Raw genomic sequence first — 105,771 nt, 5'->3', positions numbered from 1 at the left:
CTCAGTGCCTCAATTAGTGCTTCAGATTCATCAAGCACGAGCTTGAGTACNAGCCTCAGTGCTTCACTCAGCGCCTCAGATTCATCAAGCACCAGCTTGAGCACGAGTCTAAGTGCTTCACTCAGTGCCTCAGATTCATCAAGCACAAGTTTGAGTACGAGCCTCAGTGCCTCAATTAGCGCTTCAGATTCANCAAGTACCAGCTTGAGTACGAGCCTCAGTGCTTCACTCAGCGCCTCAGATTCATCAAGCACCAGCTTGAGTACAAGCCTCAGTGCTTCAATTAGTGCCTCAGATTCATCAAGCACAAGTTTGAGTACGAGCCTCAGTGCCTCAATTAGTGTTTCAGATTCATCAAGCACGAGCTTGAGCACTAGCCTCAGTGCCTCAATTAGTGCTTCAGATTCATCAAGCACGAGCTTGAGTACAAGCCTCAGTGCTTCACTCAGCGCCTCAGATTCATCAAGCACNAGCTTGAGTACAAGCCTCAGTGCTTCACTCAGCGCCTCAGATTCATCAAGCACCAGCTTGAGTACAAGCCTCAGTGCTTCACTCAGCGCCTCAGATTCATCAAGCACCAGCTTGAGTACAAGCCTCAGTGCTTCAATTAGTGCCTCAGATTCAGCAAGCACAAGTTTGAGTACTAGCCTCAGTGCCTCAATTAGTGCGTCAGATTCAGCAAGTACCAGCTTGAGCACTAGCCTCAGTGCCTCAATTAGTGCAAGCGACTCAGCAAGCACCAGCTTGAGCACCAGCCTCAGTGCATCAATCAGTGCGTCAGATTCAGCAAGTACTAGCCTGAGCACAAGCCTCAGTGCCTCACTCAGCGCTTCTGACTCAACAAGCACAAGTTTGAGCACAAGTCTAAGTGCTTCACTCAGTGCGTCAGATTTAACAAGTACAAGTTTGAGCACCAGCCTCAGTGCCTCACTCAGCGCTTCAGATTCAACAAGTACAAGTTTGAGCACAAGCCTCAGTGCCTCAATTAGCGCCTCAGATTCAGCCAGCACGAGCCTGAGCACAAGTCTCAGTGCCTCACTCAGTGCTTCAGATTCATCAAGTACAAGTTTGAGCACGAACCTCAGTGCATCAATCTCAGTAAGCGAGAGTGCATCATCTTCTGTAAGCAGTAGCCAATCAACCTCAGCGAGCGAGAGCACTTCAGCATCATTGAGCGCTAGCGAGTCTGCTCTGGCAAGTGAAAATGATTTGGCATCACTGAGTGTAAGCGAATCTCTATCAGCAAGCGTAAGCTTAAGCACCAGCGTATCGTCTTCAGTCAGCGCGTCAGATTCAACAAGTACAAGTGTAAGTACATCTACATCGCTTAGTGATAGCCTTTCAAGCAGCTTGAGTACAAGTGTGTCACAAGAGTCAAACTCATTCAGCCACAGTAAGGGTGATCCAACCAGCGAGTCTAAGCCAGAGTCTAACCTGCCAAGCTACCTTGCATCTGTAAGTGCAAGTACTTCAGCTTCTGTAAGTGATAGTCAGTCTATCTCTACTTCATTGAGTACAAGTGCAAGCATTTCAGGATCAATCAGTGCCAGTCATGCTATCGCTGACGATTCACTTTCAGCAAGTGCCTACTTGAGCATGAGTGTCTCTGTTTCATTGAGCACATCTGCAAGTGTGTCACTGAGTGATAGCGCAAGCATCTCTACTAGTCTGTCTGAAAGTGCATCTGTATCTAGTGCTACAAATCACTCTCAAGCACCTAAGCCACAGCCTGCACAACCAGAAAAAGTTAAGGTTACTCCAAATGCTAAAGCTTTACCAAATACAGGAACTGTCAATAATCCATTAGCAGCTCTTGGATTAGGAATAGCAACGTTAGCATCAGCCTTTCTTAAGAACAAAAAGAAGAAAGAATCAACATCTGATGTGAATTTGGAAGACTAATCTTAAAACCTAGCTAAAATGATAGCAGCACTTTAGCGATGGAACGCAAATCCCAGATAGCCATAGGCCATCTGGGATTTTTGCTTTTTGCATGTATAGAATGTGAGTTATGCTGAGATAAAAGATAAACTGGGCAATTTAGATGTTTTGAGCCTGAGACTAGAAAGCGATGAACCAAGCTAAATATTTTGAAATTTAGATCTGCCTGCTGGTCTTTTCTTGTCGTGAGAGAGCCTTGTCGCCTATTCTAGTTTGCTCTTGAGTATGAAGAAAATAAAAGTTTCAAAATGAGCAAAAATAATTCAATTCTTTTTTAGAAAAGGCTTGTGAGATTAGGCTGGATGTTTTAAAATAGTATAGGAGATTATCCGCTATTTATTTTTCGGAGGAAAAGAAATGTCCATTAATTGGCAAGAAATTATATTTAGCTTTTTAGGAGGCTTGGGGCTGTTCCTATACAGTATTCGTATGATGGGAGACGGCTTGCAGCAGGCAGCGGGGGACCGTCTGCGCTATTTCATTGATAAATACACGAGCAATCCTTTTTTAGGTGTGCTAGTTGGGATTGGGATGACAGCCCTGATCCAGTCTAGTTCAGGTGTGACAGTAATTACAGTTGGTCTGGTTAGTGCGGGGCTGTTGACCCTGCGTCAGGCTATCGGGATTGTCATGGGGGCTAATATTGGTACGACTGTGACTTCCTTCATCATTGGTTTTAAGTTGGGTGATTATGCACTTCCCTTGCTCTTTATCGGTGCGGTTTGCCTCTTTTTCACAAAAAATCGCTCTGTTAACAATATCGGGCGCATCTTCTTTGGTGTTGGCGGGATCTTTTTTGCCCTCAATCTCATGAGTGGAGCCATGGAGCCGCTTAAAGATCTGCAAGTCTTTCGCGACTACATGGTTCAGCTGAGTAAAAATCCAGTCTTAGGTGTCTTTGTCGGAACGGGTTTGACCTTGCTCATCCAGGCATCATCAGCGACTATTGGGATTCTGCAAAATCTCTATGCCAGCAATCTCATTGATTTGCATGGAGCCTTGCCTGTCCTCTTTGGTGACAATATCGGAACGACGATTACAGCGATCATCGCTTCCTTGGGTGCTAATATCGCAGCCAAGCGTGTCGCTGGCGCCCATGTGGCCTTTAATGTTTTGGGGACAATCATCTGTATGATTTTCTTGTTGCCTTTTACATCGCTGATTCAGTCGTTTGAGACAGCCTTGCACTTGTCACCAGAAATGACCATTGCCTTTGCCCACGGAACTTTTAATATTACCAATACCATTATCCAGTTTCCTTTTATTGGCTTTTTAGCATATTTGGTTACCAAGTTGATTCCGGGTGAGGATGAAACCGTTAAATACGAATCTCTTTACCTTGATACGATTTTGATTGACCAAGCGCCATCACTGGCTTTGGGAAATGCTAAAAAGGAACTCCTTCACTTGGGTGGCTACGCGGCAAAATCTTTTGAGTTGGCCTATGATTATATTATTAACTACGAAGAAAAATCCGCTGAGAAGGGCCATAAGACTGAGGAAGCTATCAACGCCATTGATGATGAATTGACTCGCTATCTGATTGTCCTATCTGGTCAACAGCTCAATCCAAAAGAGAGTGAAGTCTTGACTAGCATTCTGGACTCTAGCCGTGATTTGGAGAGAATTGGTGACCACTCAGAAGCTTTGCTGAATTTGACAGACTACTTGCACCGCAAGAAAGTGGAATTTTCACCAGCTGCCTTGGCAGAGTTGGAAAACATTTATCAACTGACTTTGGACTTTATCAAAGAAGCTTTGACTTCTGTGGAAACAAATGATGTGGAATTGGCCAACACTTTAGAAGCCAAGCATGCAGCTATTGACAAGCTAGAACGCAGCCTGCGCAAGACCCACATTGCCCGTCTCAACAAGGGAGAATGTACGCCTCAGGCTGGGGTCAACTTCATCGATATTATTTCCCACTATACCAGAGTTGCTGACCACGCCATGAATTTGGCTGAGAAAGTACAGATGGAACAAATTTAAGACAGAAAGAGGCTGGGACAAAAGTCCTAGCCTCTCAATTGTCTTTGGATTGTCGAGTAAGACGCAGTGGTTGAATGGGCTCTACTACGCTGATTTCATCAGCTTTTACAGCCCTACTCAACTGTGCGGAGGTGGGACGACGAAATCGAATTCTAACGAATTCCCGATTTCTGTCCCACTCTCTTTTCTTGATTTAAATAATATAATAAATTTTTCTAAAAAAGAGGTATAGACCATTTACAAATAAAATAGAAAGCGTTATAATAGAGTCAATAGAAATAGAACAAGAGGAGGCAGTCAGATGCCTAAGTATATAAAAGCCGATCAGTTCTTCTATCCTCAAGGAATTCGCAAGGGTGGATTTTTGGAAGTGACTGATGGAAAATTTGGAAAATTAGTACAGGAAGTCCCTGCTGATGCGGAAGTGATTGATTACACAGGCTACTCTGTCGCACCGGGTCTGGTCGATACCCATATCCATGGTTTTGGTGGGGTCGATGTCATGGACAATAACATCGAAGGTACCCTCCATACCATGAGTGAAGGGCTTTTGACGACTGGGGTGACTAGTTTCCTGCCGACAACGCTGACATCATCTTACGAGCAACTCCTAGCTGTGACGGAGAATATTGGTGCGCGCTATCAAGAAGCAAGTGGTGCCAAGATTCGTGGTCTCTACTTTGAGGGGCCTTACTTCACTGAAAAGTACAAGGGTGCCCAAAACCCAGCCTACATGAAGGATCCTCGTATGGATGAATTTCGTGCTTGGCAAAAGGCAGCTAATGGTCTGCTAAATAAGATTGCTTTGGCACCTGAACGTGAGGGCGTGGAAGAATTTGTTCGCACCATCACTGATGAAGGCGTGACAGTCGCTTTGGGGCACTCTAATGCGACCTACGACGAAGCCAAGGCAGCAGTGGAAGCAGGAGCCAGTGTCTGGGTGCATGCCTACAATGGTATGCGAGGCTTGACCCACCGTGAGCTAGGTATGGTTGGGGCTATGTATGAGCTGCCTCACACTTACGCAGAGTTGATTTGTGATGGTCACCACGTGGATCCCAAAGCCTGTGATATTTTGCTCAAGCAAAAGGGCCATGAACATGTAGCTCTCATCACAGACTGTATGACTGCAGGTGGGCTGGAAGACGGCGACTATATGCTGGGAGAATTTCCAGTGGTGGTAGCTAATGGCACAGCTCGTCTCAAATCGACTGGCAACTTGGCAGGATCAATCCTGCAGCTCAAAGACGGCCTGAAAAATGTGGTTGAGTGGGGCATCGCAAATCCTCACCAAGCAGTCATGATGGCCAGTCTCATACCAGCAAAATCCGTCCACATTGACGATGTCTGTGGCCAGATCAAGGAAGGCTATGATGCCGATTTTATCGTGCTGGACAAGGATTTAGAGCTGGTTGCTACTTATCTGGATGGCGAAAAACGCTTTGAAGCTGCCTCCAGTATTCTTTAATTGAGTCTCCTTATATTTTTAGAAAGGATGGGGTAACCTGTCCTTTTTAATGTGGGGTTGCTGCTTTTCCCTAGGATTTACTAGAGGGACTTGGGCAAAGCTAGAATGGTTGGCGCAACTAGAAAGTCTATGAGATATTTTCTTAACAGATGGTAGGGCTTTCTCAATGAAAGAGAAGATGTTATAATAGGGTTATCACAGACGAGGAGGACAGGATGAAAAAGATTGATTATAAATTTATGGGAATGGGCTTGGTGTTCCTCTTCTTTGGATTATTACTGCATCGTTTCTTGATATTTATTGCTGGGTTGGCCTTTATCATTTACAGCTTTTTCAGCCGAGGCATGGCTCCAACCAAGGAAAATATCTTTAAGCCAAAATTGTCCAAAAGAAAGAAAAAATAAGGAGAACAGATATGCAAAATTATACCCTTAACAATGGTGTCAAGATCCCAGTCTTGGGCTTTGGTACTTGGAAGGCTCAGGACGGAGAAGAGGCTTATCAGTCAGTCTTGACCGCCCTTAAGGCTGGTTATCGCCACATTGATACGGCAGCTATCTACAAGAATGAGGAGAGTGTCGGTCGAGCGATTAAAGACAGCGGCATTCCGCGTGAGGAGCTCTTCATCACTACCAAGCTCTGGAATAGCAAGCATACCTATGAAGCGGCCATGGAAGCCTTTGATAGCTCCATGGAGCGTTTAGGGCTGGATTATCTGGATCTCTACCTCATCCATTGGCCAAATCCGAAGCCTGTACGAGAAGACGGGGCTTGGCAAAAGCGTAATGCAGAAGTTTGGCGGGCCATGGAGGACCTCTACCAAGCTGGTAAGATCCGAGCGATCGGCATCAGCAATTTCCTGCCTCATCACCTAGAGGCTCTGCTGGAAACAGCGCGCGTCACACCAGCTGTCAATCAAATCCGCCTAGCGCCAGGTGTCTATCAAACAGAGGCGGTGGACTTCTGCCGTGCCCATGATATCCTACTTGAAGCTTGGGGACCATTTGGCCAGGGCGAACTCTTCCAAAATTCAGCTGTGCAGGCGATAGCAGATAAGTATGGCAAGACTATTGCCCAAATCGCTCTCGCTTGGAGCTTACAAGAAGGCTTCCTACCCCTGCCTAAGTCAGTCACTCCGAGTCGGATTGCTAGCAATCTGGATTGCTTTGACATCGAACTGAGTCCTGCTGACCTCGAAATTCTTAAAAATATCAGCGGTTTGGAAGGCGGAGCACCTAATCCAGATGGAATGGATTTTTAAGCGATAGACGAACATCTTTTTAGTTGAAATCAAGCTACTCGATATCTTAGTTATTAGTCTTTAATGAAGTTTTATAGTGACCTAGGCCTCGGCCAGTCACTTTTCCTATGGTTTCGTGGCAACTTAGGCCTCGAACCCTCTTTTCATTTCTATTTATAAAATCCATCGCCCCTCGCTTATTTGTCGTCAAAAACAAGTGCCAGATGAGGGTCTCTCAAGAGATTATAGTTTCTTGAAAAGAAGAATTAGTTTTTATAGGTTCTTTTGAAGATTACAAGGGTATTGCTATTGCAGTTATACCGAATCGGAAGTTATGGTTTTTTATCATAGGTTTAAAACAAAAGTATTGATAAAATATGGTTACAAAGCATAGTTGTCTATTTCGCTAGCCTTGCTAATCTTATTAGTTCTCACAAAGATAAAAACTTTCCTCCTTGCACCAATAAGGGCGCTATTTTCGAATTATATAAATGAGTCCCTTTTGAATATTTCAAAAGGGGCTTATCAGTATTTGATAACTTAAAAGTATTTACTTTCGATAGCTTTTGAGTTATAATAAATTCGAAAAGAGGATGCTTTGTGCACACTATTTATTTTTATAAAGATAAACATGGGAATCAACCAGTTTTGAACTATATGAAGGAGTTGGCTAGTCTCAATAGCAAGGATAGCCGGATCAAACTCAACAAGCTCAATGACTATATCGAACTCTTGAGTCAACAGGGAACTCGTGCCGGTGAGCCCTACATCAAGCATCTAGAGGCAGAGATTTGGGAATTACGACCCTTACGGGATCGGGTTTTGTTTGTGGCTTGGATAGATGGAAGCTTTGTCTTACTGCATCATTTTGTTAAAAAGACGCAAAAGACTCCCAGACGGGAGATTGAGAAGGCCAAACGAGAGTTGCAAGATTTGAAAGAAAGAGGGCTAAAAGATGAAGAATAGTGCTATTGGTAGTAATTGGAAAGAAGTGAGGGCAGAGCTTTTCACCAAGGAAGAAATCCTAGAAAGCGATCTGCGGGTAGCGATTATGACAGAGCTGATCGAGGCCAGACATGAAAAGGGTATTAGCCAAAAGAAGCTTGAAGAACTCAGTGGGGTCAGTCAACCTGTCATCGCTCGAATGGAGACAGGAAAGACCAACCCTCAATTGGATACGGTATTGAAAGTATTAGCAAGCCTTGGCAAGACCCTAGTCGTCGTCCCACTAGAGCAAGAAAAGGCTTAATAGAAAGTAAGAAATAAATATTAGATAAACAAGTCAAACTTACCAGAGGCTTTGTCTAATCCATGCCATAGAGCCAGTTTAGATACACTCAGATTAAAAACCACACCCCAATCGTTAGATTTTATGTCTAACTTTTGGGGTGTGGTTTTTTATTGCAACCTGTTTTATTTATCAATACAATTTCAAATCACGAGGGTCAACTGGGAAAGTTGGATTGTATGGATTGTGACGTAGTTTGAAGTGTTTGACATCTTCGATGGTTTGAGTTCCAGATAGTTGCATGACGGTTTTTAGTTCAGCATTTAGGTGTTCAAAGACTTGACGAACACCGACGCTACCACCAAGGGCCAAACCATAAATGACAGGACGTCCAATGGCTACTAAGTCTGCTCCTGAAGCCAAGGCTTTAAAGACGTGTTGGCCACGGCGAATACCGGAGTCAAAGACAATCGGTACACGTTTATCAACTGCTTCAGCAACTTCTTGAAGTGAGTCAAAGGCAGCTGGTCCACCGTCGATTTGGCGACCACCGTGGTTGGTTACCCAGATTCCAGAAGCACCTGCAGCAAGCGAACGTTCGACATCTTCACGGCATTGAGGACCTTTGACATACACAGGGAGACCTGAGTATTCAGCGATAAACTCAACATCTCGTGGGGACAAGCGTTGTTTAGCTGATTTGTAGACAAAGTCCATGGACTTACCAGCACCTTCGGGTAAGTATTCTTCAACGATAGGCATGCCAACTGGGAAGACAAAACCATTGCGCTTATCTACCTCACGATTGCCTCCTACAGTCGCATCCGCAGTTAAGACAATGGCTGTGTAGCCTTCTGCCTTGACACGATCCATGATATGGCGGTTAATCCCGTCATCTTTACTGAAGTAAAATTGGAACCAATGAGGTGTCCCTTGGAGGGCTTGAGAAATTTCTGGAAGATCAACAGTGGAGTAGGAGCTGGTTGTATAAAGAGAGCCAAACTCATGTACACCACGCGCAGTGGCGACTTCTCCTTGCTCATTTGCTAATTTATGGGCTGCAACAGGCGCCATGATGATTGGTGAAGACAGTTTTTCGCCTGCAAATTCAATCTCAGTGCTTGGATTTTCCACATCACAGAGCGTATGAGGGACAATGAGTTTATGATTAAAAGCTCGAATGTTCTCGCGTAAAGTGAACGTGTCCTCAGCTCCACTCGCGATGTAGCCAAAAGCAGCTTTAGGAATGACTTGCTGCGCCATAGGCTCCAGATCATAGGTGTTGATAAAATCCACAGGGCCTTCGGCATTGCTTGTTTTGTATGACATAAAATGTCCTCCTTGATAAAAGTAAACGTTTACTTTTTTGATTTACAGGAACATCTTAACTCTTTTTCATATCATTTTCAAAAATTTTGTCTGGAAGTTTCAGATTGTAATAGAGACGATAAATATTTTTTATCATTGTGATAGAAAATACATATTATCCAAACATGCCTTTTAGTGCTACAATAGCTGTATTATTCCTAGATGGGAGGTTCTCTTTTGGATTGGTCCATTGTTGAACAATATCTACCATTATATCAAAAGGCATTTTTTCTAACCCTGCATATCGCAGTTTGGGGCATTTTGGGAGCTTTTCTAGTTGGTTTACTTGTTAGTATTATCCGACATTATCGTATCCCTGTTTTGGCACAGCTAGCCACAGCTTATATTGAATTGTCGCGAAATACGCCTCTTTTGATCCAACTCTTCTTTCTCTACTTCGGGCTTCCTCGGATTGGGATTGTCCTTTCCTCAGAGGTCTGCGCCACCCTTGGTCTTATCTTTTTGGGAGGTTCCTATATGGCAGAATCCTTCCGAAGCGGGCTAGAAGCAGTTAGTCAAACCCAGCATGAGATTGGCTTAGCGATCGGTCTGACACCCGTTCAGGTTTTTCGCTACGTGGTATTGCCACAGGCCACAGCAGTGGCTCTGCCATCCTTCAGTGCCAATGTGATTTTCCTGATCAAGGAAACCTCTGTCTTCTCTGCGGTTGCTCTAGCCGACCTCATGTACGTTGCCAAGGACTTGATTGGGCTTTACTATGAGACAGATATTGCACTGGCTATGTTGGTAGTGGCTTATCTTATCATGCTCCTGCCTATATCATTGCTCTTCAGTTGGATAGAAAGGAGGCTCCGCCATGCAGGATTCGGGAATACAAGTACTCTTTCAGGGAAATAATCTTTTGCGGATCTTACAAGGATTGGGAGTCACGATTGGGATTTCCATCCTCTCTGTCCTCTTGTCTATGATTTTCGGTACGGTCATGGGAATCATCATGACCTCTCATTCTAGAGTCATTCGTTTTTTGACACGTTTTTATCTAGAATTTATCCGCATCATGCCTCAACTGGTGTTACTCTTCATTGTTTATTTCGGTTTAGCCCGAAATTTTAATATCAACATTTCTGGAGAGACTTCTGCTGTTATCGTTTTTACCCTCTGGGGAACGGCTGAGATGGGAGATTTGGTGCGCGGAGCTATCACTTCCCTTCCCAAACATCAGTTTGAAAGCGGACAGGCGCTGGGGTTAACGACCTTCCAACTTTACTACCACATCATCATCCCGCAGGTCTTGAGAAGACTGCTTCCGCAGGCCATCAATCTCGTCACTCGGATGATCAAAACGACTTCTCTGGTGGTTTTGATTGGGGTCGTTGAAGTCACAAAAGTGGGGCAGCAGATTATCGATAGCAATCGTTTGACCATTCCAACCGCATCCTTTTGGATTTACGGCACCATACTGGTTCTGTATTTTGCAGTTTGCTTCCCTATCTCTAAACTATCCACTCACTTAGAAAAACACTGGAGGAACTAAATGCCTGATACCATATTAGAAATCAAGGATCTAAAAAAATCCTTCGGAGACAATCCCATCCTCCAAGGACTTTCCCTAGAAATCAAAAAAGGGGAAGTAGTGGTTATTCTAGGACCATCTGGTTGTGGGAAAAGCACCCTCCTTCGCTGCCTCAATGGCTTGGAAACCATTCAGGGTGGAGATATTCTTCTGGATGGCCAGTCCATTATTGGAAACCAGAAAGACTTTCACTTGGTTCGTCAAAAGATTGGCATGGTCTTTCAAAGTTATGAACTCTTTCCCCATCTGGACGTCCTGCAGAACCTTATCTTAGGTCCTATCAAAGCACAAGGACGGGATAAGAAAGAAGTGACGGAAGAAGCCCTGCAATTACTGGAACGCGTCGGATTGCTCGACAAGCAACACAGCTTCGCTCGCCAATTATCTGGTGGACAAAAGCAACGAGTTGCCATTGTCCGTGCCCTGCTCATGCATCCAGAAATTATCCTTTTTGACGAGGTAACGGCTTCGCTTGATCCAGAAATGGTGCGTGAGGTCCTCGAACTCATCAACGACCTAGCTCAAGAAGGGCGTACCATGATTCTAGTAACCCACGAAATGCAGTTTGCCCAAGCCATTGCGGACCGGATTATCTTCCTCGACCAAGGGAAGATTGCTGAAGAAGGAACGGCTCAGTCCTTCTTTACCAATCCACAAACCAAACGAGCACAGGAATTTTTAAACGTTTTTGACTTCAGCCAATTTGGCTCATATTTATAAAGGAGATTCTTATGAAACTACTCAAATCACTCTTAACTGTTTTGGCACTTGCCTTTGCCCTTATTTTTGTCACAGCTTGTGGCTCAGGCGGAAATGCTACTTCTTCATCTGGTAAAACTACTGCCAAAGCTCGCACTATTGATGAAATCAAAAAAAGTGGTGAACTTCGAATTGCTGTATTTGGCGACAAGAAACCTTTTGGTTATGTAGACAACGATGGTTCTTACCAAGGTTATGACATCGAACTGGGAAATCAGCTGGCTAAAGACCTCGGTGTTAAGGCAAAATACGTTTCTGTCGATGCTGCCAACCGTGCAGAATACTTGATTTCTAACAAGGTGGACATCACCCTTGCTAACTTTACCGTCACAGACGAACGTAAGAAACAAGTTGACTTTGCCCTTCCCTACATGAAGGTTTCACTGGGTGTTGTGTCTCCTAAGAAAGGTGTCATCACAGATGTTAAACAGCTTGAAGGCAAGACTTTGATTGTCACAAAAGGAACTACCGCTGAAACTTACTTTGAGAAAAATCATCCAGAAGTTAAGCTTCAAAAATACGACCAATACAGTGACGCCTACCAAGCTCTTTTGGATGGACGTGGAGATGCCTTCTCGACTGACAATACTGAAGTTCTAGCTTGGGCTCTTGAAAATAAAGGATATGAAGTAGGAATTACTTCGCTTGGTGACCCAGATACTATCGCACCAGCAGTCCAAAAAGGAAACAAAGAGTTGCTTGATTTCATCAATAAAGACATTGAAAAATTGGGCAAGGAAAACTTCTTCCACAAGGCTTATGAAAAGACTCTTCACCCAACCTACGGTGATGCTGCAAAAGCAGATGACCTCGTTGTTGAAGGTGGAAAAGTAGAATAGAAGGGTTGGTTAAGTAGAAAAATCTACCTTAAAAAATGAACCGTATCTCAACAGTTAGACAGAAAAAGTCTAGCAGTTGAGGTGCGGTTCAAATTATGTTTGTTTGATTTGTTTTGATTTCTACAAGTAGAGCTCAGTTAGCTTGTGAGCTACACCGTCTTGGTCGTTGGTGAGTTCAAGCTGCTGGTCGGCATAAGGAAGCAGGGTTTCGCTAGCGTTTTTCATGGCATAGCCTGTTCCCGCAAATTCCAGCATTTCGGTATCATTGTGCTCGTCACCAAAAGCAATCAGGTCCTTGCGATCGACATTGAGGATATTGAGCAGGTACTGGAGGGCGAAGGCTTTGTTAACACCTTTAGGACCGCACTCAAGGATATTAAGCGGACCGCCCCAGGTATTGATGGAGAGTTCATGCTGGTAAAAGGCATTCATCTCTTCAGCTAGAGCGTATTTATCTGTGGCATGGGTTTGTAGCAAAATAGCATTTGGATTTTTAGTGACCAGCTGGGCCTGAAATTGATTTTCTGGCTTGAAATTATCAATTCCAAAGAGCTTGGGATCTGCGATTTCTTCGTTTGTATTGGTGATGTAGAATTTCTTACGGTATTCACCAGCAATGAAATCAGCTTCGATTTCTTCTTTTCGTTGGACCATATCCAGCAAGAAAGACTTGTCTACCGTCAAGGATTGCTCAAATTCCCACTTTTTTTCAGGAATATGGGTCAAAGAGCCGTTGAAGTTTATCATGGGAGTATTCAGCTCTAACTCTTTATAGAAATCCAGAGCCATGCGGTAAGGGCGGCCAGTGGTGATGATGACCTTGTGTCCTTTAGCCGATATTTTTTTGATGGTTTCTTTGGTAAAATCAGAAATCTTACTCTCAGAATTGAGCAAGGTTCCGTCCAAATCTACAGCAATTACTTTATTCGTCATTCTTTTTCCTCGTACAGTATCAATCAGTATAGTAAGTCTATTATAACAGAATTAAGAATAAATGCTACAAGTTGTGGTATAATGTTTCCTCAATAGCTAAGACGAAAGATGTCTGCTGATAGTCTATGAGCGAAGAGAGTTGAAGTAAAGGGGAGGAGCCTGTATGCGTAAACCAATTTTCATTCACATTTTTTTCCTACTAATTGCATTTGTTGTGTATATTCAGGGGATTACGGCTCAGGGGCCAGACCTGATCTGGAATATGATTCTGGCTTTGATTGCCTATGACGCTGCCGTCTTGACGACGATGTTTAAGAAGCAGAAGTGGCTTTATCCGCTCTTGCTGGCGGTTTGGCTGGCCTTTTATCCTAATACTTTTTATATGCTGACGGACTTGGTGCACATGACTTGGGTGGGAGATACCCTGTGGAACCCTGTCAGCATGCGCCTATTTATGGCTTTTGTGCCGAGCATTTTATTTGGCGTTTACTGCGGGATTGAAAGCTGGAATATTTTGCGCGAGCGCTGGAAGTGGACTTGGTGGTTGGATATGCTTGCGGTTGCGGCTCTGTCTTATCTATCGAGTCTAGCCATCTACATCGGTCGTTATGATCGCCTCAATTCCTGGGACTTGGTGACGCGACCCGAACTAGTTATCCAAAAATTACTGGAGACCTTTCAGAAGGATCGTCTGGTATTTATCCTTGGATTTACCTTTATCCAAATCATGACTTTGCTCTTTTTAAGCAGAGAAAATAAAAAATAAGACGCTTTAAAGTATTTTTTGGAGCAATGGACTTGAAAAAGTGAATGTTTTTGAGTATAATCATAGTATTGTTCGTAAATAACGAATAAGCAGCACTGTTTTAAAGAAAATCAGGAGTTCTCTTTTAATCAGTTGCCATAAAACAATTTAGGAGATTATCTATAATGGATAAATTATTTAAACTCAAAGAGCACGGTACGGATGTTCGTACGGAAGTTCTCGCTGGGTTAACAACTTTCTTTGCTATGAGCTATATCCTCTTTGTCAATCCAGCCATGCTGTCGCAAACGGGTATGCCAACTCAAGGTGTCTTTCTGGCTACGATCATCGGTTCCGTTGCGGGAACACTCATGATGGCCTTTTATGCCAACCTCCCTTACGCACAAGCGCCGGGTATGGGGCTTAATGCTTTCTTTACTTTCACGGTTGTCTTTAGTCTGGGCTATACTTGGCAAGAGGCTCTGGGTATGGTCTTCATCTGTGGTCTGATCTCGCTCTTCATTACCCTGACCAAGATTCGGAAGGCTATTATTGAGTCTATTCCATCAGCACTTCGTTCAGCTATTTCCGCTGGTATCGGTGTCTTTCTAGCTTATGTAGGGATTAAAAATGCCGGACTGTTGAAGTTTTCAATCGATCCAGGCAACTATGTAGTAGCCGGTAAGGGAGCTGACCAAGCCAAAGCTGCTATTACAGCAAACTCAGCTGCAACTCCGGGATTAGTTGATTTTAATAATCCAGCAGTTTTACTCGCTTTACTTGGTCTAGCGATTACAGTTTTCTTTGTAATCAAGGGCATCAAAGGCGGCATTATCTTGTCTATCTTTACAACAACAGTCGTAGCGATTGCTGTTGGCTTGGTAAACCTGTCTGCGATTGACTTCGGTCAGCACAATCTGTCAACAGCTCTGAAAGAACTTGGACAAGTGTTCGGGGTTGCGGTTGGTCCAGAAGGCTTGGGAGCTCTCTTTGCTGATACGGCTCGTCTGCCTCAGACATTTATGGCCATCCTAGCCTTCTCTCTGACGGATATTTTTGATACCATCGGTACCTTGATCGGAACTGGTGAAAAAGTGGGTATCGTCGCAAGCTCTGGTGAAAACCATGAGTCAGAAGGTTTGGACAAGGCTTTGTACTCAGACTTGATCGGTACGACTATCGGTGCAATCGCCGGAACATCCAACGTTACTACTTATGTAGAGTCTGCAGCTGGTATCGGAGCTGGCGGACGGACTGGTTTGACAGCCTTGGTTGTAGCGCTCTGCTTTGCGGTATCTAGCTTCTTTAGCCCGCTGTTAGCCATCGTTCCAACAGCAGCAACTGCGCCAATTTTGATTGTCGTAGGGATCATGATGCTTGGCAGTCTGAAAAATATCCAGTGGGATGACATGGCAGAAGCTATTCCAGCTTTCTTTACATCCATCTTCATGGGCTTCACTTACAGCATCACAAACGGGATTGCAGCAGGCTTTATCATGTATGCTCTTGTGAAGGTTATCAAAGGTCAAGCTAAGGATGTACATCCGATGATTTGGATCTTAAATCTACTCTTCATCCTTAACTTTATCAGCCTAGCTCTTTCTTAAGAATCATTGTTAAGAAGTTGGAAATCTTCCAGCTTCTTTTTTTGCAGGAAAAATTTAGGAAATGTCCTAGTTTACTTCTAAATAAAAGCGAGTAACCTGCTTTGATTAGAAGATTTTGAAAGCTCATCTAATTTTTTTCAAACATTTTGCTTCCTCTATTAGAAAATTGAGCGCAAATGCAAATCTTCTGGTATAATAAAAGAATGTTTAGTCATAATGAAGAAGAATTAATCAAATGGGGCCAGCGTCTCGGAAGCCTCCTTCAGGAGCAAGATGTTTTGGTTTTGACAGGAGACTTGGGTGCGGGCAAGACGACTTTTACCAAGGGCTTAGCTCAAGGTCTGTGCATCAAGCAGATGATCAAAAGTCCGACCTATACCATTGTTCGCGAGTATGAAGGACGATTGCCACTGTATCATTTAGATGTCTATCGGATTGGTGAAGATCCGGACTCGATTGACTTGGATGATTTTCTCTTTGGTGAGGGAGTTACGGTCATCGAGTGGGGAGAATTGCTAGGTGATAGTTTACCAGATGATTATCTGAAGCTGACCCTTGTGAAGAAAGACGACGGTCGTGAGCTAGTCTTTGAAAGTCAGGGGCGCCGTTCTCAGGAACTACTGGAGGAATTGCTGCATGGCTGAGTTTGAATTGGCCTTGCGGGAGGCGGAAAAGACAGATGCCGCTGACTTGATTCGCTTTTTAAATCAAGTCGGAGCTGAGTCAGACTACATGACCTTGGATGAGGCGGGGATTTTGATGGATGAAGATCAGATGGCTCAGTTTATTCAGCGTCAAGCTGAGTCGGATAATCAGCTTTATCTCTTGGCCTTGCTTGATAATGAAATCGCTGGGATTGTCAGTATCACAGCGGATTTTCATGAGCGGATTCGCCACATTGGGCAAGTCTTTATCGTTGTCAAAAAAGCCTTTTGGAATCAAGGCCTCGGTCGTATCTTGCTAGAAGAAGCTGTGGATTGGGCAGAAAATGGAAGCAGTCTTCGCCGTTTGGAACTAACTGTCCAGGTTAGAAATGAGCGAGCTGTTCATCTCTATAAAGAATTAGGATTTGAAATCGAAGGCCTACAAAAAAGAGGGGCCTATTTAAGAGAAGGGATATTTCTAGATGTTTACCTGATGGGAAAACTGATAGATTGATGAAATATGTTAAAAAAAATTGTACGAATGTTTTTGAGCCTTTTGCTTGTCACAGCTATTGGAGTAGGAGGCTATGCTTGGACTATTTACAATCAGTCAACGGACGCTTTGTCCCATACTTACAAGGGTTTTGGGAATGAGACGAACGTTATTGCGGAAACCAAGCCCTTGACGATTTTACTGATGGGGGTAGATACAGGAAGCGGCTCGCGGTCTGATACCTGGAAGGGAAATAGCGATTCCATGCTTCTCCTATCTGTCAATCCTCAGACTAAAAAGACGGTCATGATGAGTTTGGAGCGGGATATTCTGACTCAAATCGATGAAAATGGCGAAACGACAGAAGCCAAACTCAATGCTGCCTATGCTTATGGCGGTGCAGAATTGGCCATTGCGACCATTGAGAAATTGATGAACATCCATATTGACCGTTATGTGATGATCAATATGCAAGGACTGGTTCAGCTAGTCGATGCAGTTGGCGGTATTGAAGTCAACAATACTTTTGATTTCCCGATCTCCATTGAAGAAAATGAACCGGAATATACTGCAACTGTCGAGCCAGGCAAGCATTTGATCAACGGAGACCAAGCTTTGGTCTATGCCCGCATGCGTTACCAGGATCCAGAGGGGGATTACGGTCGTCAGAAACGTCAGCGTGAGGTGATCCGAAAGGTCGTTGAGAAGGTGCTCAGTCTTAACAGTATTAGCCATTATCAAGCTATTTTGCGAGCAGTCAGCAAGAATATGCAGACCAATGTAGCACTGGATGCGGGAAGTATCCCTCAGTTATTGGGCTACAAAGACGCCTTTAGAAGTATTCAGTCTGAACAATTGCGTGGGGAAGATGCTACCTTGGCCGATGGCGGTAGCTATCAGCTGGTTACGTCTGATCATTTGCTAGAAATGCAAAATTTGATTCGGAAAACGTTGGGCTTGTCTTCAGTTAAGACTCTGAAAACCAATGCCGTACTGTATGAAGACTTGATGGGAGGCAGGAGCTTGCGTGCTTCTAGTTCAGAGAGTTCAAGTTCAGTCCAGAATGATCGAACTATTTATAGCCAACCTAGTGAGAGCACTTATGGTAGTAGCTATAGCAGCTATAGCAGTTATAGTAGTTATAGCAACTATAGTTCCTATACTCCTGAGCCGAGTGCTAGCAGTGAACCGCCAGCAAGTTCTGCGCCTGCATCTACGCCAGCACCGACACCGTCAGCATCATCTGCCGATCACCCTGCAACATCAGCATCTTCAGAATAAACAAATCGCCCAAGCTTACTAGCTTGAGCGATTTTTAATGCCCGAGGTTCTTATTTTGCGAGCCATTTCCAGAAGAAATCAATAATATAGGTCAGTCCGTAAGTGTAGATGATGAGGGTGATGGGTTTGCAGAGCACGATAATCAACATATACTTTTTGAAGGTCATCTTGGTCAAGGCGGCTAGCATACAGAGAAAATCAGCGGGACTGATAGGCCAAATCATCATAAAGATAAAGAAACGCTCAAAGCGATTGCCCTCATCCAGCCAGCCCACATACTTGTCATAGGTCCGTTTGCTGACGACGGACTGGACAAAGGCTGGTCCGTAGGTGCGAGCCAGATAGAAAATGATGGCGCAGCCGATGACAATACCGACATAGTTGTAGATGGTGCCGACGATATGCCCGTAAATAAAGATGCCTGCAACAGAGGTCAAGGCACCAGGGATAATGGGCACGACAGTCTGCAAGATTTGCAGGAAGATAAACAGAGGTGGTCCCCAGACGCCTGCTTGTTTGATAAAGGCAGACAAGGTTTCCTTGGACTGGAGAATCCCTGCATAGTAAGCCCAGATGCAAAAGGCCACTGTCCCTACAGCCCCGATGATGGACGACCAGTTGATGATTTTTTGCAAAAAGGGAGAAACAGCTTTCATTTCTCGATCCTTGCTTACCATAGGCACCTCCAAGAGAATTATTCTTATATCTACTATAGCATCTTTTGCCTTTTTTGTAAGCTTTGAGGCTATAGGTGCTAAAAAGTATGAAAGATGATATAATGATATGACTGGTGAGCAATAATCTATAAGCATTCAAAAATCAGGGAGAGTGCTTGTGCTCAAACTAAAAATTCTATGAGTTAGGAGAGTTATAGCGGAAGAATATCTAAACTTATATCATCAAAAAATGTGGGAGATTGCATATGAGAATCTCATAAATCTATTTTTTCACCCTCATACAATTATTCTCTTTGTATTATTTTTGATTATTTCTTCCTTAATCTGTTACGTATATTTCAAAAAAAAATGTACTTTACTAATTATAGTTAGTTATTTCTCCTTGTTCCTTTTGGGAGGAGTCGCAGAGTTTGTGAATAGCTATGGCAAAATTATGAATCCATCTTCTCCATACAACAATTCTTTATTCATTGCTTCATTAAAACTTGAAACCGTTCTTCCGATGCTTGAGAAGGTAGATGAGATTCCCATAGCTAGTGTTGATGGAAAATTGGAGAGAAAAAATATTATACTATTTGCTTTATCTAATCCGGCGTATTATGGTGGTCTTTTTAATGATACGGCAGATTTCTTTACAGGTGGTCATATAGAAGGGAAATTATTTCTAGTTGCTTTAGTAGGATATGAAGAGAAAGATGGTCAATGGGAATCTGTTGACATTCGCATTGCACCAGGTATTAAGGAGAAGGATTTTCAGAAATTTTCTAAGGTTCTTCACATAAAAAAAGATGAAGCAGAGGGTGCTACCGGTATTATTCTCGATCTTCAAAAAATTTATGAATTAAAATTACGGAAAGAAAAAGATGGTCATTGGTAAGTAAGATCCTCTTTCCTATATTAAAATTTGAGCTTCCCGCTTGGGAAGCTGTTTTCATTTACTTGGAGAATAGGGGAGGGAGTATCTCCCAATGGCTCTTGGAAGAAATGGGGTTATAGGTGCCAAAAAGCCTATTTTATGCTATAATAGTGCGAATACGATTTTTGGAGAGAGATGTGGCGATTGAAGATTACATGCCCGACTTTGTGGTCGAGGCGGTTTACGATTTGACAGTAGAGAGTTTGAAAAGGCAGGGGATCAAAGCGGTTTTGGTGGATTTGGATAACACCTTGATTGCTTGGAATAATCCTGACGGGACCCCAGAGATGAAGAAGTGGCTCCATGATTTGCGGGATGCGGGCATTCGGATTATCGTGGTATCCAATAACAACCAAAAACGGGTCAAGCGGGCTGTTGAAAAGTTTGAAATTGACTATGTCTACTGGGCCATGAAACCCTTCACTTGGGGAATTGACCGGGCGCTCAAGCTTTTTCATTTTGAAAAAAATGAAGTGGTCATGGTGGGCGATCAGCTCATGACGGATATTCGGGCAGCGCATCGGGCTGGGATTCGTTCGATTTTGGTCAAACCGCTGGTCGAGCACGACTCTATTAAAACCCAGATCAATCGGGCGCGTGAACGCCGTGTGCTCAAGAAAATCACTGAAAAATACGGTCCAATTCAATACAAAAAAGGAATTTAAGCATGGAAAAACTTCTCTGTATCGGCTGTGGAGTCCCTATTCAGACGGAAGACAAGAGCCAGCTGGGCTACACGCCTCAGTCAGCTCTAGAAAAAGGCTTGGAGACAGGCGAACTCTATTGCCAGCGCTGTTTTCGCCTGCGCCATTATAATGAAATCAGCGATGTCCAGCTGACGGATGATGACTTTCTGCGGCTTCTGCATGAGGTTGGGGATAGCGATGCCTTGGTTGTCAATGTTGTCGATATTTTTGACTTTAATGGCTCGGTCATCCCTGGCCTGCCTCGCTTTGTCGCAGGAAATGATGTGCTCTTAGTCGGGAATAAAAAGGACATTCTGCCTAAGTCGGTCAAGGATGGCAAGGTGACCCAATGGCTGACGGAGCGAGCTCACGAAGAAGGCCTGCGTCCAGTCGATGTGGTCCTGACCTCTGCTCAGAACAAGCAGGCAATCAAGGACTTGATTGACAAAATTGAGCATTGCCGCAAGGGACGTGATGTCTATGTGGTCGGCGTGACCAATGTCGGCAAGTCTACTCTGATTAACGCCATCATTCAGGAAATCACAGGCGACAAGGATATTATTACGACTTCGCGCTTCCCGGGAACAACTCTGGATAAAATCGAGATTCCTTTAGCGGACGGCAGTCATATCTATGATACACCGGGCATTATCCATCGTCACCAGATGGCTCACTATCTTTCTGCTAAGAATCTCAAATATGTCAGCCCCAAAAAGGAAATCAAGCCCAAAACCTACCAGCTCAATCCTGAGCAAACCCTCTTTTTGGGTGGTTTAGGCCGTTTCGACTTTTTGGCAGGTGACAAGCAGGGCTTCACGGCTTATTTTGACAATGAGCTCAAGCTCCACCGGACCAAGTTGCAAGGTGCTAGCGACTTTTATGATAAGCATGTCGGCAGTTTCTTAGTGCCGCCAGTTGGCAAGGAAAAGGAAGAATTTCCGGCCTTGGTCAAGCATGAATTTACCATCAAGGATAAGACAGACATCGTCTTCTCTGGATTGGGCTGGATTCGTGTCAATGACAGAGCCAAGGTTGCGGCTTGGGCTCCAAAAGGAGTGGACGTGGTCTTGCGCAAGGCGATTATCTAAGAAAGGTAGGATGTATGACCCAGTCAACTTTTATCACACCAGAAAAATATGTGGAAGCTATTCAGCAAATACCATACGGCAAAGTGGTTACCTTGGCTGATTTGCGTACTCACTTTGGACAGGATAATAGTGCTCCATTTTTTTCAGGTATTGCTGCTTTGATTGTCGCTTGGTCTGAGGAAGATGCCAAAATCCCCTATTGGCGAGTGCTCAAGTCAGGCGGGGAAGTCAATGCGAAGTATCCTGGAGGCCTTGAAGTACAAAGAGGGCTGCTGGAAGCGGAAGGACATAGCATTATTCAAAAAGGGAAAACAAAGATGAGGTACTATGTCCAAGATTTTCAAAAGAAACGGTATTCATTTGATTTGGAAAGAAATCTCATGTGCGGGCAAGACTAATACTCTTTGAGTATAAGCTCTGCTATTTTTAAAAGAATAAGGAAAACTATGGCATTAACAAGTAAACAAAGGGCCTTTCTCAACAGTCAGGCCCACTCACTCAAGCCCATCGTTCAGATTGGCAAAAACGGACTCAATGACCAGATTAAAACCAGCATTCGTCAGGCGCTGGATGCGCGAGAACTGATCAAGGTTACGCTCTTGCAGAATACAGATGAGAATATCCATGAAGTTGCTGAGATTTTGGAAGAAGAAATCGGAGTGGATACGGTGCAGAAGATCGGCCGGATCTTGATTCTCTTCAAGCAGTCCAGCAAGAAGGAAAATCGCAAACTCTCTGTTAAAGTCAAGCAAATTTAAGAAAAAATTTCTGTGGAGATATCAGCCTATGGCTATTGAATTACTGACCCCCTTTACCAAGGTGGAATTAGAACCAGAAGTTAAAGATAAGAAACGCAAGCAGATTGGCATTTTAGGTGGGAATTTCAACCCTGTCCACCATGCTCATTTGGTCGTGGCGGACCAGGTCCGGCAACAGTTGGGCTTGGATCAGGTCCTGCTCATGCCAGAGTACGAGCCGCCCCATGTGGATAAGAAAGAGACCATTGATGAACAGCATCGGCTGAAAATGTTGGAGCTGGCTATTGAGGGCATTGAAGGCTTAGGAATTGAAACCATTGAGCTGGAGCGCAAGGGAATTTCCTATACTCACGACACCATGAAGCTCCTGACAGAGCAGCATCCAGATACGGACTATTACTTTATCATCGGTGCAGATATGGTGGATTATCTGCCTAAGTGGTACCGGATTGATGAGCTGGTTGAGCTGGTTCAGTTTGTCGGTGTTCAGAGGCCACGTTACAAGGCAGGGACTTCTTACCCTGTCATCTGGGTGGATGTCCCCCTCATGGATATTTCCTCCAGCATGGTGCGGGATTTTCTGGCTCAGGGACGGACTCCCAATTTCCTTCTGCCTCAGCCAGTCTTAGACTATATTGAGAAAGAAGGGCTTTACCTATGACCTATGAAAGCTATATCCGCATGAGTCGTGAGGCCTTACTGGCTAAGATGGAAACTGTCATGCCTGAGAAGCGCCTGCGGCATTGTCTAGGTGTGGAAAAGGCTGCCCGTGAATTAGCGGAGCGCTTCAGTCTTGATGTCGAAAAAGCGGGTCTGGCAGGACTCCTGCACGACTATGCTAAGAAGGTTTCGGATGAGGATTTCCTGTCCTTGATTGACAAATATCAACTGGATCCTGACCTGAAAAAATGGGGCAACAATGTCTGGCATGGCATGGTGGGCATTTACAAGATTCAGGAAGATTTAGGTGTGAAAGATCCTGAGATTCTGCGAGCCATCGAGATTCATACAGTGGGTAGTGGCACCATGTCTGAGCTGGACAAGGTCATCTACGTAGCTGACTATATTGAGCACAATCGAGACTTTCCGGGAGTGGACAAGGCTAGAGAGCTAGCTCAGCAGTCGCTCAATCAAGCTGTGGCCTACGAAACAGCAAGGACAGTAGAGCATTTGGCTCATAAGGGAATGCCTATCTATCCGCAGACCTTGGGAACCTACAATGCCTTTGTAGGATATTTGAAGGAAATAGAAGAAAATTAAAGAGGAACTATGAAAGAACAAGAATTATTGGAACTGGTCGTGAAGGCGGCCGATGAAAAACGTGCAGAAGATATTGTGGCTTTGGACTTGCGAGGCCTGACCACTGTGACAGACTACTTTGTCATCGTCAGCTCGATGAACAGCCGTCAGCTGGATGCGGTTGCTGAAAATATCCGTGAGAAAGCTGCTGTGGCTGGTGTTTCTGCTGGCCATGTTGAGGGCGACGCAGCAGGTGGCTGGGTTCTCTTAGACTTGGGCGGCATCATTGTCCATGTCTTTTCTGAGGAAATGCGGGCGCATTACAATCTAGAAAAGCTCTGGCACGAAGCAACTGGTGTGGATGTTGCGGCCTTATTGGAAGAAAAAAATAAGTGATTTTTTGCCCTTAGGCAGAAAGCAGAATTCGGCTCAGTCAGCCTGCTGGCTGGGCTATTTTTGAAAGGAAAAGTATGGCAACTTATGAAACCTTCGCATCGGTTTATGATGCGATTATGGATGATTCTTTGTATGAGAAGTGGACGGATTTCAGCCTGCGCCATTTTCCCAAGGATAAGAAAAAGCTGCTGGAGCTGGCCTGTGGAACGGGCATTCAGTCTATTTATTTTAAGCAGGCTGGTTTTGATGTGACAGGGCTGGACCTGAGTCAGGAAATGCTAGATTTGGCAGAGAAGCGTAGCAGAGAGGCCGGTTTGAATATTCCCTTTATCCAGGGCAATATGTTGGATTTGAGTGACGTCGGTCAGTTTGATTTGGTGACTTGTTATTCGGACTCGATTTGCTATATGGAGGACGAAGTTGATGTCGGTCAGGTATTTACTGAGGTTTACCAGCATCTAAATGAGGGTGGCCGCTTTATCTTCGATGTGCACTCGATTTATCAGATTGACGAGGTTTTTCCAGGCTATTCCTATCATGAAAATACTGAAACCTTCGCCATGGTCTGGGATTCTTATGCGGACGAACCGCCTCATTCCATCGTGCATGAGCTGACCTTCTTTGTCCAAGACGAGGATGGGCGCTTCACGCGCCACGATGAGGTGCATGAGGAGCGGACCTATGAGATTCTGACTTACGATATCTTGCTGGAGCAGGCTGGCTTTAAGAATGTCAAGGTTTACGCGGACTTTGAGGACAAGGAGCCGACCGACAAGAGCGCTCGCTGGTTCTTTGTGGCGGAGAAATGAGATGACAGTCACCGGTATTATCGCGGAGTTCAATCCTTTTCATAATGGGCACAAATATCTGCTGGAGCAGGCTTCTGGTCTGAAAATTATCGCTATGAGTGGCAATTTTGTTCAGCGAGGGGAGCCAGCTATCGTGGATAAGTGGACTCGGGCACAGATGGCTTTGGAAGCTGGAGCGGATTTGGTCCTTGAGCTGCCTTTCTTGGTCAGCGTTCAGGCGGCGGACTTTTTCGCTAAGGGGGCAGTAGACATCTTAGAGAGGCTGGGCATTAATCATCTAATGTTTGGAACTGAGGAAGTGTTGGACTACGAGAGTATTTCGAGAATCTATGGCCAAAAGGCAGAGCAGATGGAGGCTTATCTAGCTGGCTTGCCTGACTCCCTATCCTATCCTCAAAAGACTCAGGCCATGTGGCAGGAGTTTGCAAGGCTTAATTTCTCAGGTTCTACTCCCAATCATATCTTGGGCTTGGCCTATGCCAAGGCTGTGGCGGGAAAGGCTATAAAGCTGTGCCCGATTCAACGTCAGGGGGCTGGTTATCATTCCTTGTCAGCTGATCAAGAATTTGCCTCCGCAACGGCTCTTCGCCAGAATCTGGATCAGCCGGACTTTCTCAAAAAATTCACTCCAGCTCATGAGCTGATTGAGATGGCATCCAAGGTGACTTGGTCGGATTTCTTTCCTTATCTCCGTTACCAGATAATGACCTGTCCTGATTTGACAGATTTTTATCAGGTCAATCAGGAGTTGTCTGTTCGGATTAAGGAGGCTCTGAAAAGCAGTGAGACCATAGAAGAGCTGGTCGAGCAGGTGGCGACCAAGCGCTATACCAAGGCTCGTGTTCGACGCCTGCTGACCTATATCCTGGTCGGAGCTAGACAAGAAGAATTTCCGTCAGGTGTTCATATTTTAGGCTTTTCCGAACAGGGGCGCCAGCATTTGTCCAAGCTTAAGGGAAAAGTTGAATTGGTTAGCCGAATTGGCAAGGAGCCATGGGATAGTTTGACCCAGCAGGCTGACAAGGTTTATCAGCTGGGCAATCCCGCACTGACGGAGCAGAATTTTGGACGCTTTCCACTACAAAATACCCTCTGATAGTCTAGATAGATTTGAGAAATTTACTTGTAAATAGAGAGTGGGACAGAAATCGGTAATTCGTTAGAATTCGATTTCGTCGTCCCACCTCCGCACAGTTGAGTAGGGCTGTAAAAGCTGATGAAATCAGCGTAGTAGAGCCCACTCACCCCCTGCGTCTTGCTTGACAATCCAAAGACAATTGAGGAGGTTGGGACAAAAAGATTTCAATTTTTAAAAATCTTAATTATTAAGTCCTTCAAATCTATAATTAAATGCGAAAAGCGAACAAAGCAGAATTCTGATTACCAGAAAACTAGTTTTGTTCGCTTTTTATATTTGAGGTCGGACTTTTGTCCCAGCCTCTTCTTATTCACTAAATCGTAGGAAATATCCATCTGGATCCAAAACCGCAAATTCATGTGGGTAGATAAAGCTATCTCCTACGCGAAATTCTCTTTTCGTCAGCGGACGATGGATGGGATAGTCAGCTTCCAGCAGTTTTTGGTGGAGCCGAGGGACGTCCTCAATACCAAAAGAAATATTGACACCACGCCCGAAAGGATAGGTCAGTTGGGCTAATTCTTCTGCGCTGCCTTCTTCTAGCATAAGCTGGCAGTCTTCAAGCGAAAGGAAGAGAAATTTCTCCTCGGGACGCTCGTATTCGACAGAGAATCCCAGCAAGTCGCAGTAGAAGTGGCGCGACTTTTCGAGGTCAGATACCATAAATTCGGGGATAACAGCCTGATAGTCCATCGGATTCCTCCTTAAAGTTCAATTTCCATGACAATCGGAGTGTGGTCTTGCCGTGCACCAGAGTCAATCATATCAGACTTAATCACCTTGTCAGCCACGCGATTGCTGGTCAACCAGTAGTCGATTCTCCAGCCTGTGTTGTTGATTTTAGAAGTCTTGCTGCGTTGCGCCCACCAAGTGTATTGGTTAGGGATATCGCCGTGCAAGTGGCGGAAGGTATCGGTAAAGCCTTTAGCCAGCAGGTTGGTGAAACCAGCACGCTCTTCATCAGTAAAGCCTGGTGAACGGCGATTGCTGGCTGGATTGGCCAGGTCGATTTCCTTGTGGGCTACATTGTAGTCGCCAGTTGCGAGGACTGGTTTTTGTTCATCTAGTGAAGCCAAGTATTCAGCGTATTTGACATCCCAGACTTGACGCTCTTCCAAGCGTTTGAGACCATCGCCAGCATTGGGCGTATAGACCTGAGTGACGAAGAAGTCGTCAAATTCCAGCGTAATGATGCGGCCTTCGACATCCATGGTTGAAGGAGCTCCGATTTCTGGGAAGGTTACGATGGGTGTCAGCTCTTTTTTGTAGAGAAACATAGTTCCAGCATAGCCTTTGCGGGCTGGCTCTTGGGAGGAGCGCCAAGTATTTTCATAGCCTGGGAAGAGCTCTTCTAAAATCTCAAGATGTTTTTTAGTCGGTCCTTTAGCGGAAAGCTTTGTTTCCTGAATAGCGATGATATCCGCATTTTCTGCTTGTAAGGTCTGAAGGACGGCTTGAGAGAGTTGAGCGCGGGCAGAATCACTGGTCAAGGCAGCGTTGAGAGAGTCAATGTTCCAAGAGATGAGTTTCATAAAATGTCCTTTTCTAATAGAAATTTCCTGAGTTTATTATACCAAAAGATAGAGTTGATTTATAGCATAGTGATTGTGAGAGGCTTGAAAAGCATGAAAGATTTTCGATAATAGCTGGTGTATAAAATTTTAAATACTCGATCATCATAGATGGCATTGCCCAAATTGATGTCTTGGAAGTTATTGACAAGACTGACGAATGTTTTCTTCTTACAATGGTCTTTTATTTGGCATACCGGCCTTGCGGGGGTATTTGTTGGGAGTTTCTTTCTTCTTTTCAACCACTGTGATAAAGCGGGGATCGCCGTTTGGTAGGGCATAACTGAGGTTGTCTTGGACCTTGCTAAAGAGGAAGTTCAAGGCATTTTTTGCTTCCTCTAGCTCCTCGGGGGCGTTAGAAGCCTTGAGCGCCAGCAATTTCCCGCCAACTTTTAGGTAAGGAATGGTCAGCTCAGACAGGACTTGCATCCGAGCAACTGCACGGGCGGTGACTAGGTCAAATTGAGCCCGAAAAGCCTTGTTCTGAGCAAAGTCTTCTGCACGACCGTGGTAGAAGTGAACCTTTTCCAGCTCCAGCTCTTCAGCCAGCAGTTTGAGGAAGTTGATTCGTTTGTTGAGCGAGTCAATGATAGTCACATCCAGCTGAGGGCAGATGATTTTCATAGGAAGGCTTGGAAAGCCTGCACCAGCTCCGATATCCAGCAGCTTGAGCTCTTGATTATCAATCAGGCCTTGCAAAACGGGCGCAATTGAATCAAAAAAATGCTTGAGATAGACTTCATTTTTTTCAGTGATAGCTGTCAGATTGATCTTTTCGTTCCATTCGACCAAGAGTTCAAAATAACGCTCAAACTGGTCTTTCTGGCGGTCGGTCAGCTCAATTTCCTGCTGGCTTAGTAGCTGGTAAAATTCTTGCGGTGTCATAGTTTCATCCTTGTTTGTCAGTATTCATTCTATTATATCATAAAACGAGGCAAGGTGCTGCTGCCTATCAGCTTCTTGCGTTTCCAAGGATTAGATACTGACTTGTCCTGATTTCCAGAGTTTATTTTCTAGAAAAGTGAAGAAGTTTGCTCTAGATATTTGACCATTTTGGTGTTTGAATATTACTCAAGCTAAAGCTCTTTTACTAGATGACATGTCAAGAAAGACAGGTTGAGCTTTTTTTGTTATAATAGGTGCAATCAAATCATAAGGAGTATCTTTATTATGTCCATGTTTTTAATTATTATTGCAGTTGTGGCAGTTGTAGCTATTTTCGTGATTTCTGTTTACAATGGTCTTGTTAAAAGCCGTATGCAGACTCAGGAAGCTTGGAGTCAGATTGATGTCCAGCTCAAGCGCCGAAATGACCTGATTCCCAACCTTTTGGAGACGGTCAAAGGTTATGGAAAATATGAGAAATCAACCTTGGAAAATGTTACTCGATTGCGTAACCAAGTAGCTGCTGCCTCATCACCTGCCCAAGCTATGGAGGCTAGTGATGCCCTGACTCGTTCGATTTCTGGTATCTTTGCGGTTGCTGAAAATTACCCAGACCTTAAGGCAAATACAAACTACTTGAAACTTCAGGAAGAGTTGACAAATACAGAAAATAAGATTGCTTATTCTCGTCAGCTTTACAATTCAGTAACCAGCAACTACAATGTTAAAATGGAAACTTTCCCAAGCAATGTCATTGCAGGTATGTTTGGCTTTAAAGCAGCAGACTTCTTGAAAACACCGGAGGAAGAAAAGGCTGTTCCTAAAGTGGATTTTAGCGATTTGGGGTAGGTGGCCACTATGTTGTTTGACCAAATTGCCAGCAATAAAAGGCGTACTTGGGTTCTCCTCGTCGCCTTCTTTGCTCTTTTAGCTTTGATTGGTGCTGCTGTCGGCTATCTTTGGCTCGATTCTCCCTTTGGTGGGATGGCCATCGCCTTTATCATCGGTGGTATTTATGCTATCAGTATGATTTTTCAGTCTACAGAGATTGTCATGTCAATGAATGGTGCGAGGGAAGTTTCCGAGCAGGAAGCGCCTGAACTCTACCATGTTGTGCAGGATATGGCCATGGTGGCTCAGATCCCTATGCCTCGGGTCTACATCGTAGAAGATGCCTCACCCAATGCCTTTGCGACTGGGTCAAAGCCTGAGAATGCGGCTGTGGCTGCTACAACTGGATTGCTTGCCCTCATGAATCGTGAAGAGCTTGAAGGTGTAATGGGACATGAAGTCAGTCACATTCGCAATTATGATATTCGCATTTCGACGATTGCAGTGGCACTTACAAGTGCTGTCACGATGCTGTCTAGCATGGCTGGGCGCATGATGTGGTTTGGCGGTGGTGGCCGTCGAAGAAACGATAGGGACAATGACAATGGCTTAGGAATTGTTTTGATGATTGTCTCTCTGCTAGCTCTTCTCTTGGCGCCGCTTGCTGCAACATTGGTGCAGTTGGCTATTTCCCGTCAACGTGAGTATCTGGCAGACGCTTCCAGTGTTGAGCTGACCCGCAATCCTAAGGGCATGATCAATGCCCTGCTGAAGTTAGACAATAGCCAGCCCATGGAGCACCATGTAGATGACGCCAGCGCAGCCCTCTATATCAATGATCCTAAGAAGAAGGGTGGCTTGCAAAAGCTCTTTTACACTCACCCACCAATTTCTGATCGGATAGAAAGATTGAAAAATATGTAAGAGAGTGGGACAGAAATCGGTAATTCGTTAGAATTCGATTTCGTCGTCCCACCTCCGCACAGTTGAGTAGGGCTGTAAAAGCTGATGAAATCAGCGTAGTAGAGCCCACTTAACCACTGCGTCTTGTTTGACAATCCAAAGACAATTGAGAGACTAGGACTTTTGTCCCAGCCTCTTTTTTGTATGGAATTGCGACGGTTTTTACTCTAGTTGTTTTTGAGGCTGAGTAGAAGGCAGACACCACCAAGCAGAGAGAAGACCAACCAAGCGCTTCCCATATTCCACAGACCAAGGCTGGTAAAAATCATACTTCCTAGCGGAATGGAAAAGGAAAAGAGCATAGTGAGAAAGTTGGAGGTTTGGGCTAATACTTCTGGAGGAAGTTTACTCAGCAGCATGCTGTTGATTTTAGGATTGATTTTTCCAGAGATGTACATGAGAAAGGTCAGAAAGAAAATTCCTAAGAGAGCAGGAGCTTGGAGTAAATTGCTGATGCCTAAGAGGAGGAGAGCTAGCGAGCACCAAACGACGAGTCGCATCAGGGAGAGCTTGGAAAAATAATCATTTGAGAAGGCACTGGCAGAGATAATCCCAAGCACTGTGCAGGACTCGATGACTAGCAGAGACTGGCTCAGGTTTAGCCCCCAAAACGGGTGATCCAATAAATAGAGATTGTAGAGTCCCATGATAGAGCCGGCCAATGCGTTTAAGAGGAGGACTTGAAGCAGCACTAGCAGGAAGTTTCCGATTTTTTCTTGTTCAAAAATCATTTGGACATTCTGGTAAAGGTCTTTCATTTGAGTCTTGAAAGGAAGTTTTTGCTCTGCAACAGCAGGAGCATCATGGGTGAGTTTTTGGCGAATCAGATAGAGAGTGCTTGAGGAAAGTAGGAAGCAGAGGGCATTGATGAGGGCGACCATAGCGAAATTCTGCTGGCTGATACTAAGTAACCAGACGCCCAAGGCTTGCCCAGCAAAATTTCCTAAAAAAGTGAGAAGTTGAGTGAAAGAGTAAGCTTCCATCAAATCTTTCTCTTCTATATTTTTCTGTAAGATAGGCATCTGTAAGCCACTGCGATAGTCGCTGATAATGTCAGAAAAGATATTGAGAAAGCAGACGGTAGCAAAGGCTAGGTAGGAGGCAGACTTTGTTAGGAGGGCGACCAAAATGAAGAGGAAGGCCTGCAAATAACCTAGATGAATAAGCCAGCGAGCTTTTTGAAGGGTTTTATCAGCTTTCATCCCGACAAAGACTGTGAAAAAGGTAGGAACAAGAACGATAAAATTAGCAATACCGACGGCAAACTTAGGTTGGGGCATGCTAGAAGCAAATACGATAAAAACGATGTTGTAGATAGAAGAGCCTAGGATATTAAAGATCCGTGACAGACTGATAGAGGCAAATAGTCTATTTCTGAAAGCAAGTTTCATAATAAATCTCCTTTGGGGACGAATCAATTTCGAAATGTGAAAGAATTCCAATTCGCAATGCATTGGTAGTTATAATTATAGCAAAATGTGGCATGCCCGCAAGGCCTTTTCGCTGACTGGTAGAAGCTGGTAAGCTAAGTGGTAGATTTCTAAAAGTGACTTGCAAAAGCTATAAGGTAGCCTATCAAAAGCTGATATATTCTTTTAGATTTTTTTTTATACATGAATGTGATATAATAGATAAGATATGACAAAAGAATTTTATCACATTACTGTACTTCTTCACGAAACGATTGACCAGCTTGATGTTCGGCCAGATGGCATCTACGTTGATGCGACCTTGGGCGGAGCTGGTCACAGCGAGTATCTTTTGAGTAAGCTGGGTGACAAGGGGCATTTGTATGCTTTTGACCAGGATCAGACTGCGATTGACAATGCCAAAAAACGTTTGGCTCCCTATATTGAGCGGGGCATGGTGACCTTTATCAAGGATAATTTCCGCAATCTCAAGACTCGTTTGAATGAAGTAGGGGTCGAGAAGATTGATGGAATTTGTTACGACTTGGGGGTATCTAGTCCGCAGCTGGATGAGCGGGAGCGTGGTTTTTCTTATAAACAGGACGCTCCGTTGGATATGCGGATGAATCAAGAAGCTAGCTTGACAGCTTACCAAGTTGTGAATCACTATCCTTATAACGACTTAGTCCGTATTTTTTTCAAATATGGCGAAGATAAGTTTTCCAAGCAGATTGCCCGTAAGATCGAGCAGGCGAGAGAAATTAAGCCTATCGAAACGACGACAGAGCTGGCGGAGATTATCAAATCGGCCAAACCTGCTAAGGAACTGAAGAAAAAAGGTCATCCAGCCAAACAGATTTTTCAGGCCATTCGGATTGAAGTTAATGACGAGTTGGGGGCGGCTGATGAATCCATTCAGCAGGCTATTGACTTGTTGGCTGTAGGTGGTCGTATTTCAGTGATTACTTTTCATTCGCTGGAAGATCGCCTGACCAAGCAACTGTTTAAAGAAGCTTCAACCGTAGATGTTCCCAAAGGCCTACCCTTCATTCCAGAGGATTTGCAGCCTAAGCTGGAGTTAGTTTCACGCAAACCCATTTTACCAAGCAAAGAAGAATTAGAAGCCAATAATCGCGCTCATTCTGCGAAATTGCGCGTGGCTAGGAAGGTGCATGAGTAAGTTTCATGGCAGAAAGAAAGCAACACCCTATTCAAAAACGGATTCGGAAATTTTCTCGAGTCGAAAAAGCCTTCTATGGCTCCATTATTTTAACAGCGATTATCCTTGCAGTCAGTATCGTGTTTATGCAGACCAAGCTGCTGCAGGTCAATCATGATTTGACTGAAGTTAATGCTCAGATTGAGTCAGAGCAGGCTGAATTGGATAATATTAAGCAAGAAGTGAATGAATTGACACGTTATGAAAGGCTGTCCCAGTTGGCCAGCTCTCAGGATATGAAACTCCAAAAAGGAAATCGTAAGACAGTGAGTACAACCAATGAGTAATAGATTTTTAAAAAACATTCAGCGATATGCTTTAAAAAATAGACAGACACCCGAATACAATCGAAGAAGAGTGGGAAAAAGCATGAGTGCCTTAGCCGTCTTTCTTTTTTTCATTTTCTTGATTAATTTTGCGACCATTATCGGAACAGATCAGAAATTCGGTGTTAATTTGTCAAAAGGTGCCAAGCAAGTGCACCAAAAGACGGTCGTCGTTGCTGCCAAGCGAGGAACGATCTATGACCGCAACGGTGTCCCGATTGCTGAAGATGCAACGACCTATAACATTTATGCTGTTATTGATAAAAATTATAAATCTGCCGCTGGCAAGGTCCTCTATGTAGAGGAATCCCAGTATGAAAAGGTTGCTGAGATTCTTAATCAACATCTAGGAATAGATAAGGACTATGTTAAACAGCAACTTTCGCAAAAGGATCTAAAACAGGTTTCTTTTGGTTCTCAAGGGAACGGGATTACTTACAGCACCATGAGTTCTATCCGTCAGGCCATGGAGGAAGCGAAGATAGAGGGAATCGGCTTCACAACCAGCCCTAACCGTAGCTATAGTAACGGTATCTTTGCTTCGCAATTCATCGGTCAAGCTCAGATGCAAGAGGATAAGGACGGCAATAAGACGCTTGTAGGGAAATCCGGGATGGAGCAGTCGCTAGACCGTATCTTAGGTGGTCAGAATGGCCTGGTTACCTATGAAAAAGACAGTAAAGGGAACATCATCCCAGGTTCAGAGGAAGTTTCTGTTAAGACAGAAGACGGAAAAGATGTGTATACAACCCTCTCTGCCCAGCTACAGACATACTTGGAAACGCGGATGGATGCCTTCCAAGAAACAGCTAAAGGAAAATTTGTCAGTGCGACTTTGGTCAGTGCCAAGACAGGCGAGATTTTAGCAACAACCCAGCGTCCGACTTATAATGCGGATACCAAAGAGGGCCTGAATGTAGATCATTTGAAAACTTGGAATAGCTTCCTTTACCAGACGCAGTATGAGCCTGGTTCAACGATGAAAGTTATGACCTTGGCTTCAGCGATTGATAATGGAAGCTTTAACCCAAATGGAACATTCGATAGCTCAGAATATAAGATTGCAGATGCTACCATCCGCGACTGGGATGTGAACATGGGGTTAGCAACAGGACAAGTCCTGACCTATGCTCAAGGCTTTATTTTCTCAAGTAACGTTGGTATGACACGCATTGAGCAGGATATGGGCAATGCCAAGTGGATCGATTATCTATCGAAGTTCAAATTTGGCTTACCGACTCGTTTTGGGATGGGCTATGAAGAATATGGTGCCCTGCCGGCAGATAATGCTGTAACCATTGCCATGAGTTCCTTCGGACAAGGGATTGGGGTAACCCAAGTACAGATGCTACGTGCCTTTTCAGCTGTGTCAAATGATGGTGTCATGTTAGAGCCGAAATTTATCTCTGCCATCTATGACTCAAAAACGGGTAGCGCTCGTAAATCTCAGCCAGAAATTGTCGGTCATCCAGTTTCAGAAAAAGCAGCGAAAACGACTCGAAATTATATGATTCAGGTCGGAACCGTTCCTTACTATGGAACCCTGAATATCGGTGGTGAGCCGGTTATCCAAGTTGCTGGGCAAGATGTGGCCGTAAAATCCGGAACAGCCCAAATTGCGACAGATAAGGGCTATTTGGAAGGGGAGAATAATAACATTTACTCCGTAGTAGCCATGACGCCGGCAGAAAGTCCAGATTTCATTATGTATGTCACTGTTCAGCAGCCCGAAGAGAAATTCTCCCCTCTTTTCTGGCAGGAAGTTGTCAATCCAGTCTTGGAAGAAGCTGTGGCGCTTAAAGACAGTTTAAATCTGACTGGAGATAGTCCTGCTTTGGAATTGGTTGAAAAAGAAACAACCTATAAAATGCCATCTATCGATGGTTTGACCAAGCAACTGAAGCTGAAAAATCAAATCAGCCCAGGAGGCTTGGCTGACGAGCTTCGCCGCAATCTGGTACAGCCAGTCATCTTAGGAACAGGCAGTGAAATCAAGAAGGTTTCTGTAAAAGAAGGCCAAGAACTGAAAGCCAATCAACAGATTTTGATTTTAAGTGATAACTTTGAAGATTTGCCGGATATGTATGGCTGGACCAAGGAAAATGTGGAGCAATTTGCTGAATGGCAAGGGCTGGAAGTCAATTTTAAAGGCAAAGGCTCAAAAGTTGTCAAGCAGAAGGAGAAGGTCAATACAGACCTGAAAAAATTGAAAAAAATAACCGTTACATTGGGAGACTAGCATGTTAACAGCAATTATTGCAGGAATTCTGACCTTTATCCTAACGCTTGTTGGGATTCCTGCCTTTATCCGTTTTTATCACAAGGCTCATATATCAGGCCAGCAAATGCACGAGGATGTTAAGCAGCATCAGGCTAAGGCTGGAACGCCGACGATGGGGGGAACCGTCTTTCTGGTTGCTTCTGTTTTGGCTAGTTTTGTGACAGCTTTGCTTTCCCAACAACTGTCCAACGGCTTGATTATGATTCTCTTTATCTTGGTTCTCTACGGAATCGTTGGCTTTTTGGATGATTTCCTCAAGGTTTTCCGTAAGATCAACGAAGGCTTGAATCCTAAGCAGAAACTAGCTCTGCAGCTGGTAGGGGGAGTTATCTTTTACTTCTTCTACAATCAGCACGGGGCAGGTGACTCTCTCAATGTCTTTACGATTCCAGTGCAGCTAGGCTTCCTCTATATCTTCTTTGTCCTCTTTTGGCTGGTTGGTTTCTCCAACGCTGTCAATCTGACCGACGGAATTGATGGCTTGGCTAGTATCTCTGTTGCGATCAGCTTGGTGGCCTACGGAGTAATTGCTCTGGAGCAGAAGCGCTTTGACCTTCTGATTGTCATTATCAGCATGATTGGTGGTTTGCTAGGCTTCTTTGTCTTTAACCATAAGCCAGCTAAAATCTTTATGGGGGATGTGGGGAGTCTTGCTTTGGGCGGTATGCTTGCAGCCCTCTCCATTGCCTTGCACCAAGAGTGGACCTTGCTTCTCATCGGAATCGTCTATGTTTTTGAGACGACTTCTGTTATGATGCAGGTGACTTATTTCAAGCTGACGGGTGGTAAGCGGATTTTCCGTATGACGCCAGTCCATCACCACTTTGAGCTTGGTGGCTTTTCTGGTCATGGCCAGCCTTGGAGCGAATGGAAGGTCGACTTCTTTTTCTGGGGCGTAGGTCTCTTAGCTAGCTTGCTGACTTTGGCCATTCTATATTTGTAATATGAAGGTGGGTGTAAGCCCGCCTTTTCTTGTCCTGAGCCGAGCAGAAAAGATATTTTTTTGGTATAATGGATAAGATTAAGAGTAAACAGAGGAAAAAATGAAATTTACAGAATTTAACTTTAAAGATTATATTCAGGAAGCTCTCAAGGACCTGAACTTTGTGGAAGCAACAGAGGTTCAAGAAAAGCTGATTCCGGTGGTATTATCTGGCCGAGACTTGGTTGGGGAGTCCAAAACGGGATCAGGTAAAACCCATACCTTCTTGCTGCCTATCTTCCAAGAGCTGGACGAAGAGGCTGATAGTGTCCAAGCAGTGATTACAGCACCCAGCCGAGAATTAGCAACTCAGATCTATCAGGCAGCTCGTCAGCTAGCTAGCTTTTCGGAGCAAGAAATTCGAGTGGCCAACTATGTCGGCGGAACTGACAAGGCTCGTCAGATTGGAAAGCTAGAGTCTAGCCAGCCTCATATCGTCATTGGAACGCCGGGGCGGATTTATGACTTGGTTGAGTCAGGTGATTTGGCTATCCATAAGGCTCATACCTTTGTCGTGGACGAGGCTGATATGACGCTTGACATGGGCTTTTTGGAGACGGTCGACCGGATTGCAGCCCGCTTGCCTAAAGACCTGCAGTTTTTAGTCTTCTCGGCTACCATTCCGCAGAAGCTCCAACCTTTCTTGAAAAAATACCTATCTAATCCGGTCATGGAGCAGATTAAGACCAAGACAGTGATCGCCGATACCATTGATAACTGGCTCCTGTCAACCAAGGGACGGGATAAGAATGCCCAGATTTATGAAATTAGTCAGATCCTCCAGCCTTATCTGGCGATGATTTTTGTCAATACCAAGACTCGGGCGGATGAATTGCAGGTCTATCTGACTGCGCAAGGGCTAAAAGTAGCTAAGATTCACGGTGACATCCCGCCGCGGGAGCGCAAGCGTATCATGAATCAGGTCAAGAATCTGGATTTTGAATACATCGTAGCGACGGACTTGGCGGCTCGGGGGATTGACATCGAGGGCGTTAGCCATGTCATCAATGATGCCATTCCGCAGGATTTGTCCTTCTTTGTCCATCGGGTTGGTCGGACGGGACGGAATGGCCTTCCCGGCACAGCCATTACCCTCTATCAACCAAGTGACGACTCCGATATTCGTGAGTTGGAAAAGCTGGGCATCAAGTTTACTCCTAAGATGATCAAAAATGGCGAATTTCAAGATACCTACGACCGGGATCGCCGAGCTAATCGGGAGAAGACCAAGGAAAAGCTGGACACAGAAATGATTGGTCTGGTCAAGAAGAAAAAGAAAAAAATCAAGCCAGGCTATAAGAAGAAAATCCAATGGGCAGTCAATGAAAAACGCCGCAAGACCAAGCGAGCTGAGAACCGCGCACGTGGTCGGGCAGAACGCAAGGCTAAGCGCCAGACTTTTTAGCTATAAATTCTTTCTATGGACGATATAGAAAAATTATATTTTAAAGACCAGTGAAACTATGATAGACTAGGATTACTGGTCTATTTTATTGTCATTTCCCAGCTATCTATTAAATGTTTAAAGATTACCTATTCTTGATGCCAAATAGTTTTCATCTGGGCCAAATTATGATAGAATAATGCATTATCGAGAAAGAGAAGTAATTGAAATGTTTACAACTTATATCCTAGCTGCAAACTGGTATGAAGAGCTCTTGAAGCTCCTTCCAGACGGCAAATTATTTAGTTTGCGGGCTGTTTTTGATGCCATTCCAGCGATTCTGAAAACCTTGCCTGTCACACTTTTGTTGACGCTGGGTGGGGCATTTTTTGGCATCATCTTGGCCATGATTTTTGCAGTGGTCAAGATTAACCGCACGAGAATTCTATATCCTATTCAGTCTGTCTTTGTGAGCTTCCTCCGTGGGACGCCCCTTTTAGTTCAGCTCATGTTGACTTATTTTGGGATTCCGCTCCTGCTGAAAGCCATCAATCAAAAATATGGGACGGCCTTTAATATCAATGCCATCCCTGCCTCAGTCTTTGCCATTATCGCCTTTTCCTTCAATGAAGCGGCCTATGCCAGCGAGACGATTCGGGCAGCCATTCTTTCGGTGGACGCGGGTGAGATTGAGGCGGCTCGCAGTCTGGGCATGACCAATCGTCAAGTCTATCTGCGGGTCATCATTCCTAATGCGGCAGTTGTGGCAACACCGACTCTGATTAACTCCCTCATCGGCTTGACCAAGGGAACATCTCTGGCCTTTAGTGCGGGCGTTGTAGAAGTCTTTGCCAAAGCTCAGGCTATCGGTGGCTCGGATTATCGTTATTTTGAGCGCTTTATTTCCGTTTCGATTATTTACTGGATTGTCAATATCGTGATTGAGCAAATCGGTCGTGCGATTGAAAAAGCTATGGATATCAAGGCGCCAGCCAATCTGGACAAAATGGAGCAAGCGCAAGGAGGTAGAATTTGATGATTAAAATTTCCCAGTTAAGTAAGGAATTTTCTGGCCAAAAGGTCTTGGATAATCTGAGTTTGGAAATTCAAAAAGGCGAAGTCATTGCTCTAATAGGCTCCTCAGGTGCTGGTAAATCAACCTTCCTGCGCAGCCTTAACTATCTGGAGCAGCCAGACAGCGGAAGGATTGAAATTGATAACTTCAAGGTGGATTTTTCAACTATTTCACCAGATGAAATTTTGACTCTGCGTCGAAAATTGGCCATGGTTTTCCAACAGTTCAATTTATTTTCCCGTCGGACGGCTCTAGAAAATGTCAAGGAAGGTCTGCTGGTAGTCAAGAACTTGTCTGACCAAGAAGCGACTAAAACTGCCAAGGAAGAGTTAGCAAAGGTGGGTCTGTCTGATCGTGAGAATCATTATCCCAAGCATTTATCAGGCGGTCAAAAACAGCGTGTGGCTTTGGCGCGGGCCTTGGCCATGAAGCCAGATGTTCTCTTGCTAGATGAGCCTACTTCAGCCCTTGACCCAGAGCTAGTCGGTGAGGTAGAGAAATCCATTGCCGACGCTGCCAAAGCAGGGCAAACCATGATTCTGGTCAGCCATGATATATCTTTTGTTTCCCAAGTGGCAGATCGGGTGCTTTTCTTGGATAAGGGACATATTATCGAGTCAGGCAGTCCAGAGGAGATTATCAATCATCCCAAGGAAGCTAGAACCAAAGAATTCTTTGCTAGTTACAAACGGACTTATATTTGATATAATAGAAAAAGTGAAAGCTCAGTTGGCTAGACCAGCTGGGTTTGTTTTCGACTAAAACCTTTTTAAGGCAACTGATTATTTAGGAGTTGACATGTTAATTAAGATTTTTTCTCTCTATATCCAAAGTCTCATCTATACGACGATTCTGGTAGGACTTGCCGATGGTTTGTGGCTTTTATTGCAGCGGCTCGGTCGCAAGGATCGGACGCTTGCGGTAGGTCAAAGCCAAATTTACGATCTTCTTTTGATTACAATTATGACGATTCCAATTTTGTCTTTTGCGATTTTTGGCTTACTGGTTGTTCTCAAAGCTTAAATACTTGTAAAAGATTAGTTAGTTTGTTAGAATAACAGTAGTTACAACAAAGAGAAAGGAAAAAGATGATGTACGATACAATGATTATTGGAGCTGGTCCTGCGGGAATGACAGCAGCCCTCTATGCAGCTAGAAGTAATCTTAAAGTGGCCCTACTTGAACGCGGAATTTACGGCGGCCAGATGAATAATACTGCGGAGATTGAAAATTATCCCGGTTATGCTCGTATCAGTGGACCAGAGCTGGCTGAGAAAATGTTTGAACCCTTAGAAAATCTAGGTGTAGAGCATCTATTTGGTCAGGTTGAAAAGATTGAAGACCATGGCGACTTTAAGAAAATCATTACTGAGGATGAAGCCTTTGAAACCAAGACAGTGATTTTGGCTCCTGGCGCCAACCATCGTCATCTAGGAGTTCCTGGCGAGGAAGAATACAATAGCCGCGGCGTTTCCTACTGTGCGGTCTGCGATGGTGCTTTTTTCCGTGATGAGGATCTCTTAGTAGTCGGAGGCGGCGATTCTGCCGTTGAAGAAGCAATTTTCCTCACGCGCTTTGCCAAGTCTGTGACCATTGTTCACCGTCGTGACCAATTGCGGGCGCAAAAGCTCTTGCAGGAGCGGGCCTTTGCCAATGAAAAAATTAGTTTCATCTGGGATTCCGTCGTAAAAGAAATCAAAGGAGACGACCGCAGAGTAACCAATGTAGTTTTTGAAAATGTCAAAACAGGACAAAGCAGCGAGTCAGACTTTGGTGGCGTCTTTATTTATGTCGGCCTAGATCCTGTTAGCGACTTTGTCAAAGATCTGGGTATTTGCGATGAAGCTGGCTGGATTGTGACGGATCAACATATGAAAACGGCTATTGCTGGCATTTATGCCATTGGTGATGTCCGTCAGAAAGACCTGCGCCAAATCACCACAGCGGTTGGAGACGGAGCAGTCGCAGGCCAAGAAGTTTATAAATACATCACAGAACATTAAAGAGGAAGAGGTTGGGATAAGATCAAAAATGAATTATTTTTTGGTCTTTCCCAGCTCTTTTTATTTTTGTTTACGAATTACATAATAGAAAGAATAGGTTTCGATTCAGTTTTGGATTAAACGATACAAATCTGTTACCAATTTGTAATAATTGTCCTATTATGCTACAATAAAGGTGTGCAACTCTAAAAAGGATGGAGAAAGCGTATGAAAACAAAAGGATTAGTTTATCTAGCTAGTACAGCTATTTTATTAGCAGCCAGTGCTAATAGCGTTTTTGCTGACGAAACAAATCAAGCAGCAAATGATAGACAGCAAACGGAGCCTTCGGTTGCTGTGACCAATCGAGATGCTGGCAAACAGTCTGATCTAGCTAGCAAGCCTTTAGAAGTAGATTCTGAGACAAAGAAAGATAGTGGTGTATCTGAGGCTTCTTTAGGCAAAGACGAAAAAGTCGCTTCAAGTTCCTCTGAAAAGGAGGGTAACTCGTCAATTGAACAGCCTAAGAACGATTTGGCATCAGTCCCTTCTGAAAACATTTCTTCAGGGAGAGCTTCATTTAGATCTGTGACAGCTGCTTCTGATAAGCCACAAGAGGCAGAAACAAAGCCAGAATCTGATCCAAAAGCGAGAGTTTCTCGTGCAGTTGATGACAAGCCTCAAGGAACTATCAATATTACAAATGTCGATCCAAATGCTGGTACCTTCGATGTGCATGTAACCAACATTTCATCCCCTAAGCCTATCAAAAAAGTCGCTCTACCAACTTGGTCTAGCGTGAATGGTCAGGATGATATTATCTGGTACGATGCTAAACGACAAGTGGATGGCACCTATAAAATTAGCGTTACAGCTCGTGACCACAAGTATTCTACAGGTGAGTACAATGTTCATCTCTATTATCTCTTGGAAGATAATCAGTTGGTCGGTGTAGGCGGCACAAAAACAACTGTTACCATTGGCAAACCACAAGGAAAAATTGATATTGTCAATAATAATCCAGACACAGGCAGTTTCGATGTTGTTGTCTCAGGAGTTTCTAATCCTTATGGTGTGAAAAAGGTTGTTGTTCCTGTTTGGTCTAGTGTCAATGGTCAAGATGATCTAGTCTGGTATGAGGCGCAGCGCCAGACCAATGGCAACTACACTGTCACAGTCAAAGCTTCCCACCACAAGAACTCTCTAGGTGAGTACAATATCCATCTCTATTATGTTCAGGATAATGGCCAGTTGGTCGGTGTAGGTGGTACAACGACTACAGTTTCTAAGGCTCAGCCTAAAGGAATGCTGAAAATTGAAAACAATAATCCAGATACGGGCAGCTTTGATGTTGTTGTTTCTGGTGTTTCTAGTCCTTATGGCGTCAAGGAAGTCAAGTTACCGACCTGGTCCAGTGATAAAGGTCAAGATGACCTGATCTGGTACACAGCAGTCAAGCAGGCGGATGGTACCTATCGGGCAACCGTCAAAGCAGTAAATCATAAGAAATCAACAGGCGAATACAATGTTCATCTTTACTATATTCAAGATGACGGTCAGCTGGTTGGTGTAGGTGGCACTCGAACAACAGTTAGCCTATCTCAACCTAAAGGAACCTTGAAAATTGAAAACAACGATCCAGCTACTGGTAGCTTTGATGTCGTTGTCTCTAACGTTTCCAATCCTTTTGGTGTCAAGGAAGTCAAACTGCCGACTTGGTCTAACGATAAAGGTCAAGATGATCTAGTCTGGCATACAGCAATCAAACAGTCTGATGGCACCTATAGGGCTCGTATCCAGGCTCGCGATCACAAATATTCTTTGGGAGACTATACTGTTCATCTTTACTATATCCAAGATGACGGTCAATTAGTCGGTGTAGCAGGCACCCAATTCAGTTTAGCAGCCAAGCCTAAAGGAAGCTTGAAAATTGAGAACAACAACCCGGATACTGGCAGCTTCGATGTTGTTGTGTCTGATGTTGTCAGTCCTTTTGGCGTCAAGAGCGTGCATCTGCCGATTTGGTCTAGTGATAAAGGCCAAGATGATATTGTTTGGTACACAGCCACCAAGCAGTCCGATGGCACCTACAGAGCTAGCATTCAAGCTCGTAATCATAAAATGTCCACAGGTGAGTATCATATCCACCTCTACTATCTTCAAGATAATGGCCAGATGATTGGGGTTAGTGGAACAACAACCACTGTTTCTGTCGCTAAACCAAAGGGAACTCTCACGATTGCCAATAACAATCCAACAACAGGTAGTTTTGATGTTGTCGTGAGCGGAGTGAGCAGTCCAGAGGGAGTTCGTGAAGTGCTTCTGCCAACTTGGTCTAGCACTAATGGTCAGGACGATATTATCTGGTATCGAGCAGTCAAGCAAGCTGATGGTACCTACAAGATGAATATTAAGGCAAGCGACCATAAATATTCTACAGGTGAGTACAATGTCCACCTCTATTATGTAGGGAATAATGGCCAGTTAGTCGGAGTTGGAGGAACCAAGACGACCGTATCTCTAGGAACTCCCAAAGGCAAGCTGACCATCCAGAACAACAATCAACAGACAGGCACCTTTGAAGTGGTAGTTTCTGAAGTTGAGAATGCTTATGGTGTCAAGGAAGTCAAATTGCCAACTTGGTCAAGTGCTAATGGTCAGGACGACATTATTTGGTACACAGCAGTCAAGCAAGTAGATGGTACTTACAAGGCACAGGTCAATCTACGTGACCACAAGTATTCTACAGGCGAATACAATATCCACCTCTACTATGTTCAGAATGACGGCCGTATGGTTGGGGTTGGAGGCACGAAGACAACAGCAAATGTAGCTTCAGAACACATTAAGCCAACGGGTCAAATCACCATTAAAAATAATAATCCTCGATTAGGCACATTCGAAGTTGTAGTGACCAATGTTTATAGTCCAAAAGGAGTCAGGGAAGTTAGCCTGCCGACTTGGTCAAGTGTTAATGGTCAGGATGACATTGTTTGGTATCGGGCTCAAAAGCAAGCGGATGGTAGCTATAAGGCTTTAGTACGCACCTCTAGTCATAAGTATTCTACTGGGGAATACAATGTTCATCTCTATTATGTTCAAAATGATGGTAGTTTGGTAGGCGTTGGTGGAACGACTACAACGGTCAACAGAGGAGTTTATGATACGCCTTATTATTCACAACGTGATCCTAGATGGGCTGGTTTATATTATGGAAAATATAATTTAGCAGCTACTGGCTGTGTTCCTACTACATTAGCAATGGCTATTTCTGGTATTACAGGTCAAACTGTTTTACCAACAACCGTAGCGGACTACCTTTATCATCACACAGACTCCTTTAACAAAAATGGTCTATTTGGAACGTCAAGTAAGGGTATTGTCCAAGGAGCACAGAACTGGGGACTGACAACAGATGTCTTGCATTCATCAGCAGCCCTTAAAGAAGCTTTGGCAGCAGGTCATCATGTCATGGCGGCTGTTGGTAATAGCGTCTTTGCTAGCTATCCTGTTACCCATGAGATAGTCTTAAGAGGCTATCAAAATGGCCAAACCCAGGTCTATGATCCTTATAATGCTAATAATAACGGTTGGTATTCAGTGGATTATATCTTTGGTTCCAAGAGCGGAGCGCCTGAAGATAATACAGAAGGTTCACCGTTTATATCTGTGAGAGCTTAGATTGTAGCTGATCACAAAACACTTTATATGGGGCTCTAGCCCGCTTTAGTGAACTAACAGTACCTACATTCAGGAGGTTGGGACAAAAGAGTCCCAGCCTCTTGTTTATGGCTATATTGTAAATATCGTACAAGAAAAAAACTCATAGAGCCTCAACTAGTGTGAACTGTAAGTCGCTAGACTAACAGCTCCACTTGGAGATTCTATGAGTTTTTGATCATCATACCATATTGGAAGATGATTTGTGTCTTCATCTTGAATGCTTTCAAAAGTGCCAGTTGCAACTTATGCTCTAACAAATGCCATTCCAAGCAACACTTCCCCAATAATATTTCCATCTTGTTTTTTCAAGGTATTTTTTGAATGCAATCAATTCGTTAGACTTATTCTTGAGCACCTCGTCACATACAAAAGGATACAACTTAAATGCCAAATAACTGATTTGGTCCCCCTTCTGTAGCCCTTTGGCACTACTTAGGAGCTCTTCCCGTAACTTTGAGCTAATGATGATACTATCGTTATTATAGATCCTGTCAATCTGTTGGTAGTATTCATCTCTCTTCTTGCGATTTTTAGTAAAGATCATAACTAACATCTCCTTACAACTTTAAATATATAATTGGCTAAGTAAAAAAGAAAATTAGGAAGTGGAGTTCACAATCCTTGGATCGTATCATCCCAAAATGAATCACCTAATAATAGTATTGTCCTAGTAGCTTTATAGAGTTTTCTGCGCTTCATAAGGCAGGGGTAAACATTTGATTTTATGTCATTATAGCAAATATTTTTTTTAATATCAATTTTAAGTGTATAATCGCTGTCAAAATTTTGACAATAGAAACAATGGTCCTATAGTGTTTAAGGAGAACAATTTGCTGATCATTCGCTGCTATCAAAAGATAGTATAAACGAAGAAAAAATGTTCTTAGTCCGCTAGAAGAAGTTTAAAGAATTGGTCTGGATGGAGCAGATTGAGAATTGAGCAGAGTGATTTGGTCTATAAACCTTTTTCTCTAAGTGCGATTCCCTGCTTCTGCAATTAGCATTTTAAAAAAATATCTTTTAGTGGTATAATAAGGGTAATATCTTAGAGAAAAGAGTTCATTTATGACAAATTATGCTGTTATTTTGGCTGCGGGTAAGGGTACTCGCATGAAATCCGATTTACCCAAGGTCTTGCACAAGGTGGCAGGGATTTCCATGCTAGAGCACGTATTCCGCAGTGTCAGTGCGATTGAGCCTGAGAAGACTGTTACTGTTATCGGGCACAAGGCAGAGCTGGTCGAGCAAGTCTTGGCAGATCAGACCGAGTTTGTCCGTCAGACCGAGCAGCTGGGAACTGGTCATGCGGTCATGATGGCTGAGCCTGTTTTGGAAAATCTAACTGGTCAAACCTTAGTTATTGCTGGCGATACTCCCCTGATTACGGGAGAAAGCCTGAAAAACCTGATTGATTTTCATATCAATCACAAGAATGTTGCGACAATCCTGACTGCTGAAGCGGACAATCCTTTTGGCTATGGCCGGATCGTGCGCAATCAGCACGGAGAAGTCATAAAAATCGTTGAGCAAAAAGATGCTTCTGACTTTGAGCAGCAAATCAAGGAAATCAATACAGGGACTTATGTCTTTGACAATGCCCGTCTCTTTGAGGCTCTCAAAAATATCAATACCAACAATGCGCAGGGAGAATACTATATCACAGATGTGATTGGAATTTTCCGTGAAAATGGCGAAAAAGTTGGCGCCTATACGCTGAAAGACTTTGACGAAAGTCTCGGTGTCAACGACCGCGTGGCTTTGGCGACAGCTGAAAGCATTATGCGCCGCCGGATTAACCAGCAGCACATGATTAACGGTGTCAGCTTTGTCAATCCAGATGCGACCTATATCGATATTGATGTAGAAATCGCGCCTGAAGTTCAAATCGAAGCCAATGTGACTCTGAAAGGTCAAACCAAGATTGGGGCAGAGACGATCCTGACCAATGGGACTTATATTGTAGATTCAGAAATTGGTCAGCGAGCGGTCATTACAAACTCGATGATTGAAGAGTCTAGCTTGGCAGACGGTGTGACGGTTGGGCCATATGCCCATATCCGTCCAGGTTCTAGTCTGGCCAAGGATGTCCATGTCGGTAATTTCGTTGAAGTCAAGGCGTCTTCGCTAGGTGAAAACACTAAAGCTGGCCATTTAGCCTATCTTGGAAACGCTGAGCTGGGAGCCAATGTCAATATTGGGGCTGGTACAATTACGGCCAATTACGATGGGCAGAATAAGTATAAGACGCTGATTGGGAATAATGTTTTTGTCGGCTCCAATTCAACTATCGTTGCTCCAGTAGAGTTGGGTGATAATTCATTGGTTGGTGCAGGTTCGACTATTACAAAGAGTGTGCCAGCAGATGCCATTGCTCTGGGACGTGGCCGTCAGATTAACAAGGAAGATTATGCTAAGTGTCTTCCTCATCACCCTCAAAATAAGTAGGTTTAGTCATGGAATTTGAAGAAAAAACCGTTCAACGTACAGAAATTTATCAGGGGCCGATTTTTAAAGTGGTTCAGGATCAGGTAGAGCTGCCTGAGGGCAAAGGCCAAGCCCAACGGGATTTGATTTTTCATAATGGGGCGGTGGCTGTGATTGCTATCACCCCGGAAAATAAGATGATTTTAGTCAAGCAGTACCGCAAGGCCATTGAAGCGACTTCATACGAGATTCCAGCTGGGAAGTTGGAGCTAGGAGAGAATGCAGATCCCCAAGCGGCCGCCCTCCGAGAATTAGAAGAAGAGACGGGCTACACTGGACAGCTGGAGTTGATCTATGATTTCTACTCTGCCATCGGTTTTTGCAATGAGAAAATCAAACTCTACAGCGCCAGCCATTTGACAAAGGTCGAAAACCCTCGTCCCCAAGACGAAGATGAAACATTGGAACTTTTTGAGGTCAGCCTGGAGGAGGCGGAGCAGTTGCTGAAAAGCGGTGACATCTGCGATGCCAAGACCATCATGGCTCTTCAGTACTGGCAACAAAAAAATGAATAAATAGGAACGTAGATCAATGGGAAAAGCTTTATTAACAGATGAAATCATTGAGCGGGCCAATCGTGGAGAACATATTGATGGTCCCTTGCTGATGGACGATGAAGAAACTAAGGTCATTTCTATTGCTAGAAAAGGAACTTTCGGCTATGCTGCTCCACGGCAAGCTGTCAATCAGGATACTCTGCAGATTGAAGTTGAACCGACAGTTATCAAAAGTCGTCGAATCGAAAATCAAAAACGAAGTATTTTTCAGGCTAAGTTAAACAAAATCCTGTTCTGGATTGTGCTTCTTTTGATTGGATTAATTGCGGCCATTATTTGGCTATGATAAAGAAGGGGAGTGACGGAAACGAGAAAATGAAACTCTGTTTCCTCTCCCTCTTTTTAATATAAAGAAGGAAAGAATAAATCATGAAAATCGGAATTATCGCGGCTATGCCTGAGGAGTTGAAGCTGCTGGTAGAGTATCTGGAGATGGCTGAGAAACACCAGCGCCTAGGGCATGTTTATTATACTGGTCGGATTGGCCATCATGAGGTTGTCCTAGTGGAAAGTGGAATCGGCAAAGTCATGTCAGCCATGAGTGTGGCTGTTTTAGCTAATGATTTTGAGGTGACGGCGGTCATCAATACGGGTTCCGCTGGAGCAGTAGCTTCAGGCTTGGAAATCGGAGATGTAGTGGTGGCAGATCGTTTGGTCTACCATGATGTGGATGTGACAGCTTTTGGCTATGACTATGGTCAAATGGCACGGCAACCCCTCTACTATGAGGCCAGTCGCTACTTGGTTGAGGAGATGAAAGCAGTGCTGGAAAAGACCCAGCAGACGAGCCGAGTTGGCTTGATTGCGACGGGAGATAGCTTTATCGCTGGACAGGACAAAATTGACCAAATTAAGGAGCATTTTCCTGATGTTTTGGCAGTCGAGATGGAGGGAGCAGCCATTGCTCAAGCCGCCCATTCTCTTGGATTGCCTTTTATGGTCATTCGTGCGATGAGCGATACAGCCAGCCATGATGCCAATATCACTTTTGATGAATTTATCCTAGAAGCAGGGAAGCGCTCAGCTGAAACTCTCATTCAATTATTGAATAACTTAGACTAAAAAAGACTTCAGAATGCTCGTACATTCTGAAGTCTTTTTGTATAGGATTAATTTATTTGACGATAGGCTGTTTGTTAGAGTCTAAGGTAAAGCCTTCTCCTAAGATTTCATGGGCTTCTGTAATGGTTGTAAAGGCAAACGGATCGATGTCATTGATGAGTTTCTTCATTTGCTGCATTTCGTTACGAGAGACAACACAATAAACGATTTGCAAATCTTGCTTGCTATAGAAGCCCTGTCCTTGCAGATAAGTAACCCCTCTTCCAAGTTTTTCATTGATAGCTTCAGCTAGTTCTATTGGTTTGCTGGTGACAATCAGGAAGCCTTTGCCAGCGAAGCCACCCTCAGCAATCAAGTCAATAACACGAGAGGTGATAAAGACAAACATGAGTGTATAAGAAACCATGCGTAGATCTTTAAAGACTAAAAGAACCAGAGAGATCACGATAAAGTCCACTGTCAGCATGAGGCGGCCCATGGAGATGCTGGTATATTTATTGAAGATACGAGCTACGATATCGGTACCACCAGTCGTTCCCCCAGCATTGAAGATGATGCCTAGACCAACTCCAAGAATAATCCCCGTTCCAAGGCAGGCCAGTAAGACGTCGCCATCTAAGGAAGAAAAGAAATAGTCTTGTAAATGTTTGGAGGCAGGTAGCAACTCGAATAGTTTAAGCCAAGCTGATACCGAGAAGGTGCCTAAAATGCTGAGGTAAAGGGTGCGATTTCCCAGTAATTTCCAAGCGAGAATAAAGAGTGGAATATTGATGACCAAGTTGGTGGTTGATACAGGAATCTTGAACAGGTAGTAGACAATCAAGGTGATCCCCGTTGCTCCGCCTTCATACAAGTGAAAAGGAATCACCAAATAATGAATCCCAAAAGAAAAAATTCCAGCCCCCAGAATGGTGGCCAGTATATTTTTAAATTTAAACATCAGACTCTCCTAAGAATTTTCTGACTCTATTTTATCAAAAGTTTTCATTTTTGAAAATAATATGAAATATTTTTCGAGAAATTCTTCTATGGGCTTTTGGGATAATTTTTGGTACAATAAAGCATAGACTAAAATAGGAATTTCTGCATCTATTGGCAGAATGAATGTAAAAGGAAAACGATGAAAAAAGGTGTTTTTATATCGCTAGAAGGGCCAGAAGGTGCTGGGAAAACCAGTGTTTTAGAGGCTTTGCTTCCTCAGCTGAACGAGATGGGCTGTGAGTTGCTGACGACGAGAGAGCCTGGCGGTGTCGCTATTTCTGAGAAAATCCGCGAGGTAATTTTGGATAAGGGGCATACAGCCATGGATGCTAAGACGGAGTTGCTGCTTTATATTGCCAGCCGACGTCAGCATTTGGCGGAGAAGGTTCTGCCTGCCCTAGAGCAAGGGACATGGGTCTTGCAAGATCGGTTTATTGATAGCTCGGTGGCTTATCAAGGCTACGGCCGGGGCTTGGCAGTTGATGATGTGGAATGGCTCAACCAGTTTGCGACTGATGGACTCAAGCCGGATTTGACCCTTTATTTCGATATTGATGTCAAGGACGGTCTGGCTCGCATTGCTCGAAATAAGGAGCGCGAAGTCAATCGTTTGGATCTGGAAGGTCTCGACTTGCACGAGCGCGTGCGCCAAGGCTATCTGACTATTTTAGAAAAGGAACCAGAACGTTTCGTCAAGATAGATGCTAGTCAGCCGCTGGAGCAAGTCGTGGCCGACAGTTTGGCAGTTATTAAAGAACGTTTTATCAAAGAAAAATGACAGTAGAAGATTTACGTCAGGCTCAGCCCAAGCTTACAGAAACTTTTCAGCAAATATTGGAAGCAGGGCGGCTCAATCATGCTTATTTATTTTCAGGAAATTTTTCTAGTTTTGCCATGGCTTTGACCTTGTCACAGAGTCTCTTTTGTGAAAATCGTCAGGGAGTTTGGTCCTGCGGTACTTGCCGGGCTTGTCGCTTGATTGAGAGTGAGGAATTTTCGGATGTGACGGTTGTGCGGCCAGTGAATGGTATTATCAAAACGGAGCGCATTCGTGAGCTGGTGAGAAGTTTTTCACAGAGCGGTATGGAAGGCAACAGACAGGTCTTTATCATCTGTGATGCAGATAAGATGCACGTCAATGCCGCTAATTCCCTCCTCAAAGTCATCGAAGAGCCCCAAAGTGAGATTTACATCTTTCTTTTGACGGCCGATGAGCATCTGATTTTGCCTACTATCAAGAGCCGAACGCAGATTTTCCACTTTCGGAAGAATCAGGCCACTCTCCAGTACCAGCTGGAAGAGTCTGGCTTGATCAAAAGTCAGGCTGAGTTACTGGCTGCTTATAGCCAGACCCAGGAAGAAGCCGATCAGCTGGCTTCCAACAGGTCTTTCTTTGAGCTGGTCAGTGAGAGTCAGCGATTTGTCAAAGCTGCCCTGACCAATGAGAATCAGGCTTATCTCCAAGTGGCCAAGCTGGCTAAACTGGTTGAGGACAAGGATAAACAGGAGCAGGCCCTTAAAGTCTTGGAAGTCTTGCTGGCCAAGGAACTTGGAAGCGAGGCAGGTCGCAAGAAACTGGAAGATCTCTTAGAAGCAAAGAAGATGTGGCGAGCCAATGTGTCTTTTCAAAATGCTCTGGAATACATGATTTTAAAAGCCAGTGCCCAAGCAAGATAGGAGCAGACAATGAATAAAAAAGAACTATTTGATGCCTTGGATGATTTTTCTCAGACGCTTTTAGTGACCCTTGCCGAGGTAGAGGCCATCAAGAAAAATCTCAAGAGTGTCGTCGAGGAAAATATCGTCCTCCAGCTAGAAAATGACAAGCTGAGAGAGCGACTAGGTGAGGTAGAGCAAGCAGCACCGGTTAAAATCAATAAAAATCGAGACAACCTCCGCAAACTGTACTACGATGGCTTTCATGTGTGTACAGATTTCTATGGTCAACGCCGAGAAAACGATGCGGAGTGCATGTTCTGCGACGAGTTGTTATTCAGGGAGTAGAAATGCAGATTCAAAAGAGTTTTAAGGGACAGTCGCCCTACGGTAAGCTGTATTTGGTGGCGACTCCCATTGGAAATATGGACGACATGAGTATTCGCATGGTCAATACCCTCAAGGAAGTGGATGTCATTGCAGCCGAAGATACCAGAAATACAGGTCTTCTACTCAAACACTTTGGAATTGAGACGCGGCAGATCAGCTTTCATGAGCACAATGCTCAGGAAAAGATACCGGTCTTGCTGGACTTGCTCAAATCAGGGCAAAATCTAGCCCAGGTCTCCGATGCAGGCTTGCCTAGCATTTCGGATCCGGGGCATGATTTGGTCAAGGCGGCTATTGCTGAGGACATTGCTGTGGTGACGGTTCCGGGCCCCAGCGCCGGGATTTCCGCTCTGATTGCCAGTGGTTTAGCGCCTCAGCCTCATATTTTTTATGGTTTCTTGCCTCGTAAGTCTGGGCAGCAGAAGGAATTTTTCGAGAGTAAAAGGGCTTATCCAGAGACACAGATCTTTTACGAATCTCCCCACAGGGTCAAGGCTACGCTGGAAAATATGCTGGAAGTTTACGGCGACCGCTCGGTGGTCTTGGTTCGGGAATTAACCAAAATCTATGAAGAATATCAACGAGGCAGGATTTCTGAGTTGCTAGACTATCTGGCAGAGACTGCCCTCAAGGGTGAGTGCCTCCTGATTGTGGCTGGTGCAAGTCTAGAGAAGGAAGACAAAGCGGATGCGGATCTCTTGGCTGAAATTGACAGCTTGGTTCAATCCGGCAGTAAGAAAAATCAGGCCATTAAAGAAGTGGCAAAAAAATATGGGCGCAATAAGAGTCAGCTCTATGCTCTTTATCATGAAGAAGAAAGAAACTAGTCCTATTCGACTAGTTTTTTTGTTCAAAATCCTCCTTTTGTTCGGGAATTTCCCAAAAAGAAAAATATCTTTGAAAGAATTATAGAAATTTTCTGAACATTGTGATATGATAGACAAAATACATTTTTGGAGGTAGGATATGACCATTTACAATTTTTCTGCTGGACCGGCAGTATTGCCCAAGGAAGTCTTGAAAAAAGCTCAGGCTGAGTTTTTAGACTATGCCCAAAGCGGCATGAGCGTGATGGAGCTATCCCACCGATCCAAAGAATTTGACGATATTATCAAAGAAGCTGAGAGCTTGCTGCGTGAGCTCATGGCTATTCCGGATAATTACCGCGTACTCTTCCTGCAGGGAGGGGCATCTACCCAGTTTTCCATGATTCCGCTTAATCTCGCCAAGGGAGGCAAGGCCTATTACCTAGTGGCTGGATCTTGGGGAAAGAAAGCCTACACAGAAGCAGTCAAGCTGGCTAAGACCGTGCCTTTTGAGCCTATTCTCTTAGCGTCGTCAGAGGATTTAAATTACACGGAAATTCCTTCTTTTGATGAAAAGGAGATTGATCCGCAGGCTGCTTATGTGCATCTGACAACTAATAATACTATCGAAGGAACGGCTATCTACGATCTGCCAGTGACCAATGGCGTGCCGATTGTGGCGGACATGTCTTCTAATATTCTTGCTGCTCAGTACCGAGTAGAGGATTTCGGTTTGATTTATGCTGGGGCTCAAAAGAATATCGGACCTGCCGGTGTGACAGTGGTCATCATTCGGGAGGATTTGCTCAATGATGAGCTCGTTCTGTCTAGCATGTTGGACTACCGCATTCAGGCGGACAATGACTCTCTCTACAATACACCACCGACTTTTGCCATCTATATGGCCAAGCTGGTCTTTGACTGGGTCAAGGAACTAGGTGGCGTAGTAGAAATGGAAAAGCGCAATCGTGAAAAATCTGGTCTTTTGTACGACTTCATTGAGCAGTCTGACTTTTACCGCAGTCCAGTTCGTTACAAGGAGCAACGCTCAGTAGCCAATATTCCCTTTGTGTCTCCTAGCCCAGAGCTGGATGCTAAATTTAACAAAGAGGCTGCAGCAGCGGGATTCAAGAATATCAAGGGACACCGCAGCGTAGGTGGCATGAGAGCTAGTCTCTACAATGCTTTTCCGCTTCAAGGTGTCAAGGACTTGATTGCCTTTATGCAGAAATTTGAAGAAGAAAATTCTTAAGAGAGGGAAGCTATGGTCTTTAGTGTCAAAACCTTTAACAATATCAATCAAATCGGGCTTAAGGAGCTGGGTAATGCTTTTCAGATTGACGGAGACAAGTCTGACAATCCAGATGCCTATATCCTGCGCAGTCAAAACCTGCATGGACAGGAATTTCCAAGCAAACTCAAAGCCATTGCGCGGGCAGGCGCGGGAACCAATAATATTCCTGTCGACCAGGCAACAGCTCAGGGAATTGTGGTCTTTAACACTCCAGGAGCTAATGCTAATGCGGTGAAAGAAGCGGTCTTGGCTTCCATTCTCCTGTCTGCCCGTGACTATATCGCAGCTAACAGTTGGGCAAACGGCCTTTCTGGAGAAGATGTTCCCAAGCAAGTGGAAGCTGGTAAGAAACAGTTTGCTGGGACAGAGATTGCAGAGAAGACTTTGGGAGTCATTGGGTTAGGAGCAATCGGTGGCCGTATTGCCAACGATGCCTATCGTCTGGGGATGAACGTCCTGGGTTATGATCCTTATGTATCCATTGAAACAGCTTGGAATATCTCTAGTCATGTCAAGCGGGTAGCAGACATTAAGGAAATCTTTGAAAAGAGCGACTACATAACTATCCATGTGCCCCTGACTGATGATACACGCGCTACTTTTGATCAGGCTGCTTTTGGTCTTATGCAAAAGGGGACGACTCTCATCAACTTTGCTCGTGGCGAGCTGGTGGACAATGCTGCCCTTTTTGAAGCTTTGGAAACAGGTGTTATCAAGCGCTATATCACAGACTTCGGTGTAGAAGAATTGCTCCGTCATCCGCAGATTACAGTCTTTCCGCATCTGGGCGGATCAACCGAAGAAGCTGAGCTCAACTGTGCCATTATGGCTGGGAAAACTATCCGACGCTTCATGGAAACGGGAGAGATTATCAACTCAGTGAATTTCCCTAATGTCCGTCAGTCTCTCTCAGCGCCTTATCGGATTACCCTGATTAACAAAAATGTACCGAATATTGTGGCTCGAATTTCAACAGCGGTCAGTGATTTGAATATCAATATCGATAATATCATCAATCGTTCCAAGGGTGATTATGCCTATACTTTGCTGGATCTGGATGAGTCAGACGAAAGCAAGATTCAGGAGCTGGTTGATAAATTTGAAAATAGCGACAATATTGTGCGCGTGCGTTTAATTAAAAAATAACAAAAAAATACGGCTTACATAAAAGTGATTTATATGCTAAATATCATAAGTAAAATATCATAGGAGTTATTATGTTTATTATTGATTTAACTTATAAAAAAGACCTAGTAGAAGTTGAAAAATATTTACCAGAGCATATTTCTTTTTTAGATAAATATTATGCATCTGGCCATTTTATCGCATCAGGACGGAAGAATCCTCGGACTGGTGGGATTATTTTAGTGAATACAGATAGTAAAGAAACTGTTCAAAAGATTATTTCAGAAGATCCTTTTTATATTCAAGAGATTGCAGCATATACTTTCACCGAGTTTTATCCGACAAAGTATTCGCAACACTTCAAGAAAATATTGGATGAGGGTGATGTCTTGTAGAGGAAGCATTTGCTTTCTTTAACAGTAAGCATAGAAATTTCAAGCTATTTTGGAATTTTAGACCACAAAGTCTAGAGATTAATAAGAATTGAGGTAAGTATGTTAGAATTTATCGAATACCCCAAATGCTCTACCTGCCGCAAGGCCAAGGCTGAGCTCAATCAATTAGGAGTGGACTTTGAAGCGGTGGATATTGTCAAAGAAACGCCTAGTCAGGAGCAACTTCTGCAATGGATGACCAATTCTGATTTGGAAATCAAGTCTTTCTTTAATACCAGTGGTATCAAGTACCGAGAATTGGGGCTCAAAGGAAAGGTGCCGCATTTGACAGCTCAGGAAGCTGCAGATTTATTATCGACAGACGGCATGCTGATCAAGCGACCACTGCTAGTCCAAGATGGTCGAATTGTGCAAGTTGGCTATCGGACCGAATACAAGGAATTAAACCTTTAATTAAAGATGGGAAATTTCCTGTCTTTTTATATTTTCTTGAAACTATTAAATTTAGTTAATCCATAGAGGCGCAGTATTTGATATGATTTCTAAGAAAGTCCCAATCAAAATCCTATAAAAGTTCTTCTTTTTATGAGAAAATAGAGGAAAAGATTGGAGGGATGTTTATGGCAGAAATTTATCTAGCGGGCGGTTGTTTCTGGGGCTTGGAGGAATATTTTTCTCGGATTGAAGGCGTTGAGGAGACGACAGTGGGCTATGCTAATGGGCAAGTGGAGTCCACCAACTACCAGCTCATTCACCAGACCGACCACGCGGAGACGGTGCAGTTGATTTATGACGAAGAAAAAATCAGTTTACGGGAAATTTTGCTCTACTATTTCCGAGTCATTGACCCCTTATCTATCAACAAACAGGGTAATGATATAGGCCGGCAGTATCGGACAGGTGTTTACTATGTCCGAGAGGAAGATCGCGACATTATCGAGCAGGTTTTTGCTGAGCAGGAGGAGCAATTAGGACAAAAGTTGGCTGTAGAGCTAGAGCCCTTGCGCCATTATATCTTGGCTGAGGAGTATCATCAAGATTATCTCAAGAAAAATCCGACGGGTTATTGCCATATCAATGTCAAGGATGCTGAGCAGCCCTTGGTAGATGCGGGCCATTATCCTAAGCCTAGCCAGCAGCAACTCAAAGAAGTGCTAAGTGAGGAGCAGTATCAGGTGACTCAGCAGAGTGCAACGGAGCGCCCTTTCCATAATGCTTACAATAGCACTTTTGAAGCAGGGATTTATGTTGATGTGACAACTGGCGAACCACTCTTTTTTGCGGCTGACAAGTTTGAATCGGGTTGCGGCTGGCCTAGCTTTGCTCGTCCTATCGCTCGCGAGGTTATCAAATATTATCAAGATTTGAGTCATGGCATGGAGCGAATCGAAGTACGGAGTCGTTCAGGAAATGCCCATCTGGGTCACGTCTTTACCGACGGTCCGCAGGAATTAGGTGGCTTGCGCTATTGCATCAACTCAGCGGCCCTGCGATTTATTCCTAGAGAGAAAATGGAAGAGGAAGGCTACGGCTACCTGCTATCCTATATGGACTAATACTCACTTTTGTCGCTTGTCAACCTTTTCAAAATCTAGCTAAACTAGACAGAAATAATCAGCCAATCTCCTCTTTTCTAACGCTCCAAGCATTTATATATGTAAATACCATAGAAAAGTGTATAATGGTTAGGAAAAGATAAATGTTATGGAAGGAATGCAAAATGGAGAAATTGGATATTACTACAATGTCTGATTATAAAAAGGTAGAAGCTGTTATTCAATTACTAATCGATGGAGTTTTGACCAGCTATCGTGTGGCGACAGATGCCAATATCAGCAAAATGAGCATCTTGACACTTGTCAAAGGTAGCAGCAAAATTAAAAATATTACTTATCAAACGGCTATTGCTCTGATTAATTGGTACGAAGAAAATCATGAAAAATACGGCATTACTATTCAATAAGTAGCCGATTTTACAGGGAAATATATATAACTAGAATTCTATGAGTGCTTGCTTGTGGGATTCTTTTACTGAAGGAAAGAATGACCTTTCCATTATTGCAGGAAAGGCAAAAATTTCATATAATGGAAATAAGAAAAATGAGCGTAGGAATGTCTGCTGGTTGTAGCAGCCCGCTAAATTTTTTATAAGGAGAATTCAATGTCACAATTATCTGTTAATGCCATTCGCTTTTTAGGAATTGACGCGATTGAAAAGTCTAAGTCAGGCCACCCTGGTGTCGTGATGGGCGCTGCGCCGATGGCTTACGACCTATTTACCAAACAACTGCGAGTCAATCCAGAAGAGCCAAATTGGATTAACCGCGATCGCTTTGTTCTATCTGCAGGACACGGCTCTATGCTGCTTTATGCCTTGCTCCATCTGTCTGGTTTTAAAGATGTCAGCATGGAAGAAATCAAAAACTTCCGCCAATGGGGTTCTAAGACACCAGGTCACCCAGAGTTTGGTCATACAGCTGGAGTTGATGCGACGACTGGACCATTGGGACAAGGGATTTCTACAGCGACTGGTTTTGCTCAGGCAGAGCGTTTCTTGGCTGCCAAGTACAACCGTAAAGGCTATCCGATTTTCGACCATTACACTTATGTAATCTGTGGTGATGGCGATTTGATGGAGGGAGTTTCAGCTGAGGCGGCTTCTTACGCTGGCCTGCAAAAGCTGGACAAGTTGGTTGTTCTCTACGATTCAAATGATATCAACTTGGATGGGGAAACTAAGGATTCCTTTACAGAAGATGTTCGTGCCCGCTATGAAGCTTACGGATGGCACACTGCTTTGGTAGAAGACGGAACAGACCTAGCAGCGATTGACGCAGCTATCAATGAAGCGAAGGCTTCTGGCAAGCCATCTTTGATTGAAGTTAAGACAGTTATCGGTTACGGTTCTCCAAACAAGCAAGGAACCAATGCAGTTCACGGTGCGCCTTTAGGAGCAGAAGAAGCGGAAGCCACTCGTCAAGCCTTGGGATGGGACTATGCGCCATTTGAGATTCCTGAGGAAGTCTATGCTGACTACCGTACAAATGTAGCAGAGCGTGGTGCAGCGGCTTACGATGCTTGGAAACAGCTAGTAGAGGACTACAAGCAAGCCCATCCAGAATTGGCAGCAGAAGTAACAGCTATCATTGCTGGTCAGGATCCAGTAGAAATCAAACCAGAAGATTTCCCAGTGCTTGAAAATGGCTTCTCTCAAGCGACCCGTAATTCTAGTCAGGATGCCCTCAATGCAGCAGCTAAGGTGCTTCCGACTTTCCTCGGCGGTTCTGCTGACTTGGCTCACTCCAATATGACCTACATCAAAGAAGATGGCCTGCAGGATGATGCCCATCGTCTCAACCGCAATATCCAATTTGGTGTGCGCGAGTTTGCCATGGGAACTATTCTCAACGGTATGGCGCTTCATGGTGGTCTTCGTGTTTACGGTGGTACCTTCTTCGTCTTCTCAGACTATGTCAAGGCAGCTGTTCGTTTGTCTGCTTTGCAAGGCTTGCCAGTGACCTATGTCTTCACGCACGACTCTATTGCAGTTGGTGAAGACGGCCCGACACATGAGCCGATTGAGCATTTGGCTGGTCTGCGTGCTATTCCAAACCTGACTGTTCTTCGCCCAGCAGATGCGCGTGAAACTCAGGCAGCTTGGTACTTGGCTCTTAAGAGTCAATCCACTCCGACTGCTCTGGTCTTGACCCGTCAGAATCTGACAGTCGAAGAAGGAACAGACTTTGACAAGGTAGCTAAAGGAGCTTATGTGGTTTACGAAACAGGAGCAGATTTCGATACCATCTTGTTGGCTTCTGGTTCTGAGGTTAATTTGGCTGTTGCAGCTGCTAAAGCACTGGCAGCAGAAGGCACTAAAATCCGCGTGGTCAGCGTACCATCAACAGAGCTTTTTGATGCTCAAGATGCGGCCTACAAAGAAGAAATTCTGCCAAATGCAGTTCGTCGTCGCGTAGCGATCGAGATGGCAGCTAGCCAGCCTTGGTACAAGTATGTCGGTCTGGACGGTGCAGTTATTGGAATCGACCAGTTCGGTGCCTCTGCTCCAGCAGGTAAGGTTCTGGAAGAATACGGCTTTACAGTTGAGCACGTAGCAGAGGTTGTTAAAAATCTGAAATAAAAAGACATAAAATCAGGGTGTTGCTCATCCTGATTTTTTTGGAAATTATTTTCCTGCCTTGTCAAACGGGGCAAAATCTGCTATAGTAATTAGTAGATGAATTCCAAAGGAGAAGAGAAATGAATCCAACAATGATGATTATTTTTTTCGTTGTACTAGTAGGAATGATGTATTTCCAAGTACGGACACAGAAAAAGCAAGCTGAAAAACGGATGGAGAGCCTTAATAAACTGCAAAAAGGCTATGAAGTCATTACTATTGGTGGTCTTTACGGAACTGTTGACGAAGTTGATTCAGAGCGTAAGACGGTTGTCTTGGACGTAGACGGTGTTTTCTTAACATTTGAATTAGCAGCCATTAAGACTGTTTTGCCATTGACAGAAGGTATCCCAGCTGCTGCGGGAGTTGAAGGCGATATCGCTGTGTCTGATGAAGATACTGCAATTGAAGAATAGGATACAGGACAGCCGAGAGGCTGTTTTTTATTTTAAGGACATTTTGTAAGCTCATCTTTTACAATATTATAGTTGCACAACACTAGCGAAACCTATCTGCATACACTACCAACTATTTATCATCAGCTCTGATAGACGAAAAATCAGCTCTCCTGCCCACATTTAAAGGATTTATGATATAATGAAATGATAAAACTTTAAATAGGATAAAAAATATGTTTAGTTTTAAGAAAAAAGAAAAGCTCGATGAGGCCTTGCTTGTTCCCAAGCATATAGGCATTATCATGGATGGCAATGGTCGTTGGGCTAAAAAACGTATGCAGCCGCGCGTCTTTGGTCATAAGGCAGGTATGGAAGCTTTGCAAGAAGTGACGATTGCAGCCAAGGAGATGGGAGTGCAGGTCTTGACAGTCTATGCCTTTTCAACGGAAAACTGGACGCGACCAGAAAAAGAAGTATCCTTCATTATGAATTTGCCGGTTGAGTTTTATGATCGCTATGTGCCAGAATTGCACAGAAACAATGTAAAAATTCAAATGATTGGCGATACGAAGCGACTTCCTAAAGCTACTTTTGAGGCCTTGGAGAAGGCTGAAGATCTAACTCGCTTGAATACGGGGTTGATTTTGAATTTCGCCCTAAACTATGGCGGACGAGCTGAAATCAATCAAGCGGTTAAGAAGCTTGCCCAAGATGTTTTAGATGCGAAAGTTCAGCCAGCGGATATTACAGAGGAAATGCTTGGAGATTACCTCTATACCAGTAGTTTGCCTGCAAGTTTACGGGATCCTGACTTGGTCATTCGTACGAGTGGCGAGCTGCGCCTTAGTAATTTCCTGCCTTGGCAGACAGCATATAGTGAGTTGTATTTTACAGATATTCTTTGGCCGGATTTCGATGAGAAGGCTTTGAAAGATGCGGTTGTAGAATATAATCGTCGCAATCGACGCTTCGGCGGTGTATAAAGGAGGGAGAAAAAGATGAGTTTTGATTTACAAAGACGTCTTCTTTTTGGAGGAATTGCTCTAGTTATTTTTATTCCTTTAGTGAAGATGGGAGGGCTTCCCTTCCAGATCAGCGTTGGCCTTCTAGCCATGCTGGCAGTGCATGAATTGCTTAAGATGAAAGGGCTTCCGACAGCGACTTTAGAGGGTGGCTTGGCTATGCTGGCAGCTTTTGTCTTAACCCTGCCACTTGAGAACTACCTGAAATTTTTACCTGTGGACGGCAATGTGATGGCTTATGGCTTGGTCGTTTTCGTCTTGCTAGGAGCGACTGTTTTAGGTTCCTCTTATAGTTTTGAAGATGCGGCTTATCCGATTGCTTCTAGTTTTTATGTTGGTCTAGGTTTTAATGCTTTGATCGATGCTCGTTTGGTGAATGTGGACAAGGTTTTGCTGGCCCTCTTTATCGTCTGGGCCACAGACAGTGGAGCCTATCTGGTCGGTACTCGCTACGGGTGGAGAAAATTATTGCCAAAGGTGTCGCCAAATAAAACCATTGAAGGCAGTATTGGAGGAATTCTGTCAGCGGTGCTGGTTTCGGCGATTTTTATGTTTATTCGTCCGCAAGTTGCCACTCCATATAGCTTTGTGACCATGCTGCTCTTGACAGTTGTCTTTAGTATTGCTGGCCAATTCGGTGACTTGGTAGAGAGCGCCATTAAGCGTCACTTTGGTGTCAAAGACTCAGGGAAATTTATTCCTGGACACGGCGGTGTTTTGGATCGCTTTGATAGCTTGCTTTTTGTCTTTCCACTGATGCACCTCTTTGGCCTGTTCTAAGGAGTTTGGTGGCCAAGCAGCCGAAAGCCTTCTTGGCTTAATGAACAATCTTAAGAGAAAGATTACACTTATGCAGATTATTACATTTATTATTATTTTTGGGATCATCGTGGTGGTTCATGAGTTTGGACATTTCTACTTTGCCAAAAAATCAGGCATTCTAGTTCGTGAGTTTGCCATTGGGATGGGCCCGAAAATCTTTGCTCATATTGGCAAGGACGGAACAGCCTATACGATTCGGATTTTGCCGCTAGGTGGCTATGTCCGCATGGCTGGCTGGGGCGAGGATTCGACAGAAATCAAAACAGGTACGCCAGCAAGTCTGACCTTAAATGAAGATGGGAAAGTCGTCCGTATCAATCTGTCTGGCAAGAAAATTGATCAGACGGCTCTACCTATGAATGTGACCAGTTTTGATTTTGAAGAAAAGCTGGAGATTACAGGGCTGGTCTTAGATGAAAGCAAGATTTATTCTGTCGATCACGATGCGACTATTGTTGAGGAAGACGGGACGGAAGTTCGGATTGCTCCGCTGGATGTTCAGTATCAAAATGCGACTATCTGGGGACGCCTTATCACCAATTTTGCAGGTCCCATGAATAATTTCATTTTGAGCATTCTAGTTTTCATGCTCTTGGCCTTTCTGCAAGGCGGTGTCCAAGATGAAAATAGCAATCATTTTCAGGTGCTGGAAGGTAGCGCCGTTGCCAAGGCAGGGGTGAAAAGCAATGACCAGATTCTGAAAGTCAACAATTATGAGATTGCAAACTGGGATGACCTGACCAAAGCCGTATCAGAAGCGACGAAAGATAAAGCAGATGCACCAAAATTGACCATCACTTATAAGAGCGAGGGTCAGACTCACAAGGTAGATATTGAACCTAAAAAAGAGGGGGATCGCTATCTATTGGGCGTTTCGCCTGCTATCAAGACTGGTTTTTTGGACAAAGTGATCGGAGGCTTTACCGCTACTTGGACGACCACTGGTCGGATTTTGACAGCCTTGAAAGATTTGATTTTTAACTTTAATTTAAATAAATTAGGCGGTCCAGTTGCTATTTATAATGTCAGCAGTCAGGCGGCTCAGCAAGGTCTGCCGGCTATTCTGAGTCTTTTAGCTATGCTGTCTCTTAATATCGGGATCTTTAATCTAATTCCGATTCCTGCCTTGGACGGTGGAAAAATTGTTCTCAATATCCTTGAGGCTATCCGTCGCAAACCCTTGAAACGGGAAACAGAAAGCTATGTTACCCTCGCAGGGGTAGCTGTCATGGTTGTCCTTATGATCGCTGTGACTTGGAATGATATTATGAAATTGTTCTTCTAACATTTTAAAAGATTGAAAAATATTCTATGAAGGAGTTTTGTTTTTATGAAACAAAGTAAAATGCTAATCCCAACGCTGCGCGAAATGCCAAGCGATGCTCAGGTTATCAGCCATGCCCTTATGTTGCGGGCTGGCTATGTTCGCCAAGTTTCTGCGGGAGTTTACTCTTATCTGCCACTGGCTAACCGTGTTATTGAAAAAGCTAAAAAAATCATGCGGGAAGAGTTTGATAAGATTGGTGCGGTTGAAATGCTGGCGCCTGCCCTGCTTAGTGCAGATCTCTGGCGTGAGTCAGGTCGTTACGAGACCTACGGTGAAGACCTCTACAAGCTAAAAAATCGTGAAAAATCAGACTTTATCCTAGGTCCGACACACGAAGAGACCTTCACTTCCATTGTCCGTGACTCTGTTAAATCATACAAGCAATTGCCGCTCAATCTCTATCAAATCCAACCTAAGTACCGCGATGAAAAGCGCCCACGTAATGGACTTCTTCGTACCCGTGAGTTTATCATGAAAGACGGTTATAGTTTCCATGCTAACTATGATAGTTTGGATGTGACTTATGATGAGTACAAATCTGCTTATGAGAAAATCTTCACTCGCAGCGAACTAGATTTCAAAGCCATTATCGGTGACGGTGGCGCTATGGGTGGTAAGGATAGTCAGGAATTTATGGCGATCACGCCTGCTCGTACAGAGCTTGACCGTTGGGTTGTTTTGGACAAGTCAGTTGCCTCCTTTGATGAAATTCCTGCAGAAGTGCAAGAAGAAATAAAGGCAGAATTGCTTAAATGGATGGTCTCTGGAGAAGATACGATTGCTTACTCTAGCGAGTCTAGCTATGCGGCCAACCTAGAAATGGCAACCAATGCTTATAAACCAAACAAAAAAGTAGTGACTGAAGCAGAGTTGGTGCGTGTGGAAACACCAGGTGTTAAATCAATCGATGAGGTAGCAGCTTTCCTACAAATTGATACAGAAGAAACAATTAAGACCTTGGTTTACATGGCTGATGACAAGCCTGTCGTAGCCCTCCTTGTTGGCAATGACCAACTCAACGAAGTTAAGCTGAAAAACCACTTGGGTGCAGATTTCTTTGAAGTTGCTAGTGAAGAGGATGTTCGTCAGCTTTTGGGCGCAGGCTTTGGTTCGCTAGGCCCAGTCAATCTGCCAGAAGATGTGACCATTATCGCGGACCGTAGAGTCCAAGACCTTTCTAACGCTGTAGCAGGAGCCAATGAAGATGGCTACCACCTGACTGGTGTTAATCCAGGCCGTGATTTTAGCCCTGAATATGTCGATATCCGCGAAGTTCGTGAAGGAGAAGTGTCTCCGGACGGTCAAGGTATCCTCAAGTTTGCTCGTGGGATTGAGATTGGGCACATCTTCAAGCTGGGAACTCGCTACTCTGACAGCATGAATGCCAATGTCTTGGATGAAAATGGACGAGCAGTACCGATGATTATGGGCTGCTACGGTATCGGTGTCAGCCGTCTCCTCTCTGCTGTTATGGAGCAGCACGCTCGTCTCTTTGTCAATAAAACTCCTAAGGGTGAATTCCGCTATGCTTGGGGTATTAACTTCCCTAAAGAACTGGCACCATTTGACGTGCACTTGATTCCGGTCAATGTCAAGGACGAGGAAGCTCTTACTCTCACTGATCAAATCGAGGCTAACTTGCTAAGTGCTGGTTATGAGGTCTTGGTGGATGATCGCAATGAGCGCGCGGGTGTCAAGTTCAGCGACAGCGATTTGATTGGTCTCCCAATCCGTGTGACAGTTGGTAAGAAAGCCGCAGAAGGCATTGTCGAAGTCAAGATTAAGGCTACGGGCGATACCATTGAAGTCCATGCTGATAATCTGCTAGAAACTCTGTCTATTTTGACAAAATAAAACAAGAGTTTAGGACAAAAGTCCTAGCCTCTCAATTGTCTTTGGATTGTCGAGCAAGACGCAGTGGTTGAGTGGGCTCTACTACGCTGATTTCATCAGCTTTTACAGCCCTACTCAACTGTGCGGAGGTGGGACGACGAAATCGAATTCTAACGAATTTCAGATTTCTGTCCCACTCTCTTTCTTTTGCTTATTGGCCTTGAAAATGCTAAGGTAGGGAAAATAGATTGGAGGAATGAATGATGGGACTATTCAGCGGTTTATTGGGCAATGCTTCCCAGAAAGATATTGAAAAAACAGAAAGAGAATTGGAGAACATTCTGACGCCAGCAGAAAATGTGGAGTTGGCTTTCAGCCTGATTCGCGACTTGATTGTCTTTACAGATAAGCGGTTGATTTTGGTGGATAAACAGGGAGTGACAGGCAAGAAAACAGCTTATAAGTCTTATCCTTATCGCTCCATTTCTCGCTTTTCAGTGGAAACAGCCGGCCATTTCGATTTAGATGCCGAGCTGAAAATCTGGGTTTCCAGTGCTGAGGAACCAGCCGAAACCCTAACTTTCCGAAGTGATAAAAGTGTTATTGCCATCCAAAAAGCGCTGGCAGAAGCGGTGCTAAGATAAAACTCTTGGTTTTCTTGTAATATGAACAAAGAGCGGACAAGCTTGTCTGGCTCTTTTTCTATCGAAAAAAGTGCTGATTTATGGTAAAATAGGGTCACTACTGTACGAGGAAATGTCATGTCAAACAAGTTTGAAATTTTAATGCATCAGCTGGATATGCCACTGGAAATGAGAAATTCAGAGGCCTTTTTGAATGCTGAAATTGAGAAGGTTCTGGTCCACAAGGTCAGTCGGGTCTGGGAGTTTCATTTCTCTTTTTCAGATATATTGCCCATTGAGATTTTTCGGGAATTGCAGAAGCGCTTAGCTCAAGAGTTTTCTAAGACGGGCAATCAGGCCATTTTTGAAATTCACTGTCAGGATCCTCAGGTATCGGATGACCTCTTGCAGGCTTATTACCAGCTAGCCTTTGAGGAGGGGCCATGTGCCAGCCATGGCTTTAAGAGCCTGTATCAGGATTTGCAGGTTCATTTGGATGGGGGCAAGCTGCTGATTGAGGGGGCTTCGACCATTGATACGGAGCATTTTCGCAAGAATCACCTGCCCAATCTCAGCCGGCAACTGGTCAAGTACGGCTTTCCTCATCTGACCTGTCAGGTGCAGCACAGTGATGAGCTGACCCAGCAGCAAGCGGAGAATTTCCAGGCGGAGAATAACAAGATTGTTCAGGCGGCTAATGAAGAAGCGCTCAAAGCCATGGAATCCCTGCAACATATGGCACCACCGCCAGAGGAAAAGCCGACTTATGATTTCCAAGCTCGAAAGGCTGCGGCTAAACCAAATCTGGACAAGGCAGAGATTACTCCTATGGTCGAAGTTCAGACTGAGGAAAACCGTCTGGTCTTTGAGGGAATGGTATTTGATTTAGAGCAGAAAGTTACTCGGACTGGCCGGGTCTTGCTCAACTTCAAAATGACAGACTACACTTCCAGCTTTTCCTTGCAGAAATGGATGAAAAACGAAGAAGAAGTCAAGAAGTTTGACATGATTAAGAAAGGCGCCTGGCTGCGGGTGCGGGGAAATGTGGAGATGAACAATTTCACCCGCGACCTGACGATGAATGTGCAGGATGTGCAGGCCGTTACTCACTATGAGCGCAAGGATCTGATGCCTGAGGGGCAGAAGCGGGTTGAATTTCACGCTCATACCAATATGTCTACTATGGACGCTCTGCCTGAAGTCGAGGAAATCGTTGCAACGGCCGCCAAGTGGGGCCACAAGGCTGTCGCTATTACCGACCATGGCAATGTGCAGAGCTTTCCCCATGGCTATAAAGCTGCCAAGAAAGCTGGTATTCAGCTGATTTACGGTATGGAGGCCAATATTGTAGAAGACCGGGTGCCCATCGTCTACAATGAAGTGGACATGGCGCTGAGCGATGCGACTTATGTAGTTTTTGACGTGGAGACGACGGGACTTTCGGCGGTATACAATGACTTGATTCAGGTTGCTGCCAGCAAGATGCACAAGGGCAATATCATCGCTGAGTTTGATGAGTTTATCAATCCTGGGCATCCTCTTTCGGCCTTTACGACGGATCTAACCGGGATTACGGATGAGCATGTTCGCAATGCCAAACCGCTAGAGCAAGTTCTGAAAGAGTTTCAGGAATTTTGCCAGGATAGTGTCCTCGTTGCCCATAATGCTACCTTTGACGTGGGCTTTATGAATGTCAATTATGAGCGTCATAATTTGCCGAAAATTACCCAGCCAGTTATTGACACGCTGGAATTTGCCCGCAATCTCTATCCAGAATACAAGCGTCATGGTCTGGGGCCTTTGACCAAGCGTTTCCAGATTGCTCTGGAGCACCACCATATGGCCAACTATGACGCGGAAGCAACGGGCCGTCTCCTCTTTATCTTTATCAAGGATGTAGCTGAAAAGCATGGTGTGACTAATCTCAAGGATTTGAATACGGATCTGGTCGATGAGAATTCTTACAAGAAGGCTCGGGTCAAGCATGCGACTATTTATGTTAAAAATCAGACGGGGCTCAAGAATATTTTCAAACTAGTCAGTCTGTCCAATACCAAGTATTTCGAAGGCGTCCCGCGGATTCCACGGACCGTGCTGGATGCTCATCGTGAAGGCCTGATTCTGGGCTCAGCCTGCTCAGAAGGCGAAGTCTATGATGCTGTTGTCTCTCAGGGGGTGGATGCGGCTGTCGAAGTAGCCAAGTATTATGACTTTATCGAGGTCATGCCGCCGGCTATCTATGAGCCGCTGATTGCCAAGGAGCAGATCAAGGATCAGGAAGAACTGCAGACCATTATTCGCAATCTGATTGAGGTCGGCGATCGCTTGGGCAAGCCTGTCCTTGCGACGGGAAATGTCCACTATATCGAGCCGGAAGAAGAAATCTATCGGGAGATTATCGTCCGAAGTCTCGGTCAGGGAGCCATGATTAACCGGACTATTGGTCACGGTGAAAATGCCCAGCCGGCTCCGCTTCCTAAGGCTCACTTCCGGACCACCAATGAGATGCTAGACGAATTTGCCTTTCTAGGGGAGGATTTGGCTAAGAAGCTAGTTATCACCAATCCGAATCAGCTGGCGGAGACCTTTGAGCCGGTAGAGGTGGTCAAGGGCGACCTCTATACGCCTTTCATTGACAAGGCTGAGGAGACAGTTGCCGAGCTGACCTATCAAAAAGCCTTTGAGATTTATGGCAATCCACTGCCAGATATTGTAGACCTGCGGATCGAAAAAGAATTGACTTCTATCTTGGGGAATGGTTTTGCCGTGATTTATCTGGCTTCGCAGATGCTGGTGCAACGCTCCAATGAACGGGGCTATCTGGTAGGTTCACGGGGGTCTGTCGGGTCTAGCTTTGTCGCGACCATGATTGGGATCACCGAGGTCAATCCTTTGTCGCCCCACTATGTCTGTGGTAAATGCCAATACAGCGAGTTTATCACGGACGGCTCCTATGGTTCTGGCTTTGATATGCCGGACAAGGACTGTCCAGAGTGCGGTCACAAGCTGAGCAAGAACGGTCAGGATATTCCATTTGAGACCTTCCTTGGATTTGACGGGGACAAGGTACCCGATATTGACTTGAACTTCTCCGGAGAGGATCAGCCGAGCGCCCATTTGGACGTGCGGGATATCTTTGGTTCAGAATACGCCTTTCGGGCTGGTACTGTTGGTACCGTTGCGGCTAAGACGGCCTATGGATTTGTCAAGGGCTACGAGCGCGACTACGGGAAGTTCTACCGAGACGCCGAAGTTGAACGTCTGGCGCAGGGAGCTGCTGGAGTCAAGCGGACGACTGGACAACACCCGGGTGGGATCGTTGTTATTCCTAACTACATGGATGTTTATGACTTTACACCGGTCCAATATCCAGCTGACGATGTGACGGCCGAGTGGCAGACTACCCACTTTAACTTCCACGATATCGATGAAAATGTCCTCAAGCTAGACGTTCTGGGACACGATGATCCAACCATGATTCGGAAGCTTCAGGACTTGTCTGGCATTGATCCTAATGATATTCCTATGGATGATGCAGGCGTCATGGCCCTCTTTTCTGGAACAGAAATTCTGGGTGTGACTCAGGAGCAAATCGGCACGCCGACTGGTATGCTGGGGATTCCGGAGTTTGGGACCAATTTTGTACGGGGCATGGTTGATGAGACCCATCCGACGACATTTGCGGAGCTCTTACAGCTATCTGGTCTCTCTCATGGTACGGACGTATGGCTGGGGAATGCTCAGGACTTAATCAAGCAAGGGATTGCTGACCTGTCCACCGTTATCGGCTGTCGGGACGACATCATGGTTTACCTCATGCATAAGGGCTTGGATCCTAAGATAGCCTTTACGATCATGGAGCGCGTGCGGAAGGGTCTTTGGCTGAAGATCTCTGAAGAAGAGCGCAATGGCTACATCGCAGCCATGAAGGAAAACAATGTGCCAGAGTGGTACATTGAGTCCTGTGGAAAGATCAAGTACATGTTCCCTAAAGCCCATGCGGCAGCCTACGTTATGATGGCCCTGCGGGTGGCCTACTTCAAGGTGTATCATCCGATTTATTACTATTGTGCTTATTTCTCCATCCGGGCTAAGGCCTTTGATATCAAGACTATGAGTGGTGGCCTTGATGCCGTCAAACGCCGGATGAGCGAAATCGCTGAAAAGCGCAAGAACAACGAAGCTTCCAATGTAGAAATTGACCTTTATACGACTCTGGAAATCGTCAATGAAATGCTGGAGCGGGGCTTCAAATTCGGCAAGCTAGATCTCTACAAGAGCCACGCGACCGAGTTTCTCATCGAAGGAGATACCCTTATCCCGCCTTTCTCTACCATGGACGGTCTGGGTGATAACGTTGCCCGCCAATTAGTTAGAGCGCGGGAAGAAGGTGAATTCCTTTCTAAGACAGAGCTCCGCAAACGTGGCGGCCTCTCTAGCACCCTAGTTGAAAAAATGGATGATATGGGCATTCTGGGCAATATGCCAGAGGATAACCAGTTGAGTTTGTTTGATGAGTTTTTCTAAAATATAGAAAGAGTTTTTTATGAAATTGACTATTTCCGCTCAGGATAAGCCTGCGCAAAAGGTGTTTGATTACCAGCTGGAGTTTGATCCAGATACGATTTTGAAAATGACCGCTTTGATTTGTGGTACGGTGGCAGCGGTTAGCCTGCTGTCCCTGTTTAAAGAGAAATAACGAAAGAAAAGGAGAAGCAGAATGGTTCTGCCAAATTTTAAAGAAAACTTAGAAAAATACGCTAAACTCTTAGTTGCCAATGGTATCAATGTGCAGCCGGGTCACACGGTGGCGCTCAATATTGATGTGGAGCAGCGTGAGTTGGCGCATTTGATCGTGAAAGAAGCTTATGCCTTGGGTGCACATGAGGTCATCGTTCAGTGGACAGATGATGTCATCAACCGTGAGAAATTCTTCCACGCGCCGATGGATCGTCTGGACAATGTGCCAGAATACAAGATTGCTGAGATGAACTATCTCTTGGAGAACAAGGCTAGCCGTCTCGGTGTCCGTTCTTCTGATCCAGGTGCCTTGAACGGAGTGGATGCGGATAAGCTTTCAGCTTCTGCAAAAGCTATGGGACTCGCGATGAAGCCGATGCGCATCGCAACTCAGTCCAACAAGGTTAGCTGGACTGTGGCAGCTGCAGCAGGGCTTGAGTGGGCTAAGAAGGTCTTTCCAAATGCTGCGAGCGATGAAGAAGCAGTCGATCTCCTTTGGGACCAAATCTTCAAAACTTGCCGTGTCTACGAAGAAGATCCCGTGAAGGCTTGGGAAGAACATGCAGCTATCTTGAAGAGCAAGGCGGATATGCTCAATAAAGAGCAATTTTCAGCCCTTCACTATACAGCGCCAGGGACAGATTTGACACTTGGCTTGCCAAAGAACCACGTTTGGGAATCAGCCGGTGCTGTCAATGCGCAGGGAGAAGGATTCTTGCCAAATATGCCGACAGAAGAAGTCTTCACAGCGCCTGACTTTCGTCGTGCAGATGGTTATGTAACTTCTACAAAACCGCTTAGCTATAATGGCAATATCATCGAAGGTATTAAGGTAACCTTTAAGGATGGACAAATCGTGGATATTTCAGCCGAGAAGGGTGATCAAGTCATGAAAGACCTTGTCTTTGAAAATGTGGGTGCGCGTGCCTTGGGTGAATGTGCCTTGGTACCAGATCCAAGTCCAATTTCACAGTCAGGCATTACCTTCTTCAACACCCTTTTTGATGAGAATGCTTCAAACCACTTGGCTATCGGTGCAGCCTATGCGACCAGCGTGGTTGGCGGAGCAGATATGAGCGAAGAAGAGCTTGAAGCTGCGGGACTTAACCGCTCAGATGTTCACGTGGACTTTATGATTGGCTCTAATCAAATGGATATCGATGGTATCCGCGAAGACGGCAGCCGTGTAGCAATCTTCCGCAATGGAGATTGGGCAATTTAAGATTTTAAGTTGTTTTGACGGGCACTTTTAATCGGACAGCTCCCGCCTGCTTCTTGAAAAGTATTCTTAGAAACATAGAAAGAAGGATCCTATATGATTGGTAGTATGTTTGTCGGTTTTATTATTGGTCTCATGGCTGGGGCTATCACCAGCCGCGGGGAACGTATGGGCTGTATCGGAAAAATCCTCTTGGGCTGGTTTGGTTCATGGCTTGGGCAATTGCTTTTCGGCCACTGGGGACCGATGTTAGCGGACACAGCTATTCTTCCCTCAGTCTTGGGCGCTGTGATCCTTTTGGCTCTTTTCTGGGATCGAGGTACTTAGAATAGTGTAAAAGAAATACCTAGACGTGAAAACGTCTAGGTATTTTTGATTGCAATATATGGTCGTTTATTCCAGTACCAGCATGCCGTCTTTCACTGCGAATGGATCTTTTTCATTGATACGATCGTAAAACATGATGCCGTTGATGTGGTCGATCTCGTGTTGAACCACGATAGAATTGTAGCCTTTGAGTTTGATGCGGTGTTTTTGACCGTCCTTGTCAAAGTAATCCACGGTCACTCGTGCATGACGCACAACATAGCCTGGCACCTCTCGGTCAACCGACAGGCAGCCTTCTCCATCAGCTAGAGCAGCATCTTGCACAGAGTGGGCAACAACTTTAGGGTTGTACATGACCTGAGCCAGTGAGTAGGCTTCTTTAGGCGGATTTCCTTCTTCGTCCTCCAGATTTGGCACCAGCACAGCGATAATCCGCTTAGAAATATCCAGCTGAGGCGCTGCTAGACCAACTCCGCCACGGAGCCCCATTTTTTCAGCCATGACAGGATCTTGAGAATGTTTCAAAAACTGCATCATTTTCTCACCTAAAATGATTTCCTGATCAGATAGGGGAAAGCTGACCTCTTCAGCCACTGCACGCAAGGTAGGATTCCCCTCACGGATAATGTCGCTCATATCAATCAAATGAGCTGCTTTGGTTAATTTATCCATAACCGATTTTTTTTCACTAACAGACATGATTCTCTCCTTTTTCTTTCTTTCATCATAACACAAATCCCGCCAGAAATAAAGAAAGGGCTTGTCCTTTTGTCAGAGGAGAAATTTTTCGAAAGAATACTCTTTTTAATGGCTGAATTTTTAAGAAAAGATGATTGCGTCTTTTTCTAAAAAGCTGTATGATAGAATGAGTGTGATTTTTAAAGGAAAATAGAATGAAAAAGTTTATGGAAAAAGTGAGTATTCTCTCACTTTCTTTGGTGTTGACGACCTCCTTTTCGATTTCCAGTGCCCAATCCGCTATGTTTGCTTATTATAAAGATTTGCCAGAAAGTTGGATTGAATTGTTGGTTTCTCTCCCATCGGCTGGGATTATGCTCATGCTAATCTTAAATGGTTTGGTGGAGAAATATTTATCGGAACGAAGGATGATTGTGACGGGGCTCTTGATTTTCTCTCTTTGCGGCTTTGTTCCTCTCGTGAATAAGACCTACTGGGTGATTTTTGCCTCTCGCCTGATCTTTGGTATGGGGGTTGGTTTGCTCAATGCTAAAGCTATCTCGATTATCAGCGAGCGTTATGAGGGCAAGGAACGGATTCAGACCCTCGGTCTACGTGGATCGGCTGAGGTTGTCGGGACAGCACTCCTGACGCTTGGAGTGAGCCAGTTGCTTCGCTTTGGCTGGGAAATTTCTTTTTTGGTCTATGCGTCGGGGTTGATCGTTCTAGCCCTCTACCTGCTCTTTGTTCCCTATGGCAAGGAGGAGAAGCATCATGAGGCTCATCAGGAAGGAAAGGGTCTGACAGCTGCACAGTGGTTTTTGACAATCGGCCTAGCCCTAGTAGCAGCGGTGATTGTCTTGACGAATGTGGTCATCAATGTGCGCGTGCCCGGCCTGGTTGAAAAGTCTGGTATGGGCAGTGTTCAGACAGCAGGCTTGATTCTTTCAAGCATGCAGTTGATTGGTATTGCCGCAGGCTTGTCCTTTGCCCCTCTTCTTCATTATTTCAAGGAAAATCTATTGACAGTTGCAGGAGTGGTCTTTGGTCTTACTGCGATCATGATTGGTTTGGCACCAAATCTCTTGCTCTTGAGTGTGGTTACCATCGCTTCTGGCTTTGTTTATAGTGTCAGTCTGACAGCGATTTTCCATATTCTTTCTGAGAGAATCCCTAGCAAATCCTTGAATCAAGCAACCTCGATTGTGATTTTAGGCTGCAGTGCTGGAGCGACTGCTACAACCTTTTTCTTGTCTTTGATTAGTCAATTTTCAAGCCAAGCTTCCCTTATTTTTGGCGTTTTGGGAAGTCTGATGGTTTTAATGGCAGTGCTGGCATTCGGAATTCTCAAGAAAAAGTCTGCTTAGGAGAAGAGTATGCGTCTGGATAAATTTTTAGTGGAAAGTGGACTTGGCTCACGTAGTCAAGTCAAGCAACTATTGAAAAAAGGTCAAGTCTGGGTCAATGGAGCAGCGGTCACGTCGGCCAAGGCACAGATTGATGAGCGGTCGGATCAGATTGTGGTGGATGGTCAGACCTTGGTTTATGAGAAATTTGTCTACTATCTCTTGAACAAACCAAAGGGTGTCATTTCCGCAACTGAAGATGACCGACATAAAACCGTCTTAGATTTGTTGGACGATACTGCCCGTCAAAAAGAAGTCTTTCCTGTGGGGCGGTTAGATGTGGATACGCATGGGCTTCTACTTTTAACCAATAATGGTCAGCTATCGCACGCTATGCTGTCTCCCAAGCGCCATGTGGATAAGGTTTATCAAGCTCAGGTTGCTGGTCTGATCGATCAGGCAGATGTTGATCGTTTTGCTCAAGGAATCGAACTCAAAGATTTCACTTGTCAGCCTGCTCAGCTCGAAATTCTCGAAAGAGATGAAGGAGCGAAGACCAGTCTGGTCCGTATCACCCTTTCAGAAGGTAAGTTTCATCAGGTGAAGCGGATGGTTTTAGCTTGTGGGAAGGAAGTCACCGACCTTCAGCGTTTGTCTATGGGACCTCTGCAGCTAGATCCAAATCTGGAACTGGGGCAATGGCGACGCTTGACTAAAGAAGAAATGCAGAGCTTGGAAATTTTTCAAGTTGAACTATAGAAAGTTAGGAAAGTGGAGCAATATATTGCTTCACTTTCTTGCTCTATTTGACAGTTAAGCCTTGATATGATAAGATTTAGGTAACTATATCTAGAAAAAGTTTCAGAGGAAATTATGGCAATTGAAAAGACAGTCAGCGAGCTGGCCGAGATTTTAGGAGTCAGCCGTCAGGCAATCAATAATCGTGTCAAGGCCTTGCCGCCAGAAGATACAGAAAAAAATGAAAAAGGGGTCACAGTCGTGACCCGCAGTGGCCTGATTAAGCTAGAAGAAATTTATAAAAAGACCATTTTTGAAGATGAGCCAGTCAGCGAAGAAGTCAAGCAGCGCGAGTTAATGGAAATCTTAGTGGATGAAAAAAATGCCGAGATTTTGCGTCTTTATGAGCAACTCAAGGCTAAAGATAACCAGCTGGCTAAGAAAGACGAACAACTCCGTGTCAAGGACGTGCAGATTGCTGAAAAAGATAAGCAGCTAGACCAGCAGCAGCAATTGACAGCCAAGGCTATGAGCGAGCGGGAGACTCTCCTTTTGGAGCTGGATGAAGCCAAGGAGAAGGTACAAAAGCAGGAAAACAAAGGATTTTTCGCCCGTTTATTTGGTAAATAAGAAAGAAGAGGCTGGGACAAAATTCCTAGCCTCTCAATTGTCTTTGGATTGTCGAGCAAGACGCAGTGGTTGAGTGGGCTCTACTACGCTGATTACATCAGCTTTTACAGCCCTACTCAACTGTGCGGAGGTGGGACGACGAAATCGAATTCTAACGAATTACCGATTTCTGTCCCACTCTCTATTTGTCAAAGAAGGGGTGGTGCCAAGATGGCAATAACAGGAGCGGACTCACTGTAGCAACTGTAACTTGACAGCCCCTGTTTCGCCCAAATTTCTGAAAGAAGAAAATAAGATGAAACCAGAAAAACTTAGCTTTAAGCGCTTTTATCATAATTTAGACAAGATCCTAGTCCTCTTTTTCATGGTCTTTATGATGATGGAGTATGCATGGATTCCCTTTAATTCCTACGCAGCAGAATACCTGCTCAAACAGACAGGCTATCTCTTTTTGTCTTACAACAATGTCTGGGCAGTCCTCAGCTCTAATTGGCTGGTTGGTCTAGGTTTTCTAGTCCTCGTTGTGGTCAATCTCTTTGTCGCCTATTTCCAGAGCGGCATGATTTTCATGGGGATTCGCAACCTTTTGGATAAAGAAAATCGACCAGTATTCGCTTTTCTTGGAAAAACATTCAGGGATAGTTTTGCTATTGTCAAGAAGGCTGGCCCAGGGAAGATGCTCTTTATCGTACTTTATATGGGTTTTCTTTTTCCCTTCTTGCGCCAAATTTTGAAAATCTATTATCTCAATAAAATTTTGGTTCCAGATTTTATTGTCACCTATTTGGCAAATAATATTGTGCTCGCTGTTTTCATGGGACTTCTTGTGGTCGGCATGCTTCTAGTGGCAGTACGACTAATGTTTGCCCTACCACAGCTCTTTTTTGAACATGCCACAGTTCCTCAGGCAATTCGCTTTAGTCTGGCCAAGACCAAGAACCGACTTTTCTTTTACACTAGGCATCTTTTTTGGATTATTATCAAAAGCTTTCTGCTTTATACTTTTCTCTCAGCTCCAGCTATACTAGGACAGCGATACGCGAACACTCAACCAAATGAGGTTGTCCTCTTTAGCGGTATCGCAGCTTTTGTCCTGATTAAGTTTGCCTACTATGCTATGTTGTCCTATTTCCTTCTCAAATTTGTCTCCTTCCTGACAGATCGTACCTTAAATGACTATCCACCGAAAAGAGGCCTGTCTCTAATGCGTTGGTTTGTTCTGACTATTGCTAGCTTAAGCTTTTCATTAGAAGGTTATGTCTATCTAAATTTCCCTTTGGAGAACATTCCGATTACGATTTCCCATAGAGGGGTTTCAAGGGAAAATGGAATCCAAAATACCGTAGAAGCGCTGGAAAAAACAGCCTTGCTCAAACCTGACTTGGTAGAAATGGATGTGCAGGAAACCAAGGATGGACAGTTCGTTATGATGCATGATGCAAACCTGAAGCAGTTGGCAGGTCTGGATGCCCAACCTCAAGACTTAACCTTGGCCGAACTAACTTCGCTAGAGATATCAGAAAATGGCTATCGAGCTAAGATTTCTAGTTTTGACGATTACTTTACTCGTGCCAATCAACTCGGCCAGCGCCTCTTGATAGAAATCAAGACCAGCAAGAAAGACTCCAAGGATATGATGGAGCGATTCTTGAGCAAGTATGGTGCCAAAATCAAGGTTTATCAACACCAGATTCAGTCTTTGGACTACCAAGTCATCGATCAGGTTATCAAATATGACTCCTCTATCCCCAGCTTCTTTATCTTGCCTTATAATACAATCTTTCCACGAACCAAGGCTTCTGGCTATACCATGGAGTATTCAACCTTGGATGAAAATTTTGTCAATAAACTCTGGCAATCCGACAAACGTCTCTATGACTGGACCATTAATGATGAGGATAGTATCGTCAAATCCTTTCGCTTAGGAGTGGATGGGATGATTACAGATGATTTGGAGTTGGTTCAAAGTTCCATAAAAGAACTCAAGGATGATCCGGACTATACTACCCTTCTATTAAATAAGTCTTTAGACTTGCTAAGTTTTTCTTAGGATAGCAGTGGAAAATGAACACGAGTAGTAGAGTCATTGCATGGCTACCATAATATTCAGAAAATTTAGTTTACTTTTTTCCTTTCTTGTGCTATAATCCTAAGTAAACCTAAAAAACAAAATTGGAGAATTCGTATGAAAAAAAGCAAAGTATTAGCTTTAGCTGGAGTTAGCCTTCTTTCAGTAGGCGTTTTAGCTGCTTGTTCTGGTTCATCAAAAGGAAATAGCGCAGCAAAAGCTTATAATTATGTCTATACTGCTGAACCAGAAACATTGGACTATGTGACATCTGGTAAGGCTTCAACAGCTGACCTCGTGACAAACGGTGTAGACGGTTTGTTGGAAAATGACCAATATGGTAATTTTGTACCGTCTATTGCAGAGTCTTGGACTGTTTCTAAAGATGGTTTGACTTATACCTATAAAATCCGTAAAGACGCTAAATGGTACACTTCAGAAGGTGAAGAATACGGTGATGTGACAGCTCAGGACTTTGTGACTGGCCTCAAGCATGCTGCTGATAAGAAATCTGAAGCCCTTTATCTTGTTCAACATTCTGTAAAAGGCTTGGATGACTACGTAAATGGTAAAACACCTGACTTCTCTACTGTTGGAGTTAAGGCAGTTGACGACCACACTCTCCAATATACTTTGAACCAACCTGAACCACAGTGGAATTCAAAGACAACTTCACAAGTTCTTTGGCCAGTTAATGCCGAATTCCTTAAAAAACAAGGGGACAAATTTGGTCAATCTACTGACCCATCTTCTATCCTTTATAATGGACCATTCTTGATGAAGTCTATCACTGCTAAGTCTGCTGTTGAGTATCAAAAGAATGAAAACTACTGGGATAAGGAAAATGTTCATGTCGATACTATCAAGTTGTCTTACTTTGATGGACAAGACCAAGATGCCCTTGCTCGTAACTTTAAAGACGGTGCCTACACAGTAGCTCGTCTCTACCCTACAAGCTCAAACTATGCTGGAGTAGAAAAAGACTTCAAGGATAATATCTTTTTCACACCGCCAAGTGCTGGTGTAGCTGTTATGGGTGTCAATATTGATCGTCAAAGTTACAACCATACAAGCAAAACAACAGATGCTCAGAAGTCTGCTACTAAGAAAGCGATCCTTAACAAAGACTTCCGTCAAGCCTTGAACTTTGCTATCGACCGCACATCATACTCAGCACAGATCAATGGTAAAGAGGGTGCTCCTTACGCTGTCCGTAATACTTATGTACCACCAACTTTTGTTCAAGCCGCTGATAAATCTTTTGGTGACGTTGTAGAAGAGAAAGTTGCTGCATTGGGTGACGAATGGAAAGGTGTTAAACTTGAGGACGGTCAAGATGGCCTCTTTAATGCTGAGAAAGCAAAAGCAGAGTTTGCCAAAGCAAAAGCGGCTCTACAAGCTGACGGAGTAGAATTCCCAATCCATCTGGATCTCCCAGTTGCTCAGACTGCTAAGCCAATGGTTAACCGCGCGCAATCGCTTAAGCAATCTGTTGAAAAGACTTTGGGAACTGAGAATGTTGTTGTAGATATTCAACAAATGTCAGAAGATGATCTTTACAACATTACTTACTATGCACCAAATGCTGCTGGCGAAGACTGGGATATCTCAACAGCTGTTGGTTGGAACCCTGACTATCAAGATCCATCAACTTATTTGGATATTTTGAAAACTACATCAACTGAAACTACAAAGACTTACCTTGGTTTTGAGGGAGCAGACAATGCTGCCGCTAAGCAAGTTGGTCTAGATGAATATGACCGCTTGGTAGATGAAGCTGGTAAAGAAACTTCAGATGTTGTTACTCGTTACGAAAAATATGCAGCAGCTCAGGCTTGGTTGACAGATAGCTCTCTTGTTGTCCCATTGATGGCAAACCCTGGTGCAGCACCATTTATCTCACGTATCGAGCCATTCTCAGGTTCTTATGCCCAAACAGGTAATAAGACATCTTCTACTTACTTCAAACGTATTAAAGTAAAAGATGAAGTAGTAACGAAGAAAGACTACGAAGCAGCTCGTAAGAAATGGCTGAAAGAAAAAGAAGAGTCAAATGCGAAAGCACAAAAAGATCTCGAAAGTCATGTAGAATAAATCGTTCACTAGAACTTTCTCTAATAACGAGAGAAAGTTCTTTTGAAATTTAAAGGAAACGATAAATGAAGAAATACATTTTTATGCGTATTTTACGCTCAATTGTGTCGATTTTCTTGGTAACGACCTTGACCTATACCATTATTTATACAATGGTTCCGAGAAGATTGATTTTCAAACAAGACCCGAACTACAATAAGATAGCCACAACCGAAGATAAAAAGACAAACTATGAAAATACAGTCTATGAGCGGATGGGTTATATTGACTATTATGATACAAAAGAGTTGCAGGAAAAAGCCAAGAAGGAAAATAAATCTGTAACTACTGAGGCAACCGATGAAAATAAAAAGATCTACGAAGCCTATGTTGAAAAACTTGGTAAAGGTTGGAAATTGTATCAATTCAAAGAAAGCAAAGAATTCTATGCTGTTCGTGAAGTTCCAGTTTACGAGCGTGTACTTGAGTTCTATGCTAATCTGATTCAGATTGATCATCCAAATGTGATTCAAGATGAGGAAAATCCAAATCTTAAGCGCTACATCCGTATCGAAAATGACCCAGCCATTGGTTGGTCAGTCGTAGGTTCTGGTACTCGTCATAAATATCTTCTATATTTTAATGGCCAATTCCCATTTGTTCACCAAAACTTTGTTAGTTTGAACCTAGGAAATTCTTACCCTACTTATGCAAATACGCCTGTATTGCAAGTTATTTCCCAAGGACAAGGTCAAACAAAATCATCAGAAGTTCAATTCCCAACAGGTAAGAAAACTTCTGCTGTAGATATTTACTCTCGTACCTACAAGACTCCAAGCAAGGCAGACTCGCAGGATATTGCTAAATATGGCAAGGGAGATGCTTACACTGCAACCAAGAATAACTATCAAAACCCATCGATGATTGTCAGCTCATCTATTATTGGTCTGATTGGTGTGGCGCTTTCTTATTTGATTGCTGTTCCGCTTGGTTCTTATATGGCTCGCTTGAAAAATACTTGGTTTGATAGTATTTCAACAGGTGCCTTGACCTTTATGATGTCATTGCCAACCATCGCTCTTGTTTATATTGTTCGTTTGGCTGGTTCAGCTATTGGACTTCCAGATTCCTTCCCAATTTTGGGAGCAGGTGACTGGCGTTCCTATGTTTTGCCATCTCTGATTCTTGGACTTCTGAGCGCACCTGTGACAGCAGTTTGGATTCGTCGTTTTATGATCGACTTGCAATCTCAAGACTTTGTCCGCTTCGCTCGTGCTAAAGGTCTTTCAGAGAAAGAAATTTCTAACAAGCATATTTTCAAAAATGCCATGGTACCATTGGTAACTAATATTCCAGCTTCTATCGTTGGTGTCATTGCAGGTGCGACTCTGACAGAAACAGTCTTTGCCTTCCCTGGTATGGGTAAAATGTTGATTGACTCTGTGAGGGCGTCTAATAACTCAATGGTGGTTGGCCTTGTGTTTATTTTCACCTGTCTTTCAATCTTTGCCCTCTTGGTAGGTGATATCTTGATGGTAATGCTTGATCCACGTATTAAATTAACATCTAAAGGAGGTAAATAATGGCTACAATTGATAAAAGTAAATTCCAATTTGTCAAACGTGACGATTTTGCCTCTGAAACGATTGATGCTCCGGCTTATTCATACTGGCGCTCCGTTATGCGCCAGTTCTTGAAAAAGAAATCAACGACGATCATGTTAGGAATTCTGGTTGCCATCGTTTTGATGAGTTTCATTTATCCAATGTTCTCAAATTTCGATTTCAATGATGTCAGCAAGGTAAATGACTTTAGTATGCGTTATATCAAACCAAACGCTGAACACTGGTTTGGTACAGACAGTAATGGTAAATCTTTGTTTGACGGTGTTTGGTTTGGTGCTCGGAATTCTATCCTGATTTCCATTATTGCAACACTCATTAACCTGATTATTGGAATCATTATTGGTGCTATCTGGGGAATTTCCAAAGCGGTTGACCGTGTCATGATGGAAGTCTACAACATTATTTCAAATATTCCAGCACTCTTGATTGTTATTGTCTTGACTTACTCTATCGGTGCTGGTTTCTGGAACTTGATCTTCGCCATGACCATCACTGGCTGGGTAGGGATTGCGTATACGATCCGTATTCAAATTATGCGTTACCGTGATTTGGAGTATAACTTGGCATCGCGTACCTTGGGAACACCGACATATAAGATTGTGACCAAGAATATCATGCCCCAGTTGGTATCTGTTATCGTGACGACAACTTCTCAAATGCTTCCAAACTTTATCTCTTACGAGGCATTCCTATCCTTCTTTGGACTTGGTCTTCCTGTAACAGTACCAAGTTTGGGACGCTTGATTTCCGACTATTCACAAAACGTAACAACCAACGCTTACCTTTTCTGGATTCCATTGACAACCCTGATCTTGGTATCCCTGTCCTTCTTCGTAGTTGGTCAAAACTTAGCCGATGCAAGTGATCCACGGACACATAGATAGGAGTAAATATGACAAAAAATAAAAATGTAATATTGACTGCTCGCGATATTGTCGTGGAATTTGACGTTCGTGACAGAGTATTGACCGCCATTCGAGGCGTTTCCCTTGACCTAGTTGAAGGTGAAGTTCTGGCTCTAGTTGGAGAATCTGGCTCTGGTAAATCTGTTTTGACAAAAACATTTACTGGAATGTTGGAAGAAAATGGCCGTGTAGCGCAAGGAACGATTGATTATAGAGGAACCGATTTGACTGCCCTAAAGAGCAACAAGGATTGGGAACCCATTCGTGGTGCTAAAATTGCGACTATTTTCCAAGATCCGATGACTAGCCTAGATCCGATTAATACAATCGGAAGTCAAATTACCGAAGTTATCGTCAAACACCAAGGAAAAACAAGCAAAGAAGCCAAAGAAATGGCAATCGACTACATGACTAAAGTTGGAATTCCAGACGCTGAAAAACGTTTTGAAGAGTATCCCTTCCAATATTCTGGTGGGATGCGCCAACGGATTGTTATCGCGATCGCCTTGGCTTGTCGTCCAGATATTCTGATCTGTGATGAGCCAACAACAGCCCTCGATGTGACGATTCAAGCCCAAATTATTGACTTGCTCAAGTCATTGCAGGCAGAATACCATTTCACGACTGTCTTTATCACCCATGACCTTGGTGTTGTAGCAAGTATTGCGGATAAAGTGGCGGTTATGTATGCTGGCGAAATCGTTGAATATGGAACAGTTGAAGAAATCTTCTACGATCCAAAGCATCCATATACATGGAGCCTGCTGTCTAGCTTGCCGCAGTTAGCTGAAGCAAATGGTGAACTTTACTCGATTCCAGGTACACCACCGTCGCTATATACTAGCATTAAAGGGGATGCTTTTGCACTTCGTTCGGACTATGCAATGGCTATCGATTTCGAAGAAAAAGCTCCTGCCTTTCAGGTTTCCGATACGCACTGGGCTAAGACCTGGCTCTTGCACGAAGATGCACCAAGGGTTGAGAAGCCAGCTATTATCGAAAACCTTCATGATAAAATTCGTTCAAAAATGGGCTTCAATCACTTAGAAGCTTAGGAGGAAGGAAATGACTGAAAAATTAGTTGAAATTAAAGATTTAGAAATTTCCTTCGGCGAAGGAAGTAAGAAATTTGTAGCTGTAAAAAATGCGAATTTCTTTATCAATAAAGGAGAAACTTTTTCCCTAGTAGGTGAATCTGGTTCTGGTAAGACAACCATCGGCCGTGCTATCATCGGCTTGAACGATACTAGTGCAGGTGAGATTTTATACGAAGGTAAAAAGATCAACGGGAAGCAATCTAAAGCTGAGGAAGCTGAATTGATCCGTAAGATTCAGATGATTTTCCAAGACCCAGCTGCCAGCTTAAATGAGCGTGCGACGGTTGACTATATCATTTCAGAAGGTCTTTATAACTATCATCTTTTTGAAAATGAAGAAGACCGTCAGCAAAAGGTTAAGAATATCATTCGTGAAGTTGGTCTTTTAGCTGAGCATTTGACACGCTATCCTCACGAATTTTCTGGTGGTCAACGTCAGCGGATTGGGATTGCTCGTGCCTTGGTGATGGAGCCAGATTTCGTTATTGCGGATGAGCCAATCTCTGCCTTGGACGTGTCTGTTCGTGCGCAAGTCTTGAACCTTTTGAAAAAATTCCAAAAAGAACTTGGCTTGACCTATCTCTTTATCGCCCACGACCTATCGGTAGTTCGCTTCATTTCAGATCGAATCGCTGTTATCTATAAAGGGGTTATCGTTGAAGTGGCAGAGACAGAAGAGTTGTTTAACAACCCTATCCACCCTTATACGCAGTCACTCTTATCTGCTGTGCCAATTCCAGACCCAATTTTGGAGCGTAAAAAGGTCTTAAAGGTTTACGATCCAGAGCAGCATGACTACTCAGTGGATCAACCTAGCATGGTTGAGATCCGTCCTGGTCACTATGTCTGGGCTAATCAGGCAGAAGCTGACCGCTATAAAAAAGAATATAAATAAAAAGAAGCTGTAGAAACATGGNATTGAATGTTTCTCAGCTTTTTTTATTGTTATTTCAGTAAATTTATGGAAATATACGCAATCGCTTGCATGCTAAAATTTCACCTTATTCTATATATTATTCCACTAAATATAGGAAAAAGTCCCAAAATAATTTTTATAAAAGCCTTTACAAAATTAAAAATAGTGGTATAATAGTATTATTCAATGCAAACGATTTCATCAAGGGGTGGTTTGTGAAAATATAAGGAGGTCTGGATGATGAAAGATTCATTCAAAAACATTTTTAGCTTTGAATTTTGGCAAAAATTCGGTAAAGCTTTGATGGTGGTTGTTGCGGTTATGCCCGCAGCAGGTTTGATGATCAGTATTGGTAAGTCAATTCCGATGATCAATCCTGAGCTAGGTTTTCTAGTGACTACTGGTGGCGTTTTAGAACAAATTGGTTGGGGGGTTATCGGTAACCTGCATATCCTCTTTGCTCTTGCTATTGGAGGTAGCTGGGCGAAAGAACGTGCTGGTGGTGCCTTTGCGGCAGGTTTATCCTTCATTTTGATTAACCGTATTACTGGGGTTATGTTTGGTGTATCAAGCGATATGCTGAAAGATTCTAAAGCAGTGGTTAACACTTTCTTAGGAGGAAGCATCAAGGTTTCTGATTACTTTATCAGTGTTCTTGAGTCTCCTGCTTTGAATATGGGGGTTTTCGTCGGAATCATCGCTGGTTTTGTCGGAGCAACAGCTTATAACAAATACTACAACTTCCGTAAATTGCCAGATGCTTTGTCATTCTTTAATGGTAAGCGTTTTGTACCATTCGTTGTTATCTTGCGTTCAGCAATCGTAGCAATTGTTTTGTCATTCGTATGGCCAGTTGTTCAATCAGGTATCAACAACTTCGGTGTTTGGATTGCAAATTCACAAGATACTGCACCAATCCTAGCACCATTCATCTATGGTACTTTAGAACGTCTCTTGCTTCCATTTGGTTTGCACCACATGTTGACTATCCCAATGAACTATACACAACTTGGGGGAACTTATGAAGTATTGACTGGTGCTGCTAAAGGAACTCAAGTATTTGGACAAGATCCACTTTGGTTGGCTTGGGCAACTGACTTAGTTGGAACTAAGACAGCTGATCCTACTAAGTACCAATATTTGCTTGACACATTCCACCCAGCTCGCTTCAAAGTTGGACAAATGATCGGTTCATTTGGTATCCTTATGGGGGTTGCCGCAGCTATTTACCGCAATGTAGATGCTGACAAGAAACACAAATACAAAGGTATGATGATTGCGACTGCTTTGGCAACCTTCTTGACAGGGGTTACTGAACCAATCGAGTACATGTTCATGTTCGTTGCAACACCGCTGTATATCATCTATGCTTTTGTACAAGGTGCCGCATTTGCAATGGCTGACATCGTTAACCTTCGTGTACACTCATTCGGATCAATCGAATTCTTGACTCGTACTCCAATGGCAATCAATGCTGGTTTGGGTATGGATGTCATCAACTTTATCTGGGTTACAGTTCTCTTTGCAGTGATCATGTACTTCATTTCTAACTTCATGATCAAGAAATTCAACTATGCAACTCCAGGACGTAACGGTAACTATGAAACAGCAGAAGGTTCAGATGAAGCTTCTTCATCAGAATCTGGTAATGGTAAAGTTGCTGCAGCTTCTCAAGCCGTTAATGTTATCAATCTTCTAGGTGGTCGCGCTAATATCGTTGATGTAGATGCATGTATGACACGTCTGCGTGTAACTGTCAAAGATGCTGAAAAAGTTGGAACAGCAGAGCAGTGGAAAGCTGAAGGCGCTATGGGCTTGGTTATGAAAGGCCAAGGCGTTCAAGCTATCTACGGACCAAAAGCTGACGTTCTTAAATCGGATATCCAAGACTTGTTGGATTCAGGAGAAGTAATTCCTGAAACTCTACCAAGTCAAAAAGCTGAGTCTGCAGCTGCAGCAGTTAGCTATAAAGGTGTGACAGAAGCAATCGAAACAGTTGCTGATGGTGAAGTTGTCAAGTTGGAAGATGTTAAGGATCCAGTCTTCTCACAAAAAATGATGGGTGACGGATTTGCGGTTGAACCAGCAAATGGCAAGATCTATTCTCCAGTAGCTGGTAAAGTGACAAGTGTCTTCCCTACAAAACATGCTCTTGGTCTTTTGACTGAAGCTGGTCTTGAAGTTCTTGTTCATATCGGTTTGGATACTGTTAGCCTTGAAGGCAAACCTTTTGAAGTACATGTAGCAGAAGGGCAAACCGTTGCTGCAGGTGATCTATTGGTAACAGCAGATTTGGCGGCTATTAAAGAAGCGGGTCGTGAAACAACCACTATCGTTGTCTTCACAAATGCTCCAGCAATCAAATCAGTAGCAGTTGAGAAATTCGGTAAAGTCGCTCCTAAGACAGTTGTGGCTAAAGTAGAATTGTAAGATAGAAAAGAGAAATCATGGCAAAATTCCTGACTTTAAATACTCATAGTTGGATGGAAGAAGAGCAAGAAAGCAAGCTAAAGCAGCTAGCAGAGCGGATTCTTCAAGAAAAATATGATGTCATTTGCCTGCAGGAAGTCAATCAATTAGTGGAGTCTGAACAGGTTGTTCAGGCTCCCTTCTATTATGCGGTAGATGGCGCTATTCCGATTCACCAGGACCACTATGCCCTACGTCTGGTTGAAAAGCTAGCTGAGGCAGGTCTGGACTATTACTGGTCTTGGGCTTATAACCATATTGGTTTTGATATTTACAATGAAGGGGTTGCAATTCTGTCCAGAAAGCCTCTGAAGGCAAGAGAACTCTTGGTGTCTGATGTCAATGATCCAAGTGACTACCATACGCGTAAAGTCTTACTGGCAGAAACAGAGCTTGATGGTCAACTCATCACGGTGGCTTCTTGTCACTTGTCTTGGTGGGATAAAGGTTTCCAAGGAGAGTGGGCTAAGTTTGAATCTGAGCTCTTGCAAGTTGAGACTCCGCTAGTTCTCATGGGTGATTTTAACAATCCCGTTGATTACGAAGGCTATCAGCACATTATCCAAAGTCCACTTGCTCTCCAAGACAGCCATAAGGTGGCTGACCAAACGATTGGTACAGCGACGGTTGAAGGCGATATTGCTGGATGGGCAGGAAACAAAGATGCTCTAAAAATTGATTATATCTTTACAAGTAAAGATTTCAATATTGAAAGATCTGCTGTTGTTTTTGATGGGCAACGTGGTCCAGTCGTTAGTGACCATTTTGGCTTGGAAGCACAAGTCCATTTCTAAGCTTGTCTGAACAATAGAAATAAACTAAAAAATTGCTTTAAATGTTTGTTTTGCTTAAACAGCATTTGAAGTGATTTTTTACTTTTTAGAGGAAAAGTGCAAAGAAGTCTAGCACCTAAAGGAGATGCTGCTAAAGATAGGATAATCTTTCCATTTCATGCCTCAGACGGAGGTTTTTTTGCTTAATTTTGTTACAATAGAGATGTAAGGAAGGGAATAGCTATGTGGAAAGTTCAATTATTCATCTTTGTTGAAGCGATTCTATTATCAATGGCGCTGGTTACCATGCTGGCTGCCGATTTTTCGCGTGTTGTTCTCATCATGCTACTCTTTCTCTTGTTTTTATATTATTATTTCGGCAAGCAGAGAGGCAATTCGCTGTTAGTCGCGACTATGATTGTCTTCTTTTTCATTGTCATGCTCAATCCTTACGTTATAGCCGCTGTGCTCTTTGCCTTGATTTACGGCATGATTGTGGCCTATCCTTATCTGTACAAGGAAAATCAAGAGACCCATCTTTTCTTTGAAGATGCGACCGAAGTTCGAGCTGAAAAAAATCGTTGGTTGAGAGATTTACAGCATTTCTCAAAGGATGACTGCCAGTTTCATGATATCAACCTTTTGAGAATGATGGGAAAGGATACCATTCATTTAGAGGATGTCATTGTGGTCAATCATGATAATGTGATTGTGATTCGCAAGGGCTTTGGGGATACCAAGATCGTCATTCCTTTGGATGTGGAAATTCAGCTTCAGATCAATACCTTATACGGAGACTTGAATTTTTTAAATCATCCGCCACGCAAGCTGCGCAATGAAACGATTTCTCTGACAACGCCTGACTATAAGCGAGCCAGCAAAACTGTAAAAATTGTTTTGGTCAGCTTTTTAGGAAATGTGGAGGTTGTTAGAAAGTGAAAAAAACAAGTTATTTGGTCATTTTTCTCTATACCTTCTTTGTTTTAGGAATTATCTTTCATTACATTTTTAATCTTTTTAATTTAGAATGGCAAAAGCTGCTGAATAATCTGGAACTACTCCAGTCCTTTGCCTTTTTTGTTCTGGTTCTGGGCTTAGCGCTAACTATTTTCTTGGCCGCTGCTGCGCGCTTCCTTCAGCATCTGTCCCTTTCTCAAGTTCAAAAGAATTTAAAAGCTATTTTAGAAGGCAGGGGCATACAAGAAACCGGGCAGGCAGAATTAGATGATTCTTTCGTCCACTTGAAAGAAAAGTTGGATAGTCTAACCGAAAATTTGCAGAAATCTGAGAATCAGGCTTTACAGGCTGAAGAGAAGATTATTGAAAAAGAACGCAGGCGGATTGCTCGCGATTTGCATGATACGGTCAGTCAGGAGCTATTTGCTGCTAATATGATTCTCTCAGGTGTCGCTGGAAACGTGGAGCGTCTGGATAAAGACAATCTCCAGCAGCAGTTAAAGGGAATTGCAGACATTCTAGATACGGCACAAAAAGACTTGCGGATCTTGCTCTTACATTTACGGCCGACAGAATTGGAAAATCGGACCTTGGTAGAGGGCATGAGTGTCTTAATCAAAGAATTGACAGATAAGTCGGACTTGACTGTCCAGTTTAAGCATGAGGTGGTCAGCCTGCCCAAGCAGATAGAGGAGCATATTTTTAGGATTATCCAAGAAATCATCAATAATACCTTGCGCCATGCTCAGGCCAGTCGTCTGGACATCTATCTCTATCAGACGCCAAATAGACTCAAACTCAAGGTTTCTGATGACGGAATCGGTTTTGATCCAGCTAGCTTGGCTGACATGAGTTATGGTTTGAAAAATATTGAAGATCGAGTGCATGATATGGCTGGCACCTTGAAGATTCTGACGGCTCCCAAAAAAGGAGTTTCTATTGAAATCAGTGTTCCATTGTTAGAAGGGGAAAAGGATGAGAATATTACTAGTGGATGATCATCAAATGGTCAGATTGGGCTTGAAAAGCTTTTTTGAATTACAGGACGATATTGAAGAAGTGACAGAGGCTACCAATGGTAGAGAAGGTGTCGAAAAGGCTTTGGAAAGCCGTCCAGATGTGATTATGATGGATATTGTTATGCCAGAGATGAGTGGCATTGATGCTACTTTGGCTATCTTGAAAGAATGGCCAGAGGCAAAAATTTTGATTCTAACGTCCTATCTGGACAATGAAAAAATCTATCCTGTCTTGGATGCGGGTGCTCGTGGCTATATGTTGAAGACTTCTAGTGCGGATGAAATTCTCCATGCCGTCAGAAAGGTTGCAAAGGGTGAATTTGCCATTGAAACAGAAGTCAGTAAGAAGGTCGAATACCATCGGAATCATATAGAGCTTCACGAGGATTTGACAGCGCGGGAGCGGGATATTTTGGGGCTTTTAGCCAAAGGTTATGAAAACCAGCGGATTGCTGACGAGCTCTTTATTTCCTTGAAAACGGTCAAGACGCATGTGTCCAATATTTTGTCTAAGCTAGAAGTGAGCGATCGGACCCAGGCAGTCGTCTATGCTTTTCAGCATCACCTTGTTCCGCAAGACGACTTTTAATGATATAATAGAGAAGATTAAATTGAAAGAGGAAGATATGAAGGCAAAATTAAAATATAAGGCGAAAAAGATTAAGATTGTTTTCTTTGATATCGATGATACCTTGCGGGTCAAGGAAACGGGCTTCATCCCAGAATCGATCAAAGTTGTATTTAAGCAGCTGAGAGAAAAGGGAATTCTGACAGGAATTGCTTCTGGTCGTGGCATTTTTGGAGTCGTTCCAGAAATTCGTGCCTTGGATCCTGATTTTTTTGTTACCTTGAATGGGGCTTATGTTGAAAATCGAAAGGGCGAAGTCATTGCGAAAACGGTCATTCCGCAAGAATGCGTGGAATCCTACATTTCCTGGACCAAGGAAGTGGGAATTGAGTACGGTTTGGTAAGTAGTCACGAAGCGGCTTTGTCTGTTCGCAATCCTATGATTTCGTCAGCAATTGATATCATTTATCCAGATCTAGCTGTCAATCCTGATTTTTATCAAGATCATGAAATCTATCAAATGTGGACTTTTGAGGATGTAGGTGACAGTTTGCAGTTGCCAGAAGATTTGGCCAAGTCTCTCCGTATGGTACGTTGGCATGAGCATTCATCGGATGTCGTACTAAAAGAAGGTTCAAAGGCAGCTGGCGTTGCCAAGGTCGTGGAACACCTAGGTTTCAAGCCAGAAAATGTTTTAGTTTTTGGCGACGGACTCAATGATTTAGAATTATTTGACTATGCAGGGCTCAGCATTGCTATGGGAGTTTCCCATGAGGAATTGCAGAAAAAGGCTGATTTTGTCACAAAAACGGTCGAAGAAGACGGCATCTTTGATGCTTTGGAGCAATTGGGCATGGTGGAGAAAGAATTGACCTTCCCACAGCTTCATCTTGACGCGCTTGAAGGACCAGTGGCAAAGATCAAGACAAATCATGGTGAACTGAAGATTCAACTCTTCCCAGAGCAAGCGCCCAAAACAGTTGCCAACTTTATCGCCTTATCAAAGGATGGCTACTATGACGGAGTAATCTTCCACCGAGTTATCAAAGATTTTATGATTCAAGGTGGCGATCCGACAGGTACTGGTATGGGCGGAGAGTCCATCTACGGCGAACGCTTTGAAGACGAGTTTTCACCGGAACTTTATAACATTCGTGGGGCTCTTTCCATGGCGAATGCTGGACCGAATACCAATGGCAGTCAGTTCTTTATTGTCCAAAATAGCAGTCTTCCTTATTCAACCAAGGAATTGACTCGGGGAGGATGGCCGAAGCCGATCGCTGAAGTTTATGCTAGCAAGGGCGGGACACCGCATTTGGACCGTCGACATACTGTGTTTGGTCAACTGGTGGATGAGGCATCTTATGAAGTTTTGGATAAAATTGCAGCGGTTGAAACAGCTTCAATGGATAAACCACTTGAGGATGTTGTCATTGAGACGATTGAGGTTATAGACTAATGAAAATCGGAGATAAGTTAAAGGGCAAAATTACAGGGATTCAGCCCTACGGTGCCTTTGTCGAACTAGAAAGCGGTCTGATCGGGCTCATTCATATTTCCGAGATTCGGACGGGCTATATTGACAATATTCACGATATTTTAAAAATCGGGGATCAGGTCCTCGTGCAAGTGGTGGATTACGATGAGTTTTCTGGTAAGGCCAGCTTATCGATGCGAACCTTGGAGGAGGAAAAACATCGTTTACCGAGACGACATCGCTTTTCAAATGATCGTTGTAAAATTGGATTTGCGCCCTTAGGTAAGCAATTGCCAATCTGGATAAGGGAAGCCAAAGCTTTTCTGAAAGAACAAAAAGAGTAAAAAATTCCTACCCAAACGGGTAGGAATTTTGTTAACTCTTTTCACAATTAAGCGTCAAATTCGTAGAGAGCGGTAGATAGGTAACGTTCACCATTATCAGGTGCTAGGGCAAGGACTTTCTTGCCAGCTCCTAGTTTTTTAGCAACTTCGATGGCTGCAAAAATAGCCGCAGCAGATGAAATTCCGACTAGGAAACCTTCCTGACCACCAATATGGCGTCCTAACTCTAGCGCTTGATCAGAAGTCACGCGGACAATGCCATCATAAGATGCTGTATCCAAGGTCTCTGGAATGAAGCCAGCTGAAAGTCCTTGGATTTTGTGAGGACCGGGTTTCTCACCAGAAAGGATAGCAGATTCGTCTGCTTCAACCGCATAGATTTGGACATTTGGATTCGCTTTTTTAAGAGCATGAGAGACACCAGAGATAGTCCCACCAGTTCCGACACCACCGACAAAAGCGTCCAGTCCAGTTTCACCGAAGGCAGCGACAATTTCTGCTCCTGTTGTTCGTTCGTGAACCTCTGGATTAGCCGGATTGTTAAACTGCAGTGGCAACCAGCCATTTCGCTCTTGAGCAATTTCTTCTGCCTTGGCAATAGCCCCTTTCATTCCTTCGCTACCCGGAGTCAAAACTAGCTCCGCTCCATAAGCTTGGATAATCTTGCGGCGCTCCACACTCATAGTTTCTGGCATCACAATGACAACCTTGTAGCCTTTAGCTGCTCCAACCCATGAAAGGCCAATGCCAGTATTTCCGCTGGTTGCTTCCACAATAGTGTCGCCAGGCTTGATAAGGCCATCGCGTTCAGCGGCCTCAATCATACTGAGAGCAATCCGGTCTTTGACAGAAGAGCCAGGGTTGAAGGCTTCTAACTTGACATAAACCTCAGCAGCTCCTTCTGGAACAATATTATTAAGTTTAACAATTGGCGTTCTTCCAACTAATTCTGTGATATTTTGATAAATGTTTGCCATTTTTCCTACCTCAATACTTTAATGAGACTAGTATAAGCTGAAAGTGGCACTTTGTAAAATATAAAAAAGCTATGACTACGATAAAAATTCTTTATCACTAGGCCTAGCTGTTAAGATTATTCAACTGTTAAAGGAATTTCAACCTCGCGCAAACCTTGATCATCAATTTGGATTTTGCCATTGAAAAACTCGATTAATTTCTGCTCTAGCATTCCTTTCTCTTGTTTGTCAATATAGATGGTTGTAGCAACTAGATCTGTGAACTCTGTATCAAATTCGATCAGATCTTCAGCTTTTAAAAAGTTATCGAAGTTTTGGTACTGGCTGTAAGACATTTTGAGGCGCAGGCCCGCCTGTTCTTTGATTTCGATGAGACCAATTTCTTTAATTGCCAAAGCGACGCTGCCTGCATAAGCCCGAATGAGTCCACCAGCTCCTAGCTTAATCCCGCCAAAATAGCGCGTGACCACAAAGCAGACATTGGTCAGTTGGTGATTCTCCATGACACCGAGCATAGGAACGCCCGCTGTACCGCTGGGCTCACCGTCATCACTGGTTCGTTTGATCTCACTTTTTTCTCCTACAATAAAAGCAGAGCAATTATGAGTGGCTTTATAGTGCTCTTTTTTGATGGCAGCAATAAAATCCCGAGCTTCCTCTTCTGAGTAAACGCGCTTGGCGTGGCAAATGAAACGAGATTTTTTAATTTCTTCTTGGGCTTGGCCGTCTTGTCTAATTGTTCTATATTCCATAGTTTTATTGTACACAAAAAAATAGATTTTTCCAAAAGTTTTACGAATAAAAAAGTATGTTAGAAAGAAAAGATTGCCTAGGTAGAATATTTACAGAAGATCAGCTCAGTCCTGAACTGCGTATGCAGGCTCAGCAGCTACCCAGTATGCGAGAGGAAAGGAAGAAGTTGTTTTGCGGCCGCTGTGGCTCTCAAGTAGACAAGGAGAACTACCAGCTACCTGTCAATGCCTATTATTGCAGAGAGTGCTTGATTTTGGGGCGAGTTCGGAGTGATCAAGAACTCTACTATTTTCCACAGGAAGATTTTCCAGAAAATCAGGTACTCAAGTGGCAGGGGCAATTAACGACCTTTCAAGAGAAAGTTTCTCAGGGACTGTTAGAGTCAGTTGCTCAAAAGCAGAATAGCCTAGTCCATGCAGTGACTGGGGCGGGCAAAACGGAAATGATTTATCAGGTGATTGCAGAAGTGATTGATCGTGGAGGTGCCGTTTGCCTAGCTAGCCCTCGAATTGATGTCTGCTTGGAGCTTTATCGCCGGCTCAAGCTGGATTTTGCTTGCCTCATTTCACTTTTGCATGGCGAATCCGAGCCGTATTTTCGCAGTCCCTTGGTCATTGCTACTACCCATCAGCTTCTTAAATTTTATCGAGCTTTTGATTTGCTGATTGTGGATGAAGTAGATGCTTTTCCTTATGTGGACAATCCTGTGCTCTACCATGCCGTGGAGCAGTCGGTCAAGGAGGAGGGAACGACAATTTTCTTAACTGCCACTTCGACGGATGAGCTAGATAGAAAAGTTCAAAAAGGAGAATTAAAACGACTCAGCCTTCCTCGTCGCTTCCATGGCAATCCTTTGATTGTGCCCCAAAAAGTTTGGCTGACGGATTTTCAAAAGTATCTAGCCAAAAAGAAACTACCGCCTAAATTGAAGAAATATATCGAGAGACAGAGAAAAACAGGCTTTCCTTTACTGATCTTTGCCTCGGAAATCAAAAGAGGTCAAGAATTTGCACAAGTTTTAGAGGAGATCTTTCCAGCGGAAAGAGTCGGTTTTGTCGCTTCGACAACTGAAAATCGTTTAGAAATCGTTGAAGAGTTTCGCAAGCGAGAAATTACTATCCTAGTCACGACAACCATCTTAGAGCGTGGTGTGACCTTTCCCTGTGTAGATGTCTTTGTTCTAGAGGCCAACCATCGTCTCTTTAGCCGTAGTGCCTTGGTGCAAATTTCTGGTCGAGTGGGACGTAGTATGGAGCGACCGACGGGAGATTTATTCTTTTTTCACGACGGCACTACACGTTCAATCGAAAAAGCGATTCGTGAAATCAAACTGATGAACAAGGAGGCTGGCCTATGAGAAATTGCCTGTTATGTAGCCAAGTAGTCGAAGAAAATAGGACTTTTTCTTCCTTGATTTTATTACAAAAAGAGCAGAATACAATTTGTAAACATTGTCGAGCAGGATTTGAAGCTATTTCCTCTATCCATTGCCCACGTTGCTGGAAGGAGGGAGAAACGGAAATTTGCTCGGATTGTCAAATATGGGAAGCGCAAGGCTATTTGGTGAAGCATCAAGCTTGCTTTCTTTATAATGATTTAATGAAGGATTTCTTCAGCAAATACAAGTTTCAAGGGGATTATCTTCTAAGATTTGTTTTTGCAGGAGTTCTCAAAAAAAGCCTCAGAAACTTCAAAAAATATACTCTGGTTCCTATTCCAGTCAGCCATGAAAAATACCAAAGTCGAGGTTTTAATCAGGTGGAAGGCTTCTTGCAAGCAGCTGGCTTACCTTATAAACATTTGCTGGAAAAGCAGGATGCGCTTGCCCAATCCAGTAAAAATCGCGAAGAACGTTTAAAAAGCCAGCAATGTTTTACATTGGTAAAAGATGTCCTTCTGCCAGAAAAAATTCTTCTGATAGACGATGTGTACACGACTGGAAAAACCTTGCAATTAGCTCGAGAATTATTGCTGGAAGCAGGTGTGAAAGAAGTTTTGACATTTTCACTCGCAAGATAAGAAAATATTTGCAAAAAAGGAATGAAAGCGTTATAATGATATTGTAAATAAAACATTTATGTTTAGAAAGAAGGTACTTATATGCTTAAATATAGTATCCGTGGTGAAAACCTAGAAGTAACTGATGCTCTCCGTGACTACGTAGTTTCTAAACTTGAGAAGATTGAGAAGTATTTCCAAGCAGAGCAAGAACTTGATGCACGGGTAAATTTGAAAGTGTACCGGGAGAAGACGGCGAAAGTCGAAGTAACCATTCCTCTTGGCTCAATTACCCTTCGGGCAGAAGATGTTTCACAAGACATGTACGGATCTATTGACTTAGTTGTCGATAAGATTGAACGTCAGATTCGTAAGAATAAGACAAAGATTGAAAAGAAAAATCGGAACAAAGTTGCAACTAGCCAGTTGTTCACTGATGCTTTAGTAGAAGACGCTGATACAGCATCTTCAAAAGTAGTACGTTCTAAGCATATTGATTTGAAACCAATGGATCTAGATGAAGCGATTTTGCAAATGGATTTATTGGGACACGACTTCTTCATCTACATAGATGTTGAAGATAGTACAACGAATGTTATCTATCGTCGTGAAGATGGAGATATCGGTTTGTTAGAAGTAAAATAATGTAAAAGAGCCGTCTAATGGACGGCTTTTTGTTGTAGAGAAAGCTCTCGCTCATTCTACTTCAAAGAATGTTTGCAAATAAAGAAATTCTATTTCGTTTTTATAGCTGTCCTATGGTATAATAAAGGGATAAATGTTAGGTGGTAGGTATGGCTAAATTAATTCCTGGTAAAATTCGAACGGAAGGAATTGCCCTCTGTGACAGCAAAAAAGTCGAAATTCTTGACGTCAAAGATTCCTTTTTATACACTCGCGTGGACCAGTACAATCTGCGCTATAGTCTAGATGATGATGCAGTTTTCTGCTCCTGTGACTTTTTCCAAAAGAAGAAGTACTGTGCCCATCTGGCTGCCTTGGAATATTTTTTGAAAAATGATTCGGCGGGTAAAGATCTGCTGGCGAAGATGACAGAAAAAGAGTCTTCTAGTCAGGAAGCCCAGAAATTGGTTTCTTTTGGTAGCCTTTTTTTGGATAAGATTTTGCTAGATAAATCCAGTCAACAAATGCGCTATGAGCTATCAGCGACTGGACAGGAAGATACTTACACAGGACAATTTTTATGGAGCCTGCGGATTAGCCGGCTGCCGGATGAGCGTTCTTATGTAGTGCGTGATATTTTGTCCTTTTTGAGAACCTTGAATAAGGGTGGGCATTATCAAATCGGTAAGAACTACTATGAGCCTATCCGAATGGAGAATTTTGATGAGGCCAGTCAAGACCTACTAGAATTTTTACGAGGCTTGGTGACGGATTATAAGGGGCAGGACTCTTCGTTGGTCTTTCCCAATGCTGGGCGGCACCTTTATTTTCCAGCCAGTCTTTTTGAGGAAGGCGTGACTCGCTTGATGAATCTCACTTCGTTTCGTTTGGAATATAGCTTTTATGATTATGCTGAGGTATTTTTCCAAGACTTGCATGAAGAAGCAGGAATTTATCAGTTTGAGGTGCAAGAGCGTGAAAACTTTTTTGAGCTGCTGATATCTGAAAAGAATTATAAGCTGCTCTATGGAGGTCAATTTCTTTTTCATAATCAGACCTTCTATCAGCTGACGACTGAGCAGACCAAGTTAGTCAAGGCATTACAGGAATTGCCGATTGAGCATGAGCGCGCCAAGCGCCTGCAGTTTGATGTGTCTGAGCAGTCCAAACTAGCAGTAAGCTTGCTCGAGTTCAAAAAAATTGGCCGTGTGACAGCACCTGAGCGACTGTTCATTCATGATTTTACCGTGAATTTCAATTTTTATTTAGGGACTGACAAGCAAGTATTGCTGGATCTTATCTTTGATTATGGTAGTCAGACTGTCACCAGTCGTGAAGAGCTGAGAAACCTACCCTTTGCCAGTAATTTTGAGCGAGAACAGCAAGTTTTTAAAGCAATGCTGGAGGCAGGTTTTGCAGATGATTTTATCAGCCAGCGTCCCCCTTTACGACCAGAAGAAATTTACCGTTTCTTCTCTGTCTTGATTCCGCGCTTTAGAGCATTGGGCAATGTCTACTTGTCAGATGAGCTGCAGAGTCTATCACAAACAGAACCTCCGAAGGTTTCCATCAGTATGAATGGTGGGCTCTTAGATATTGGCTTTGACTTTACTGGTATCGACCAGTCTGAGGTAGATGATGTTCTAGATTCTCTGATGAGCCAAAAGGATTACTTTATCAGCAAGACGGGTCAAGTTGTGATTTTTGATGAGAATAGTAAGCGAATCAGCCAGACCTTGCAACAATTGAGAAGCAAACATTCTAAAAATGGGGTTATCCAAACTCATAGCTTGGCTGCCTATCAACTCTCTGAATTGTTCAAAGATCAGGAAAGAGTTGACTTGTCGCAAGATTTTCGCCAGCTGGCTTATGATTTGACACATCCTGAGAATTTTCCTCTGCCTAAGCTGAAAGTTCAGGCAGAGCTTCGAGATTATCAAGAAACGGGTGTGAAATGGCTATCCATGCTGAATAAATATGGATTTGGTGGTATTCTAGCTGATGACATGGGCTTGGGAAAGACTCTTCAGACCATTTCTTTCTTGACTGCTCATTTGACCAAGTCTAAGAAAGTTTTGATTTTGGCGCCGTCGAGTCTAATTTACAACTGGAGTGATGAGTTTGCCAAATTTGCTCCAGACTTAGATGTCGCTGTTGTGTATGGACTGAAAAATGTTCGAGATGCTGTGATTGCAGAAGACCATCAGATTACCATTACCAGCTATGCTTCCTTCAGACAAGATGTGGAAGAGTATCAAGGGCTTCATTTTGACTATTTGATATTGGACGAAGCACAGGTCATGAAAAATGATCAGAGCAAGATTGCTCAATATCTGAGAGCATTTGAGGTGGAGCGGACTTATGCCTTGTCTGGCACGCCGATTGAAAATCATCTCGGTGAACTTTGGTCAATTTTTCAGATCGTCCTTCCGGGCTTATTACCGAGCAAGAAAGCTTTTTTGAAGATGCCGGCAGAAACAGTTGCGCGCTATATTAAACCCTTTGTCATGAGGCGTAAGAAAGAAGAAGTCTTGCAAGAACTTCCTGATTTGATTGAGGTTTCTTACCGTAACGAACTTGCAGACAGCCAGAAAACGATTTATCTAGCCCTGCTCAAGCAAATGCAGGAGCGAATTCTCCATGCAACGGAGGAAGAAATCAATCGCAGCAAAATTGAAATCTTGTCTGGTCTTATGCGACTCCGTCAAATCTGTGATACTCCCAAGCTTTTTATGGATGATTATGATGGGGAAAGTGGCAAGCTGGAAAGTTTGCGGGAGCTGTTAGAGCAGATCCAAGACGGCGATCATCGTGTTCTGATATTTTCACAATTCCGTGGCATGCTGGATATTATCGAGCAAGAACTGAGCCATATGGGAATGGAGTCCTTCAAAATTACAGGCTCAACTCCGGCAAAAGAACGTCAGGAGATGACCAAAGCCTTTAATCAAGGAGAAAGATCTGCCTTTCTGATTTCTCTTAAAGCTGGTGGTGTGGGTCTCAATCTAACTGGTGCAAATACGGTTATTTTAGTGGATCTTTGGTGGAATCCGGCAGTAGAAGCCCAAGCTATTGGTCGAGCTCATCGCATCGGGCAGGAACGGAATGTAAAAGTTTATCGTATGATTACACGGGGAACTATAGAAGAAAAAATTCAGGAATTACAGGACACTAAACGAAATCTGGTTTCAACAATTCTGGATGGCGTTGAGTCTCGCTCCAGTCTTTCGATGGAAGAAATTCGAGAAATTCTTGGAATTTCATCTGAATCGCTTGAAAAATAGTTTGAATAGTTTATAATAATGAAGAGTTGAAAGGACATGCTATGACAAATACTAAATTTCCTATAATTGCTGATGACGAAATCATGTTGACAGAAATGCCGCACATGAATTTGTACGATGAGTTGGATCTGATTAGCAACATTAAAGGGGACTATCAGGACCGTAATTATTTAGAATGGATGCCGATTGCTAAGCCAGAAAATCCTGCTCATGCTGCTCCTAGTCAAACTGTAAGTAAAGCTAGAAAGAAGCAAGCTCCAGTTACGGACTTTAAAAAGCCGATTGATAAGAAGGATCCAGCTATTCGCTATGCTGAGCAAGCACGAGAGGAAGCTCGGGCTGATCTGAGGAAAAAACGTTCGGCTGCTTATTTGACAAGCAAGCTCCCAAATAAGGTTCGTAGTCGGAAGGTGGTACCTCCTTTTGAGGGAAATCCAGTTAAACCAACAGCCCCTTTCCAAAAGGAAAATCCGGGTGAGTTAACGAAGTTCAGTGATAAGCTAAAGCAAGATAGCTACATATTAGCAGATGTTCAGTCTCAACCTCTCATAGAAGTACCAACGAATCCAGAAAAAAAGAAAAAGAATAACTACGATTTTCTCAAAACCAGCCAAGTCTATAACAAGGGCAAGAAGCGAGAAAAACACAATAAGCATAAAAAAGCACAGGAATTGGACATCACCAAGTTGAGTTCAGATGCCCAAGGGCAATAAGGCTTCAGTTGTTTAAGATTTAAGGAGTAATCATGACGAAAACCTATCATTTTATCGGAATTAAGGGCTCAGGTATGAGCGCTTTGGCTTTGATGTTGCATCAGATGGGCCATAAGGTTCAAGGAAGCGATGTTGATAAATATTATTTCACTCAGCGTGGTCTGGAGCAGGCTGGGATTCCCATTTTACCTTTCGATGAAAAAAATCTCCAGTCAGATTTTGAAATTATTGCCGGTAATGCCTTCCGTCCAGATAACAATGTGGAAATTGCCTATGCAGATGCCAATGGTATTAGCTACAAGCGCTACCATGAATTTTTAGGTGGCTTTATGCGTGACTTTGTTAGCTTGGGAGTGGCTGGTGCCCACGGGAAGACCTCTACAACGGGGATTCTCTCCCATGTTCTCTCCAATATCACGGATACTAGCTATCTGATTGGTGACGGTACAGGCCGTGGTTCTGCCAATGCTAAGTATTTTGTCTTTGAATCAGACGAGTACGAGCGTCATTTTATGCCATATCATCCGGAATATTCGATTATTACCAATATCGACTTTGATCATCCGGATTATTTCACAAGCTTGGAAGATGTCTTTAATGCTTTCAATGATTACGCCAAGCAGATTACCAAAGGACTCTTCGTTTATGGAGAAGACGAGCAACTACGCCGTATTACTTCAAATGCGCCGATTTACTACTATGGTTTCAAGGAAGAAGGCAACGACTTTGTTGCTCACGACCTCTTGCGTTCTACTAGTGGTTCAGGATTTAAAGTTTCCTTCCGTGGGCAAGAGCTGGGTGAGTTCCAGATTCCAAGCTTTGGCCGTCACAACATTATGAATGCGACTGCGGTCATCGGTCTCCTCTACATTGCAGGTATTGACTTGAATCTAGTAAGGGAACATCTCAAGACCTTTAGTGGGGTCAAGCGCCGCTTTACAGAAAAGATTGTCAACGACACAGTCATTATTGATGACTTTGCCCATCATCCAACGGAAATTATCGCGACTCTGGATGCAGCTCGTCAGAAGTATCCAAGCAAGGAAATTGTGGCCATCTTTCAGCCGCACACCTTCACTCGGACGATTGCTCTCTTGGACGAATTTGCGGAAGCCCTCAATCAGGCTGACTCAGTCTATTTAGCCCAGATTTACGGATCTGCGCGTGAGGTGGACAAAGGCGATGTTAAGGTCGAAGATCTGGCTGAAAAGATTGTGAAGCGGGCCAAGGTCATTGACGTGGATAATGTTTCTCCGCTTCTTGACCACGATAATGCCGTTTATGTCTTTATGGGAGCTGGTGACATCCAGACCTATGAATATTCCTTTGAACGTCTCCTGTCCAATCTTACCAGCAACGTTCAGTAGGAGGCGCCTGGATGGAAGCACCGATTCGAATCAGACAGTCTGAATTGAGCGACTGGGAGGAAATTCTTGCAATTGAGCAGCTGAATTTTCCAGCAGCAGAAGCAGCCAGTGCAGAAGTTCTCAAAGAGCGGATTGAATGCATCTCGGATACTTTTTTGCTGGCAGAGCTGCATGGTCAGCTGGCGGGTTATATTGTTGGACCAGCTGTTCAGACGCGATATTTGACAGATGATCTCTTTAGCAAGGTGGGTGTTAATCCTTCAGAAGGTGGCTTCATTGCCGTCCAAAGTCTGTCCGTCCATCCGGATTTTCAGAGGCAGGGTGTCGGAACCTTGTTGCTTGCAGCTCTCAAGGAGACAGCTGTTCAGCAAAACCGGCGGGGCATTAGCCTAACCTGCCATGATGAGCTGATACCTTATTATGAGATGAATGGCTTTGTCCACGAAGGGATTTCTGACTCAACTCACGGTGGGACTATCTGGTCAAATATGGTATGGGAAAATCCTGATTTCAAGGAGAAAGAATGATTATCCGTCAAGCTCAAACGGCTGACTTAGATGCCATTTATGCCATCGAATTGGAAAATTTTAGTCCAGAAGAGGCTATTAGTCATGAAATATTGGCAAAGCATATTGAAACGATTCCTTCAACATTTTTGGTTGCAGAAAAAAATGGCAAGATTTTGGGCTATTTAGAAGGTCCTGTCCGACCAGAACGCTATTTAAAAGATATTTCCTTTACGGAGGACATTGAAGATTATAGCTATCTGGCTGGTGGATTTATCTCTGTGACCAGTCTATCCATTTCTAAAGAAGCACAGGGGTTAGGTGTAGGAAAAGCCTTGTTGGACACTATGAAGGAAATTGCGATTGCAGATGAACGCCACGGTATCAATCTCACTTGTCATGATTATTTGATAGCCTATTATGAGCAACATGACTTTGTCAACGAAGGCCGTTCAGCCTCAACGTATGCAGATGAAGTATGGTTTGATATGGTTTGGGAAAATCCCCAGATATAACTTTCATAAATAATATAGTTTTAAAAGTCGGATATGATTGCATTTATCTGACTTTTAAGATATAATGTTAGGGATTATGAAGAAGGAGATCAAGTTTTTGACTGAAAATTCACAGGATAACGAAAAGACGCTGAGTTTTAAAGAGAAAATTTTGAATGAGTTGGCAGCAGCCAATGGTACCCAAAATCACTCAGTTCAGGAAGAAGCGCAGCCTCTTTTAGGTAAAGAAATGGAATTGGCGGAGAGTTTGGAATCTCTCGTTTCTGCTGTTGAAAAATCTCATGAGGTTCTAGAGAAGGATACTTCAGTAGAGGAAGAACCTAATAAGATCAAAGTAGAAGAGCCAATGGGACAAAGCGAGCCTACTGTTCATACTCAGGCAGATGTGCTAGAAAATATAGTTCGTAATTCTACGATTTCGGAAGTTCCATCAAATGTTGATGGGCCAGGACAAGCTGATGTTGCTAAGAAGGAAAGTATAGAATCTGGAGAGGTTCAAACTTCTGTGGCTCATTCGGAAGCTTATCAAGAAAAGGTAGCGCCTGTTGCAGGTGAGATAAAAGAAACAGTGTTACCTGATTCAAACACTACAGATGAAAGAGAAGCTAAAAAAGACTTTTCTACTGCAGAACCAACGCTAAGTCGTAGAGATGTTGCTCATGGAAAGAAACGTTCACGTGCAGATCGTACCAATAGTAGTAAAAAGAAAAAACGTAAAAACGGCCTAGCCAATCGAATCGTGATGACAGTCTTGGTGCTTTTCCTATTGGGCCTTGGTATTACTGGTTTTGTAGGATACAATTATGTCTCTTCAGCGCTGAAGCCAGTAGATGCCAAATCGACAGAATATGTGACGGTGGAGATTCCTGCCGGTTCTAGTACCAAACAAATCGGAGAGATTTTAGAAAAGAAAGGCCTGATTAAGAACGCTCAAGTCTTTAATCTTTATTCAAAAATCAGAAGTTATGGTAATTTCCAATCTGGCTACTATAATCTTCAAAAGAGTATGGACTTAGACACGATTGCTAAGCAATTACAAGAAGGTGGCACAGATACACCACAGCCTCCAGTTCTTGGTAAGATAACAATTCCTGAGGGATACACTTTGGAGCAAATTGCCGAAGCAACTACTGTCAATGCTGCAAAAACTGCGAACAAGAATACAAAAACACCATTCAGTAAGGAAGATTTTCTAAATAAAGCTCAAGATGAAGACTTTATTGCAAAAATGGCAGCTAAATATCCGCAGCTTCTAGCTACTTTGCCGAGCAAGGATAGTGGTGTTAAATATCGTCTGGAAGGTTATCTCTTCCCGGCTACTTATGATTATGGAAAAGAAACCACGGTTGAAGAACTAATTGACCAAATGTTGGCTGCTATGAATACCAATCTATCGCAGTATTACTCAACAATTGAGTCTAAGAATCTGACGGTCAATGATGTTTTGACCCTCGCCTCTTTAGTTGAAAAAGAGGGATCAACTGATCAGGATCGCAAAGATATTGCGAGCGTCTTTTATAATCGTTTGAACCAAGCTATGCCACTTCAGAGCAATATTGCGCTTCTTTATGCTCAAGGAAAACTTGGTCAAAAGACAACTCTTAAAGAAGATGCTGAAATTGATACAAATCTTGACTCGCCTTATAATGTGTACAAGAAGCAAGGTTTGATGCCTGGTCCAGTAGATAGTCCAAGCCTGTCTGCTATCGAAGCTACCATTATTCCAAGCAAGACAGAGTACTTGTATTTTGTAGCAAATGTGGAGACAGGGGCTGTATATTTTGCAAATACCTATGAAGAACACGCTAAAAATGTGGAAGAACACGTTAATAGCAAATTAAACCAATCAGGTGAAAGTTCTAACTAAATTATGTGGTTTTCCACATAATTTTGTTTTATCAAAAAATAGAAAGAAGAGAGAAAATAAAGTAATGGCTGAAAAAACTTATCCTATGACCCTTGTAGAAAAGGAAAAATTAGAACAAGAATTAGAAGAATTGAAATTGGTTCGACGTCCAGAAGTAGTAGAACGCATTAAAATTGCTCGTTCTTACGGAGATTTATCAGAAAATAGTGAATATGAAGCGGCTAAGGATGAGCAGGCTTTTGTTGAAGGACAAATTTCAAGTCTAGAGACGAAAATTCGCTATGCTGTGATTGTTGATAGTGATTCAGTTGCTAAAGATGAAGTTGCCATCGGTAAAACTGTTACTATTCAAGAAGTCGGTGAGACTGAAGAAGAAGTATACATTATCGTTGGCTCAGCTGGTGCGGATGCCTTTGCTGGAAAAGTTTCAAATGAAAGCCCAATTGGTCAAGCATTGATTGGTAAGAAGACCGGTGATATTGCAACAGTAGAAACACCAGTTGGCAGTTATGACGTCAAAATCCTAAAAGTTGAAAAAACAGTATAAGAAAAGTCGAGCACGCTCGGCTTTTTCTTTATCAATTTATGCTATAATATAGAACAAGCAAAGGAGATTGTATACTGATGGTTTTATCAAAAAAACGAGCACGCCATGTCATCGAGGAGATCATTGCCCTATTTCCTGATGCCAAACCGAGTTTAGATTTTAGAAATCACTTTGAGCTACTCGTGGCAGTCATGTTATCCGCTCAAACGACAGATGCTGCAGTTAATAAAGCTACACCGAATCTATTTTTAGCTTATCCTACTCCAGAAGCTATGGCAGCAGCATCCGAGGCAGATATTGCCAAGCACATTTCGCGTTTAGGACTTTATCGAAATAAGGCCAAGTTTCTAAAAAAATGCGCCCAACAACTCTTGAGCGATTTTAATGGACAGGTGCCTCAGACTCGGGAAGAATTAGAAAGTTTAGCTGGGGTGGGGCGTAAGACAGCTAACGTGGTCATGAGTGTAGGGTTTGGTATTCCAGCTTTTGCCGTTGATACGCATGTTGAACGCATTTGTAAACACCACGATATTGTCAAAAAGTCAGCAAGTCCTTTAGAAGTTGAAAAACGTGTTATGGATGTTCTCCCACCTGAACGCTGGCTAGCTGCCCATCAGGCTATGATCTACTTTGGTCGGGCTATTTGCCATCCCAAAAATCCAGAGTGCGAACACTATCCTCAACTTTATAATTTTGATCATGTTTAAGATAGAGTCTGTGGATACAAATTTTTACTAGGCGACGAACGGTTTAAGGGGCGTAAAAGACTGTTGCGAGAGTTAGAGGAATATTTAAGCGACTTTAGCAGCACGGTGATATAGAGAAGAATAAGGGAGAGGTAAGTATAGTTTATCTTTCCCTTTTAATTTATTGAGTTATAGGTGATTTTAGAGGGGTTGGAAGAAAAGATGAAAAAAAGATAAAAAAAAATTCAAAAAAAGTGTTGACAAGGGAGTGGATAGGTGATATACTGATATAGTTGTCGCTTGAGAGAGCGATAAAGACCTTTGAAAACTGAACAAGACGAACCAATGTGCAGGGCACTACAACATCTGTTGTAGTACTGAACAAAGAAAAAACAATAAATCTGTCAGTGACAGAAATGAGTGAGAACTCAAACTTTTAATGAGAGTTTGATCCTGGCTCAGGACGAACGCTGGCGGCGTGCCTAATACATGCAAGTAGAACGCTGAAGGGAGAGCTTGCTCTTCTGGATGAGTTGCGAACGGGTGAGTAACGCGTAGGTAACCTGCCTGGTAGCGGGGGATAACTATTGGAAACGATAGCTAATA

The 105,771-nt window shown here is 43.6% G+C and carries 103 protein-coding genes and 1 rRNA gene; 91 read left to right on the top strand and 13 right to left on the bottom strand.

Annotated features, from left to right (window positions below; translation table 11 throughout):
- The first annotated feature begins 1,362 nt into the window (after positions 1 to 1,362).
- The 7 genes from D8790_RS11010 (at position 1,363) to relB (ending at position 7,887) form a co-directional block, all read left to right on the top strand.
- Positions 1,363 to 1,902, top strand: a complete 540-nt coding sequence (locus tag D8790_RS11010; protein WP_312023754.1) for an LPXTG cell wall anchor domain-containing protein — start codon at positions 1,363 to 1,365, stop codon at positions 1,900 to 1,902.
- A 396-nt stretch (positions 1,903 to 2,298) separates the two neighbouring features.
- Positions 2,299 to 3,930: a Na/Pi cotransporter family protein gene (locus D8790_RS07920; RefSeq protein WP_125388215.1), complete on the top strand. Its 1,632-nt coding sequence runs from the start codon at positions 2,299 to 2,301 to the stop codon at positions 3,928 to 3,930.
- Between the two features lie 301 nt (positions 3,931 to 4,231).
- A complete protein-coding gene (gene nagA, locus D8790_RS07905; protein ID WP_125388214.1) occupies positions 4,232 to 5,398 on the top strand; it encodes an N-acetylglucosamine-6-phosphate deacetylase in 1,167 nt (388 codons plus the stop codon).
- 215 nt (positions 5,399 to 5,613) lie between these two features.
- Complete coding sequence (locus D8790_RS07900) at positions 5,614 to 5,802, top strand: hypothetical protein (protein WP_125388213.1); 189 nt, start codon at positions 5,614 to 5,616, stop codon at positions 5,800 to 5,802.
- A gap of 11 nt (positions 5,803 to 5,813) precedes the next feature.
- On the top strand, positions 5,814 to 6,659 hold the full coding sequence (locus D8790_RS07895) for an aldo/keto reductase (protein ID WP_125388212.1): 846 nt from the start codon (positions 5,814 to 5,816) through the stop codon (positions 6,657 to 6,659).
- A gap of 579 nt (positions 6,660 to 7,238) precedes the next feature.
- Entirely contained in the window at positions 7,239 to 7,604 is a 366-nt protein-coding gene (locus D8790_RS07890) for a type II toxin-antitoxin system RelE/ParE family toxin (protein WP_125388211.1), read from the top strand.
- On the top strand, positions 7,594 to 7,887 hold the full coding sequence (gene relB / locus D8790_RS07885; RefSeq protein WP_125388210.1) for a type II toxin-antitoxin system RelB family anti-toxin: 294 nt from the start codon (positions 7,594 to 7,596) through the stop codon (positions 7,885 to 7,887). Before D8790_RS07890 ends, relB begins: the two co-directional genes overlap by 11 nt.
- Before the next feature lie 171 nt (positions 7,888 to 8,058).
- Here relB and lctO read toward each other — a convergent pair whose 3' ends face one another.
- Positions 8,059 to 9,195 carry an L-lactate oxidase gene (gene lctO, locus D8790_RS07880; RefSeq protein ID WP_061911041.1) on the bottom strand — a complete coding sequence of 379 codons (1,137 nt, stop codon included), beginning with the start codon at positions 9,193 to 9,195 and terminating at the stop codon, positions 8,059 to 8,061.
- 216 nt (positions 9,196 to 9,411) lie between these two features.
- Here lctO and D8790_RS07875 point away from each other — a divergent pair, with 216 nt between their 5' ends.
- Genes D8790_RS07875 through D8790_RS07860 form a run of 4 tightly spaced genes read left to right on the top strand, consistent with a single transcriptional unit; the run spans position 9,412 to position 12,366 of the window.
- Positions 9,412 to 10,092, top strand: coding sequence for an amino acid ABC transporter permease (locus tag D8790_RS07875; protein WP_005592376.1), 681 nt, complete (start codon positions 9,412 to 9,414; stop codon positions 10,090 to 10,092).
- Positions 10,052 to 10,729 carry an amino acid ABC transporter permease gene (locus D8790_RS07870; protein WP_125388209.1) on the top strand — a complete coding sequence of 226 codons (678 nt, stop codon included), beginning with the start codon at positions 10,052 to 10,054 and terminating at the stop codon, positions 10,727 to 10,729. The genes D8790_RS07875 and D8790_RS07870 overlap by 41 nt, the downstream gene beginning before the upstream one ends.
- Entirely contained in the window at positions 10,730 to 11,488 is a 759-nt protein-coding gene (locus D8790_RS07865; RefSeq protein WP_125388208.1) for an amino acid ABC transporter ATP-binding protein, read from the top strand.
- 11 nt (positions 11,489 to 11,499) lie between these two features.
- Entirely contained in the window at positions 11,500 to 12,366 is an 867-nt protein-coding gene (locus tag D8790_RS07860) for a cysteine ABC transporter substrate-binding protein (RefSeq protein WP_062005492.1), read from the top strand.
- A gap of 120 nt (positions 12,367 to 12,486) precedes the next feature.
- On the opposite strand, the gene D8790_RS07855 is transcribed toward D8790_RS07860, so the two are convergent.
- On the bottom strand, positions 12,487 to 13,299 hold the full coding sequence (locus D8790_RS07855) for a Cof-type HAD-IIB family hydrolase (protein WP_125388207.1): 813 nt from the start codon (positions 13,297 to 13,299) through the stop codon (positions 12,487 to 12,489).
- 163 nt (positions 13,300 to 13,462) lie between these two features.
- Here D8790_RS07855 and D8790_RS07850 point away from each other — a divergent pair, with 163 nt between their 5' ends.
- The 5 genes from D8790_RS07850 (at position 13,463) to lytR (ending at position 18,069) form a co-directional block, all read left to right on the top strand.
- Positions 13,463 to 14,065, top strand: coding sequence for a DUF1361 domain-containing protein (locus D8790_RS07850; protein WP_125388206.1), 603 nt, complete (start codon positions 13,463 to 13,465; stop codon positions 14,063 to 14,065).
- A 164-nt stretch (positions 14,066 to 14,229) separates the two neighbouring features.
- Positions 14,230 to 15,651, top strand: a complete 1,422-nt coding sequence (locus D8790_RS07845; RefSeq protein ID WP_125388205.1) for an NCS2 family permease — start codon at positions 14,230 to 14,232, stop codon at positions 15,649 to 15,651.
- Positions 15,652 to 15,854: 203 nt separating this feature from the next.
- On the top strand, positions 15,855 to 16,295 hold the full coding sequence (gene tsaE / locus D8790_RS07835; protein ID WP_125388204.1) for a tRNA (adenosine(37)-N6)-threonylcarbamoyltransferase complex ATPase subunit type 1 TsaE: 441 nt from the start codon (positions 15,855 to 15,857) through the stop codon (positions 16,293 to 16,295).
- Positions 16,288 to 16,809 (top strand): GNAT family N-acetyltransferase, encoded by a 522-nt coding sequence (locus tag D8790_RS07830; RefSeq protein ID WP_125388203.1) that lies wholly within the window; start codon positions 16,288 to 16,290, stop codon positions 16,807 to 16,809. The genes tsaE and D8790_RS07830 overlap by 8 nt, the downstream gene beginning before the upstream one ends.
- A 6-nt stretch (positions 16,810 to 16,815) precedes the next feature.
- On the top strand, positions 16,816 to 18,069 hold the full coding sequence (lytR, locus tag D8790_RS07825) for a glycopolymer--peptidoglycan transferase LytR (protein WP_125388202.1): 1,254 nt from the start codon (positions 16,816 to 16,818) through the stop codon (positions 18,067 to 18,069).
- 50 nt (positions 18,070 to 18,119) lie between these two features.
- Here lytR and D8790_RS07820 read toward each other — a convergent pair whose 3' ends face one another.
- The gene (locus D8790_RS07820) at positions 18,120 to 18,746 is read right to left on the bottom strand and encodes a TVP38/TMEM64 family protein (protein ID WP_125388201.1); all 627 of its coding nucleotides are present in this window, start codon (positions 18,744 to 18,746) and stop codon (positions 18,120 to 18,122) included.
- A gap of 412 nt (positions 18,747 to 19,158) precedes the next feature.
- Between D8790_RS07820 and D8790_RS07815 the strand changes: the two genes are divergently transcribed.
- The 10 genes from D8790_RS07815 (at position 19,159) to D8790_RS07770 (ending at position 25,734) form a co-directional block, all read left to right on the top strand.
- Positions 19,159 to 19,623, top strand: a complete 465-nt coding sequence (locus D8790_RS07815; RefSeq protein WP_257000834.1) for a hypothetical protein — start codon at positions 19,159 to 19,161, stop codon at positions 19,621 to 19,623.
- A 176-nt stretch (positions 19,624 to 19,799) separates the two neighbouring features.
- A complete protein-coding gene (locus D8790_RS07810; protein WP_185761934.1) occupies positions 19,800 to 20,327 on the top strand; it encodes a YqeG family HAD IIIA-type phosphatase in 528 nt (175 codons plus the stop codon).
- 2 nt (positions 20,328 to 20,329) lie between these two features.
- Positions 20,330 to 21,436, top strand: a complete 1,107-nt coding sequence (yqeH, locus tag D8790_RS07805; protein ID WP_125388200.1) for a ribosome biogenesis GTPase YqeH — start codon at positions 20,330 to 20,332, stop codon at positions 21,434 to 21,436.
- Positions 21,437 to 21,450: 14 nt separating this feature from the next.
- On the top strand, positions 21,451 to 21,834 hold the full coding sequence (locus D8790_RS07800; RefSeq protein ID WP_005590997.1) for an MGMT family protein: 384 nt from the start codon (positions 21,451 to 21,453) through the stop codon (positions 21,832 to 21,834).
- A gap of 48 nt (positions 21,835 to 21,882) precedes the next feature.
- The gene (yhbY, locus tag D8790_RS07795) at positions 21,883 to 22,194 is read left to right on the top strand and encodes a ribosome assembly RNA-binding protein YhbY (RefSeq protein WP_045498677.1); all 312 of its coding nucleotides are present in this window, start codon (positions 21,883 to 21,885) and stop codon (positions 22,192 to 22,194) included.
- Positions 22,195 to 22,222: 28 nt separating this feature from the next.
- Positions 22,223 to 22,855, top strand: a complete 633-nt coding sequence (locus D8790_RS07790) for a nicotinate-nucleotide adenylyltransferase (protein ID WP_048763956.1) — start codon at positions 22,223 to 22,225, stop codon at positions 22,853 to 22,855.
- On the top strand, positions 22,852 to 23,454 hold the full coding sequence (gene yqeK, locus D8790_RS07785) for a bis(5'-nucleosyl)-tetraphosphatase (symmetrical) YqeK (protein WP_125388199.1): 603 nt from the start codon (positions 22,852 to 22,854) through the stop codon (positions 23,452 to 23,454). Before D8790_RS07790 ends, yqeK begins: the two co-directional genes overlap by 4 nt.
- A gap of 9 nt (positions 23,455 to 23,463) precedes the next feature.
- On the top strand, positions 23,464 to 23,829 hold the full coding sequence (rsfS, locus tag D8790_RS07780; protein WP_125388198.1) for a ribosome silencing factor: 366 nt from the start codon (positions 23,464 to 23,466) through the stop codon (positions 23,827 to 23,829).
- Between the two features lie 74 nt (positions 23,830 to 23,903).
- The gene (locus D8790_RS07775; protein ID WP_125388197.1) at positions 23,904 to 24,638 is read left to right on the top strand and encodes a class I SAM-dependent DNA methyltransferase; all 735 of its coding nucleotides are present in this window, start codon (positions 23,904 to 23,906) and stop codon (positions 24,636 to 24,638) included.
- Position 24,639: 1 nt separating this feature from the next.
- A complete protein-coding gene (locus D8790_RS07770; protein ID WP_125388196.1) occupies positions 24,640 to 25,734 on the top strand; it encodes a nucleotidyltransferase in 1,095 nt (364 codons plus the stop codon).
- Between the two features lie 348 nt (positions 25,735 to 26,082).
- On the opposite strand, the gene D8790_RS07760 is transcribed toward D8790_RS07770, so the two are convergent.
- From D8790_RS07760 to rsmG, 3 genes are all read right to left on the bottom strand, one after another.
- Complete coding sequence (locus tag D8790_RS07760) at positions 26,083 to 26,469, bottom strand: bleomycin resistance protein (protein ID WP_125388195.1); 387 nt, start codon at positions 26,467 to 26,469, stop codon at positions 26,083 to 26,085.
- A gap of 11 nt (positions 26,470 to 26,480) precedes the next feature.
- Entirely contained in the window at positions 26,481 to 27,308 is an 828-nt protein-coding gene (locus D8790_RS07755) for an exodeoxyribonuclease III (RefSeq protein WP_125388194.1), read from the bottom strand.
- A 210-nt stretch (positions 27,309 to 27,518) separates the two neighbouring features.
- Positions 27,519 to 28,232 (bottom strand): 16S rRNA (guanine(527)-N(7))-methyltransferase RsmG, encoded by a 714-nt coding sequence (rsmG, locus tag D8790_RS07750; protein WP_125388193.1) that lies wholly within the window; start codon positions 28,230 to 28,232, stop codon positions 27,519 to 27,521.
- Between the two features lie 291 nt (positions 28,233 to 28,523).
- Between rsmG and D8790_RS07745 the strand changes: the two genes are divergently transcribed.
- Positions 28,524 to 29,081, top strand: coding sequence for a LemA family protein (locus tag D8790_RS07745; protein WP_045500951.1), 558 nt, complete (start codon positions 28,524 to 28,526; stop codon positions 29,079 to 29,081).
- Between the two features lie 9 nt (positions 29,082 to 29,090).
- Positions 29,091 to 29,987, top strand: a complete 897-nt coding sequence (htpX, locus tag D8790_RS07740) for a zinc metalloprotease HtpX (RefSeq protein ID WP_125388192.1) — start codon at positions 29,091 to 29,093, stop codon at positions 29,985 to 29,987.
- On the opposite strand, the gene D8790_RS10925 is transcribed toward htpX, so the two are convergent.
- Complete coding sequence (locus D8790_RS10925; protein WP_260470281.1) at positions 29,942 to 30,121, bottom strand: hypothetical protein; 180 nt, start codon at positions 30,119 to 30,121, stop codon at positions 29,942 to 29,944. The genes htpX and D8790_RS10925 overlap by 46 nt on opposite strands.
- A gap of 72 nt (positions 30,122 to 30,193) precedes the next feature.
- On the bottom strand, positions 30,194 to 31,417 hold the full coding sequence (locus tag D8790_RS07730) for an MFS transporter (RefSeq protein ID WP_125388191.1): 1,224 nt from the start codon (positions 31,415 to 31,417) through the stop codon (positions 30,194 to 30,196).
- 247 nt (positions 31,418 to 31,664) lie between these two features.
- Here D8790_RS07730 and rsmH point away from each other — a divergent pair, with 247 nt between their 5' ends.
- The 10 genes from rsmH to D8790_RS07680 all read left to right on the top strand — a co-directional run bounded on the left by rsmH (position 31,665) and on the right by D8790_RS07680 (position 44,365).
- Positions 31,665 to 32,615, top strand: a complete 951-nt coding sequence (gene rsmH / locus D8790_RS07725) for a 16S rRNA (cytosine(1402)-N(4))-methyltransferase RsmH (protein WP_125388190.1) — start codon at positions 31,665 to 31,667, stop codon at positions 32,613 to 32,615.
- 5 nt (positions 32,616 to 32,620) lie between these two features.
- Positions 32,621 to 32,941 carry a cell division protein FtsL gene (ftsL, locus tag D8790_RS07720; protein WP_005591835.1) on the top strand — a complete coding sequence of 107 codons (321 nt, stop codon included), beginning with the start codon at positions 32,621 to 32,623 and terminating at the stop codon, positions 32,939 to 32,941.
- On the top strand, positions 32,934 to 35,219 hold the full coding sequence (pbp2x, locus tag D8790_RS07715; protein ID WP_125388189.1) for a penicillin-binding protein PBP2X: 2,286 nt from the start codon (positions 32,934 to 32,936) through the stop codon (positions 35,217 to 35,219). The genes ftsL and pbp2x overlap by 8 nt, the downstream gene beginning before the upstream one ends.
- A gap of 1 nt (position 35,220) precedes the next feature.
- Positions 35,221 to 36,204, top strand: coding sequence for a phospho-N-acetylmuramoyl-pentapeptide-transferase (gene mraY, locus D8790_RS07710; protein ID WP_048764978.1), 984 nt, complete (start codon positions 35,221 to 35,223; stop codon positions 36,202 to 36,204).
- A 100-nt stretch (positions 36,205 to 36,304) separates the two neighbouring features.
- Positions 36,305 to 37,648, top strand: a complete 1,344-nt coding sequence (locus tag D8790_RS07705) for a DEAD/DEAH box helicase (RefSeq protein ID WP_005591838.1) — start codon at positions 36,305 to 36,307, stop codon at positions 37,646 to 37,648.
- Positions 37,649 to 37,856: 208 nt separating this feature from the next.
- Positions 37,857 to 38,663 carry an amino acid ABC transporter permease gene (locus D8790_RS07700; protein WP_125388218.1) on the top strand — a complete coding sequence of 269 codons (807 nt, stop codon included), beginning with the start codon at positions 37,857 to 37,859 and terminating at the stop codon, positions 38,661 to 38,663.
- Positions 38,663 to 39,406, top strand: coding sequence for an amino acid ABC transporter ATP-binding protein (locus D8790_RS07695; protein ID WP_125388217.1), 744 nt, complete (start codon positions 38,663 to 38,665; stop codon positions 39,404 to 39,406). The genes D8790_RS07700 and D8790_RS07695 overlap by 1 nt, the downstream gene beginning before the upstream one ends.
- Before the next feature lie 94 nt (positions 39,407 to 39,500).
- Complete coding sequence (locus D8790_RS07690; protein ID WP_045500825.1) at positions 39,501 to 39,725, top strand: DUF4059 family protein; 225 nt, start codon at positions 39,501 to 39,503, stop codon at positions 39,723 to 39,725.
- A 68-nt stretch (positions 39,726 to 39,793) separates the two neighbouring features.
- The gene (gene trxB, locus D8790_RS07685; protein WP_125388216.1) at positions 39,794 to 40,705 is read left to right on the top strand and encodes a thioredoxin-disulfide reductase; all 912 of its coding nucleotides are present in this window, start codon (positions 39,794 to 39,796) and stop codon (positions 40,703 to 40,705) included.
- A gap of 207 nt (positions 40,706 to 40,912) precedes the next feature.
- Positions 40,913 to 44,365, top strand: coding sequence for a GBS Bsp-like repeat-containing protein (locus D8790_RS07680; RefSeq protein WP_125388188.1), 3,453 nt, complete (start codon positions 40,913 to 40,915; stop codon positions 44,363 to 44,365).
- Between the two features lie 292 nt (positions 44,366 to 44,657).
- Here the strand turns inward: D8790_RS07680 and D8790_RS07675 are convergent, their stop codons facing one another.
- Positions 44,658 to 44,951 carry a bacteriocin immunity protein gene (locus D8790_RS07675; RefSeq protein ID WP_125388187.1) on the bottom strand — a complete coding sequence of 98 codons (294 nt, stop codon included), beginning with the start codon at positions 44,949 to 44,951 and terminating at the stop codon, positions 44,658 to 44,660.
- Between the two features lie 521 nt (positions 44,952 to 45,472).
- On the opposite strand from D8790_RS07675, the gene glmU reads away from it, so the two are divergent.
- From glmU to D8790_RS07655, 4 genes are all read left to right on the top strand, one after another.
- The gene (gene glmU / locus D8790_RS07670; RefSeq protein ID WP_125388186.1) at positions 45,473 to 46,852 is read left to right on the top strand and encodes a bifunctional UDP-N-acetylglucosamine diphosphorylase/glucosamine-1-phosphate N-acetyltransferase GlmU; all 1,380 of its coding nucleotides are present in this window, start codon (positions 45,473 to 45,475) and stop codon (positions 46,850 to 46,852) included.
- A gap of 8 nt (positions 46,853 to 46,860) precedes the next feature.
- Positions 46,861 to 47,406, top strand: a complete 546-nt coding sequence (locus D8790_RS07665) for an NUDIX hydrolase (protein WP_125388185.1) — start codon at positions 46,861 to 46,863, stop codon at positions 47,404 to 47,406.
- 16 nt (positions 47,407 to 47,422) lie between these two features.
- The gene (gene macP, locus D8790_RS07660; RefSeq protein WP_045500835.1) at positions 47,423 to 47,734 is read left to right on the top strand and encodes a cell wall synthase accessory phosphoprotein MacP; all 312 of its coding nucleotides are present in this window, start codon (positions 47,423 to 47,425) and stop codon (positions 47,732 to 47,734) included.
- A gap of 83 nt (positions 47,735 to 47,817) precedes the next feature.
- Positions 47,818 to 48,510, top strand: coding sequence for a 5'-methylthioadenosine/adenosylhomocysteine nucleosidase (locus D8790_RS07655; protein ID WP_125388184.1), 693 nt, complete (start codon positions 47,818 to 47,820; stop codon positions 48,508 to 48,510).
- Between the two features lie 52 nt (positions 48,511 to 48,562).
- Here D8790_RS07655 and D8790_RS07650 read toward each other — a convergent pair whose 3' ends face one another.
- The gene (locus D8790_RS07650) at positions 48,563 to 49,450 is read right to left on the bottom strand and encodes a YitT family protein (RefSeq protein WP_125388183.1); all 888 of its coding nucleotides are present in this window, start codon (positions 49,448 to 49,450) and stop codon (positions 48,563 to 48,565) included.
- 180 nt (positions 49,451 to 49,630) lie between these two features.
- On the opposite strand from D8790_RS07650, the gene tmk reads away from it, so the two are divergent.
- The 21 genes from tmk (at position 49,631) to D8790_RS07550 (ending at position 71,645) form a co-directional block, all read left to right on the top strand.
- Positions 49,631 to 50,269, top strand: coding sequence for a dTMP kinase (gene tmk, locus D8790_RS07645; protein ID WP_125388182.1), 639 nt, complete (start codon positions 49,631 to 49,633; stop codon positions 50,267 to 50,269).
- Positions 50,266 to 51,168: a DNA polymerase III subunit delta' gene (locus D8790_RS07640; protein ID WP_125388181.1), complete on the top strand. Its 903-nt coding sequence runs from the start codon at positions 50,266 to 50,268 to the stop codon at positions 51,166 to 51,168. The genes tmk and D8790_RS07640 overlap by 4 nt, the downstream gene beginning before the upstream one ends.
- 9 nt (positions 51,169 to 51,177) lie before the next feature.
- Complete coding sequence (yabA, locus tag D8790_RS07635) at positions 51,178 to 51,495, top strand: DNA replication initiation control protein YabA (RefSeq protein WP_005591852.1); 318 nt, start codon at positions 51,178 to 51,180, stop codon at positions 51,493 to 51,495.
- A gap of 2 nt (positions 51,496 to 51,497) precedes the next feature.
- A complete protein-coding gene (gene rsmI, locus D8790_RS07630; RefSeq protein ID WP_125388180.1) occupies positions 51,498 to 52,364 on the top strand; it encodes a 16S rRNA (cytidine(1402)-2'-O)-methyltransferase in 867 nt (288 codons plus the stop codon).
- Between the two features lie 139 nt (positions 52,365 to 52,503).
- The gene (gene serC / locus D8790_RS07625) at positions 52,504 to 53,595 is read left to right on the top strand and encodes a 3-phosphoserine/phosphohydroxythreonine transaminase (RefSeq protein ID WP_125388179.1); all 1,092 of its coding nucleotides are present in this window, start codon (positions 52,504 to 52,506) and stop codon (positions 53,593 to 53,595) included.
- Positions 53,596 to 53,607: 12 nt separating this feature from the next.
- Positions 53,608 to 54,783, top strand: a complete 1,176-nt coding sequence (locus tag D8790_RS07620) for a 3-phosphoglycerate dehydrogenase family protein (protein ID WP_125388178.1) — start codon at positions 53,608 to 53,610, stop codon at positions 54,781 to 54,783.
- A 71-nt stretch (positions 54,784 to 54,854) separates the two neighbouring features.
- Positions 54,855 to 55,157 carry a YciI family protein gene (locus D8790_RS07615; RefSeq protein ID WP_005591856.1) on the top strand — a complete coding sequence of 101 codons (303 nt, stop codon included), beginning with the start codon at positions 54,855 to 54,857 and terminating at the stop codon, positions 55,155 to 55,157.
- 99 nt (positions 55,158 to 55,256) lie between these two features.
- Positions 55,257 to 55,610 (top strand): arsenate reductase family protein, encoded by a 354-nt coding sequence (locus D8790_RS07610; RefSeq protein WP_125388177.1) that lies wholly within the window; start codon positions 55,257 to 55,259, stop codon positions 55,608 to 55,610.
- A gap of 167 nt (positions 55,611 to 55,777) precedes the next feature.
- Positions 55,778 to 56,713: a peptide-methionine (R)-S-oxide reductase MsrB gene (msrB, locus tag D8790_RS07605; RefSeq protein ID WP_125388176.1), complete on the top strand. Its 936-nt coding sequence runs from the start codon at positions 55,778 to 55,780 to the stop codon at positions 56,711 to 56,713.
- 164 nt (positions 56,714 to 56,877) lie between these two features.
- Positions 56,878 to 57,120, top strand: coding sequence for a hypothetical protein (locus tag D8790_RS07600; protein ID WP_005592291.1), 243 nt, complete (start codon positions 56,878 to 56,880; stop codon positions 57,118 to 57,120).
- A 198-nt stretch (positions 57,121 to 57,318) separates the two neighbouring features.
- The gene (gene tkt / locus D8790_RS07595; RefSeq protein ID WP_125388175.1) at positions 57,319 to 59,295 is read left to right on the top strand and encodes a transketolase; all 1,977 of its coding nucleotides are present in this window, start codon (positions 57,319 to 57,321) and stop codon (positions 59,293 to 59,295) included.
- A gap of 119 nt (positions 59,296 to 59,414) precedes the next feature.
- Positions 59,415 to 59,750, top strand: a complete 336-nt coding sequence (gene yajC, locus D8790_RS07590; RefSeq protein WP_005591861.1) for a preprotein translocase subunit YajC — start codon at positions 59,415 to 59,417, stop codon at positions 59,748 to 59,750.
- 215 nt (positions 59,751 to 59,965) lie between these two features.
- Positions 59,966 to 60,715, top strand: coding sequence for an undecaprenyl pyrophosphate synthase (gene uppS / locus D8790_RS07585; RefSeq protein ID WP_125388174.1), 750 nt, complete (start codon positions 59,966 to 59,968; stop codon positions 60,713 to 60,715).
- Between the two features lie 15 nt (positions 60,716 to 60,730).
- Positions 60,731 to 61,534, top strand: coding sequence for a phosphatidate cytidylyltransferase (locus D8790_RS07580; RefSeq protein ID WP_125388173.1), 804 nt, complete (start codon positions 60,731 to 60,733; stop codon positions 61,532 to 61,534).
- A 70-nt stretch (positions 61,535 to 61,604) separates the two neighbouring features.
- Entirely contained in the window at positions 61,605 to 62,861 is a 1,257-nt protein-coding gene (gene rseP / locus D8790_RS07575) for an RIP metalloprotease RseP (RefSeq protein WP_125388172.1), read from the top strand.
- 45 nt (positions 62,862 to 62,906) lie between these two features.
- On the top strand, positions 62,907 to 64,757 hold the full coding sequence (locus D8790_RS07570; RefSeq protein ID WP_125388171.1) for a proline--tRNA ligase: 1,851 nt from the start codon (positions 62,907 to 62,909) through the stop codon (positions 64,755 to 64,757).
- Between the two features lie 239 nt (positions 64,758 to 64,996).
- Entirely contained in the window at positions 64,997 to 65,380 is a 384-nt protein-coding gene (locus tag D8790_RS07565; RefSeq protein ID WP_185760303.1) for a PH domain-containing protein, read from the top strand.
- Between the two features lie 117 nt (positions 65,381 to 65,497).
- Positions 65,498 to 69,886, top strand: coding sequence for a PolC-type DNA polymerase III (locus D8790_RS07560; protein WP_125388170.1), 4,389 nt, complete (start codon positions 65,498 to 65,500; stop codon positions 69,884 to 69,886).
- Positions 69,887 to 69,905: 19 nt separating this feature from the next.
- Complete coding sequence (locus D8790_RS10540; protein ID WP_005591870.1) at positions 69,906 to 70,058, top strand: hypothetical protein; 153 nt, start codon at positions 69,906 to 69,908, stop codon at positions 70,056 to 70,058.
- Positions 70,059 to 70,079: 21 nt separating this feature from the next.
- Entirely contained in the window at positions 70,080 to 71,321 is a 1,242-nt protein-coding gene (locus D8790_RS07555; protein ID WP_125388169.1) for an aminopeptidase, read from the top strand.
- Between the two features lie 93 nt (positions 71,322 to 71,414).
- Positions 71,415 to 71,645, top strand: a complete 231-nt coding sequence (locus D8790_RS07550) for a GlsB/YeaQ/YmgE family stress response membrane protein (RefSeq protein WP_005591872.1) — start codon at positions 71,415 to 71,417, stop codon at positions 71,643 to 71,645.
- Between the two features lie 66 nt (positions 71,646 to 71,711).
- Here D8790_RS07550 and def read toward each other — a convergent pair whose 3' ends face one another.
- The gene (gene def / locus D8790_RS07545; RefSeq protein ID WP_005591873.1) at positions 71,712 to 72,344 is read right to left on the bottom strand and encodes a peptide deformylase; all 633 of its coding nucleotides are present in this window, start codon (positions 72,342 to 72,344) and stop codon (positions 71,712 to 71,714) included.
- A 194-nt stretch (positions 72,345 to 72,538) separates the two neighbouring features.
- Here def and D8790_RS07540 point away from each other — a divergent pair, with 194 nt between their 5' ends.
- From D8790_RS07540 to D8790_RS07465, 16 genes are all read left to right on the top strand, one after another.
- Positions 72,539 to 73,690: an MFS transporter gene (locus D8790_RS07540; protein WP_125388168.1), complete on the top strand. Its 1,152-nt coding sequence runs from the start codon at positions 72,539 to 72,541 to the stop codon at positions 73,688 to 73,690.
- Between the two features lie 9 nt (positions 73,691 to 73,699).
- Positions 73,700 to 74,428, top strand: coding sequence for a pseudouridine synthase (locus tag D8790_RS07535; RefSeq protein WP_125388167.1), 729 nt, complete (start codon positions 73,700 to 73,702; stop codon positions 74,426 to 74,428).
- A gap of 114 nt (positions 74,429 to 74,542) precedes the next feature.
- Positions 74,543 to 75,037 carry a DUF536 domain-containing protein gene (locus tag D8790_RS07530; protein ID WP_005591876.1) on the top strand — a complete coding sequence of 165 codons (495 nt, stop codon included), beginning with the start codon at positions 74,543 to 74,545 and terminating at the stop codon, positions 75,035 to 75,037.
- Between the two features lie 295 nt (positions 75,038 to 75,332).
- Positions 75,333 to 77,087, top strand: a complete 1,755-nt coding sequence (locus D8790_RS07525; RefSeq protein ID WP_125388166.1) for a glycerophosphodiester phosphodiesterase — start codon at positions 75,333 to 75,335, stop codon at positions 77,085 to 77,087.
- Between the two features lie 135 nt (positions 77,088 to 77,222).
- Complete coding sequence (locus D8790_RS07520) at positions 77,223 to 79,199, top strand: peptide ABC transporter substrate-binding protein (protein ID WP_125388165.1); 1,977 nt, start codon at positions 77,223 to 77,225, stop codon at positions 79,197 to 79,199.
- Positions 79,200 to 79,264: 65 nt separating this feature from the next.
- Positions 79,265 to 80,761: an ABC transporter permease gene (locus tag D8790_RS07515; protein ID WP_125388164.1), complete on the top strand. Its 1,497-nt coding sequence runs from the start codon at positions 79,265 to 79,267 to the stop codon at positions 80,759 to 80,761.
- Complete coding sequence (gene oppC, locus D8790_RS07510) at positions 80,761 to 81,687, top strand: oligopeptide ABC transporter permease OppC (protein ID WP_005591880.1); 927 nt, start codon at positions 80,761 to 80,763, stop codon at positions 81,685 to 81,687. The genes D8790_RS07515 and oppC overlap by 1 nt, the downstream gene beginning before the upstream one ends.
- 8 nt (positions 81,688 to 81,695) lie before the next feature.
- Positions 81,696 to 82,763 carry an ABC transporter ATP-binding protein gene (locus D8790_RS07505; protein ID WP_125388163.1) on the top strand — a complete coding sequence of 356 codons (1,068 nt, stop codon included), beginning with the start codon at positions 81,696 to 81,698 and terminating at the stop codon, positions 82,761 to 82,763.
- 10 nt (positions 82,764 to 82,773) lie between these two features.
- Positions 82,774 to 83,700, top strand: a complete 927-nt coding sequence (locus D8790_RS07500) for an ATP-binding cassette domain-containing protein (RefSeq protein ID WP_125388162.1) — start codon at positions 82,774 to 82,776, stop codon at positions 83,698 to 83,700.
- A 258-nt stretch (positions 83,701 to 83,958) separates the two neighbouring features.
- Entirely contained in the window at positions 83,959 to 86,151 is a 2,193-nt protein-coding gene (locus D8790_RS07495) for a PTS transporter subunit IIBC (RefSeq protein ID WP_125388161.1), read from the top strand.
- Between the two features lie 17 nt (positions 86,152 to 86,168).
- Positions 86,169 to 86,984 carry an endonuclease/exonuclease/phosphatase family protein gene (locus D8790_RS07490; protein WP_125388160.1) on the top strand — a complete coding sequence of 272 codons (816 nt, stop codon included), beginning with the start codon at positions 86,169 to 86,171 and terminating at the stop codon, positions 86,982 to 86,984.
- Between the two features lie 222 nt (positions 86,985 to 87,206).
- Entirely contained in the window at positions 87,207 to 87,902 is a 696-nt protein-coding gene (gene liaF, locus D8790_RS07485; RefSeq protein WP_125388159.1) for a cell wall-active antibiotics response protein LiaF, read from the top strand.
- Positions 87,899 to 88,918, top strand: a complete 1,020-nt coding sequence (locus D8790_RS07480; RefSeq protein ID WP_125388158.1) for an envelope stress sensor histidine kinase LiaS — start codon at positions 87,899 to 87,901, stop codon at positions 88,916 to 88,918. Before liaF ends, D8790_RS07480 begins: the two co-directional genes overlap by 4 nt.
- Positions 88,896 to 89,528, top strand: coding sequence for a response regulator transcription factor (locus D8790_RS07475; RefSeq protein WP_045500904.1), 633 nt, complete (start codon positions 88,896 to 88,898; stop codon positions 89,526 to 89,528). Before D8790_RS07480 ends, D8790_RS07475 begins: the two co-directional genes overlap by 23 nt.
- A gap of 37 nt (positions 89,529 to 89,565) precedes the next feature.
- Positions 89,566 to 90,966 (top strand): bifunctional Cof-type HAD-IIB family hydrolase/peptidylprolyl isomerase, encoded by a 1,401-nt coding sequence (locus D8790_RS07470; protein WP_125388157.1) that lies wholly within the window; start codon positions 89,566 to 89,568, stop codon positions 90,964 to 90,966.
- The gene (locus D8790_RS07465; protein ID WP_005591890.1) at positions 90,966 to 91,328 is read left to right on the top strand and encodes a S1 RNA-binding domain-containing protein; all 363 of its coding nucleotides are present in this window, start codon (positions 90,966 to 90,968) and stop codon (positions 91,326 to 91,328) included. Before D8790_RS07470 ends, D8790_RS07465 begins: the two co-directional genes overlap by 1 nt.
- 47 nt (positions 91,329 to 91,375) lie before the next feature.
- Here the strand turns inward: D8790_RS07465 and cysK are convergent, their stop codons facing one another.
- Together cysK and D8790_RS07455 are read right to left on the bottom strand one after the other, a co-directional pair.
- On the bottom strand, positions 91,376 to 92,305 hold the full coding sequence (gene cysK / locus D8790_RS07460; RefSeq protein ID WP_062122686.1) for a cysteine synthase A: 930 nt from the start codon (positions 92,303 to 92,305) through the stop codon (positions 91,376 to 91,378).
- A gap of 116 nt (positions 92,306 to 92,421) precedes the next feature.
- A complete protein-coding gene (locus tag D8790_RS07455) occupies positions 92,422 to 93,057 on the bottom strand; it encodes a YigZ family protein (protein ID WP_125388156.1) in 636 nt (211 codons plus the stop codon).
- A gap of 56 nt (positions 93,058 to 93,113) precedes the next feature.
- Between D8790_RS07455 and D8790_RS07450 the strand changes: the two genes are divergently transcribed.
- From D8790_RS07450 to D8790_RS07385, 12 genes are all read left to right on the top strand, one after another.
- Positions 93,114 to 94,415: an ATP-dependent helicase ComFA gene (locus D8790_RS07450; RefSeq protein ID WP_125388155.1), complete on the top strand. Its 1,302-nt coding sequence runs from the start codon at positions 93,114 to 93,116 to the stop codon at positions 94,413 to 94,415.
- The gene (locus D8790_RS07445; RefSeq protein WP_125388154.1) at positions 94,412 to 95,077 is read left to right on the top strand and encodes a ComFC family protein; all 666 of its coding nucleotides are present in this window, start codon (positions 94,412 to 94,414) and stop codon (positions 95,075 to 95,077) included. Before D8790_RS07450 ends, D8790_RS07445 begins: the two co-directional genes overlap by 4 nt.
- A gap of 81 nt (positions 95,078 to 95,158) precedes the next feature.
- Positions 95,159 to 95,701 carry a ribosome hibernation-promoting factor, HPF/YfiA family gene (hpf, locus tag D8790_RS07440; RefSeq protein ID WP_125388153.1) on the top strand — a complete coding sequence of 181 codons (543 nt, stop codon included), beginning with the start codon at positions 95,159 to 95,161 and terminating at the stop codon, positions 95,699 to 95,701.
- Between the two features lie 149 nt (positions 95,702 to 95,850).
- Positions 95,851 to 98,964: a pilus expression-regulating Snf2 family helicase gene (locus D8790_RS07435; protein WP_125388152.1), complete on the top strand. Its 3,114-nt coding sequence runs from the start codon at positions 95,851 to 95,853 to the stop codon at positions 98,962 to 98,964.
- Positions 98,965 to 99,005: 41 nt separating this feature from the next.
- Complete coding sequence (gene zapJ, locus D8790_RS07430) at positions 99,006 to 99,677, top strand: divisome accessory protein ZapJ (RefSeq protein ID WP_125388151.1); 672 nt, start codon at positions 99,006 to 99,008, stop codon at positions 99,675 to 99,677.
- Positions 99,678 to 99,709: 32 nt separating this feature from the next.
- The gene (murC, locus tag D8790_RS07425) at positions 99,710 to 101,044 is read left to right on the top strand and encodes a UDP-N-acetylmuramate--L-alanine ligase (RefSeq protein ID WP_125388150.1); all 1,335 of its coding nucleotides are present in this window, start codon (positions 99,710 to 99,712) and stop codon (positions 101,042 to 101,044) included.
- Between the two features lie 11 nt (positions 101,045 to 101,055).
- On the top strand, positions 101,056 to 101,571 hold the full coding sequence (locus D8790_RS07420; protein WP_125388149.1) for a GNAT family N-acetyltransferase: 516 nt from the start codon (positions 101,056 to 101,058) through the stop codon (positions 101,569 to 101,571).
- Complete coding sequence (locus tag D8790_RS07415; protein WP_125388148.1) at positions 101,568 to 102,065, top strand: GNAT family N-acetyltransferase; 498 nt, start codon at positions 101,568 to 101,570, stop codon at positions 102,063 to 102,065. Before D8790_RS07420 ends, D8790_RS07415 begins: the two co-directional genes overlap by 4 nt.
- A gap of 64 nt (positions 102,066 to 102,129) precedes the next feature.
- The gene (mltG, locus tag D8790_RS07410) at positions 102,130 to 103,932 is read left to right on the top strand and encodes an endolytic transglycosylase MltG (RefSeq protein ID WP_185761933.1); all 1,803 of its coding nucleotides are present in this window, start codon (positions 102,130 to 102,132) and stop codon (positions 103,930 to 103,932) included.
- Between the two features lie 64 nt (positions 103,933 to 103,996).
- Entirely contained in the window at positions 103,997 to 104,479 is a 483-nt protein-coding gene (gene greA, locus D8790_RS07405) for a transcription elongation factor GreA (protein WP_005592281.1), read from the top strand.
- 77 nt (positions 104,480 to 104,556) lie between these two features.
- The gene (gene nth, locus D8790_RS07400; RefSeq protein WP_125388146.1) at positions 104,557 to 105,186 is read left to right on the top strand and encodes an endonuclease III; all 630 of its coding nucleotides are present in this window, start codon (positions 104,557 to 104,559) and stop codon (positions 105,184 to 105,186) included.
- A gap of 414 nt (positions 105,187 to 105,600) precedes the next feature.
- A 16S ribosomal RNA gene (locus D8790_RS07385) occupies positions 105,601 to 105,771 on the top strand; the annotation flags it as partial.

It is taken from the genome of Streptococcus cristatus, assembly GCF_003943535.1.
Taxonomy (GTDB): domain Bacteria; phylum Bacillota; class Bacilli; order Lactobacillales; family Streptococcaceae; genus Streptococcus; species Streptococcus cristatus_L.
Note: the sequence above shows the minus strand (reverse complement) of the source record. Positions and strands in the feature narration are given on the sequence as shown.

What these genes read in the sequence shown, in the direction of transcription:
- D8790_RS07920 (WP_125388215.1), top strand. Translation starts at nt 2,299, where the DNA reads ATGTCCATTAATTGGCAAGAAATTATATTTAGCTTTTTAGGAGGCTTG.
- nagA (WP_125388214.1), top strand. Translation starts at nt 4,232, where the DNA reads ATGCCTAAGTATATAAAAGCCGATCAGTTCTTCTATCCTCAAGGAATT.
- D8790_RS07900 (WP_125388213.1), top strand. Translation starts at nt 5,614, where the DNA reads ATGAAAAAGATTGATTATAAATTTATGGGAATGGGCTTGGTGTTCCTC.
- D8790_RS07895 (WP_125388212.1), top strand. Translation starts at nt 5,814, where the DNA reads ATGCAAAATTATACCCTTAACAATGGTGTCAAGATCCCAGTCTTGGGC.
- relB (WP_125388210.1), top strand. Translation starts at nt 7,594, where the DNA reads ATGAAGAATAGTGCTATTGGTAGTAATTGGAAAGAAGTGAGGGCAGAG.
- lctO (WP_061911041.1), bottom strand. Translation starts at nt 9,195, where the DNA reads ATGTCATACAAAACAAGCAATGCCGAAGGCCCTGTGGATTTTATCAAC.
- D8790_RS07870 (WP_125388209.1), top strand. Translation starts at nt 10,052, where the DNA reads ATGCAGGATTCGGGAATACAAGTACTCTTTCAGGGAAATAATCTTTTG.
- D8790_RS07865 (WP_125388208.1), top strand. Translation starts at nt 10,730, where the DNA reads ATGCCTGATACCATATTAGAAATCAAGGATCTAAAAAAATCCTTCGGA.
- D8790_RS07860 (WP_062005492.1), top strand. Translation starts at nt 11,500, where the DNA reads ATGAAACTACTCAAATCACTCTTAACTGTTTTGGCACTTGCCTTTGCC.
- D8790_RS07855 (WP_125388207.1), bottom strand. Translation starts at nt 13,299, where the DNA reads ATGACGAATAAAGTAATTGCTGTAGATTTGGACGGAACCTTGCTCAAT.
- D8790_RS07850 (WP_125388206.1), top strand. Translation starts at nt 13,463, where the DNA reads ATGCGTAAACCAATTTTCATTCACATTTTTTTCCTACTAATTGCATTT.
- D8790_RS07845 (WP_125388205.1), top strand. Translation starts at nt 14,230, where the DNA reads ATGGATAAATTATTTAAACTCAAAGAGCACGGTACGGATGTTCGTACG.
- tsaE (WP_125388204.1), top strand. Translation starts at nt 15,855, where the DNA reads ATGTTTAGTCATAATGAAGAAGAATTAATCAAATGGGGCCAGCGTCTC.
- D8790_RS07830 (WP_125388203.1), top strand. Translation starts at nt 16,288, where the DNA reads ATGGCTGAGTTTGAATTGGCCTTGCGGGAGGCGGAAAAGACAGATGCC.
- lytR (WP_125388202.1), top strand. Translation starts at nt 16,816, where the DNA reads ATGTTAAAAAAAATTGTACGAATGTTTTTGAGCCTTTTGCTTGTCACA.
- D8790_RS07820 (WP_125388201.1), bottom strand. Translation starts at nt 18,746, where the DNA reads ATGGTAAGCAAGGATCGAGAAATGAAAGCTGTTTCTCCCTTTTTGCAA.
- yqeH (WP_125388200.1), top strand. Translation starts at nt 20,330, where the DNA reads ATGGAAAAACTTCTCTGTATCGGCTGTGGAGTCCCTATTCAGACGGAA.
- D8790_RS07800 (WP_005590997.1), top strand. Translation starts at nt 21,451, where the DNA reads ATGACCCAGTCAACTTTTATCACACCAGAAAAATATGTGGAAGCTATT.
- yhbY (WP_045498677.1), top strand. Translation starts at nt 21,883, where the DNA reads ATGGCATTAACAAGTAAACAAAGGGCCTTTCTCAACAGTCAGGCCCAC.
- D8790_RS07790 (WP_048763956.1), top strand. Translation starts at nt 22,223, where the DNA reads ATGGCTATTGAATTACTGACCCCCTTTACCAAGGTGGAATTAGAACCA.
- yqeK (WP_125388199.1), top strand. Translation starts at nt 22,852, where the DNA reads ATGACCTATGAAAGCTATATCCGCATGAGTCGTGAGGCCTTACTGGCT.
- rsfS (WP_125388198.1), top strand. Translation starts at nt 23,464, where the DNA reads ATGAAAGAACAAGAATTATTGGAACTGGTCGTGAAGGCGGCCGATGAA.
- D8790_RS07775 (WP_125388197.1), top strand. Translation starts at nt 23,904, where the DNA reads ATGGCAACTTATGAAACCTTCGCATCGGTTTATGATGCGATTATGGAT.
- D8790_RS07770 (WP_125388196.1), top strand. Translation starts at nt 24,640, where the DNA reads ATGACAGTCACCGGTATTATCGCGGAGTTCAATCCTTTTCATAATGGG.
- D8790_RS07760 (WP_125388195.1), bottom strand. Translation starts at nt 26,469, where the DNA reads ATGGACTATCAGGCTGTTATCCCCGAATTTATGGTATCTGACCTCGAA.
- D8790_RS07755 (WP_125388194.1), bottom strand. Translation starts at nt 27,308, where the DNA reads ATGAAACTCATCTCTTGGAACATTGACTCTCTCAACGCTGCCTTGACC.
- rsmG (WP_125388193.1), bottom strand. Translation starts at nt 28,232, where the DNA reads ATGACACCGCAAGAATTTTACCAGCTACTAAGCCAGCAGGAAATTGAG.
- D8790_RS07745 (WP_045500951.1), top strand. Translation starts at nt 28,524, where the DNA reads ATGTTTTTAATTATTATTGCAGTTGTGGCAGTTGTAGCTATTTTCGTG.
- htpX (WP_125388192.1), top strand. Translation starts at nt 29,091, where the DNA reads ATGTTGTTTGACCAAATTGCCAGCAATAAAAGGCGTACTTGGGTTCTC.
- D8790_RS07730 (WP_125388191.1), bottom strand. Translation starts at nt 31,417, where the DNA reads ATGAAACTTGCTTTCAGAAATAGACTATTTGCCTCTATCAGTCTGTCA.
- rsmH (WP_125388190.1), top strand. Translation starts at nt 31,665, where the DNA reads ATGACAAAAGAATTTTATCACATTACTGTACTTCTTCACGAAACGATT.
- ftsL (WP_005591835.1), top strand. Translation starts at nt 32,621, where the DNA reads ATGGCAGAAAGAAAGCAACACCCTATTCAAAAACGGATTCGGAAATTT.
- pbp2x (WP_125388189.1), top strand. Translation starts at nt 32,934, where the DNA reads ATGAGTAATAGATTTTTAAAAAACATTCAGCGATATGCTTTAAAAAAT.
- mraY (WP_048764978.1), top strand. Translation starts at nt 35,221, where the DNA reads ATGTTAACAGCAATTATTGCAGGAATTCTGACCTTTATCCTAACGCTT.
- D8790_RS07705 (WP_005591838.1), top strand. Translation starts at nt 36,305, where the DNA reads ATGAAATTTACAGAATTTAACTTTAAAGATTATATTCAGGAAGCTCTC.
- D8790_RS07700 (WP_125388218.1), top strand. Translation starts at nt 37,857, where the DNA reads ATGTTTACAACTTATATCCTAGCTGCAAACTGGTATGAAGAGCTCTTG.
- D8790_RS07695 (WP_125388217.1), top strand. Translation starts at nt 38,663, where the DNA reads ATGATTAAAATTTCCCAGTTAAGTAAGGAATTTTCTGGCCAAAAGGTC.
- D8790_RS07690 (WP_045500825.1), top strand. Translation starts at nt 39,501, where the DNA reads ATGTTAATTAAGATTTTTTCTCTCTATATCCAAAGTCTCATCTATACG.
- trxB (WP_125388216.1), top strand. Translation starts at nt 39,794, where the DNA reads ATGTACGATACAATGATTATTGGAGCTGGTCCTGCGGGAATGACAGCA.
- D8790_RS07680 (WP_125388188.1), top strand. Translation starts at nt 40,913, where the DNA reads ATGAAAACAAAAGGATTAGTTTATCTAGCTAGTACAGCTATTTTATTA.
- D8790_RS07675 (WP_125388187.1), bottom strand. Translation starts at nt 44,951, where the DNA reads ATGATCTTTACTAAAAATCGCAAGAAGAGAGATGAATACTACCAACAG.
- glmU (WP_125388186.1), top strand. Translation starts at nt 45,473, where the DNA reads ATGACAAATTATGCTGTTATTTTGGCTGCGGGTAAGGGTACTCGCATG.
- D8790_RS07665 (WP_125388185.1), top strand. Translation starts at nt 46,861, where the DNA reads ATGGAATTTGAAGAAAAAACCGTTCAACGTACAGAAATTTATCAGGGG.
- macP (WP_045500835.1), top strand. Translation starts at nt 47,423, where the DNA reads ATGGGAAAAGCTTTATTAACAGATGAAATCATTGAGCGGGCCAATCGT.
- D8790_RS07655 (WP_125388184.1), top strand. Translation starts at nt 47,818, where the DNA reads ATGAAAATCGGAATTATCGCGGCTATGCCTGAGGAGTTGAAGCTGCTG.
- D8790_RS07650 (WP_125388183.1), bottom strand. Translation starts at nt 49,450, where the DNA reads ATGTTTAAATTTAAAAATATACTGGCCACCATTCTGGGGGCTGGAATT.
- tmk (WP_125388182.1), top strand. Translation starts at nt 49,631, where the DNA reads ATGAAAAAAGGTGTTTTTATATCGCTAGAAGGGCCAGAAGGTGCTGGG.
- D8790_RS07640 (WP_125388181.1), top strand. Translation starts at nt 50,266, where the DNA reads ATGACAGTAGAAGATTTACGTCAGGCTCAGCCCAAGCTTACAGAAACT.
- yabA (WP_005591852.1), top strand. Translation starts at nt 51,178, where the DNA reads ATGAATAAAAAAGAACTATTTGATGCCTTGGATGATTTTTCTCAGACG.
- rsmI (WP_125388180.1), top strand. Translation starts at nt 51,498, where the DNA reads ATGCAGATTCAAAAGAGTTTTAAGGGACAGTCGCCCTACGGTAAGCTG.
- serC (WP_125388179.1), top strand. Translation starts at nt 52,504, where the DNA reads ATGACCATTTACAATTTTTCTGCTGGACCGGCAGTATTGCCCAAGGAA.
- D8790_RS07620 (WP_125388178.1), top strand. Translation starts at nt 53,608, where the DNA reads ATGGTCTTTAGTGTCAAAACCTTTAACAATATCAATCAAATCGGGCTT.
- D8790_RS07615 (WP_005591856.1), top strand. Translation starts at nt 54,855, where the DNA reads ATGTTTATTATTGATTTAACTTATAAAAAAGACCTAGTAGAAGTTGAA.
- D8790_RS07610 (WP_125388177.1), top strand. Translation starts at nt 55,257, where the DNA reads ATGTTAGAATTTATCGAATACCCCAAATGCTCTACCTGCCGCAAGGCC.
- msrB (WP_125388176.1), top strand. Translation starts at nt 55,778, where the DNA reads ATGGCAGAAATTTATCTAGCGGGCGGTTGTTTCTGGGGCTTGGAGGAA.
- D8790_RS07600 (WP_005592291.1), top strand. Translation starts at nt 56,878, where the DNA reads ATGGAGAAATTGGATATTACTACAATGTCTGATTATAAAAAGGTAGAA.
- tkt (WP_125388175.1), top strand. Translation starts at nt 57,319, where the DNA reads ATGTCACAATTATCTGTTAATGCCATTCGCTTTTTAGGAATTGACGCG.
- yajC (WP_005591861.1), top strand. Translation starts at nt 59,415, where the DNA reads ATGAATCCAACAATGATGATTATTTTTTTCGTTGTACTAGTAGGAATG.
- uppS (WP_125388174.1), top strand. Translation starts at nt 59,966, where the DNA reads ATGTTTAGTTTTAAGAAAAAAGAAAAGCTCGATGAGGCCTTGCTTGTT.
- D8790_RS07580 (WP_125388173.1), top strand. Translation starts at nt 60,731, where the DNA reads ATGAGTTTTGATTTACAAAGACGTCTTCTTTTTGGAGGAATTGCTCTA.
- rseP (WP_125388172.1), top strand. Translation starts at nt 61,605, where the DNA reads ATGCAGATTATTACATTTATTATTATTTTTGGGATCATCGTGGTGGTT.
- D8790_RS07570 (WP_125388171.1), top strand. Translation starts at nt 62,907, where the DNA reads ATGAAACAAAGTAAAATGCTAATCCCAACGCTGCGCGAAATGCCAAGC.
- D8790_RS07565 (WP_185760303.1), top strand. Translation starts at nt 64,997, where the DNA reads ATGATGGGACTATTCAGCGGTTTATTGGGCAATGCTTCCCAGAAAGAT.
- D8790_RS07560 (WP_125388170.1), top strand. Translation starts at nt 65,498, where the DNA reads ATGTCAAACAAGTTTGAAATTTTAATGCATCAGCTGGATATGCCACTG.
- D8790_RS10540 (WP_005591870.1), top strand. Translation starts at nt 69,906, where the DNA reads ATGAAATTGACTATTTCCGCTCAGGATAAGCCTGCGCAAAAGGTGTTT.
- D8790_RS07555 (WP_125388169.1), top strand. Translation starts at nt 70,080, where the DNA reads ATGGTTCTGCCAAATTTTAAAGAAAACTTAGAAAAATACGCTAAACTC.
- D8790_RS07550 (WP_005591872.1), top strand. Translation starts at nt 71,415, where the DNA reads ATGATTGGTAGTATGTTTGTCGGTTTTATTATTGGTCTCATGGCTGGG.
- def (WP_005591873.1), bottom strand. Translation starts at nt 72,344, where the DNA reads ATGTCTGTTAGTGAAAAAAAATCGGTTATGGATAAATTAACCAAAGCA.
- D8790_RS07540 (WP_125388168.1), top strand. Translation starts at nt 72,539, where the DNA reads ATGAAAAAGTTTATGGAAAAAGTGAGTATTCTCTCACTTTCTTTGGTG.
- D8790_RS07535 (WP_125388167.1), top strand. Translation starts at nt 73,700, where the DNA reads ATGCGTCTGGATAAATTTTTAGTGGAAAGTGGACTTGGCTCACGTAGT.
- D8790_RS07530 (WP_005591876.1), top strand. Translation starts at nt 74,543, where the DNA reads ATGGCAATTGAAAAGACAGTCAGCGAGCTGGCCGAGATTTTAGGAGTC.
- D8790_RS07525 (WP_125388166.1), top strand. Translation starts at nt 75,333, where the DNA reads ATGAAACCAGAAAAACTTAGCTTTAAGCGCTTTTATCATAATTTAGAC.
- D8790_RS07520 (WP_125388165.1), top strand. Translation starts at nt 77,223, where the DNA reads ATGAAAAAAAGCAAAGTATTAGCTTTAGCTGGAGTTAGCCTTCTTTCA.
- D8790_RS07515 (WP_125388164.1), top strand. Translation starts at nt 79,265, where the DNA reads ATGAAGAAATACATTTTTATGCGTATTTTACGCTCAATTGTGTCGATT.
- oppC (WP_005591880.1), top strand. Translation starts at nt 80,761, where the DNA reads ATGGCTACAATTGATAAAAGTAAATTCCAATTTGTCAAACGTGACGAT.
- D8790_RS07505 (WP_125388163.1), top strand. Translation starts at nt 81,696, where the DNA reads ATGACAAAAAATAAAAATGTAATATTGACTGCTCGCGATATTGTCGTG.
- D8790_RS07500 (WP_125388162.1), top strand. Translation starts at nt 82,774, where the DNA reads ATGACTGAAAAATTAGTTGAAATTAAAGATTTAGAAATTTCCTTCGGC.
- D8790_RS07495 (WP_125388161.1), top strand. Translation starts at nt 83,959, where the DNA reads ATGATGAAAGATTCATTCAAAAACATTTTTAGCTTTGAATTTTGGCAA.
- D8790_RS07490 (WP_125388160.1), top strand. Translation starts at nt 86,169, where the DNA reads ATGGCAAAATTCCTGACTTTAAATACTCATAGTTGGATGGAAGAAGAG.
- liaF (WP_125388159.1), top strand. Translation starts at nt 87,207, where the DNA reads ATGTGGAAAGTTCAATTATTCATCTTTGTTGAAGCGATTCTATTATCA.
- D8790_RS07475 (WP_045500904.1), top strand. Translation starts at nt 88,896, where the DNA reads ATGAGAATATTACTAGTGGATGATCATCAAATGGTCAGATTGGGCTTG.
- D8790_RS07470 (WP_125388157.1), top strand. Translation starts at nt 89,566, where the DNA reads ATGAAGGCAAAATTAAAATATAAGGCGAAAAAGATTAAGATTGTTTTC.
- D8790_RS07465 (WP_005591890.1), top strand. Translation starts at nt 90,966, where the DNA reads ATGAAAATCGGAGATAAGTTAAAGGGCAAAATTACAGGGATTCAGCCC.
- cysK (WP_062122686.1), bottom strand. Translation starts at nt 92,305, where the DNA reads ATGGCAAACATTTATCAAAATATCACAGAATTAGTTGGAAGAACGCCA.
- D8790_RS07455 (WP_125388156.1), bottom strand. Translation starts at nt 93,057, where the DNA reads ATGGAATATAGAACAATTAGACAAGACGGCCAAGCCCAAGAAGAAATT.
- D8790_RS07450 (WP_125388155.1), top strand. Translation starts at nt 93,114, where the DNA reads ATGTTAGAAAGAAAAGATTGCCTAGGTAGAATATTTACAGAAGATCAG.
- D8790_RS07445 (WP_125388154.1), top strand. Translation starts at nt 94,412, where the DNA reads ATGAGAAATTGCCTGTTATGTAGCCAAGTAGTCGAAGAAAATAGGACT.
- hpf (WP_125388153.1), top strand. Translation starts at nt 95,159, where the DNA reads ATGCTTAAATATAGTATCCGTGGTGAAAACCTAGAAGTAACTGATGCT.
- D8790_RS07435 (WP_125388152.1), top strand. Translation starts at nt 95,851, where the DNA reads ATGGCTAAATTAATTCCTGGTAAAATTCGAACGGAAGGAATTGCCCTC.
- zapJ (WP_125388151.1), top strand. Translation starts at nt 99,006, where the DNA reads ATGACAAATACTAAATTTCCTATAATTGCTGATGACGAAATCATGTTG.
- murC (WP_125388150.1), top strand. Translation starts at nt 99,710, where the DNA reads ATGACGAAAACCTATCATTTTATCGGAATTAAGGGCTCAGGTATGAGC.
- D8790_RS07420 (WP_125388149.1), top strand. Translation starts at nt 101,056, where the DNA reads ATGGAAGCACCGATTCGAATCAGACAGTCTGAATTGAGCGACTGGGAG.
- D8790_RS07415 (WP_125388148.1), top strand. Translation starts at nt 101,568, where the DNA reads ATGATTATCCGTCAAGCTCAAACGGCTGACTTAGATGCCATTTATGCC.
- mltG (WP_185761933.1), top strand. Translation starts at nt 102,130, where the DNA reads ATGTTAGGGATTATGAAGAAGGAGATCAAGTTTTTGACTGAAAATTCA.
- greA (WP_005592281.1), top strand. Translation starts at nt 103,997, where the DNA reads ATGGCTGAAAAAACTTATCCTATGACCCTTGTAGAAAAGGAAAAATTA.
- nth (WP_125388146.1), top strand. Translation starts at nt 104,557, where the DNA reads ATGGTTTTATCAAAAAAACGAGCACGCCATGTCATCGAGGAGATCATT.